Genomic DNA, 106,921 nt, shown 5'->3' on the forward strand with positions numbered 1-106,921 from the left:
CCCGGTGCTTTAAAACGATCGCTTAATTCTTGGGCAAAAGAAAGATCGATATACACTTGTTTATCCGCCGGGCAATAAAACGGGCCGCTGGCCGCGCTTGCATTACCACAAGCCGATTGAACGTAATCCGAGAACAGCACCATCCGGGGTGCTTCATAGGTTTTATTCATCTCGGAAAAAACTTGCGACCATACATCTTCCGTATCCGCCAGCACCACTTTCACAAATTTCGCTTGCTGTTCTTCAGCAGCGCTAATCTCGCGCTTCGTACCAGGTTGCGTAGTTTGTTGCATATTTACGACCTGCGAAGGATCGCCTCCAAGGAAATATACGAGTAGTGCAATTACCAAGGTGCCAATACCGCCACCTACGGCCATCTGCCCACCGCTCATACCCCTGCGATCGTCAACATTGTCGCTTTCGCGACGGCCTTGCCATTTCATATCAAAATATTTTTGGGTTTACGCTGTAAATATAGTTTTAGTTTTTATGCGTTGAAACGGGATGACAGATATTTTTTGGTCGTCGCCTTTGTGCTCTTGAAAGGCTTTAGTTGCGTCGCACGTTTCAACGGTTTATTCGCTGGTAGGGCAGTGCCCAACAAAGTTTATATAGTTAAAACGGGGCGCCGCAAGCAATGTTCAATAGTAATATAAAAGATGGCAACCACCGTATAAAAAAATAGAGGCCGGGTAAAAACCCGGCCCGGTCGAAGGTTACAACAAAATCTAAACCTGCTTATTTAGAAGAATCTTTAACTGGGATGTTTATAGTAACATGCCCATTACTGAATTATCTTTTGTTTCAAGTTGTGAAGAACCCATCAAAAACTCGTCTACCTTTCTTGCACATTCGCGTCCTTCGCTGATGGCCCATACTACTAAAGATTGACCGCGGCGCATATCACCGGCTGCAAATACTTTAGGAATGGATGTTTGGTAACTTTTTTCGGTGGCTTTCACATTTCCCCTGTCGTCTAATTCCACACCCAAGTTATCGATCATGCCAATGTGCTGCGGGTGAACGAAGCCCATGGCTAATAGTGCCAACTCACAAGGAACGGTTCTTTCCGAACCGGGCACTTCTGTAAAGCGTGCCGGCTTCCCATCACTGCTCGAAACCCATTGCAGATCCACCATTACAATGCCCGTTAACTCACCCTTGTCGTTGCCCTTGAATTCCTTCGTGGCAATCGCCCATTGGCGGTCGGCACCCTCTTCATGCGATGTACTCGTTTTTAGTAACATCGGGTAAGTGGGCCATGGCATAAATTGCGTGCGCTCTGATGGAGGCTTCGGCAATAACTCGATTTGTGTGATACTTTTTGCACCATGCCTGTTGGAGGTACCCACACAGTCGGAACCCGTATCACCACCGCCGATCACTACTACATTCTTCCCTGTGGCAAATACATCTTCACCTAAAACAGGTAAATCGGAAACCCTTTTGTTTTGTTGTTTCAAGAAGTCCATCGCGAAATGAACACCCTTTAACTCGCGACCGGGAATCGGTAAGTCGCGCGGAATGGTACTACCACCAGCTAATACAACAGCGTTGTACTCGCGGAGTATATCATTCACACTAATATTCACACCAACGTTCGCATTGCATTGGAAAACGATACCTTCTTCTTCCATCAGCTTTATGCGGCGGTCGATAACCCATTTATCTAATTTGAAATCTGGAATACCATAACGTAATAATCCTCCAGGTGCATCGTCTCTCTCAAATACGGTTACAAGATGACCTGCATAATTTAATTGAGCGGCTGCAGCAAGCCCAGCAGGTCCGGAGCCAATAACGGCTACCTTTTTGCCAGTTCTCACACGTGGAGTTTTCGCTTGTACCAATCCTTTATCGAAAGCAATTTCTATGATATGTTTTTCAATTTCTTCTATGGCTACCGGTGGTTGATTAATACCGAGAACACATGCGCTTTCGCAGGGAGCTGGACAGATTCTTCCTGTAAATTCGGGAAAATTATTGGTAGATGAAAGTATTTCGTAAGCTTCTTTCCAATCTTTTCTATAAACGGCGTCGTTGAACTCTGGAATAACGTTGCCCAGTGGGCATCCGCTATGACAAAATGGTACACCACAATTCATGCAACGCGCAGCTTGTTCGTTCAATACTGGTTCTTGAAAACGTTGTACGAACTCTTTATAATGTGAGGTCCTATCGCTAGGAGCTTCTTTGCCCGGTAAGGTGCGGGTAAACTCTAAGAATCCTGTTGGTTTGCCCATGTTAAGCTTTTTAATTAGTTTGAATAATCCGTTTCTCCAAAAGCACTAAGCATTCGCTTTTTCTTGCACTTTCGCTTTGTTTAACACGGCTTTGTATTCTTTCGGGAATACTTTGATGAAATGCTTCAACTGGCCTTCCCAATCTTTCAATAAATACTTCGCAACACTACTGTTCGTATACGCATGATGCTTCGTTACCAAATCATGCAATGTAGATACGTCTTCCGCTGTTAAAGGATCAAGGTCGATCATTTCTTTATTGCAACGATCGGCAAACGTGCCTTTCAAATCGTACACGTAGGCTATACCTCCACTCATGCCTGCACCAAAGTTGTGACCGGTTTCACCCAAAATCACCGCTTTACCTCCTGTCATATACTCACATGCGTGGTCGCCAGCGCCTTCTACTACAACCGTAGCGCCCGAGTTACGCACGCAGAAACGTTGACCGGCTCTACCGCGAATAAATGCTTCGCCGCTTGTAGCACCGTACAATGAAACGTTACCCACAATCACGTTCTCTTCCGCTTTAAACGTTGCTTCTGCACGTGGATACACGATCAATTGTGCACCCGATAAGCCTTTACCGAAATAATCGTTCGCTTCACCTTCTAATTCTAGTGTTACGCCCTTTGTATTGAAAGCACCGAAACTCTGACCGGCAGATCCCAAAAACTTATAGTGGATCGTATCTTCCGGCAAACCTTCGCCTTTATAGATCTTAGATATCTCGTTCGAAAGAATAGTACCAATTGTACGGTCTGTATTCTTCACATTAAACTGCTGGTAAACGCGCGTTTTCTTTTCCAATGCAGGCTTCGCTGCTTTCAGCAACTGCCAATCGATTACTTCAGAAATACCATGGTCTTGCTCTTCTTGTTTGTACAACGCAGTTTCTGCTGAAGCCGGCTCTTTATACAATACAGGAGAAAGATCGAGATGCTTGTATTTCCAATGATCAACGCCTTCTCTTAATTTCAATACTTCTACTTGGCCCACCATTTCGTTGATGGTTCTGAAACCCAATTCCGCCATAATCTCACGCAACTCCTGCACCATGAAGGTGAAGAAATTCACCACGTGCTGCGGGTCGCCCGTGAAACGCTTACGCAATTCTGGGTCTTGGGTGGCTACGCCAACAGGACAAGTATTCACATGGCACTTACGCATCATGATACATCCTTCTACTACCAATGCTGCTGTGGCTACGCCCCATTCTTCAGCACCCAGTAAGGTAGCGATGGCGATATCACGACCGGTTTTCAACTGTCCATCTGTTTGTACAGTTACGCGGCCACGGAGTTTATTTTTAACGAGTGTTTGATGTGTTTCCGCTAAACCTAGTTCCCATGGTAAGCCTGCATGCTTAATGGAAGAAATAGGAGAGGCGCCTGTACCACCATCGTAACCGGCGATTAATACTACGTCGGCATGTGCTTTTGCTACACCAGCTGCAATAGTACCCACGCCTGCTTTAGATACCAGTTTCACACTGATACGTGCTGCACGGTTTGCATTCTTCAAATCGAAAATTAGCTGTGCTAAGTCTTCGATAGAATAAATGTCGTGGTGTGGAGGAGGTGAAATCAAACCAACGCCCGGGGTAGAGTGGCGCACTTTCGCAATCCAATCATCTACTTTATGACCTGGTAACTGGCCACCTTCGCCTGGTTTAGCACCTTGTGCCATTTTAATTTGTAGCTCGTCGGCGTTTGTTAAGTAGTAACTAGTTACACCAAAACGGGCAGAGGCTACTTGTTTAATGGCAGAGCGCATAGAGTCGCCGTTAGGCAACAATTGGTAACGCATTTCATCTTCACCACCTTCACCTGTATTGCTTTTAGCACCAATACGGTTCATTGCAATAGCCAAGGTAGAATGTGCTTCGTGGGAGATAGAACCGAAGCTCATGGCACCCGTAGCGAAACGTTTGAAGATGCTTTCTGCAGGTTCAACTTCATCGATAGAAATCGACTCACGGTTACGTTTGAAAGTGAACAAGCTGCGGAGCGTACAAGCTTTTTCAGCTTGATCGTTTACTGCTTTTGAATATTTTTTGAACGCGCTATAATCGTTCAAGCGCGTAGCATATTGTAAGAAGTGAATGGTTTGTGGGTTGAAAAGGTGTACTTCGCCTTTTCTTTTCCATTGGTAAATACCGCCCGCAGTTAAACGCTGTACCGGGGTTTCTTTTCTACCGTAACCCATCCAGTGTTTAGCCAAGGTTTCTTTCGCAATTTCATCAAGGCCCATACCTTGTATGCGCGAAACAGCACCGGTGAAGTATTTATCTACTGTTGCTTTATTAATACCCAGTATCTCGAATATCTGCGCACCTTGGTAAGATTGCAATGTGCTGATACCCATTTTAGAGAACACTTTCAACAAACCATCACATACCGCCTTGATGTAGTTCTTTTTCAATTTATCTACATCTAAGTCTGTTTGCAATTTGCCACTTAAGCGTTGGTTACGGATCGTAGATAATGCTAAGTAAGGGTTGATGGCTGTTGCACCGAAGCCCAACAAACATGCGAAATGATGAACTTCCCATACGTCGCCCGCTTCTACAATTAAACCTACTTGACCACGGTATCCTTTGCGAATTAAGTGGTGATGCACGGCCGATACAGCTAATAACGATGGAATAGCCGCGTGCTCGCTGTCGATAGCACGATCTGATAATACAATTACTTCGAAACCATCTTCCACCGCGTCTACGGCGTACCTACATAATCTCGCCAAGCCTTTTTCCATAGAACCCGGCTTGCCGTCGGCTTTGAAGTAAGTATGTAATGTTTTTGCTTGGAAGATGCCCGTATCAATACTGCGAATCTTTTCCAATTCGTAGTTATTCAAAATCGGGTGGCGTAATGCCAGGCTATGACAATGTAATGGATCCTCGTCTAACAAGTTACCATTGTTACCTACGAAAGTAGCCAAGCTCATAATAAGACGCTCGCGGATCGGGTCGATCGGCGGGTTGGTTACTTGGGCAAATAATTGCTTGAAATAGCTGCTTAGGTGTTGCGGTTCATCGCTGAGGATGGCCAAGGGCACATCTGTACCCATCGAACCTACGGGTTCTTTACCATCAATGGCCATGGGGGCAATTATGGTTTCGAGATCTTCTGTAGAATAACCGAACGCCCGTTGGTATTTGAAAATTTGTTCTTGTTCGAGATGAGTGAACGTAACGCGCGGCTCAGGCAATTCTTCGAGACGGATTTTATACTTGTTCAACCATTCGCCGTAAGGCTGTTGAGAACAAATCTTGTCTTTCAACTCTTCGTCGTCGATAATTTTTCCTTGCTCCATATCCACTACGAACATTTTACCAGGTTGCAAGCAGCCTGTTTGTTTAATCTTCGCAGGGTCGAGTTGTAATACACCGGCTTCAGAACCCATTACAACATAATCGTCGGTTGTAATAGCGAAGCGGCTAGGGCGTAAACCATTTCTATCTAACGTAGCACCAATTATTTTACCATCGGTGAACGAGATAGAAGCAGGACCATCCCATGGCTCCATAATCGAAGCGTGGTACTCGTAGAAAGCACGCTTGGTAGCGTTCATGTCGTCGTTACCATCCCATGCTTCCGGGATGAGCATCATCATTACATGTGGCAATGATCTGCCGGTAAGCGTGAGCAGTTCTACAACGTTATCAAGACAGGCAGAATCCGACTGGCCTTCTTCCACGATAGGCGATAACATTTCCATTTCTTGCGGGGTGAAGTATTTGGAAACGAAAGATTTTTCGCCGGCACGTAGCCAGTTAAGGTTGCCCTTTAAAGTATTGATTTCACCATTATGCGCAATATAGCGGTAAGGGTGTGCTAAACGCCATGATGGGAAGGTGTTGGTTGCGAAACGGCTGTGGATAAGACCGAATGCAGATACCAAGCGCTCGTCGCTTAAATCTTGGTAGTAATGACGAACTTGGTACGTTGTTAATTGCCCTTTGTAAACGATTGTTTTTGCAGAGAGCGAAGCGATATAAAAATCCGCCTTGTCTTTTGGAACACTATTGCGGGTCGTTTTCGTGATGTAATTACGAAGAACGAAAAGTTTACGTTCGAAACTTTCGATATCGGCAATATGGTATGGACAGGCGAAGAATACTTGTTCAATTTCGGGTTCAACGGAAAGGGCGGATTCGCCGATACCGTCGGGACGTACGGGTACTTTGCGGTAGCCAAGGATGTCGATGCCGAGTTCTGCTGCGCAGCGCTCGATGATTTCGCGGCATTCTTCACGCCAGCGCGGTTCTTTCGGGAAGAAAATCATACCTACGCCGTATTTGCCTGATTCTGGAAGTGTAATACCCAGTTGCAAGCACTCCGCGTAGAAAAATTCGTGTGGCATTTGGAACATAATACCGGCGCCATCACCAGTAGTACGTTCGCAACCACAGGCCCCACGATGTTCCATGTTTTCCAACATGGTTAAAGCATCCTTAATTACCTGGTGTGACTTACGACCTTTAATGTGGGCGGCAAAGCCGATACCACATGCATCGTGTTCAAATTCCGGGCGGTACAATCCTTGCATTTGGCTCTCATCACGCATGGGCAAAAATTTAAATTCTGGTTATAATTGGACATACTTTTCTCTTGCGGGGTGTAGCCATAGTACACCCTGCGATAAAACCTTACCGTAATTGTTCTGGGAAACGGTTTAAAGATACTAAAGAAACCCAAGAAAATTTATATAAAAGTTGGTTTAAGCGTCAAAATTTAGAAATTATAAAATTGACACAGCCTTTCATTTGAAATATACAAATTTGGAAATGAAATGTGGCTTCACCAGGGGTATTTTCAAGATTTATTGAAAATTTTTCAAGGAACTAGGTTGAATACTTAGATAATTTTCAAAATAGAGGGTTGTTTTGACACTAATCTAATTTATAGCATTGATAATTAATAAGTTATTGTTGTAATACTTGCAGTGAAATTTGTAGAAGCCCGAAAATAGGGGATTTGAAGCCTTTTTATAATATCTCCTAATGTTTGTTTAATGTTCTTTCAATGTTCTTTCCCAGTGTTTACAATATGAAGGATATATATCCCATATATTTTCCATTGTCCAGGGATATATTTATCAATATTCCATAAGCCTAGAATAAATCGGAAATCAACCCATAACGGGCTAATTGCGACAAAACATAAGAAAAAACTGAAAAAGGTGCTCCTTGGAACCGGCCACTGGTAAGGCTGATGTCGGTAAAATGTCGACAAAAGGCTTACTGAACCCTTACAAATACTGGGGATGTGTCGGTGAAATGTCGGTGGAGAGTCGGTGAGTAGTCGGAGAACACTCGGTGAGATGTCGGTGGAGAGTCGGTCACCTCTTGGAAATGGCTGGAAAAGATCCCAGGGATATTATGGAAACCAATTAGTTACAGAAATATGCGGCTAATTTCAATGGGAAATGTGACCGGAATACAAAAAAGGCCGTCTTATATACAAGACGGCCTTTTTAATTTATTCGAATTTGAAATAGAACTTATTTCCTGTTGTGCTTATCCGCATCGGCTCGCTTGGTACGCTTTCATTTTGAAGTCGATCCAAGGCCGTTACATAGTAAATGTAATGTTGACCGCGGGTGAAGGTATTATCTATAAATACTGGATCGGGCATTTGCTGCACGAGCGCCAGGATTTTTGTTGGGTCGTTGAGATTTATGGGCTCACTTTGAGTGAAGCGGTAGAGAACGTACTGTTTGGTACGGCCACTCGTATCGTCATCGGCCCAGCGGATTTCAATGCCATTTGGTTTTTCAAATGCATCGGTGAAATACGGGGCGAACGGGGCTTCGGCTTTAATCCATGGCATGGTTGGAATAAGGGCCGGGTATTTGAACAGGTGATTCGCTAAAGAATCTTTTATGCCCAACGGGTTGTTGGCAAAAGATTTATAGCTGAAGAACATGCTGCCTTTTACGTTCGGGTAGGTGCGGTTCATTAATATTTGTCGCGGTATCTCGTAAGGGTTACGCCAAGCAGCATTGCTGCCGATTTGGTAAACACCATGACCAATATATACGTGCTTGCCGTATGCATGGTCATTCCACCAACGAACAAGTACTTCGTAACCAACAAGCCTGTGACCGTATTCCCAGTAGAGCTGGGGTGTAACGTAATCGATCCAGCCGTTTTTAAGCCATTTAAGTACGTCGGCATACAAGTCGTCGTAATTCGTCATACCGCCACGGGTAGGCGAACCTTCCATGTCGCGGTCGTTGTTGCGCCATACACCAAAAGGCGAAATGCCAAACTTAACGTAAGGTTTTTCGGCTTTAATGGCTTTATCGAGGAGTTGGATAATGTCGTCTACATTTTTACGTCGCCAATCATCGCGTTGCATGCCTTTACCGTATTTGGCATAAGAAAAGTTGTCTGGGAATTCCTTATTGGCAATACGGTAGGGATAGAAGTAATCGTCGAAATGTACGGCATCGATATCATAGCGACGAACAACGTCGCGGATAACGTTTACCACGAAATCTCGTCCTTCCGGGATGCCGGGGTCGAAGTATTTTCTATCACCGTAAGTAACGAACCAGCTAGGATTTAACCTAGAAACGTGGTTGTTAGCCACTTTGCTGCGACTAACATTGAATACGGCGCGGTACGGGTTGAACCAAGCGTGGAATTCCATGCCGCGTTTATGTGTTTCCTCGATCATGAAGGCGAGGGGATCGTAATACGGGTTGGGGGCTTGACCTTGAGTGCCGGTTAGGTATTCTGACCAGGGTTCGTAAGGTGAAGCGTAGAAAGCATCGGAAACGGGGCGCACCTGGAACACGATGGCATTCATGCCCATTTTTTGCGCTTCGTTGAGAATATTGATGAATTCTTGTTTTTGTTGCTCCGTTGAGATGCCGCGGCGCGATGGCCAGTCGATATTTTCCACGGTAGCAATCCAAATTGCGCGGAGTTCCCTTTTGGGAGGCAATTGTGCGGCGCATTCTTTAACAGCCAATAACAGCAGTAACCATCCTATGAAGAAATGCTTAACCATTTACTAAAAATCTTTAATCGCTTGGAAAATGCCCATGCTTCTAAACGTGCCGGGTTGTATGGCCACGGCGTTTATTCACATAAAATATTCTTTCTTAATATCAATTAGGTGGGTATGAAATAGGATCGTATACCACGCCCTATGCGTAGTGTATTCGTACAAATTACATGCTTTCCTACAACAAATCAAACAAAAACCATTGTTTCTACAACATGTATGCCTGTAGTCGTGATCGGGCATACGCGTTGTAAAAAATGGGAAGAAATTAACGGCTTGGCTTATACTTTCCTACCAAGGTATTGCGAATAATCGGGAAGGATTACTTCGTATTCCTGGTGCATTAATGGAGAAGTAAGCAAGAAATCGGCCGAAGCACGGTTACAAGCTACCGGGATATTCCAAACTACGCCCAAACGTAACAAAGCTTTAATATCCGGGTCGTGCGGTAATGCTTCCATTGGGTCCCAAAAGAAAATGATTACATCCAGCTTGCCTTCTGCTACCATGGCACCAATTTGTTGGTCGCCACCCAGTGGGCCGCTCAGCAACCTTCTTACAGGAACATCTAGCTTTTCTTCGATTAATTTGCCGGTAGTGCCAGTGCCGTATAATTCGTGGCGACTTAAAACGGTTTTGTTATAAAGCGCCCAGTCTAACATTTCGGCTTTTTTGTGGTCGTGCGCGACAAGCGCGATACGTTTGCGGGTGTGCAGGGTTTTTGTTTGTTGCATATTGCAAAAATAGTAATCGTGATTAGTATTAAAAATCCAAGGATTCGAATGTTTCAATGCAACATATAAAAATTAACTATAGGATAATTGTAAAATTCAATGCTACAACCAGGTTATATTACCTGCATTCTGGTCAATTATTGTTAAATTTGCAGAAGAAAATTATTAAAAATGATAAAAACTGGCAATCCCATCATAAGTATTTATACGGAAATGACGCCTAACCCGGAAACGATGAAGTTTGTGGCGAACAAGTTGTTGTACCCGCAAAAATCTATCGATTTCCCAACGGCAGCCAGCGCAGCACCATCTCCATTGGCTTCCGAGTTGTTTACATTTCCATTTATCAGGGGTGTATTCATCTGTAGCAACTTCGTAACGCTCTCCAAAACTCCAGATACAGAGTGGAACGACGTAATTCCTACAATCAAAGCATTCTTGAAAGAATACTTAGAAGATAACCGTCCCGTATTAAACGAATCAGAAATAGAAGAGAAAAAAGTTGAATTGAGCACCGACGAAAGCGAGATCGTTCAACGTATTAAAGAATTATTGGAGAACTATGTAGCGCCGGCAGTTGAAATGGATGGCGGTGCAATCCAATTTAAAGACTACCACGAAGGTGTTGTAAAATTAGTTTTACAAGGCTCTTGCTCTGGTTGCCCATCATCTATGATTACCTTGAAAGCAGGTATCGAAGGTATGATGAAACGCATGATCCCAGAAGTAAAAGAAGTAGTAGCAGAAGCAGAATAATTAGTTTTCACTTACTTAATTATAGCACGGCGCCTTCCTTTTGGATGGCGCCTTTTCTTTGCCTATACTTTTTTCACTTTCTCTCTGCCTATTTTCACTTCCCCCTCCAAATTCAACCCATTCAACACATTCAACCCAATACAGCGCCTTTTCTTTCTTAGTTTTACACATCATAATTTAACCGGTGAACAATATGAAATTGAGAAGAATTCTACTCATCGCGTGCCTATTATGTACTCTCACGTACGCGGCAGATGCGCAAAGAAGGAATACTAGGTCAAGAACAGCTTTTGCGAAAGAAGCTACCCAACTAACAGTAAAGTACATCACGAAAAGCAATGGCAAGCAAGTGCCAGGCGAACCTTTACAGCTAATCATCCATCATCAACAGGCATTCATTCTACCGCCTAATAATACGCCGCAAAAAGAACAACAATATCTCGACTATAACAAAAAGGTGAGTTACCAAGTGCTCACCCGTGCTAATGGACAAACCTTCACGCTCGAAAAGCCATTCGATAGCTACGTGAAAGGGGAGTTACTAAAAGATACAGCACATATCCTAGGCTTTGTGTGTAAAAAGGCGAAGTTCATGATTCGTTCCAATACCATCGAAGTGTGGTATACCACTGAAACCGTAGCAAAAGGTACCCCGAACATTACTGTAGGTGCCGATCTTGGACTGGTACTAAAAATTGTACGTAATGGGAACTACGAAACCATTGCTACCGGGTTCGAAAAAATGCAACAAGACCAAATCAACTGGCCAAAACAATTCGGCCAAATGGTCGATGAACCTGCGTATATGCAACAAGTGATTGAAAGCCGCTATAACACGATTAATATCTTCAAAGAAGATCAAATCAGCTGGGGGAACGAAACACCTAACCCGCAAGGCGACCAATTGAATGTTACCTACCATTTTGCAGGCGGTACGGTGATTGCGAAGAAAGTACATCTACCCACTTTGCAGCCCGGGTCGAACTTGTTTGCTACGCTTACACAATATTCCAATGGCGATGCGTATGATAGAACCGGTTCGTTGTTCATGATTCCTGTAGATAAAAACACGAGCTTCTTAGATGCTTTGAAAAATGGGATTAAGCAAGTACCGGCTATTACAGGTACAAATGGTAAAACTTACCAAGGTATGGTGGCTACCGACAATTACACGCCTGTATTAGAGTTGATGCGCTTTTTCACACCGTTCGGCGTAAAGCACTTCAACAACCAAGTTAAAATCAAAGGTTACAACTGGGCCGATTCTGCTGTATACAAACAAGATATTACCCCACTAGCATCCAGCCTTTCCGGCGATGTGTGGTTGGCGGTGTATATCGGTAACTACGATAAAGGCGGTCATAAAGTAAGCCTAGACTTTAACTATTACCCAGGTTTTGAAGAAGAGAAAACTACCCGCAAACCTTGGATCATGCCTATTTTCAATACTACAAACGTAATGGAAATGGCAGGACAAGAATATTGCACCCTGTTCGATAAAGATTCGTTGACCGTAACGGTAAACGTGCCTGCGGGCTTGAAGAACGTGCAATTGCGTTATACAGCCACCGGCCATGGCGGCTGGGGCGGCGGCGATGAATTCAACCCGAAGCAACATGAAATTTTCCTCGACGGCAAACGTGTGTATAACTTTGTGCCTTGGAGAGAAGATTGCGGAACTTACCGGATGTTGAACCCAGCCAGCGGTAACTTTGGCAATGGCTTGTCGAGCAGCGATTTAAGTCGTTCTAACTGGTGCCCGGGTACGCTTACGCAGCCTGTGAACATTTATTTGTATGATTTACAACCAGGAGTACATACTTTTAAAGTCGCGATTCCACAAGGAAAGCCGGAAGGTGGCAGCTTTAGTTTCTGGAACGTAAGCGGTGTGCTGATCGGCGAAAAGGAATCTTAAATAGGAAGTATGCAAGCGTTTTTTCAAGAATTAATCAACAATATCCAACACTTTACATGGTTAGAAGCCGTGGCCGTGGTATTCGGCATCATCAGCGTATTGTGTTCGAAGCAAAATAGTGTGTGGGTGTATCCAACGGGCTTGGTAAGTACGGGGATATTCGCTTATATGCTCGCCCTCGATAGTTTTAAACTGTACGGTGAAGCGGTGCTAAATGTGTATTACTTCGTGATGAGTGTATACGGTTGGTATTATTGGTCGAAGAAAGATGCCACCCAGCACCATGTAGCCATTAGCTATACGAATAAACGTGAATTATCGACAGCTATTGGGATTTCGGTGATTGGCTGGGGGGTGTTTTATTATTTATTGAAGAACTATTCTCAATCCGACGTGCCTATATTCGACGGCTTTGTGTCGGCCACTGCTTGCGCAGGTATGTGGTTATTGGCGAAGCGGAAGATTGAAAATTGGATATTTTTGAACATTTCGAATTTCGTAGCCGTTCCCTTGTTATTCCACAAGCACTTAGTGCTTACGGCCTTGTTAACAATCTTCTTGTTTATCATAGCTGTAACGGGATATTTCAAATGGGTGAAGTTGTATAAAACCCAACAATCGGCATCTTAAAATAGTAAGCTTGAAGAAAATAGTAGTAATTGGCGGCGAATCGACTGGTAAAAGCACGCTTAGCGCGCAATTAGCCGAACATTACGGCACTGTTTGGGTGCCGGAGTTTGCCCGTGGATATATTGATGCACTAAACCGGCTGTACGAACAACACGATTTGTATACCATTGCCAAGGGACAACTTGCCAGCGAAGACGAACTCGCCCAGCAAGCAAACAACTGGCTGGTTTGTGATACGGATTTACATGTGATTAAAGTGTGGAGTGAAGCCAAGTACGGTGAATGCGACGCCAAGATTTTGGAGTTAATCGCTAACCGTCAATACGATGGCTACCTCTTAACCTACATCGATATCCCCTGGTCGTTCGATCCCCAGCGCGAGCATCCCGAACCAGAGGCGCGTGCATACTTCTACAATATTTACCGCGACATTGTGATTAACAGCGGACTGCCATGGGCAGATATCCGCGGCGATTACGACGAGCGATTGAGAACAGCCATTAACTTTATGGATTCATTGAAATAGAATATTAGAAGAGCGGGTGAAAGCCCGCTCTTTTTTGTTGGTATAGCTTCTCTTTTGAAAAGGAATTATTTCTTACCTTAATAGTGTTAATTATTTAATACCCCATTTTCTCTTACATGTATGACGTCGATCCCAAACAATTCCCCGAAGGGGAATAAAAAGTCTGTGCTTCCAAGTCAAAGCAATATAACGCACCCTACAAGCGAAACAACATGGCACCATAACGGTCATGCAACATCGTTAGAAGGTAAGTTTGAAAAATACATTGCGCAGCCACGTACGATTGTGTCTATGGCTTTAAAAGGAGTAAAAACAGATGTGTTCTATGCATTTGCACGTATAATAGATGTACCGGATAAATTACTAGCCGATCTTATCAATACATCTTCCAAAACTATTTCAAACTACCGCGAAACTAATAAAGCCTTAGAACCGGTGAAAGGCGAACACCTACTAAAGCTGATCGCTCTTTTTAGAAAAGGAGAGGAGGTGTTGGGAAACTTGAATGAATTCCATGGTTGGCTTACGAAACCTCAAGCGGGGCAAATTGTACCTATTGCTTATTTAGTAACGCCCGGCGGAATCGACTTGGTAGCTGAAGAATTGGATCGTATTACCCATGGTTACGCCATATAAAACGAGTTTCGATGATTGTTTATAGGGTAGTAACTAAGAAATTTACAAACCACCTCGTTGCCCCAGGCTTAAATGGAAGGTGGAATTCGGCTGGCAAAAAAGTGTTGTACACAGCAGGCAGCGTTGCATTAGCCGCGTTAGAAAGTATGTACCGGAGGAATGGGTATGGTTTTAACGACCATTTTGCATTGATACAGATTGAAATCCCCGGAAAGCTAAAAATTACAGAACACCCGGGCTTAGACCTTCCGCCGAAATGGAACCAACCACACGATTACCGTGTAACGCAAAGCATAGGTGATGCTTGGTATAAAAGAGAAGAATCGCCTATTCTAAAAGTTCCTTCTGCTATCATTCCCCAAGAATTCAATTACATCATCAATAGTCAACATCCAGATTTTGATAGCATCAAAGTTATTAGTGTGAATGAATTTTTATTCGATGAACAATTACGTTAGGAGCCATAAAAAAGGTGTTCCTTTCGAAACACCCTTTACAAAACTATTTTTTCGGCTTATTCCCCGTCACCAATTCAATGATATCGGGATCGGCCGCGATATTGCGCATTTGCACCAAAATTCTACGTTGCCGGTTTAACGTAATACGTGCCGGTGGAACTACAGTGTAAGTAATTGGGTTTGGTAAGCATGCAGCAATCATAGCCGCTTGTTCGCGGTTGAGGCTGGATGCGTTGGTATGGTAATACATTTCTGCCGCCGATTGTACCCCGAAAATACCCTCACCTGTTTCAGCTACGTTGAGATATACTTCAAGAATACGTTCTTTCCCCCAAATCTTTTCAATCATAAAAGTGAAATACACTTCTAGTCCTTTACGGAACCAGCCACCACCTTGCCATAAGAATACATTTTTAGCAACTTGTTGACTAATTGTACTAGCACCGTGGCGTTTTTTACTCTTTTGATTGTGCTTCATGGCTTTTTCGATGGATTTAAAATCGAAGCCGTCATGATCTGGGAAAAGTTGGTCTTCGCTGGCTATGACAGCGAGTTTAGCGTGTTGAGAAATTTCGTTGTAATTGGCCCATTTTGCGTGTAGGGATTTATCGGTGCCCCATAAACTAAACCAGCTCGATATTTGTGTGATGGTAATAGGGGGATTGACCCACTTGGTGGCGATGATGTACAGTAAGTGTGCGACAAATAGAACGAGTAATACTTTTTTGAGCCTTCGCCAAATGCGAGGAACAATGCCTTTAAGCTTCATCCAAGATGATTTTCAAAATTTAGCGAAAGGTAAAAAAATATCATGTGAGTGTACAAAAATCATCGTAGTATTTTCACAATATCACGGCGAGCAACAATGAAATAGCTGTGATTGTTAGAGTGGTAGAGGAATTTATTACAGTAAAAAATTGTAGGTTTAAATTATGTTACTAGAGCTTCACCCACAAAATCCAAACCCGCGGCACCTGAAAACAATTATTGAATGTTTGAAAGATGGGGGTGTAATCATTTACCCAACCGATACTGTGTACGGGATGGGCTGTGATATCATGCAACACAAAGCCATAGAAAGAGTGGCCCGCATAAAAGGAGTAGACCCCAAGAAAGCACAATTCTCTTTTATTTGTTGCGACTTAAGTCACCTCTCCGACTATACGAAAAGTGTAAACACGCCCACCTTCCGTATGTTGAAAAAAGCTATCCCTGGTCCTTATACATTCATCATGCAAGCGAGCAGGGAAGTACCGAAGTTGTTAAAAACGAAGCGCGATACTGTAGGTATCCGCGTACCGGATAACTTAATTTGTAGAACCATCGTGAAAGAACTTGATAACCCAATTGTAAGTACCACCTTACCCGTAGATACTTACATTGAAGAGTATACCGATCCTGAAATTATCCACGATAAATTCGGGAAGCTGGTGGATATCGTGATCGATGGCGGCCCCGGTGGTATTACTTTTTCCACCGTTGTGGACTGTACGGGCCCAGAACCAGAATTGATCCGCGAAGGTGCCGGTAGTTTTGAAGACTTGTTGTAAATTTAAGGTATGAAGAAGGTGTGGATAATATTGTTGATGATGGGGGCGACTTACATTGCGAGAGGGCAATCGGTTGAACCTATTGCGAATCCTTATAAAGGATTTGTACATTATGTACAGCAAAAATCTGCCTTGCAACAGTATGTGCCTTATAGTAGGAATACGAACATCTTTGTCGGGGCTATTTCACCGGCTTATCAACAGTTAGCGGAAAGTTATTACCAGCAGCATTTTGGGTATTTCTGTAAGCAGGAATGGGAGTGGCAGAAGCAAACGAGTATCCCTTTACGCATGCGGCTCGGCAGTTTGGAGTATACTGATCGGAAAGAAGGAAAGTATTAAGCATAAAAAAGGTCTCTACTTACATAGAGACCTTTTCATTATAAGAAAGTATCCAATTATTTAATACCCATTTTCTTCGCGATATCTGCAGGAATGGCTTTTTTGTTAACCATGAAGCAGGTTGTTTTGTACGCGAAGTAAGGAACTGATGCGTAGAAGTAACCACCGCATTGGTTAGTAGTACCCCAAGAGTTTTTCACTTTGAAGTATTTGTTACCATTTTGATCTTTTACAAGACCAGTGATGTGCATGCCGTGATCATCTTGCGTTTCGTAGTTATCGAAAGCAACCTGGCGGAGTTCTTGCGTAATGGTTTTTTCTTTCGCTGGATTAGTGAAGATGTCTTTACGTTCAGCTTCTGTTAAATCAGCCCAATCTTTCTCAGGAACGATCGCTAAGCCATCACGGTAGTTGAAGCCTTTTTCACTAACATCAGAAGCCCAAGCAAGGGTGTAACCGTTGGTAACAGCGGTTTCTGCGATATTGGTGAATTCGTTCAAAGGAACGTTGTACACTTTTTCCCAGTTCCAGTTATCAGGAACTTCCAATACGAATTGGCTATAGAAAGGGTGGTGCGTGAAAGAAGAGATAATTACATAATCATCTGCATTCAAGCCTAAGTATTTCGCAAAAGATTGCGGGTTGTATTGTTTGCCTTGATAGTCGAATGTAGCAGGAGCGTCGCCGATATATGCGTTAAGCGTGCCTTCTACAGCTTTAGTCCAGCTTGGGTTTACATTATTAGCAGCACCCAATGGTTTTAACATATTTTCCAATACGTTTACCATTTCGCTGTGGTTGTATGTTTTTACGCGGTTGCCATCGTATACGCTTTGTGGTACGAGGCCGAATTCGCGTAAGCATAATAAATCATCTGGGAAGCCACCACCTTCTGCGAAGTTGGTTTTACCGTGCATACGCACGTAGTTAGCGGCTTTCAACGGGTACATTCTGCGAACTACGAACATTTCGCTCAAGTTCACTTTCTTGTTTTTATCGTTGCGAAGAACTTCTGATTCGAAGAAAGAAAGGCCAGAGAAAGACCAGCAAGTACCGGTTTGACCTTGGTTTTGTACTTCAGTAGCTTCTGCGTCTTTAATAACGGTAAACTTGTAGTTGCTACCTTCTTTATTTGTAACGGTGGTTTGTGCAAACGCGCCTAAGCTGCATAACATTGCAGCGCTCAACAGCAATTTCTTCATTATCCTTTAAAGTTTAGAAAAATGTCGTAAAAACCAAAAATAAGGCATCCACACCTTTTTCGGCAAGTGAAAAAGGGATAAGTGGAAAACTAAATCAAGGGAAATTTATAATACATGCTTTTCGGCATAAGCTTCCCGGGAAATTTGCCATTCCCATAAGATGCCGCCGTCTGTAGTGTTCACTGTGCCTGCAAAGTGTAAACCGTTTTTCTGTAAAACTTTCACCGAGGCATTATATTCTTCTAGCGTGTGTGCGATGATTTTGTTCACATATTGATGGTGGAAAGCGAAGCGTATAAAGGCTTCTACCGCTTCTGAAGCATAACCGTTTTCGCGGTAATCTTCGGAAATCTCGTAGCCAATTTCTACCACGCCTTCCGGGCTGGGTCGACCTTTAAAGCCGCCGGTGCCAATAATTTTTTTGTCGGTTTTATGAATAACAAAATAAAAGAACCAGCCAAGCATGCTGGGGTCGTTGCGTAATTTATCATACGCTAGGATAATCATTTCGGGGAATTCTGTCCAATTTTCCGGCACTTCTATGCCTAAGATGTTACTAAGTTCGTCGTTCCCGTGAAAAAATGCTTCAAAATGTTGCAAAGTACAAGGCAGCAATTGCAACCGTGCGGTTTCAATCATAAGCGAAAACTAATAAAGGGATTTGGGAAAAACAAGCGGCGTGCAGCCATATTGCATTGACCGGCAATTTTTTACGTGAAATAAAAGATTGCCGGTTGCTTTCATTGTATAAATGGTTTTAGTGAGCTTCTAACCAATTTTTGCCCGTTCCCACTTCCGCCTCTATGGGAACGTTAAGCGGTAAGGCTGCTTTCATGTTTTCTATAATAAGCGGTTTCAGTATATCTAATTCAGGTAAATAGGCATCAAACACCAATTCATCGTGTACCTGTAATAACATTTTTGAACGCATGTTTTGCGCTTTCATCGCTTTGTGAATACGGATCATCGCCAATTTAATCATATCGGCGGCCGTTCCTTGGATCGGCATGTTAATCGCGTTTCGCTCTGCGAAACCACGTACCACGGCATTCGAAGAGTTGATGTCTTTTAACCAACGTTTACGGCCTAGCAGTGTTTGCACGTAGCCGGTGCGTTGTGCGAATTCAACCTGGTCTTGCATGTATTGCCTGATAGCTGGGTATTGTTGGAAATAGTTGTCGATCAGCATTTTTGCTTCAGCACGGGGGATACCTAAGTTTTCGCTTAATCCAAAGGCGCTCACACCATAGATAATACCGAAGTTTACACTCTTCGCATTTCTACGCATGTCGCCAGTTACATCGGCAATCTCTACGCCGTATACTTTCGCGGCTGTTGCCGTGTGAATATCTAACCCGGAACGGAAAGCCTCCAGCATATTGGCGTCTTCGCTGATCGCGGCAATGATGCGTAATTCGATTTGCGAATAATCCGCCGATACGAGGGTAAATTCTTCGCTACGGGGAATAAAAGCTTTGCGAATTTCGCGGCCACGCTCTGTTCTAATAGGAATATTCTGCAAGTTGGGATTGTTGCTACTTAACCTGCCCGTTACAGCTACAGCTTGGTTGTACGACGTATGTACACGGCCGGTGCGTGGGTTGATCATCGTTGGCAATGCATCGATGTAAGTAGATTTTAACTTGGTTAATTCGCGGAAGATGAGAATGTCTTCTACGATTTTATGTTTAGAGGAGAGCTTTTGTAGTACGTCTTCACCCGTGGCGTATTGACCGGTTTTGGTTTTCTTCGCTTTCGGATCGAGCTGTAATTTTTCGAACAACACTTCGCCTAATTGCTTTGGCGAGGCGAGGTTGAAACGTACACCAGCTTGCTCGTATACAGACTCTTCTGCGCGTTGGATTTCTGTTTGTAGTTCAGCACTATAATCGGCCAAAGCTTGCGTGTCAATAGAAATGCCTTCCACTTCCATGTCGGTTAATACTTTTACAAGCGGGTTTTCCACTTCGTACAGTACTTTCCCTACTTCTTTCGCATCTACAATAGGCGCAAACTTGTGTTTCAATTGCAAAGTAATATCGGCGTCTTCTGCGGCATAGTCTTTTGCTTTTTCCACGGGTACGTCGCGCATATTGCCTTGGTTTTTACCCTTTTTACCGATCAACGTTTCAATGGAAACTGGAGCGTAGCCGAGGTATTGAGCACTGAGTAAGTCCATACTTCTTCTACCTTCCGGCTCAATTAGGTAGTGAGCGAGCATGGTATCGAAAATGGTACCTTTTACTTCTACATCATACCATTTCAACACAATCAAATCATACTTCAAGTTTTGACCAATGAAGGTTACATCTTCTTTATCGAAAATAGGCTTGAAGGTATGGAGGATATCGCGTACACCGTTTTGGTCGGCCGGGAATGGCACGTAATAGGCAACAGTAGGCGTGAAAGAAAAACTCATGCCTACCAGTTCTACGTTATTTGCATCGGTACCTGTTGTTTCTGTATCGAAGCAGATTTCTTTTTGCTGGAGGAGTTGTTGTAATAACTCAACATGCTCTTCGGGCGTACCAACGAGGTGATAGCTGTGCGGGGTATTGTCGATGTTTTTATCAGCTACTAACCCAATTTGTTCAGCCGGCTCGTCGTTTGTAGCAACGGCAGCAGCTGGAGCGGCGGTTGTAGCAACAGGATTTCCGAAAAGATCTTGTTGTACAGCGGTTGGAGCGCTAGGCGTAATAGAAGAATCTGTAAAACCTTCGCCAAGGATGCGTTTTGCGAGTGCGCGGAATTCCAATTCAGCAAACACTTCACTTAACACCTCTTTATTCATTGCCTTAATGCAATAATTTTCTTCGTGGAACTCAACCGGAACGTTGGTGATAATGGTCGCCAATTTCTTCGATAAAATAGCGGCTTCTTTACCGGCTAACACTTTTTCGCCCAGCTTACCTTTAATGTTTGCCGCGTTTTCCAATACGCCTTCCAACGTATCGTATTCCGCTAATAACTTCATCGCCGTTTTTTCACCTACACCGGCAATACCTGGAATGTTATCCACAGCATCACCCATCAAACCTAATATATCAATTACTTGATCTACCCGTTTGATCTGCCATTTATCGCACACCTCTTTCGGGCCCATGATTTCCACGGTGCCGCCACCTGTTGGTGGTTTATAAATGAAAATATTATCACGCACGAGCTGACCATAATCTTTATCAGGCGTAACCATATATACTTCGTACCCTGCATCGGCAGCTTGCCAAGCAACGGTGCCAATTATGTCATCTGCTTCGTAACCATCCAATTCTAAAACGGGAATGTTAAACCCTTCGATGATACGTTTAATATCCGGCAAAGCATCGATTAAATCTTCCGGCGCTTCTTCACGGTTTGCTTTATAATCTTCGAAATCGGTATGGCGTTCGGTAGGCGCATGCGTATCGAAAGCCACAGCTATATGGGTAGGTTTTTCTTTATTGATTAAATCGAACAAGGTACTTGTAAAACCGAACTGGGCGTTGGTATTACGACCTTTACTGGTGATGCGCGGGTTCCTAAGTAACGCGTAATAAGCACGGTACACGAGGGCCATTGCATCGAGCAGGAATAGTTTTTTACTCATGCGGTAAAAATACGTAGAAAAGTATTGCAAGCTAACGGGAAATATCAACATCGGGGGAGGAGTAGCTGGCGGCTTGGGTTTAACAAAAATCTTTACTTTTACTGGATGAAAAAGATCTATCATTTATCAACTTGCGGTACTTGCAAAAAGATCCTCGAAGCGGTGGATGCGGTAGCGAAAGGTGTGGAATTACAAGATATCAAGAAGGAGAAAATTACCCCGTCGCAATTAGATGAAATGCACAAGCTAGCAGGTAGCTACGAAGCATTGTTTAGCCGCCGCTCGCAGAAATACCGCCCAATGGGCTTACATGAAAAGAATTTAAGCGAGAACGATTACCGGGATTTGATCTTGGAAGAGTATTCTTTCTTGAAAAGACCCGTAGCCATTATTGGTAAAAAGATCTTTATTGGGAACGATGCTAAAACTGTGGGAGCCTTAAAATCCGCTTTGCAATAAATTAAATTCATTGATATATAAACAAAAAGCTGCGATCCATTAAAGATGTCGCAGCTTTTTTATTTGAATATTGATGATTTATAAAGATTCGGCGAAATCGCGTACGATTTTCTTGTAAGCGTTCATATCGCCATTATTTTTATAAGAGCGGAACTTGAAAGTGCGTGCTAAACGGAGGGCTTCCGGTAAGTTAAAGCGGTGCTGCGGTAAACAATACGCGTAGCCTTTATCCATGAAATATTTACCCAAGTATTCTTGTTCGCTTTGCCCGGGCGTTGGCACTAAAACAGATTTTTTATCCAGCTTTGCCAAGTCCATTAAAGTGGTATACCCAGTTCTGCTAATTACCAAGTCGCTCGCCAACATCACATCATTGAGGGATGCCGCATCGAGGTGGTTAATATGCTGAATACCGGGTGAAATTTCATGTTCGAAGGGTTCTCCTGGTTTGCCGCTGACAATCAACGCGGTAATAGGTAAATCCTTGATTTGGGCCAGCACCAACTGTTCGAAGTTTGTGCGTTGTGGTTCTGGACCAGAAATAAGTACTAATACGTCATACTTTTTCTCCACGTTTTCCTTCTCTACGAATCTACTTAGGCATCCTAAGTAAGCCGTATTTTTTGGTAGGTTCGTGGGATGCGCTAATTCCCCGGAAAGGTTATTTTCGCCTTGAAAATCAGGTACCCAGCATGCAGTGTACCGGTTGATATAACGATAGTTGATTCTTTGCAGTAAACGCTCGATAGGTCCGCCAAACGGGGTTTTTATCAATAATTGATGGGAGATAAAAACAGTAGGAATCCCAGGATGGTATAAACCGAAACGATTATCAGAAATAACAGCGTCGATTTTATATTCTTTCACCACCTTTTTAAGCCAGTTGTTTTCGAACGTCACCGACTTATATATTTTAGGAATTTGTTGAATGATTTTCCAACCGAAGAAGATACCTTTTTGAGCGTATTGAATACGGTAGCCGGGGAGCGGTAGGATAGTGATGTTAGGGAACTCTTGTTGTAAGAGAGCAGCGTGTTTTCCCTCCGCCGCAATAATCACTTCACAGCCGGCGTTTAATAGTTCGTAGATGAGTGGAATGTCGCGAGTAGCGTGACCTAATCCCCAATCCAGTGGGACTATCAAAACTTTTTTTGGCGCCTGGTAAGATGTTGACAAAAAAATAAATTTTATTTGCGAAAATAGCTTAATTTAGGTTTGACCATTGTTAAGAAAAGGTAAACTCTCTCAAGACTGGCTAGAAAGGATAACTTAGACGAATTATTTAAACTGATATGAAAAGAATAAAGTGGATCTTTGTATTGTTACTTTGCGGAAGCATTTTGTCTCAAGGTTGCGGTGTATTTAAAAAGAACGATTGCGGTTGCCCGACCTTCAGTAAGAAAAAGATGCATTAGAGTTGTATCTTTTGTAACAATAAAAAATTTGTGAGCCTATATCTGTAAGAACCTATTGATGTCAACTATTCAACGACGATTACCAATTCAGAGAACTTTCAAATTTTAAGTACATGAAGCCTGTAGAAAGAGATTTATTAATCTTGCTACATGAAGATCGCTACAGTGAGCAACAAATCCAGTTCGAAGTAAAGCAGATCTCCGATATGCTTACACACGTAGAAACAATGGATTTTATTGCTACCGCCACAGAAGTGGCCGACTGTAACAAGCGCCGCGTAAGTAGTAAACGCACTTTGCTTGAAAAAGCCTTCGGTAGAAAAGCACCAAAACCATTTGAATTTATTATTCACAAAAACTAACGGTTTATAACAAACCGCCTATTGTCCCGTACACCCACTGCACAGAAATTTTTTGTCAACTCTCTTAGTACTATCCAATTATTAAATTCTTGTTGTAGGTTTGCTATAGAACAAACCTAGATTGTGATATGCTTGATCATTCGCAACTGCAAGACTATGTTGCCCCTATTTCAAAGTGGGAACTAAACCACGATACCGAATACAGCGACCTACAAATTGGTGCCACCATTGATGCCTATGAAGAAGGCGCGTGGCCTGATATTTCATCTGCCGATATCATTCTATTAGGAGCAGGAGAAGAACGAGGCAGTTTGCGGAATAGTACTAACAATGCCCCCGACGCTATCCGCGCAGCATTCTACAAATTATACCACTGGCATAGCGATGTGAAACTCGCCGACTTGGGTAATTTACTGACAGGTAAAACCCTAGGCGATGCCTACGCGGCCTTTACTGCTGTTGTTACAGAAATGATTGACGCAGGAAAGATTGTTATTATACTAGGTGGTTCGCACGACCTCACGTACGCTCAATACAAAGCTTACGCTTCCAAACAATATATCATCGAAGTAACAGTAGCCGATGCATTGATTGATTTGCATGAAGGTTCACCCAATCGTTCGCAGAACTTCTTGATGGACTTATTCACAGAGCAACCTAATTACATCAGGCACTACAATCATGTTGGCTTCCAAAGCTACTTCGTGCAGCCTCGCATGTTGGAAACCCTCGATAAACTCCGCTTCGATTGCTACCGCTTAGGACGCATCCGTGAAAACTTAGACGATATAGAACCCGTACTGCGTAATACCGATATGTTTAGCTTCGATATTAGCGCCATTAGGCATGCCGATGCGCCAGCTAATACATTATCGCCGAATGGGTTTACAGGTGAAGAAGCGTGCGTTATTAGTCGTTATGCGGGCATGAGTGCACAGATGAGTACTTTCGGTGTATATGGTTATCAACACGAGAAGGATAAAGATGGCTTAACAGCCATGCAAATAGCGCAGATGATGTGGTACTTTATGGATGGCCGATCGGTTCGAAATAAGGAAGCGATGTTACATGAAAGAGAATCTTTCCTAGAATTCCATATCGCGTTCTCCGATATTCATGCTACTTTTTTAAAGAGCAAAAAAACAGGTCGTTGGTGGATGCAATTACCCGATAACACCTATATCCCGTGCGCTTACAGCGATTACCTATTAGCAAGCAATAACGAAATCCCGGAACGTTGGCTTCGTTCGCAAGAGCGTTCATAACATTTGCAATTGTACAACGCGAGCCATAGTTTTATAGTGGAACTAAATCGGAAAAATTATGTCGCAACGCAAGGAACGAATTGCACGGATTAATCTTATACAAAATACACAAGATGCGCTACTCATAGCCAGCGGCGTGCTGCTGGCGGCTATTGGTTTAAAAGGGTTTTTATTACCGAATGGCTTTTTGGATGGTGGCGTAACGGGGATTTCTTTGTTAGTCAATAGGCTAACTGGTTGGTCGATCTCTGTATTGATTGTTGTAATCAACATCCCGTTCATCTTACTCGCTTATAAACAACTCTCGAAAGCCTTCACGATAAAAACCATTATCGCCATCTCTGCATTGGCTACCAGCTTGGTGTTCATCAAAGTACCTATCATTACCCACGATAAATTACTCATCGCGCTATTCGGCGGTTTCTTCTTAGGTGCCGGTATTGGAATGAGTGTGCGTGGTGGTGCCGTACTCGATGGAACAGAAGTATTAGCGTTGTATGTAAATAGAAAAACAGTGTTGAGTGTAGGGGAGGTAATTATGTATTTCAACGTGGTATTATTTGGCGTTGCCGCTTTATTGATTAACGTAGAAACAGCGCTATACGCCATGTTAACGTACATGGCCGCTTCAAAAACGATCGACTTTGTTATCCAAGGTTTCGAAGAGTACATTGCCCTTACGGTTATATCCAATCAAAGCGAACTAATCCGGAAAACACTTACGCTGAAACTTAAAAAAGGGGTAACTGTTTTTAAAGGAAAAAGCGGCTATGGCAAAAGAGGAGAAACCGATAATGAAATAGATATCGTATACACCGTAGTAACCCGCTTAGAGGTGCATAAAATTATTGATGAAATAGAGAAGATAGACGAGAAGGCATTTATTGTGCAACATAATATTAACGATACGAAAGGCGGTATGATTAAGCGCCGCGCTACACATCATTAAAAACCAAAGGCGCTATCATTCGATAGCGCCTTTTTTATACACAATAAGTTAATTACTTCGAGTTTTTAGATGCTGTTAACGCGTATACCGCGAAGGATGCTAACCAGTGGTCGCCTGCGTAGTTACCACTCACTACATTCGGGAAAGCTGCTTCTAAATGCTTTACTGCCAATGCTCGTATCGCCGGAGCTTGTGCGCCCGTATGTTCTGCAATATTAAATAAACACCAAGCACGGCTCAGGTTCAATCCATCCAAATGCACCAATTTGCCATCGGTGCGGTCGCGTACTTCTGCTATTTCAAAGATGGTGATGTTTTGTTGGAACAAGCCAGGTAAGAATTTCTTCAACCATACTTTATAATCAGCCGCTGGAAGAATACGCCACATAAGGTCAGCTTCTTCTAAACTTGGAGATAAGAAATCGTAACCACCAGGTTCGTAGGTAACAGGAGCATTTACATCTTTTGCATAAAAGCGCATGGCGGCTGCTTTAATAGCGTTGGATAAAGGTTCGTCGTATGCTTCCTGCGCATAATCCCAAGCCAGCGATAAGCCAAAGGCTAAGTTTGTGTGCTCGCCCACACGGATAGGGTACGCTAAGTTCTTTAAGAATGCTATGTAAGAAGTAGAGAAGAGGTTGGCCAACGGTTGTACGTTATCGGCTAATTCCTCGCCCAATGGGTCTTCCCAAGTGCGTAATTCTGTTTCTAATTGTAACAACCAACTCCATCCGTAAATACGCTCGAAACCACGGTTCTCGCGGTTATGGAAGATTTGAATTTCTTTGCGAATATTCGCTGCTGTGAGGTTTTCTGCTAGCTTCTGGCGAATCAATTTGGCTTGTGGCAAGTTGGGGAAGGTTTTTAAAAGCTTTACCAACATCCAATGACCATGTACACTACTATGCCAATCGAAGCAACCATAAAACGCCGGATGGTAATTGCTGGGTGCTACCAACAAAGAACTATCCGAGTAAACAATGCCTGTTTTATATGGGTAAGGCTGTTGCATACATTTCAACGGGAGCGTAGATAAATGTGCTGCTCCTTCCGTGGTAAGCGTTAAGCCGCCATTCTTAGCTTCGTACATCGGCTTTTGTGCCATGGCAGTATGAGAAGCCATCAACATGGCTACACCTATGGTATATCTAAATAAGCTGTTCCTTTTCATAGGGAAATATAGATCAAGGTTTATTGAAGAGTAATTTAAAGTAGAATGATGGTTTTGCAAGTTTTTTCCTGATGTCAATATCATAAAACATACAAGTAATTAGCTCGTTGACTTGCTTATTATTGGCGCCTAACTTCATTAACCAGTTTAATAAGCGGGGATATTTAACGAGTTGCTGTAAGCGGTGACTAAGTTTTAACTCCGTACCAAGACTTTTATACAACCGTTGGTCGTACTCCACTAAGCAATTACGCGAATAATCGTTCCGAGAAATCGCCTCTTTCGCTTGCATGGCGGCTAATCGCCCAGAGTATATCCCATTGCCGATACCTTCTCCAGAGAAAGGATCAATTAAAAACCCCGCATCGCCTATCAACATATAACGATCTCCCGAAAGCGATCGTATTTTGCTGCCGAAGGGCAAGCCATAACCATCGATGGTACTTTTAACAACTGCATTCTTAAACCGTTTCTGTAGAACTGGATCGTGTTGAATAGTGTCTTGTAATAACTTTTTTAAGTTGATGCGCTTCTTTGTAACGGCTTGCGTTAGCATACCAACACCCACATTAGCTTCGCCGTTGGGCAGTGGAAAAATCCACAAATAGCCGGGCAATACAGAATATAAGAAGTGGAGTTCTATGGCCCCATCTGTTTTCAAATCTTCGATACCGTCGTAATATACACGGAGACCGGCAGCATTGTGTTTCGGTTCCATTTTGAAACCGGCTACTTCTTTTGAAAATTGGCTATGTGCACCGTTAGCAACAATAACGAGATCGGCGAGGATTGTAATATCCCGGGCTTTATCCCGTAACTCGTAGCCTTCCGGGGTAAGGGTATATGCAGAAATATTCACGCCCTCATGTAGTGTTACATTGGCACTATGCTTCAGTTCCTCTACCAAAAAGTTGTCAAAATCTACACGCTTACAAACAAAGCTGGGTGCTAGCTTTTCATTATTGCGAACCAATGGCGCATATGCCATGTTCATATCTACCCTCGATGGTGCAATAAAACTCACACTCCAGCTTTCACGTACAAACGATTGTTGACGAAATCGTTCAACAATAGCGGCATCAATACGCTCTAAGCCAGTAATGGCTTTACCACTTAGCCCATCGCCACATACTTTATCGCGTGGAAAAACGGCTTTATCTACAATTGTAGAAGGTATACCCAATCGATCTAATTGTAGCGCTGCGGCGGCCCCAGCTGGACCGGCACCAATAATGCATATTTGTGTTCGTATGAACATAGTGGTTGGCTGGCTTTTCTATATCAAGATTATCTATTCAGTAGTAACTTAAAGTAAAACGAAGGCTGCGTGAGTTTTTTCCGCACATCAATCTCGTAAAACATGCATGAAATCAACGATTTCAATTGCTTGTTCCTTGTACCCAATTTCATTAGGAAGTTGAAGAGGCGAGGGTATTTTACTAATTGCTGTAAACGATGGCTGAGTTTGAGTTCCGAACCCAAAACTCTATATACCCGCTCATCATACGTGGCTAAAAACGCGGCACTGAAATTCTTTTGTTCTAAGGCTTCTTTAGCTTTCTCGGCGGCGAAACGGCCAGTGTATAAAGCATTCCCAATACCTTCACCCGTAAATGGATCGATCAAATAGGCTGCATCGCCCACCAACATATATCGCTCACCGGAAATTACACGTTGCTTGCTACCTAATGGAAGGCCATAGCCTTCAATAGTACTCGTTAATTCCGCATTTTTAAAGCGTTCTTTAAACACGGGATCTTGTGCAATGGTATCTTGTAATAACTTCTTCAAGTTCACCTTCTCTTTCCGCACATGGTCCGATAACATATCTAATCCAACGTTCGCTTCGCCATTGGGTAAAGGGAAAATCCAAAGATAGCCGGGTAGTAAACTTTGTAAGAAATGAAGTTCAATAAAGCTATCTTCATTACAACCAGTTACATTTTTATAGTACGCACGGATGCCCGCCGCGTAATGCTTCGGTTCCATATGGATGTTGGCTACGTTTTTTGTAAACGTACTATGCGCACCGTTGGCTACAATCAGTAAATCGGCATGAATTTCATACGCACCTTTGTTATCCTTCAACACATAACCATTCCCCGTTTTCTCGTACGATTCAATGGTTACTCCCTCCATTAAGTGAGTGTGTGTATTACGTTTCAGTTCTTCTACTAAGAAATTATCAAAATCTATTCGCTTACATACGAAGCCCATGGGTAGGTCTTCCGCTTTGTTATATTCCGGTTTGTAAGGAACATCCATTCCGTGCCTGCCGGGTGAAACAAAGGTTACTCCCCAGCTTTCCTGCTTGAAAGTGGTGGCCCTGAAGCGTTCGCCGATGGCGGGGTCGATACGGTCGAGGCAGGTAATTACCTTACCGCTTAGTCCATCACCACACACCTTGTCGCGCGGGAAAACGGCTTTATCCACAATAATATGGTCAATACCTAAACGGTCTAATTGTAAGGCAGCTGCGGCCCCACCAGGACCAGCCCCGATAATACAAACGGGCGTACGTAATTGGTTTTGCATAGATTGATTTCCTATTTACTGAACTAATTCCGGGTGAACGAAAGTAATAAAATTAGCCGTGAAGGCTTGGTTTTATTGTCAAACGAATTGGCATTATCTTTACAAAAAATCAACGTATATGTTTGGCGATTTAATGGGAAAGCTGCAAGGCGCGCAGCAAAAAATGCAAGAAGCAAAGGAACGTTTAGCACACATTACGGTAGAAGCTGAAGCGGGTGAAGGCTTGGTGAAAGTGGTAGTAACGGGTAGCCGTGAAGTGAAAAGTATTGAGATCGATCCTTCCTTATGTAGCGCTGATCGTAAAGAAGAGCTAGAAGATTTAACGATAACTGCATTGAACCGTGCCTTGAAAAATGCCGAGAACACTTGGGAAACCGAGATGAAAGGTGTTGCAGGTGGCATGTTCGGCGGTATGGGTATCCCGGGCCTCTAATGCCCCATAACTTATTCTACAAGGCACAGCATGCAATGTTGTGCCTTTTTTATGCCCCGGCGTGAACAAACAAAACAACGCGTTTGTTCCTACAGGCATGAGAGTAACCATGTTGAAAATCCCCGCTACGCTTATATGTACATGCCTATTGTGGTTCGCCTGTAAAAAAGAAAAAAGCATCGAAGGCTCCGCGAAAGTCGACCTCGGCAATTGTAATTACAGGCTCTATGGCAAAGGTTCTTCCAGTACCCTCGAAACTATCTTAAACACCGGCGAAGTATTCACCGAAACTGCTACAGTAGATAAAGATACCAGCATCAACAATACCCGTTTTACGCGTATCCTCGTTCAATCGTCTGTAGGTATTGATACCGTGTACGAACATTGCAATAACGGCGCCTACTTCAGGTTGGGTAAAGGTAATAGGAGGGGGATAGGGGTAGATGATTACTTTGTGTTGAATTATTTGTACGTCGACCAGCTAGTAGGTACAGCATGGAACGATACCATAAGAGCGGCCACCGTGTTCGGCAACGCAGAAGCCGTGCTCTACTACAAGATTGAACAAACCGGGATGCAAAAGGTCGTACACCTCGATACTTTCCAAAACGTAATACAAATACGAACCGATTACAAGTTTACAGTAACCGGCTTCCCAGAACAATCCGGCTATTTTAGTACCAGCTACTACGCTCCATTAGTAGGCGAAATAGAAACCGATAGGGAAACAGATACCACGCGGATCAAAAGCTATCATATAAACGACTGATAATAAACAGGTTTATAGCTAGACAAAAAAACATCTATTATAAAAAATATAAATGTGTACTTTTGTTAGCAAAACCTATCCTTTATGAAGTGGAGAACCCTATCCCTCATACTTACTGCCATTGTGGTGGTAGCGGTAGCTTGCACAAAAGCTGACATCATCGAAGCCAATAGTGGGAATAACCCGGGTGGCGGCGGTGGTACCGATACAACCGGTGTTCCTAACCCCGGTAACCCAGGCGGCGTAGTCCTCGATACAATCGTTCCTCCCGTTACGGGCGATGGTGCTTACTTGCCTTATAAAGTTGGCATGCAACTCAATTACGAAAGCTTCTCTGTTACTACACAAGGCGATCGTTATTATTACGATTCTATCATTACCAAGCGTATTGCCGATAGCACCGTAGATGGTGTGAAATATATTACCATGAAACGTACACAAGGCACTTGGGATTCTACCGTGTTCGCCCGCTACGATACTAAGTCTTATTACCAGTTAGAAGATTGGATTGATGTAAGCAATAATGGCGCAAAAACCCATTACCTTATGGATGTGATGTACCTATCTGAAACACAAACAGAATGGAACCAAACTGTACAATTCGGCGTATGGAACCTTACATACCATTTCAAATTGGTAGGTAACAATGTGAATAAAACAATCGGTAAAAAGGTATTTAAAAACGTAAAGGTGGTAGAAACCAGCTGGTTGAATTCCGATGGCTCTAAAACGCCTTATCATACCGTTTCTTTCGCACAAGGCTTCGGTATACTAGAGATTGCCACCGGCACCGATACCACGCGCTTGAAGTCTTACTTCATTCCATAATGCTCATTTTTCGATCGCAATAGATATAAACTTAAAAGAGGCCACTTTAGGCCTCTTTTGTATTACGCTGTATATGTTTGCTAGTATCAATTTAGTTAGCTAGCCTATCCCGAGCCTATCCCGAGCCTATCCTCTGCCTATCTCTAGCCTATCCTTACCCTATCTAAACCCTAGTACCAGCCTATCTTTACCCTATCAAAAGCCTATCTTTTGCCTATCTCGACCCAAGCCCACACACGATATAAGCTATTCCTATATTCATAATAGCAATCATTATCACGGAGATATAACGGTTTTGAGATCAGTACGATTTATACAATTTCATCAAAAATGCTTCCGTAGCACGGCGCACATTTGTAGCTGTATCGTGGTGGTTGTTGACTAAAATGCTGAACACCAAGGTTTTGCCTTTAACAGTAGTTAAATAACCGCTTAAGGCTACACAGCCATTGAGCGTTCCCGTTTTTGCATGTACTGCGTTGGGTGCTTCCTTAAAGTAAGCGCGTAATGTTCCTTTACCGCCGGTCGGTAAAATTTGATACAAACGCTCTTTAGGGTAGGCAGCATACATTTTCTGCAATACGGCAGCAAAATCTTCCGGCGTAAACAGGTTGTAACGCGATAAACCGGAGCCATCTACCCATTGTGGTGGCTGTGGTAAATCGGCAAGGGAAGTAGCCAGCATTTGCTGTATTACTTTCCGGGTGGAAATAGTATCCAGTAGTTTCGACGATACCATCATCAATGTTTGCTCTGCGAAGAAGTTATCGCTGTGTTGCATTAAGGGTGCTAGCATTGAATCGGATGGTACGCTGTAGAGGATTTGTGTTGATAATGATGTAGGAAGCAAGGTGCTGTATACATGTACCGGTTTTTTCAGCGTGTCTTGTAATAACTTGGCTACATCGGCTAAAGTGCCCGTTATAAAGGGTACTTCGCCTTCTAATGAGGAAGTGTCGTTAGGGTTGTATTGAAAATAGAATTCGTTCGTACGCTCGTTACGGCCGGCATTGGGGGCTGTGAACTTTACATCTTTTTCCACGCGAAGGGGGAATTTCGGGTAGTAATTCAGTTCACCCTTCTTCCAATTTATCCAAGTAATGTTGCCATATACAGGTAACTCGTTCCGCTCGGGTTGATAATAATCTGCATAGTCACTCCAAGCCCATCCCGGTCCAAATCGTTCATTCTCATTCACACCCGCTACCAAGTATATACGTTTATACGTAGCCGTTAGCTTCGCTAGTAATGGTTGATAGGTAAAATCGGGATGCAAAAACGTAGGGTCGCCCATGCCTTTTAACCAAATGGCTGTATCATTCTCATAATACCGCACGGTGGGCAACGAATCGCCCAAGTGTTGCAGCGCTGTGTACAGGGTAATGAGTTTAGTATTAGAGGCGGGTTGAAAGAATTTGTTCGACTGGTAAGCGTAAATGGGTTTTGCTTCGCCTACTTCTGCTATATATACCCCGGTATGCGCATTTGCCAATGCCTTGCTTTCTAACATTTCTTCTGCCCATTTCTTCACTTGCTTCGTTTGCGCATGTGCAGCGCCTGTACCCAATAACAAGGCCGCCAGTAGTATATGCTTATATCTCATGTGGATGGTATTCGTTCCAATAAAAAACAGCAGCCCTTGGGAGGCTGCTGCACAATATATCTAATATTCTTTATTAACTAAAGTACTTCGTTACGCCTGGTTTAGCATACGCATAGAAACCGTTTTCGTCTGGCAATACCGGCGGTGGCGCATCAAATGCATACACTTTCGGGTGAATATCGATACCAGAGTTTAAGGCTTGTGCGTAAGGAATTACCTGGCCTGAATAAGTAGCCATACGGCCAATTATCGCCGATAATGTAGCTTCTGCTCCACGCTCTGCATCTGCAAATTTGTATTCGCGCTTCGCGATGGCTGCAAATAACTCGTCGTGCTCGGTTTGATAAGGGTTGTTTTCTTTCTTCTTATCGAATTGATACAACACTTTGCCTTTATGATCGAGGATAACAGCGCGGTCGCCGATAATACGACCTTTTGTACCCACAATCTCCTCATCTACACGGCTAGCGGCATCTTTCCAGTGGCGACACTGGCTGTTCATAACCACCTCGTTTTTATAACGGTACTCAACATAGTGGTGATCGTAAATCTCGCCATATTCCTTGCCCGTACGTACTGCACGGCCACCCATACCTACTGCTGTTGCAGGCGCCTGGCCCATAAACCAGTTGCTCACATCAATATTGTGGATATGTTGCTCTACAATATGATCGCCACAAAGCCAGTTGAAGTAATACCAGTTACGCATTTGGTATTCCATTTCGGTTTGATTAGGCTTACGCGGGTTCATCCACAAAGCGCCTTGGTTCCACCAAACCTGTGTAGATAAAATATCGCCGATTATACCATCTTGGAAACGTTTGTACAACTCGCGGTAAGAGTTCTGGTACCTTCTTTGTAAGCCAACTACAACGTTCAATTTCTTTTGTTTCGCGATAGCTGCGGCATCCAATACACGTTTAATACCTGCCGGGTCAGTAGCTACCGGCTTTTCCATAAATACGTGCTTGTTTTGACGAATGGCTTCTTCGAAGTGAATAGGGCGGAAGCCTGGAGGGGTGGTTAAAATAACCACATCGGCCAAAGCTATGGCTTGCTTATAGCCATCGAAGCCTACGAATTTATTTTCTCCAACGTTTACACGGTTAGCTTTGCCTTCCAATGCTTCGTTGATATTACTTAAACTGCTGGCAATTCTGTCGGCAAAGGCATCGGCCATTGCTACTAATTGCACATTTTGCGTAGTGCTAAGCGCTTGTACAGCGGCACCTGTTCCACGGCCACCGCAACCGATCAAAGCAATTTTGATCACGTCATCGGCACCAGAGAAATAATTCGCAGAAGAGAATAAAGGCGCGGCCATTAAGCCTCCAGCGATTAAAGAAGATTGTTTCATGAAAGCCCTGCGGCTTTTGTGGAAATTTTGATTTGAGTTATCCATGACAACTGTTTTGTGCCGGTATACGGCCGATTGGTGAAATAGATTAAGACGTTCTGGGTTGAAATATTTAGCGAGCGCCGATGAATTTGTTGATGGCGTCTTCAAAAAATTGCTGCGCTTCTTCTTTTGTTGGTTGATCTTTCGGACTCACCAAGCGGAACCCAATAAAGGGAGAATCCGCGTTCCACCATTTAGACTTCGGGATTTGTGGATCACGACGGTTCCAATTGATGTCGGATTTCAAACGGGCGGCGCTGCGTAAGCTTCGCGCATCGTCTTGAAAATGGCCGCCTTTGATTGTTCTCGGCGTTTTAGTAGTGGCTTTGAGTACCGGGTTGTTTGCGTCTACTTTTGTGAAGTATTGCTCGTCGTACTGGTCCATCGTCCACTCGGCTACGTTGCCTAGCATATCGTACAAACCCCAAGCATTCGGTTTTTTCTGGCCAACTTTGTGATACACGTTGCCGCTATTGGCCTTGTACCACGCATAGTCGCCTAATGCTGCCGAATCGTTTCCAAAGTTATACGGCGTGCTTGCACCTGCGCGGCAGGCATATTCCCACTCGGCTTCAGTAGGAAGGCGGTAGAAGATACCCGTTTTCTCGTATAGCCAACGACAGTACATTAATGCACCATACTGGCTCATAGAGTTAGCTGGGAAGCCACCCGATTTACCCATACCAAGGGTAAGATCGATATACGGTGGACTAGGGCGCGTCATCCCATCTGGCAAAGGAGATTTGTCCTTTTCTTCATCTGCATATACATCGTACGCATCGAAGGTTACTTCGTGGGTACCGATGAAGAAGGGAGCAAGTGTAACTTTCTTTTGCGGTCCTTCGTTGGAATTCCTGCTCTTTTCAGTGCTAGGGCTACCCATGAGGAATTCGCCTCCTTGGATGGCTTGCATCTTAAAGGATACTTGCGTACCTGGGATGGTTTGTGTATAAGCTTCGAACGGCTTACCGGTGTTTGTTTGTGCTAATAGTGTGGCCGGGATGAACCCGCCAAGGAACAATAAGGTGGACTTTTTCATTTCTCGCTGTCTGGAACTTATACTATAGTGTGTGGATGGTGAATTTATATAAAGCTAGGAGAACTTGCAATATCTTTTCCTTGAAAGGTAGAATATGGCAAAAAGTGGATAATAATCGTCCATAACTCGTCAATATTTCATTGAACGGTAACCACAAAAAGCGATTATATTTATATTTTACGCACAACTATCAAACCTTCTATTAAACCAAGTTCCACGTTTATGGAAAGAAGAAAATTTTTGCAACAAAGCACCCTTGCGGGTTTATCGAGCCTGGCATTTGGTTCGGCCGTTGCCAACACTGTTGCCAAGGAAGATGAAAAACCAGCAGCAGCCAACACGTTCAATTTAAATTATGCACCGCACGACGGCATGTTTACCAACACCGTAGGCAAAGATTTCCTCGACCAAATTAAATACATGCACGAACAAGGTTTCCGTGCCATTGAAGACAATGGTATGATGGGCCGCGACGTAGCACTGCAAGAGAAAATCGGTAACCTGCTCGCCAAGTTAAATATGACTATGGGTGTATTTGTGATCGATGCCGGCGATAACTGGAAAACCTCGCTTACAACTGGTAAGGCAGAGTTTTTGGATCGTTTCTTAGCAGAATGTAAGAAAGCCGTAGAAGTAGCGAAACGTGTAAATGCCAAATGGATGACGGTGGTACCTGGTTACTTCGAAAGAAGATTGCCGATCGGTATCCAAACCGGCCATGTGATCGACGCATTACGCCGTGGCTCCGAAATCTTAGAGAAACACAACCTTACAATGGTACTTGAGCCGCTGAGTGATAACCCCGATTTATTCCTTCGCACTTCCGATCAAACCTTCGAAATTTGTAGAGCCGTGAATAGCCCTTCTTGCAAAATATTGTTCGACATCTACCACATGCAACGCAACGAAGGACATATAATTGAGCATATGAACTGGGCTTGGGAAGAAATTGCCTACATCCAAATAGGCGATAATCCTGGTCGTAAAGAACCTACTACCGGTGAAATCAACTACAAAAACGTATTCAAGCATATCTATAATAAAGGCTTCAAAGGCGTATGTGGTATGGAGCATGGCATAAGCTTACCTGGCAAAGAAGGAGAAGCACGCCTAGTACAAGCTTATAGAGAAGTGGATAATTTTTTATCGAAGTAAAACATTGATCGTACAATGAAAAGTTTACAAAGATTACTCCTCTGCTTAGTAGCGCTCGCCTTCATTGGCACCGCCTGCGCACAGCAAAAACAAAAAGGAAAAGTAAAAGTGGCCTGTATTGGTGATAGTATCACCGAAGGCTGGGGTTTAGGCGATAGTACCTATCCTGCACATTTACAACGCTTATTGGGTGAAGCTTACGAGGTAAAGAACTATGGTATCGGGGCAAGAACTTTGCTTGCTAAAGGTGATTACCCATATTCTAAAGAAGCGAAATTCCAAGACGCGCAAAACTGGGAACCGAACATTGTTATCATTAAGTTGGGTACCAATGATACGAAACCACAAAACTGGAAGTATAAAGATGATTTCATCAACGACTATAAAGCATTTATTGCCAAGTTGAAATCAGTGCCTTCCAAACCTAAGATTTACATCTGTTATCCTATCCCAGTATTCAAAGATAACTTCGGTATCCGCGAATCAGTATTGAAAGACGAAATGATCCCCATGATTAAATCCATTGCAGATGAAACAGGTGTGAAGTTGATTGATTTATATACGCCTATGTTGCCATACGGTAACTTGGTGCCCGATGGAGTACATCCTAATCGAACAGGAACTTATTACCTGGCCGAAGCAGTGTATAAAGCCATTAAATAAACGCATCACTACATACTAAAACGGGTGTGCCTTCTTGTAGGTACGCCCTTTTTTCTTTCATACAATAACGCTATTTTCTCCTTGTATTATTTTGCTCTTTTTTAGAAGGAATGCGCCCGCTAATTTTCTAAAAAATTCATTTCATGAACGACTTTTTAGGACGAGAAATTGAAGATGATTTAAATGCATTTTAAGGCCATTTCGGGCCGTTTTTAGACACGATCGATTGATGTTTGGATAAATGCGCTTGGGATATTTTAAGGGGCTGTATGAGGCTTATTTTGACGTTTTTCTTGCCGTGTTTTACAGGGTTGATTTCTATGAGAAAGATATGTTGTAAGCCGCTACTGTAGGGGATTATAGAAAAATGAGTAGCAGTATGAAAGCAGTTTAAAGAGGCAATCGAGTGTGCGTAAGGTTTCTGTCGACTGAATGTCGACAAAAGGCTTACAAAGTGCCAGGAAACATAGGCATTTTGTCGGTGATTTATCGGTGGAGAGTCGGTGAACTGTCGGTGAATACTTGGTAGAGAGTCGGAGAGGACTGGGTAAGATGTTGGTTTTGAATGAGTAGAAAGTGGAGGATGGGGGCGTGAAAATGAGCGTTTTTGGGGTTGGAATGGCGTTGTTAAAAAGAGAAAATAGTATTACAATGACGAGCTTCATGGTGAAAGTAAAAGCCGCATCTACATCGTAGATGCGGCTTTATGTTTTTATAAATTCAATTGCTGCAACCAAGTTATGCACAGTTGCGGCCATGTATTTAATACTTTATCGGTAGGTGCCATGCCGTACCCATGCCCGCCATGATCATAAATATGCATGCTGGCCGGGATGTTATGAGCCCGTAAAGCGTTATAGAAAAAAATGCTGTTTTCTACCGGCACAGCTTTATCGTCGGTAGAATGTATTAACATCGTTGGTGGCGTTTCAGCACTTACACGTTTGTCGGTCGACAGTGAATCGGCCATTGCCACGCTGTAGTTTTTACCGAGTAACATTTCTGCGCTATAGGCATGTTTGAAATCGGTGTTAAGGCTGATAACTGGGTAAACCAACACGGCGAAAGCCGGGCGAGAACTGAATTGCAAGGCGAGATCGGTACTGTTAGGCTGCGCAGGGGAAATGATAGTGGCTAGTGAAGAAGCCAAGTGGCCACCCGCGGAAAAACCCAATACGCCCACTTTTGCAGGATCGATGTTATAATCTTTTGCATGGGATTTTATATAGCGAATAGCCGTTGTTGCATCATTCCATTGTGCAGGATAGGTAGATCCTTGTTGGTCGCCATCATTCAAACGGTACTTTAACACAAAAGCATCGTACCCGTGATCGTTAAAGAATTTGGCAACATCCTTTCCTTCGTGGTTTACGGCTAACTTGGTATATGCTCCACCCGGGCAAATAAGTACCGCCGTAGTGCTACGATTGCTTGCCTTGGATTTGTAATAATCTAGGTGAGGTGCATCACTGATTTTCTCAGCGCCGCCGATCTTTAACTGCTGACCAGGGTATAATATAATTCTTTCTTGCGCCATAACTTGTACCATCAACACCAGTATACACACACCGGTGAATAAAACTTTTTTCATACGTGGAATTTAAAGAAAAGACATTGGGAAACTAGATAGAAACAGAGTCGAAAATCACCACCTTATCCCAATGACGGCTACATCTTTCAACGAAAGCCAAATGGGTGGGATGAACTTGGTACCTATCGTGTGCCTCCTGGTTCTCGAACACCGTTAATAAGCAATAGCTATAACTTTTATCAATCACCGGGCGATCGGTATCTGCCGGCGTTCCCAAGTTAAAAACTTTAATTTCATCAATCGTAGCAAGGCTGCTAACACCCGCCTCGAAATCTTTAATTTCTTCAGGACTCAATCCTTTCTTCAAATAGAAATTAACAACGTGTACGAATTTTTTTGACATATGCTTTGTTTTCGAATCTAATAATGGTTCATCACGGTTTGTAAATGTATTTCCGGATGGTTGAACTATTCACAATATACAACAACAATAAAATTGCCGCGGCCGCCAACCAAGTGTATAAACCCGGTAAGGGCGACACGAACAAATGTTGTTTTAATAAGAGGGTATACACAAAATATTGAATACCGCTGATAACTACTAATGTAATCACCCCAATTAGCACATACATCGGCACAAATTGTCGCATCAAATAACGCTTCAATTGTGAAGGCTTCGTACCCAAAGTCACTAACAGGTTAATTTCTTTCTTGCATGCCGCGATAATCAGTTGTATAAACATGCTGAACACCAATACCGCAAAGAGCAACAGCACTAACCCGAAGAACCCGATTACGCTTACAATAATTTGTACAATCATGCGCAGGCGACTATCTTTTAGCTTATCGTTATCAGTAGAAAATCCATGATCTTCTAAGTAGCTAACAAGTTTCGGGTCGCCGGGATCTTTGGTTTTAATAATAATGCGCGATGCTGTGGGTTGAAGGCCCGGCGCGTATTTCTTATTCGCCCAATTCATAAATGATTGCGGTACAAGTATCGACGAAATCCTGTCAGAAAACCCCACAATACGACCTACGAACTCCTCTTGTCCAAAGTCATTATATATAACAATCCGGATGGGCAAAGCGCTCACTGTTTCTTGTGAAATTTGTGGTAAGTTTTGACTGAGGGCGAAACCGAAGTTGTACATATTTAACATACTATTGGGCAGTACAATAGGTAAAGCGCGGTCGCCAACAGCCCATTTCCATTCGTCGTTCTTCACATCTATAAAAGTATCGGGCACAGCTTCAAAGAACATAGCTGTGGAGAATTGGAGGTCTACCGGTGGGTAGGCCTGTACCTTGAATTGACTAGGCGTCATGTATCCAAAGCTTTCCACGAAAGGTTGTTTTTGAAGGTCGTCGAGTTCGGATTGTGTAAACGCATTTTTCTCCACGTTGCGGGAATTAGCATTCGTGATTGTTTTATTGATCACGAGGAAGTCGGCGCTTTCGTTTTTGTTTTCGGGTTTATGCAGTAGTTGATTGAAATTACTGTGTACTTGTATGGCAATAAAAATCAACAGCATGGCCACACCTAAACCGATGTAGGCCATCCAATAGCGGGCACGGCCGATACCGGCGCGGATGATTTTTTTAAGTAATGAATAGAAGGTTTGCATTATAGTTGATAGTGTGCTGTGTAAGGAAAATGGGTATCGTCGTCGAGGTCGGTAAGAATGAACCCAGCCTTGCGGGCGGTACATTCTTCGGCGATAAGTTTTGCTGCCCGGCGTGTATTGTTTTCGTCGAGATGACTGAATGGTTCGTCCATCATCAACCAACTGAACGGCTGTACCAATGCGCGGATAATGGCAATTCTTTGCCTTTCCCCGTAGGAAAGGGTAGCGGCAGATTGTTGTAATATATGGGTGACTTGCAATTGTGCGGCCATGTCCTCGATTTTCTCGCGGCTGTAGTAGGCTTGGCCTTGCATAATATTTTTGAGTTCGATGTTTTCGAGGGCGGTGAGTTGATCGAATAGGCGCAGGTCTTGGAAGATAACGCTTACTTGGGATTGGCGGATATTTGCCAATTCGGTAGGGTTATAGGCTGGCCAGGGTTTTTGATCGATGTGGATGTCGCCGGTATAGTCGTACCGCGTATTATAGAGATAATGGATGAGCGTGGTTTTCCCCGTTCCAGAAGGTGCTTTAATTTTCACCCATTGGCCGGGTGTAAAGGTAACCGCTTGGTTCCAGATACCTGAAGTTTGCTGGAGCACCTTTTCTTTTAGCGGAATGGGAACGAGTTGATGAAGCGAAATCTGCATAAATGCTTGCGTTGAATGAAAAAAGTACAACTAAATTAAAGTAAATGTTGCGTAAACGCGAGCGAAGTAGAAGAAAGGAACGTTAATAATTTGCAATAAAAAGGGTCCACGTAGTAGGTGGACCCGGGTTTCTAAACCAGTAATTTTTTGGGGCAACAACACTTACTGTTAGTATTGCTATCTACACTAATAACGGGAAATGATGAACATACCCCTATAAAGTGCAAAAAAAACCGCCTCTACATGGTAGAGACGGTTCCATATTTATCTTGTAAAAAGATGATTAGTGTGCAGGAGCAGCCGGTACAGCTACTTCTTCAACAGTAATAGCAGAATCAACTACAGCATCACTACCCCAAGCAGCAGCATCAGCCTTTTTCTTTTCTTCGATTGCTTTGTAAGCTTTCATAGAAAGATTGATGATTTGTGCTAAAGAGTTTTCTTTTTCATTTTTGAAAGTTAATTCAACAACTGAAGCTTGTTTGTTACCACTCACTTGGTCAGCCGTCATTTTCACATCTTTCAACACATTCTTCATATCTGTTGCTAATGAGTCAGAAATACCCATTTCAGCAGTAGGAAGATTTGTTAACAACTTCGCGATATCAACATATGCAACGGCAGTTTTACCTTTACCGAGTTTCAAAATGCTGTTATCCATACCGATTTTACCTTTACCAGCAGTATAGCTGTCTACTAATTCTTTAGTAGAACCTACAGTGATGGCTTTTGTATTGATAGAAACACCCATTTCGCCTACTGGTTGTGTAGGAACATATTGATCACCTTCTTTAGTGAACAAGTTAGCAACCATTGGAGAGCTCATTACTTTTTCGAAAGCAGCTTTATCGCCAACTTTCATTGTGAACATCCATTTAGCGTTTGGTTTAGTGCTACCATACACAGTGTCTTTAGTAACGCTGAAATCAGAACCCACAAGGCTAATATCACCAGTGAAGGCGTTCAACACATCGGCAGTTGTTAAACCGGCTTGTGCTAATTGACCATCTACCAACGAATCATAACCTAAGAATTTCAAGATGTCGCCAACCACGTGCAAGTCGAAAGAATAACCTAAGTAACCGAATACATCAGTTGAAGGGTATGCTTCGATTTGTGCTGGATCGTAACCACCACCTTTTGCTTTCTTAATGATATCAGTTAATTCTTTACCCATGTAAGTGTTGAACTTCGCAACGATTTTGCCGTCTTCGAAGTTAACAGCAGAAGTATAGAACGTACCATCTACCAATTGTTTTGCTTTACCACCTACCATGGCTACCATCATACCCACTTCGCCTGGCGCGTTCTTCATTTGTTGGTCGAACATAGCGCCGTAGTTAACCCAAGCAGTAATGTCTGAGTTGTCTTTCGCGATGTCTTTGAAAGATTCGTGGGTACCAACCGCTTGATCAGCTTTCAAACCGAAAAGGCGGGTTACTTCTGCTTTTAAAGAAGTAGTGATCGGGGTGTTTGCTTTTGCAGTAGCAGCGCTGTCAGCGAAATCGTCTTCAGAGAAATCACCGGCATATGCTTTCGCATATTTATCAGCTGGGTTTTCCATCAACGCGATAACAGTTGAGTTGTTCCAAGCTACAACACCTTTATCTTCGTAAATACCTACTGTAATATCACCTTCTTTAGTGAAAGTGGCACCGCTAAGGTTTTTCTTAATGAAGGCATCGAAAGCAGTCGCATCTTTTAATTTACCGATTGTGGCAAAGTAAGAGGTTTTATCAGCCGATTGCGACATGAAAAGGTATACAGAGCCTTTAAGGTCGAAACCAGATGACATTGCATCTTTCCAACCTTTCATCACTGGGTTGCTAGTATCGGAAGTACCGGTGGCTTCTTTTTGTGCTTTTGCTACGTTTTCGAACACTTTATCAGAAGACAAGCCGGCATTGATGAGCTTTTGTTCGATTTGTTTTGAATTGAGACTGATAACGAAACTCGCTTCTTTGGGAATATACTTGCTTTGTTCTGGAGTTTTAGAACAAGAGGATAATACCAGGATAGCAGATAGTGCCGTTAACAATACCCATGAAAGCTTCTTTTTCATAAAAGGTAAATGGAGTTTAATTGTATTTTTAATTGAATGCAAAATTACTAAATGTTTTTCGGATCATATTATATGATAATTTGTACCGGGTTGACTTAAAATGACGAATGATCACAGTAATTTTAAAAACATGTTATAACTAACTTTTATATACCTTTGTTTCATTCGCACCTATTTTTTTACCTGGCCATTTTTTATTGAAAAACCACAAGCTGTTATGTATCTTATTCTCTTACAGTACATCCGCCCCGTGGCGGCGATCGACCATTACATGGCCGGTCACCAGGCCTTCTTGGAGAAATACTACCAAGAAGGTACGTTTATCTTGTCCGGGCGCCGTAAGCCGCGTACCGGGGGACTGATTCTCTGCAAAGCGAAAAGTAGAAGAGAGGTTGAGCAGATACTTGCAGAAGACCCATTCGACAAACTGCAACTCGTTCTTTACGAGATCATTGAGTTTGAGCCTACTGTATATGCCAGCGAACTAGAGCAATATATGTCGTAATACGCTCTCGCAACTACTTTTACCTCTTTACCCATTACCACACACTGCCAACTTTTTCAACGCCAGGAAGAGAAGGAGAAACTATTGCCCAACATCATGCCAAATATTTGTTGATATACAAATATTTGACAGGTAATGCATTGCTATTCTCCAGTCTCTGCTTGTTGTTTAAGCGAAGCCAATCCTTTCTCAAATTGTTTTCCGAGTGAACCACCCATTAAAAGCGCCATTACGTTCATCGGGCGATCATAATCGGCATCGAAATCCCATTTAACAAGCGTACTGTTGTTTTGCTTGGTAAGCGTGAATACAACGTTGCATTCTGACTGGAATGGTTTGATGAACATAAGCTTTTCTTGTACCGAAGCATAAGGCACCAGGTTGGTAATCAAGAGCTTACCTTCTCCCATTTTATCACCATGCCAGTTGCTGGCATGGCCAACGGTACCGGGTTCACCATCGTAGGCGTATACAGCGGCCGTATCCATCTTGCTCCATTCGCTCCAGCCGTTGAATTTGCGGAGGTCGACGATATAGTGCCACACAACGCTATCAGGCGCATTAATAGTGGTAGAGCGTTCGATGTGTTGGTGTTTGGGAGCTACAAATACCAAAACGATAAAAACCAGGATGAGGATGCCAATGATCCAGGCAAGTGCTTTTAGGAACTTCATAGTACGTGGTGGAGTGATTTTGGTTAAAAATAGAAATGGGGTATTCAAAAAAAACGGGGAAACATCTACCTAAAAATAAGAAAAAAACACCCAAGCGGATGGTTTCATGAACCTTTGCTTGGGTGTAAAATCGTTTTTTGCAATACTTACGGGTGTTTCTCGTTGTATTTCTTCTCTGCGTCTTGTGCCTTTTCGAAATCGAGGATCACGGAATTAATACAATAACGGAGGCCGGTAGGAGGTGGTCCGTCATCGAATACGTGTCCTAAGTGAGCTTTACATCTTCCGCACATAACTTCTGTGCGTTGCATACCATGTGTATTATCAGGAGCATAGATCACGCTTGTTTTCGAGATCGGCTCGTAAAAACTAGGCCAGCCGCAACCACTCTCAAATTTCGTGTCGCTCACGAATAAAGGGTTGCCGCACGCTGCGCAGTAATACGTGCCTTTGTCGGTCGTGTTCCAATATTTCCCTGTGAAAGCCCATTCGGTACCTTTTTCGCGGGCAATTTGATAAACTTCATTCGGTAGAATCCTCTTCCATTCGTTGTTAGTCAGGTTGACTTTACCTGTGTCTTTACGCGAGTACACCGGGTTTTTGTTGTCTTCTTCCATTTTTTTCCCGTTTTGAGAATAAGAACAATTGGCAATCAATAATCCATACAATAGCATCAAAATTAAATGAATCTTGTGTGGCATATTTTTTAATTATATCTGTTAACTACTGTTTAACAACAGTACTGTTGTACTTGTATAACATAAAATTACGTACTGTTGTTGATCTTGGATTCCTTTTAAACGCGGAATGCACATGTTTTAACATTTTACGTGGAAAACTCTGTGATTTAAGGTGGAAAATAGGTGTAAAAAAATGTACCCCCGGTTAGCTTCCCCGCGAGCGCTATATTTACTAACTTTACGCCAAAAGGCAGGCAATTGACGGATATCATCAACTTATTACCGGATAATATAGCGAACCAAATAGCAGCAGGTGAAGTAATTCAACGGCCGGCATCGGCAGTGAAAGAACTGTTGGAGAACGCGGTGGACGCTGATGCTACGGAAATTCAACTCTACATAAAAGATGCGGGGAAAGAACTTGTTCAAGTGATCGATAATGGTGGCGGGATGAGTGAAACGGATGCACGTATGTGCTTCGAGCGCCATGCTACCTCCAAGATTAAAACAATTGAAGATCTTTTTCAGATTCGCACGATGGGGTTCCGTGGAGAAGCATTGGCTTCTATAGCGGCCGTATCGCAAGTAGAATTGAAAACACGCCAAACCGGTAAAGATATCGGTACTTATATCGAAATCGATAACAGCAGCGTGAAAAAACAAGAACCGTGCTCTACCACGGAAGGCACTAGCATTGCAATGAAGAATTTGTTCTTCAACGTACCCGCTCGCCGCAACTTCTTGAAAAGTAATGCCGCCGAAATGCGCCATATTGTTGATGAGTTTATCCGCGTGGCCCTTTCATTCCCCCAAATCCAATTCAGCTTACATAGCAACGGCCAACAATTATTCCAACTGGATAAAGGTTCGCTCAAGCAAAGAATTGTAGGCATTCTTGGACAGTCGTACAACGCTAAGTTGGTAACTGTAAAAGAATCGACCGACTATATGAACGTGTACGGTTTCGTGGGCAAACCCGAAACAGCAAAGAAAACAAGGGGCGACCAGTTCTTCTTTGTGAACAACCGCTTCATTAAAAGCTCTTACCTGAACCACGCCGTGATGAATGCTTTTGCAGATATGATTCCTGCAGATAGCTATCCATTGTACGTATTGTTCATTGATGTGAACCCTGCGCATGTGGATATCAATGTTCACCCCACTAAGCAAGAAATCAAGTTCGACGACGAAAAAGTAATGTACGCCTTCGTGCAAGCGGCAATTAAACACGCCCTCGCACAATTCAGTGTTACACCAACGCTCGACTTCGACCTCGATCCAGGTATTCAATCACTCGATGCCCTTACGCAGCCATTTACAGATGAGCAAAAGGAAATATCGAGCCAGTCTTCTTTATACAAAACATTCGCACAATCGAACCAAGCCCACCTAATCGAGAAAAGCAGCCATGCTTCGAACTTACAAGGTTGGCAAGATTTGTACGCAATTGCCGATAGCGCTCCCGCACGCCCAAGGTTGGATATCCCGGATTATTTCGGTTCGGCATCCTCACAACAACCGGCACAACCATCACAACCTCAAATCACCCACCCGGTAACGGCTTCCGTGATCGACGAAGGTTGGATGGAAGAAGCTACAGAACAAAAAGCACCTGTACAACCCGTACAAGTGCACCAAAAATATATTCTCTCTCAAATCAAGTCAGGCTTCATCCTGATCGATCAACAAGCAGCACACGAGCGTATTCTATACGAACGTTATCACCGCGCATTAACAGAAATGCCGATGGCTACACAGCAAAGCTTGTTCCCACAAACGATCAGCTTTAGAGCTTCAGACGCAGCCTTGGTGATGGAAATGCTCCACGATTTACAAACATTGGGGTACGACCTCGAACCGTTTGGCAACAATACTTTTGTTGTACGCGGTACGCCGGCCGATATGCCAAATGGGAATAACCAATCGAGCATTGAATCACTCTTAGAACAATTCAAACACTTCAGCCACGAACTTAAAGTAGATCGCCGCGAACAACTGGTACGTGCTATGGCCCGTAACCACGCCATCCCGGCAGGCAAACAACTCGGTACACGCGAAATGCAAAACATTATCGACGAGTTATTCGCTTGCACCATGTCGAATGTTGCACCAAGCGGTAGGTTTACCTATATTTCGTTCAAGCTGCAAGACATGGAGAAGATGTTCGATCGCGGCGCTTAATGCGGCTGTAGTTTCGGAAAAATTCCTTTTAATTGTTGATAAGCTTCTTTAAAAAGGGCATATTGTTTTGCGTATGCAGGTTGCTGCGTAGGGCGGTATTCCGCTAGGAAGTCGTGTGCTTCGTAGTGCCAAGCATCTACTTCGCCCAAGTGCTGCCAAGCCAGCAAAGAGGCGCCAATGGCCGACGAGTCCAATTCGGCCTGTAATACCATGGGAAGTTGAAATACATCACTCAATAATTGTATCCAATCCTGCGAAGCGGTAAAGCCACCGCTCACTAATACGTTATCTATGCGGCCCGTGGTTTGATGCAAAGCCTCGCCCACATTGTATAAACTGTACGAAATTCCTTCCACTAAGGCACGGTTGAAATGAGCTACCGTGTGTTCTACCCCAATTCCCAAGAAAACACCCCGGGCATCACTATTCCAAATAGGCGCCCGCTCGCCAGCGAAGTAAGGGAGGCATAATAATCCACCGGCCCCCGGTTGAATAGCAAAAGCGGCATCTATTTGTGTGGATAACTCCGATTTGCTAGAGGCTGGATAAAAAGTTTCACGGAACCAGTTGATAGCACCACCACCATTATTAATAGCGCCGCCAATAAGATACTTGTTGTCGGTGAGCACATAGGTGAATAACTCGCCGTTAGCACTCACTTTCGGTGTATTGCTTACCATTCGAATGGCGCCACTGGTGCCAATAGTAAGGGTAGCTGTGTGTTCTTTCGTAGCGCCGCTACCAATTTGTGCCATACAACCATCACTGCCGCCAATTACGAATACAGTATCATTGTGTATACCCATATCGGCCACAAGGATGGAATCGGCTTGGGTAAATGCGGTAGCTGGGTTAACAGGTAAACTTAGCTGATCGGCTGAAATACCAGCAGCCGCTAAGGCTTGGTTGTACCAGGTTAGTTCCCGGAAATCGAACATGCCCATCGCGGAGGCGATGTTATAATCCACCACGAACTGTTTGAAAAGTTTATGGAAGATGTATTCTTTGATGCCGATGAATTTATGTGCTTTTTGAAAAGTCTGCGGCTGGTGGTTTTGTAACCATTTTATCTTGCTCATGGGGCTCATGGCATGAATAGGGGTACCTGTACGTTGGTAAATCTCGCTACCGGCAACACTTTCCTTGATGTCGGCTGCTTCGTTTTTGCTTCGATGGTCGCTCCAAAGCATGAGCGGGGTGAGCGGGTTGCCCAAGTTATCCACAGCCATTAAGCTGTGCATGGCACTGCTAAAGGAAATAACAGCCGGTGCAGTATACTGGGTATCAACTACTTGTTGAATACAATGGAAAACTGCTTTGGCCACTTCTTCGGGATCTAATTCGGCATAGCCGGGTTGGGGGTGACGGGTGCTGTACGACACAGTAAAAATGCTTGCCGCTTGTCCCGGAAACCCCGACAAAATCGTTTTAGCACTACCAGTACCTATATCTACGCCCAATACATATTTGCCGATTTTCTTCATTTGCTAAAACCTTTTATTAAAATAATTTCCTTGTAAGTTTCAACTTTTAATTTATAGATTTATTACCGATCAAGGTCAAAAATAAGGTCAAATCAAACAAAAATTTCCACTGTTATGGCTTTTGAAATAAAGAAGCAGGCTAAGATGTATGATGTATGCATTGTTGGCTCTGGCGCTGGTGGCGGTATGGCTGCCAAAGTACTTTCTGAAGCCGGCTTGAAGGTTGCACTGTTAGAAGCCGGTCCTAATTACGATCCCGCAGATCCAAAGCAAGCCACACAGCTAAAGTGGCCTTACGAATCACCTCGTCGTGGTGCCAGCACTACGCGTCCTTTCGGTGATTTCGATGCTGCTTATGGTGGTTGGGAAATTGAAGGCGAACCCTATACGAAGAAGAATGGTACGCAGTTCGACTGGTTCCGTTCTCGTATGCTAGGTGGTAGAACAAACCACTGGGGCAGGATTTCATTACGCTTCGGTCCGAACGACTTTAAACATAAAAGTATTGATGGTTTGGGTGATGATTGGCCGATTTCTTACGATGATGTGAAACCGTTTTATGATCGTGTGGATAAGATGATCGGGGTATTCGGTACAAAAGAAGGGATTTATAATGAACCAGATGGTTATTTCCTTCCCCCGCCAAAACCACGTTTGCATGAAATGATGGTGAAGCAAGCGGCCACCAAACTCAACATTCCTGTTATTCCTTCCCGTTTATCTATTCTCACAAGAAGAGTCGACGATCGCCGTGGCGCTTGTTTCTTCTGTAGCCAATGTAGCCGCGGTTGTACAGTTTATGGCGATTTCTCGTCGTCTTCCGTACTAGTAAAACCTACATTAAAAAGCGGTAACGTAGATTTATACGTGAATGCTATGGCGCGCGAGGTACTCACCGATGGTAATGGTAAAGCAACAGGCGTATCCTATATCAGTAAAGATGATATGCAGGAATACGAAGTAAAAGCAAAAGTGGTAGTATTGGCAGCAAGTGCTTGTGAATCTGCCCGCTTATTACTCAATTCAAAATCTTCTCAACACCAAAACGGCCTTGCTAACAGCAGCGGCGTAGTAGGTAAATACTTGCACGATTCTACAGGTGCTTCCCGTGGCGCGTTCATTCCTCATTTGATGGATCGTAAACGCTATAATGAAGATGGTGTAGGCGGTATGCACATGTATATTCCTTGGTGGTTAGATAATAAAAAGCTCGACTTCGCCCGTGGTTACCACATCGAATTCTGGGGCGGTATGGGCATGCCCGCATACGGTTTCGGGTTTGGTATGGAAAACATGAATAACCGCGTGCCGGGTATTGATGGTAAAATGAAGCCAGGCGGTGGTTATGGTGCCGGTTTGAAGAATGATTACCGTCGTTTCTTCGGTTCTACAGTGGGTTTCGCCGGCCGTGGTGAAGCTATTGCCCGCGAAGATAACTATTGTGAAATTGATCCGAACGTAGTGGATAAATATGGTATCCCGGTATTGCGTTTCAACTATACATGGAGCGAGCATGAAATTAAACAAGCGCGTCACATGCACGACACGTTCGAGCAAATTATTCACCAAATGGGTGGTATTGCTTTAGGTGATAAACCGGGTCCAGAAACGATGTACGGGTTAGAAAACCCAGGGCGCATTATCCACGAAGTAGGTACTACACGTATGGGTAACGATCCTAAAAAATCGGTATTGAACAAGTACAGCCAAGCACACGATGTGAAAAACGTGTTCGTGGTAGATGGCGGTTCTTTCGTATCCCAAGCAGATAAAAACCCAACATGGACTATTCTTGCTTTGAGCTTACGTGCATCCGAATACATCGTAGACGAGTTGAAAAAACAAAACCTGTAAGCATTTCTAACAAATTCTATCACTTAAAATCATTATACAATGGATAGGAGAGATTCGCTCAAAACGTTAGTCGTAGGCTCTTTATCTGTAGGTGCGATCTTAACAGCATGCGGCCCGAATGATAAAGATGCGGCGAAGCATGCGAAAGCACCCCTCGCTGCCGGCGTGTACGGAAGAACACCGGACGAAGAAGCACGCGATGAGAAATTGAAGAAAGAAGAATTCTTAACGAAGGATGAAATGGCGGTGATTACTATTTTGGCCGACATTATTATCCCGAAAGACGAGAAATCGGGTTCGGCTACAGAAGCCGGCGTACCGGAATTCATCGAGTTCATCGTAAAGGATCAACCAAGATACCAAGTACCCATGCGTGGCGGTCTTCGCTGGCTGAATGTACAAAGCGCCAAACGTTTCAATAAAGGCTTCGCGGAATTAACAGCTGCACAACAAATTGAAATCGTAGACGATATCGCATACCCATCACTCGCAAAACCCGAACATACACAAGGCGTTTCTTTCTTCAATATGATGAGAAACTTAACCGCAACCGGGTTCTTTACAAGTAAAATAGGCTTGAAAGATATCGGCTACATGGGTAATACGCCTAACGAATGGGATGGTGTACCCGATGATGTATTAAAACAATACAACCTAGCGTACGACGAGAAAACATTGAAAGAATGTTTGAAAATCGAAGAACGCGGGGAAATCATGAAATGGTCGTAATATATTTTTCGCTTTCATCGGTAGACTCCCGTAATTTGGTTATATTAGCATAACCTGAATACGGTTCTATCCCACGATATTTATTACATTGAAACAAAAGCTGTCTCATATTTGAGGCAGCTTTTGTGCTTTTACAACTTGGCTGCGGGCATTTTATCGGGCATTTATACAGTATTGGATGCTATTAATAGGAGCTGGTATTTGAATGATTTGTGCATGCAGTGCTAGAAGTTTTTTTAATGGATTGATGGTGAAGTGTTTATAAGGATGCAGTATGTGACTTATAATATCTTCCAATGTTCTTCCAATGTTCTTCCAATGTTAGTCTAATGTTCTTCCAATGGTTTTGATATATATACCATGTATTTGGGTGGTTTTGGAGTGGTACCTGGCAGCTTTTGGGAAAAATGAAGGAAGGATGTTGTTGATCGTGCCATTTTTGCCGGTGTTCGTTTGAAAGTTATGTACATAAAAAAAGAGGATACCCAAGGCATCCTCTTTTTCATTTTTATCGCTAAGTGCTTAGTGACTATATTCTTTGAAAATCCTATTTAACCAGCGAAGCATTAAGAAAATGCCGAGAGCAGCAATACCCAATAACGCGAAGTTTACAAGGAAGTAGTTGGCTTTATTGTCGTATTTGTCCCAAAGCGTAGCGAGTACACCCGATAGTTTGTTCCCCATGGAGATAGATAAGAACCAACCGCCCATCATCAACGCCGTAATGCGTGGAGGAGAAAGCTTAGATACAAGTGATAAACCCATTGGGCTAAGGAACAATTCCCCAAGCGTGATAACACCGTAGCAACCAACAAGCCACCATGGAGAAGCTTTGATTTCACCGTTATGGCAATAGTAAACGGCAGCGATCATCATGAATGTGGATAAGGCTGAGATTAATAGGCCATAAGCGATTTTGCTAGGTGTAGAAGGCTCTTTGCCGCGGCGACGAAGAAGTGCGAAGAAACCTACTACAAGCGGCGTTAAGGTTAATACGAAGAATGGGTTGATCGATTGGAACAACTCGGTATTAACAAGACTGATGCTAGCATCTTTCGGCGGCATTTTTTCCGCTTGTAGGTTTTTGAAGTAGGGATCAAGACCAATTTCTTTAACTGGTTTGCCATCAGCATCTTTTACAACACGGAATTCTTTATCGTACACCGTTACTTCTTTCTCGGTGTTGGTAACGGTTTGTGCGAGTTTCAACGAAGATACCGGGCCTTCAATAGCGGCAGGGATTTCGCGATCTGTATAATATTGCGCCCATGTAGTGAGGGCAGAACCGTTTTGTTTGAAAACCGACCAGAACAAGGCCGATACTGCAAATACAGTAAGCAAGGCTTTCAATGGTGGTTTTTCTGCCGGGGCTGCTTTACGAAGCAAGTTAACAAAGAAGTAAATAATTGGGATACAAGCGAATAAGAATGCATCGGTAGAATCTGAACCAAGGATCGTACCCGGAATAATCCAACCAATTACACCCGCTACTAATGCAGGAATAAATACCTGCGATAGAATTTGCGACATAGGCATGTCGGTCGGCTGCGTTGGCTTTAATACATCGGCTTCTTTATAATGTTTCTTACCCAATACAAAAATAATTACCCCTAAGAACATACCGATACCGGCTGCAATAAAGGCCGCACCCCAACCAATAGAGTTGCGTAAGTAAGCCGCGAAGAAGTTACAAATGAAAGCACCAATGTTAATACCAAAATAGAAGATATTATAACCGGCGTCTTTATTGGCTTTGAACTCGGGCTTGTTATAAGTATTACCCAATAAGGTAGAAATGTTCGGCTTAAATAAACCATTCCCCAAACACAACAAGGCCAAGGATAAATAAAATACAATCTCGTTATGTACGGCCAAACCAATGTAACCTATACCCATTAAGATACCACCAATAATGATGGATTTTCCATAACCCAATACCCGGTCGGCTAATAACCCGCCTACAAACGGCGTTAAGTAAACAAAGGCTAAATAGGTGCCGTAAATGTCAACCGCTTTCGCATTGTCCATTCCCCAACCACCTTTTTCGGTGTCTACTAAAAATAACCATAGGATACCGAGTAGCAAGTAAAATCCAAAACGCTCCCACATTTCTGATAGGAATAGGTAGGGCAGCGCCGCAGGGTGTTTCCTGTTCGATGGCATATAAGTTGATTGTGTTTTGGTGAAAAATTAAAAATAGTAAAGATTCCCCAATCACAGCCTGCATTTGCGACGCTAAGATTGTATTTATTTTTTTAACAATCGTCGCAAACCCTTTATAATCCTACATGTAAAGGAATTATTACCTTTCTCGCCATTCATAATTCTTATTATAATTTTTTTCGATTTTCTTTTATATTGAAAAAAATTTTCCACACAATGGCTCAAGAGAAAAACAATGCTGGTGACCAATCCCGCCGCAATTTCCTTAAGAACGGCGCATTGGCTGCTGCCGGTTTTATGATCGTTCCACGTCACGTACTTGGCGGTAGAGGATATGTTGCTCCCAGTGATCGCTTGCTCATTGCAGGCATCGGTGTTGGCGGTAAAGGTGAAAGCGATATCCACGAATTTTCAAAAGGTAATGCCGATATCGCGTTCCTATGCGATGTAGATGAACGTCGTGCAGCTACTTCCGTGAAAAGATTCCCGAAAGCAAAATTCTACAAAGACTACCGCGAAATGCTTGATAAAGAGCATAAAAATTTCGACGCAGTCTCTGTTTCAACTCCCGACCATAACCACGCCGTTCAAGCAATGGCTGCTATGCAGTTAGGTAAACACGTGTATGTGCAAAAACCACTTACACACGACATCTACGAAGCGCGCATGCTTACAGAAGCTGCGAACAAATATAAAGTGGTAACGCAAATGGGTAACCAAGGTTCATCAGGCGACGGTGTTCGTCAATTGATGGAATGGTACAATGCAGGTTTAATCGGTGATGTACACACGGTATATTGCTGGACCGATCGCCCAGTTTGGCCACAAGGTATTCCTTGGAATGCAAATAAAGCAGAAGTACCTAAAGAACTCGATTGGGATCTTTGGTTAGGTACTGCTCCTTATAAAGATTACGTAGATAAACTCGTTCCATTTAACTGGCGCGGTTGGTGGGATTACGGTACAGGTGCTCTCGGCGATATGGGTTGCCACATTATCGAACCGCCTTTCCGTGTGCTCGGCCTCGGTTATCCTACCGATGTTGAATGCTCTGTTGGTAGCGTATATGTAGATGAATTCAAACGCGGTTACTTCCCAGAAAGCTGCCCTCCATCTAGCCACGTTACAATGACGTTCAAAAACAAGAAAGGAAAAGACATCAAGTTACATTGGATGGATGGTGGTATTCAACCTACTCGCCCAGAAGAACTCGGACCAAACGAGAAAATGGGTGACGGTGGTAACGGCGCCTTGTTCATTGGTTCTAAAGGTAAAATGATGTGCGGTACTTACGGTATCAACCCTCAATTGTTGCCAACTTCTAAAACAGCCACTACGAAAGTGAAACAAACGATCGCTCGCGTTCCAGAAGGTCACTACGTACAATGGGTAAATGCTTGCTTGGCAGGTTACGGTAAAAAAGAGCTAAGCTCTCCATTTGAAATCGCCGGCCCGTTAACAGAAACAATCCTTATGGGTAACTTGGCAATCCGTAGCTTCGACATTCGTAAGCCACGCACAACCGGTAACGGTTTCGATTACCCAGGTCGTTACATCAAATTATTATGGGATGGTCAAAACATGAAGATCACCAACTTCGACGAAGCGAATCAGTTCGTGAAACGCCAATACCGTCAAGGTTGGAGCTTGGGTGTATAAGCCAACTCGAAACATATGTAATAGAAAAAACCTCTCTACCGGTAGAGAGGTTTTTTTATGTGGTTGAGCGTAGGCACACGCATGTAGCATTGTTGCGACGCTCCGTTCAATGGTTATTTCGCTATTGAACTTTATTTTTTCGCATCGCGGGACAACAAGTTATTGGCCACTACTTTCTCCATAAGCGCATCCCGTAAAGCCCTGCTTACCGGGATTTCGTGGTTCGGCACGCGGATGATATTGCCTTCAATGAGTTGTATAAAATCCAAGTTCACTACAAACGATTTATGTACGCGCATAAAGTTTCCTGTTTGCAATGTTTCTTCGGCGGCCTTCATGGAAATATGTACCGTGAACTTCTTCGTGGTGGTGTATACGTGTATGTAGTTCTGCATGCCTTCTAAGAAAACGATTTCGTTTAGCATCACTTTCTCGAGTGCTTGGTTGTTCTTTAAGAAGATATACCCCGGTACGCTGGTTTTATTCGTTACAGCGTGTTGCAAGAGTAGATAATCGCGGGCTTTGTTCACCGCTTTTAAGAAGCGTTCCGGCGAAATGGGCTTCAATAAGTAATCTAGCACGTCCAACCGGAACCCATCCAACGCATACTCCGCGTAAGCAGTTGTTAAGATTGTAATGGGAGGATTTGATAAAGCCTCCAAGAAGGCTAAACCGGTTATGCGAGGCATGTTAATATCCAAAAACATCAAGTCAACCGTATGCTGCTGCAAGGCGGTTTGTGCCGACATAGCATTTTTAAAACTGCCCACCAGCTCCAAGAAATCGAATTCTTCTACTAATTGCTCCATACCTTCGCGGGCAAGGGCTTCGTCATCGACAATTATACAGCGTATTTTTTCCATGAGGCTTCCAGCTCTAAGGTGAGTGTAATAATGAATAAACCGGCTTCTTTTACAATCGTTAATTCGTGCTTACCTGGGTATAATAAGGCCAATCTTTTTTGCACATTTTCTAACCCAATACCGCCCGGCAAACCAGTTGGAACGGGTACTTCATCCACACTATTCACCACGCGCATCACAACCTGCTGTTGGTGCCTTTGCATGGTAATGCGAATGAAATTATAATCCAACCGCTCGCGGCTCACATGTTTAAACGCGTTTTCCACAAAGGGCGACAATATAAACGGGGCTACTACCAGGTTGTCGGTATTGTCGAGCCACTGGCAATCCACGTTAATATCATTTCCCCAGCGCACCATTTCCACGTTCACATAGTTCTTTATATAACCAATTTCTTCACTGAGCAATATATAAGCTTTGCTACTGTCGTACAATTGGTGGCGCAACATATCCGAAAATTTCAATAACACGGAAGAGGCTTGTTGCGGGTCTTTCTTTTGTAAGACGTGGATGCTGTTGATAACGTTGAACAAGAAATGTGGATTTAATTGATCGCGGAGTAGCTTTAGTTCGGCCTCCAAATGGGCTGTTTGCAAGTCGGCGTGCTTTTTCTCCACGATCAAATGCTCTTTATAAAACCTCAATCCACAAATGCCACCGGTTATTAACACCGAGCTTACCGTAAGTCCAATGCTTTTTGCGAAGAAGGGCTTATTGTCGGGAAGAATAAACGAATCGAAGAGGGTAAATAACATGCCCATGCAAAAGCTGGTGAACAAGAAAACCGACATGAAAATCCAATACTGCTTTTTCTGCATGAAACGCGGCAAGGCTATATCGGCCAAGAAGTGAGAGAATACCATGGCAATGCCCACCATAATAAGTGTGTATAAAATGGAAGTACGCAAGTGCATCGTCGTATGAATCAGTACAGATGAAAAGATACTCAATGCCAATAGTATCCACACAAAAGCCCATAAAGGCCAGAGTTGCAGCTTTTTTTCCTTTCGCATAAGCATGGTTTAACGAGGCAAAATTACTTATTGTGGTTTGAAGTGGAATCGAATACCTGCATTCACATACCAACCCGTGGCTAAACGGTGTTCTGGCTTGGTGGAAAATATGTTGGAGATACTTTTCGAACGGTAATCTACACTTCGTAACAAAGCGGCACCACCAGATACATTCAGGCTTAAGAATCTCGTTAAAAACAAAGTATTTTCTATACCCGTGGTAACTTCCCGGTAAGCCATGAGTCGTTCGTTATCGGGGCGGTTTTCGATATCATACGATCCACCATTCAAGCGCAAAGCCAAGGCGGCCTCATACAATTGGTGCACACGGTAGCTGGCGCGGATACCTTCGGGAATGGCGATTTGTAAATCGATTTTACTATTGGTTTTGTACTTCACCATTAAAGCAGGTAAGATCATGGGGGTACCAAAAGTGTTTGTTAACACACCACCAATGCCATAAGAGAAACGCTTGTTGTGCTGCTTGATGAAGATCACACCACCATTGATGAATACATCGTTGTAGGTAATCGCTTCCATATCGGTATACACCCCGGCCGATAACATGGCCATTAACGACCAGTTATTGCGCAAGTTGCGGATATGCTGAATGCCGATACTACCACCGGCCAGTTCTTTCGGCATAATGGATTTTTCGTAGAGTTGGTTGTTGAAGGTAAGGTAGCTGCCTTCCATGCCTAGGTTCCAAATGCGCACCTTCCCAGTGGCAGTATCGATGTTGCTAGATAGTTGGAAAAAAGCCGACCCGGAATAGCGCCTAGTAGAACTGTTGGCAGGCATTTTCACAGAATCTTCTGGCCGTATGTAGTGCGTAGCCGGCAAATAATCTGCCTGGAAAGAAATGCCGGGGCCACTTAAACTAGGCCCAGCTTGGGCAAACAAAGAGGATGAGAAGAGGAGTAATACCCCTACAAGAAGCAAGCATGGCGATAATTTCATGATAGTATGATTGTTTTGTTGCACGAAATAACGCTATGGTGGCTGCTTTAAGGGATCTGTTTGATCAGTTGCAGGGGAGTGTTGACTAACGGCTGAATTACGTACACTTCTTGAAAACAGGTAGGCATAAAAAAACCGGCTCTATTGTAGAGCCGGTTCCTTTGTATATCGTTAAAGCAATTAAGCTTCTGCTTTCATTGATTTAGCTTGACGTTTACGATCTTCCTCATTCAACAATACTTTACGCATGCGGATGAAGTTAGGTGTAACCTCGATACATTCGTCGTGCTGGATGTACTCCATACATTCTTCCAACGTCATCAACGTTTTAGGCGCGATGTTGGTAGCAGCATCAGAACCGCTTGCACGCATGTTCGTCAACTTCTTACCTTCATTTGGATTTACAACGAGGTCACCAGGTTTGTTGTTTTCACCGATGATCATACCTTGGTATACTTCTTCTCCTGGATCTACGAAGAAGAAACCACGATCTTGCAATTTATCCAAAGAGTAACCAGTAGTAGTACCCGCTTCTTTAGAAAGCAATACACCGTTGTTACGGCCAGGGATAACACCTTTCCAAGCTTTATAATCGATGAAACGGTGTGCCATAACTGCTTCACCTTGTGTAGCAGTTAACATTTGCGTACGTAAACCGATCAAACCACGTGAAGGAATTTCGAATTCCAAGTGTTGCATATCGCCTTTGGTTTCCATGATTAACATTTCACCTTTACGACGAGTTACTAAGTCGATTACTTTAGAAGCGAATTCCTCTGGAACGTCTACTACCAAGTTTTCGTATGGTTCGCATTTCTTACCGTCGATGGTTTTGATGATAACTTGTGGTTGACCAACAGTTAATTCATAACCTTCACGACGCATCGTTTCGATCAATACACCTAAGTGAAGGATACCACGACCATATACTAAGAAGCTATCAGCTGAATCTGTGTCAACAACACGGAGGGCCAAGTTCTTTTCTAATTCTTTGGTAAGACGATCACGGATGTGACGGCTAGTTACGAATTTACCATCTCTACCGAAGAAAGGAGAGTTGTTGATACCGAACACCATGTTCATGGTTGGTTCATCAACAGAGATAACTGGTAATGCTTCTGGATTTTCGAAGTCAGCAATGGTGTCACCAATACCGAAATCTTCGATACCTACAACAGCACAAATATCACCTGCTAATACTTCAGTTACTTTCTTTTTACCTAAGGCTTCGAAAGTATATAATTCACGAACACGTGTTTTAACTACAGAACCGTCAGCTTTCATCAAAGAAATAGGTTGGTTTTCTTTGATAGAACCGCGGGTTACTCTACCGATAGCGATACGGCCAAGGAAAGTAGAGTAATCAAGAGAAGTGATCTGCATTTGCAAAGTACCTTCATCGAATTTCGGCGCTGGTACGTGCTTTAAGATACCTTCTAATAATGGAACGATGTCTTCTGAAGGAGTGAGTGAATCATTGAACCAACCATTTTTACCAGAACCATAGTAAGTTGGGAAGTTCAATTGATCTTCTGTTGCATCCAAGTTGAAGAATAAATCGAATACAGCATCGTGTACTTCGTCTGGGCGACAGTTAGGCTTATCTACTTTGTTGATAACAACAATTGGTTTCAAATTTAATTGCAAAGCTTTTTGCAATACGAAACGCGTTTGTGGCATCGGACCTTCGAAAGCATCCACCAACAAAATAACGCCATCCGCCATTTTCAATACACGTTCAACCTCACCACCAAAGTCGGCGTGGCCTGGAGTATCGATAACGTTAATTTTTACACCATTGAATTCTACAGACACGTTTTTACTTAAGATGGTGATACCACGCTCTCTTTCGAGGTCGTTGTTATCCATGATAAGTTCGCCTGTTTCTTGGTTCGACCTGAAAACGTTTGTTTGGTGTAAAATTTTATCCACCAAGGTAGTTTTCCCGTGATCTACGTGCGCAATAATCGCGATGTTTCTTATTTGCATAATTAATATCTTGCTTTTGGCTGATCGTAAACCAACACAGATCGTCCTGTTATGGGTAAAAATCGGGCAGCCCTTCAAAAGAAGGCGCAAAGGTACAAAAAAGCTTGGAAATCGCAGGAGATATGCTTTAAATAAATGTAATCATTTGTTAAACTCACGCGAAAGCGCTATTACCACATGGTTTCCAGGGAATTACCCCAGACAGAAAATTGTATACTTTCTTATTTGCATGTGATATTATAGGCATGCAAAATCTCCTATTTTTCAGCATTATTTTTGCTCGATTACCAGTATTTGAATCCATAAAATACACGCACAAATGCTCGGAAAAAACCTACTGGCAGCTTGCTGCTCCATTCTAATCTTAGGATCGGCAACCCAGGCACAACAAATTCCTCCGCAAGACAGTATCCTGTCAACCTACCAATATCCTTTTCCCGTACATTCCATTACGCTTCATATACAAGAACAAGCCCTGCACATGGCCTATATGGATGTACAACCCACTGCTCCCAATGGCAAAACCATTCTCTTACTGCACGGTAAAAACTTCAATGCCGCCTATTGGGACAGTACCGCTATGAGCCTCCGCGACGCCGGCTTCCGGGTAATTATGCCGGATCAAATAGGGTTCGGGAAATCGTCGAAACCGCCTCATTTTCAATATTCCTTCCAACAGCTGGCCCAAAACACCAAAGCGCTGTTAGACGCGCTCCATATCAATAAAACCGCCGTACTCGGCCACTCCATGGGCGGCATGCTGGCTACCCGCTTCGCCCTGATGTACCCACAAGTAACTGAAAAACTCATCTTGGAAAATCCCATCGGCCTGGAAGATTGGAAAACAGTTGTGCCCTACCAATCGGTCGACCAATGGTATAAAGGGGAATTAACCCAAGACTACGAGAAAATAAAGAAATACCAACTAGAGAACTACTATGCCGGTGTATGGACGCCTAATTTCGAGAAATGGGCCAAGCTCTTGGCCGCATGGACGGAAGGGAACGACTACAAGTTGGTGGCCTGGAATGCCGCGCTTACATACGATATGATCTTTACACAGCCCGTGTATTACGAGTTTGAAAACCTACAAATGCCTACACTCCTTATTATTGGCCAGCGCGATAGAACAGCCTTAGGTAAAGCCAGCGTTCCGGAAAATGTGCGTAAAACCTTGGGCAATTACCCCGAATTGGGTAAAGCCGTAGCGAAAAGAATACCTCATGCGCAATTAGTGCCCATAGCTGGGGTAGGACACCTACCGCATATCGAGGCATTTAAGCAGTTTATAGAGCCGTTGAGAGCGTTTTTATTACAGTAATTACGGGTTGGCCTGGTCCATGTGCTTCAAGATGTACTTGAAGCCGCTTTGATTCGCGGGGTTTTCCAAGGCTTTTGCAATATCTCGTTTCTCGCGCGAAGTGAGGTGGAAGCTAAGAGCTGCCGCTTGGTCTTCTTTCTGCGGAACGTATTGGAAAATCACGCGTTCAAACTTATTGTGGAAATAGCCTTCGATGAAGTTCACGATATAATCCTGGTTGTAATCCTGCATGGCGCTCCAATGCTGCTGCATGGTAAATAGCGGTTCGAATAGCAGGTCGCCGAGGTCTTTGTTCTTCTTAATGGAAGTCATATCGTTCTTGCGCGTGTCGCGAATTTGTATGTAAATGATGCCGCTGGTGTTTTCGTTGATCCACTCGCGGAAGGTGTAAATGAAGCGCAAGGTGGTTTCTTGGCCGAAGTTATCCCGGATACCGGCATCCATTACGTCGATAATGGGTTGGCTGGGAAGGAACACGTTCGGCAGCACGTACGGGAAGGTGGCATTCATACGAATGGCACTGGTTACCCGTAGGTTGGAGGCGTTTTGGGCGGCGAAGAATTGAGAGAAATCCACACCGTCGATGTCGCGGGTAGGCAAATTGGGATAAAGGTATTGCGGCGCGCACAGGTAGCTAACGGGTTGGGGCGAGATAATTAGCCTTCTGCCGTCGGCGTTGATGGCGCTGTTCCATATCAACATCGGGATTTTCGCTTGCTGCTCTGGCTCGCGGTATTCGCCCAAGGTGCGGTTCAGCACGTTGTCGGTGTTGAAGTTGAGTTGCATTTCGAAGGAATAGCCCCTGTCCTTCGAGTAAATATTCTTATCGATCTTGAAGTTGCGGAACGGGGTAATAAAGTCGTTCACCGCCATAGAACCGAAAACTGAGTTCAATAAATCGCGGCTAATCTTTTCTGTATAGGAGCTGTCGTACAAGTTAATACGCTGGCCCATTTGCTGGCGGAGGTACAATTCGCGGAAATAGGTAGCCCCCATCATACCACCCGATGCGCCCGTCATTAAAACGGTATTCTGCATCAACCTTCCTTCCAATAAACTATCTAAGCGCTGTAGCACATTTACGCTCCAAGCCGCCGAGCGGGAACCGCCGCCGGAGAAGTTGAGCACAATTAATTTCGGCTTTTTATTCGCTGGGAACTTGGCGCGCCATGTATCAAGGATCTTGATCGTAGCCGCTTGGTCGTTCTTGCTGCGTTCTTCGCTGAAGAAAGATTGTAAGTATTGGGCCGTATAGGGAGGGCGAGTGTTTTTGTTTTTGTAATCGAGGCCGTAGGCCTTGTTGCGGTTGTCGATCCAATCGTGCTTAACCATCCAGTTAAGGCAAATAAGGATCATAAGCAAGAAGGGAATCGACCAGGTTTGGAGTACGTATGAATAAGCACCGGCGATACCTATAAGGAAAGCGAAGAAAATAACTACGCTGGCACCTGCCGGGATACGGAAGGCGTTATAGTCCATTAGGTAGGCAAGTATTACGAGGAACACCAAGGCGAGGCCGATGGTAATCATGGCAGCGAAGTGGTGTTGACGGAAGATATTATCGAGGTAATGCTTATTGTAGTGACCCACATTCCTGGCCCGGCGTACGCGCCAAGGTGTAGAGAAATAGTTATCGACCGGTAAAGCATTTTCGTCGGGCTCTTGCGTAGGCTTCATAATGGTGCGCAAGAAATTTCTTGGGTTGCCGAACTTCTTGCTAAGTCTTCTCCCGATATTTTTATCGGCATTGAAGAAGTAGAAGAACGACACGAAAATAACCAGTAAATACCCACCTAGAAAGCCTTCTAGTAATAAGAGAATATTCGGAATACTATTGAGTTCTTGGATACGTTGGTATTGCCATCCCCGCCACAGCAAGCATAACAAGAAAAGGAGTGGAATAACACAGTTATTCAAGCAGTAGCGAAAGAAAGGTTGCGACGTGGTGGCCAAGAATTTAAACCGCGACGAGTGTAAAATGAACGTGGTGATGTTCCAACTCATTGTAAACACGGCAATAGCCACACCCAATATAGCAGTACTGTAGAAGTTTACTTTCCCTAAGTACTCGGGTGCAAGGAACAATGCATTGCCTCCGAAAACCTTTGCAAATCCGCCATTGATAGTACTAAAGAGGATCACCCAAAAAATCAGTAATACCTGGTACTTACGGAAATGCAGTAAGAGTAATTGGATAGGAAAGGAATAGTAAATCTTGTAAACAAAATATTTCACCGTGCTGCCAAACTTGTTAGGTTTAAACTTACGGAAAAAAAATCGTCTCTACGGGGTAGAGACGACAAAAGTTTTTTTCAAATATGTTAATATTTTATTGTGCAGTTTTCTTATTTACAAGGAATCTTGCCCATACCATCACCATCAATAGCAACATACCCACAAACTGGTGCGCTAATGCGTAAGATAAAGGAATTTTCACTTTGCTATTCAAAAGGGTTAGTACGCCTAGTAATACTTGTAACAATACCATGGCAATGGTTAAGCTGCGCATTTTGTGTAAAGTACTGCCTGGTGCAATCTTTCCTGCTTTCACCCACCAAATAATAATCAATACCGTTAAAATGTAGGCCAGGCCACGGTGGATAAACTGGATGCTGATCATATTGTGGGTAATATCTTCCAAGAAACCACCTTGCGTGAACATGCCGGTAGGTACAATTTGACCGTTAATATCGGGCCAAGTAGTAGCAGCCAAAGCGGCGTGTAAGCCAGCCATGAAGGCGCCGTATGCTAATTGCACGGTAAGTATAGCAAGAATCCAGTTCGCGAGCTTTTTCAGGTTAGGGGCAAATTGGATTTGAATAGCAGGTGTGCTCAATTTTAATGCAAACCACATCGTGTATACAAGGCAAGAAAGTGCTGCAATGAAGTGGATGGCTAAGCGGATATGACTAACATACAAATCCTCGTCGTTAATACCACTTTTCACCATAATCCAACCAATAGCGCCCTGGAGGCCGCCTAAAAGGAAAAGCCCGATCATTGGGTTGATCATATCCTTTTTGAAGCGCTTGGTAACAACAAAATAGGTGAATGGAACGAAGAATACGATACCAATTAAGCGTCCCCAGTTACGGTGAAGCCATTCCCAGAAATAAATACCTTTAAAATCTTGTAAGGTAAAGTGGTTGTTGATGTATTTAAACTGCCCGATTTCTTTGTATTTATCAAAAGCAGCTTGCCAGTCGGCCTCGTTCATAGGAGGCAAAGCACCCAGCACGAGTTTCCACTCCGTGATAGATAAGCCCGAGCCGGTTAAGCGGGTGATACCGCCTAGCAGCACTTGCACAATAATCATGGCCACGCCTACAAATAGCCAAATAACAACGGGTCTGTTTTGCTTCAAATTGGTATCCATACTGGCGGCAAAATTAGGGTAGAAAAGCTGATTTAAGCTGAAGTTGATTAAAATCATGTTTTAGGCTGCATTTTGTGGTTTTAAGGGCATAAAAGGGGGCTTGGTGGGTATAGGGAAGGAATAGGGGTGAATAGTGTGCCCTATATGTGTGGAATATTGAAAGAACATTGGGATAACATTAGAAGAACATTGGAAGATATTATAAATAGCGCTGTGAAAACTAGCTATTGCCTCACTTTTGGGTACAATTCGTGCCCATTATGATCCCTTTGCGACAGAGCTGGGGTGCAGGGCGATTTCGTTCAAATCTGCCAACTTTGGTTACCCAACATGTAAAAAGATTTCTACAACTGGGGAGACAAAAGACGGAGGGGAGGTATGGATATATCCAGCATAAGTCCAATTCCGGGTAACTACTATTAAAGGCAGGTTAAAGTCTTTCAAAGGCAAGTCAAAGTCTTTCAAAGGGGCGTCAAAGGCTTTTCAAAGGGTTTTCAAAGGCTCGTCAAAGGGAAGTCAAAGGCTCGGCATATAAAATGTAACAAAAAAGCAGCCATTTACAGTACAAATTGGCCTCCTTGGGGGGCGATTTGTCATTTTGAATCTTTTCCAACAAAGTGACAGTATTCAAAAAATTGATGATACTAGGCGCGGGACATAAAAAACGTCTATCAAATAAAGCAGGTCGGTACCACTGGTTTCCTTAATTTTACCGGCACAAAAAGATTGTCGTTTGCTATTACCGTATTTTCAAGATAAGTATGTAGAAGCCGGATGCGATGAAGCCGGTCGTGGCTGCTTAGCAGGCCCTGTGTTTGCAGCGGCTGTTATTTTGCCACGCAATTTTTCGCACCCATTGTTAAATGATTCGAAACAATTAAAGGAGGAACATCGATTGGCTTTAAGGCCGGTGATTGAAAAAGAAGCTTTAGCATTCGCGGTAGCGAGCATCGACAATGTGGAAATTGATAAGATAAACATCCTGAAAGCTTCATTCAAGGCCATGCACGAGGCATTGGCACAATTGTTGATACAACCCGAATTAATACTGGTTGACGGCAACCGTTTTTACCCTTATGGAACTATACCACACGAATGTGTCGTAAAAGGCGATGGCAAATATGCATCAATAGCTGCCGCGTCCATATTGGCGAAGACCTACCGGGATGCCTATATGGAGCAACTCCACGAAGCACACCCGCAATATGGTTGGAACATTAACAAAGGATATCCCACACGTTTACACCGCGACGCAATTCGCGCACATGGCGATACCCCTTTACACCGCAAGTCGTTCCGACTGTTACCCGATCAACTTGAATTAGACTTTGAATAGGTTTAAAAACAATTGTAAAAGCCGTACATTGTTACCGGTTACAATGAGATTAGAACTATTCTTATTTATTAAGAGATTGATAGGAAGAAGCTATGTTAAAGCAGACACAACAACAGAAATTACTACAAAAGCTGTCGCCACAACAGATTCAACTAATGAAACTGTTGCAGGTTCCTACTGCTAATTTGGAAGAAAGAATCAAAGAAGAGTTAGAGGAAAACCCGGCATTGGAACATAGCGAAGATACTTACGACGATGACATGTCGAAGGAAAATGCCGACGAATTCGAATCATCGGAAGATGAATTTGAAATGGACGGTAGTGAAAGTGAATATGACAATATTGACATATCGGAGTACGTATCAGAAGGCGACGATGATATAGCTGATTATAAATTACGCGACGATAACTACGGCGATTCGGAAGAGAGTCGTACCATACCGGTGCGCGTGGAAACATCGTTCCACGATCACTTATTACAGCAATTGGGTATGTTGGCGTTAAACGACCGCGAACAACGCATTGCAGAACAAATTATTGGTAGTATTGATGATGATGGTTATTTGAGAAGAGAAGTGAGTGCGGTAGTGGATGATTTGTCATTCTCCCAAAACATCGATACAACGGAAGAAGAAGTAAAATCACTGATTAAAGTAATTCAAACTTTTGATCCGCCAGGTGTATGTTGTGCCGATTTACGCGAGTGCTTGTTATTACAATTAAAGCGCAAGCCTCAAGACGATCCCGGTGTACAAACAGCCACGCAAATACTCGACGAGTACTTCGAGGAGTTTACCAAGAAGCACTACGAGAAAATCCAAAAAGCATTGGGATTATCGGATGAGGATTTAAAAGAATCCATCACCCAAATTATCCGCCTTAATCCTAAACCAGGCGGTAATTACGTATCCCTCAACAAAGCCGAAAGCTACGTTATTCCCGATTTCTTCATACTTAACAACAACGGCAAATTAGAATTGTCGTTAAACGCGAAAAATGCACCAGACCTCCGCATCTCGGAAGGTTACCGCGAAATGTTGAAAGAGTACGACCGCGGGGATAAGAAAGATAAACGCCAGAAAGAAGCCGTTTTATTCATTAAGCAAAAGATAGACGCAGCAAAATGGTTCATCGATGCCATTAAGCAAAGGCAGCATACCTTGTTGTCGACCATGGAAGCGATTATGGATTACCAACGCGAGTTCTTCTTAACGGGCGATGAAACCACCATGAAGCCGATGATCTTAAAAGACATCGCAGACCTCACTCAACTCGATATTTCCACCGTAAGCCGCGTAGCGAACAGTAAATACGTGCAAACGGAGTTCGGGACCTTCAAATTAAAATTCTTCTTCTCAGAATCGTTATCGACCGATAGCGGTGAAGAGGTAAGTACACGCGAGGTGAAGAAAATCTTGTCGGACTTAATCGAAGGCGAAAACAAGCGCAAGCCTTTAAGCGATGAGAACTTGACCAAAATGTTGCAGGACAAGGGGTATAACATTGCCCGTAGAACTGTGGCGAAGTACCGTGAGCAATTGAACATCCCGGTGGCGCGTTTACGCAAGGCCTTGTAGGGGAGATTAATAAACATTGTGTAGTTTCGTGCACAAACAAGCAATTACGTGTTAGTAGAAGAAAATCAATTCATCGAGGCTCCGGGCCCGGCACCCATCGACTTTCCGCCCGCTTTACGAGGCGTGGCGCATGTGATTTCGTATATCTGTCATCCTTTATTTTTACCCTTATTAGTAACAGCATTGTGCGTGAATGCCTTGCCGGAGGAGTTTGTATTCTTCCGCGAGCAGAGCATCATGTTTGCGTACGATACATTATTAATAAGAGTGGGGGCGATCACGATTTTATTCCCGATGTTGGTGGTGTTACTGGGTAGGGCGCTGGGTTTTGTAGGTTCTATATATATGAAGTCGCAGCGCGATAGGATTATCCCGTACGTGGCGAGCGTGATCTTTTATTTTTGGGCGTTTTATACGTTTAAGAAAGAGGGGGAGGCGCCGGCGTTTTACGTGTCGTTCTTCTTGGGGATCTTTTTGTCGGTGGTATTTAGCTTGGTTGCCAATAACTTCTTGAAAATCAGCATGCATACTGTTGGATGGGGAGGCATGATTGGGTTTTTCACCGTATTAATGTGGGGAATGGGCATGAACGTGGCGGTGCCATTGGCCTTGATATTTGTATTATCGGGTTTGGTAGCTACGGCGCGCTTGATTTTGAATGCGCATACCCCGGCGGAAGTGTATATTGGATTTATTGGGGGGATATTAATGCAATGGATTGCGTTCGGGATATTGGGGTAGGAAGAAGAAAAAAGGAATTTAAAATATAGGAAAGGGGCCGTCGCTACGCATGTAGAGGCGGCCTTTTTGGGTTTTACATAAAAAAATAAAAAAAATATTTCGGCGCGCACGTTCAGTGCGTACCGGGATACGATCTTTGTACTGTTGATTGCAACGAAGCAGTCAAAAGGGTGGATGCTAGTAAAATTAGTAATATTTGAAAATTGCTAAAAAATTTAGGAAAATATCAGAATTAAGTTTTACCTTAGCATCACCATTAGATTTGAAAAAACTATACTAAACAAACAAACACTAAAGATTATGTCTAACGCGAATGCAGATAAATTGAAGGCGCTTCGCCTTACGATGGATAAAATCGAGAAAGATTTTGGTAAGGGTTCGGTGATGATGATGGGTGAGAAGGGTGTAGAGCCTATGGAAGTTATTTCTACCGGGTCTTTAGGATTGGACATAGCATTAGGTATTGGTGGTTTTCCGAAGGGTAGGATCATTGAGATCTACGGCCCGGAATCTTCTGGTAAAACAACGGTAGCCATTCATACGATTGCTGAAGCGCAGAAAAAAGGTGGTATTTGTGCCATCATCGATGCTGAGCATGCTTTTGATAGTTCTTATGCGCAGCGTTTGGGAGTGGATGTTGATTCGTTATTGATTTCGCAGCCTGACCATGGTGAGCAAGCATTGGAAATTGCGGATCGTTTGATCTTGTCTGGTGCTGTTGATGTGGTGGTGATTGACTCTGTAGCGGCTTTGGTGCCGAAGGGTGAGTTGGAAGGTGAAATGGGTGATAGCAAAATGGGTTTACAAGCTCGTTTGATGTCACAAGCATTACGTAAGTTAACAGCTACGATTGCTAAGACGAACTGTTGCTGTATTTTCATCAACCAGTTACGTGAGAAGATTGGTGTGATGTTCGGTAACCCAGAAACAACTACAGGTGGTAACGCCTTGAAGTTCTACGCGTCTGTTCGTTTGGATATTCGTCGTATGAGTCAAATTAAAGATGGCGATGAAGCGGTAGGTAACCGTGTAAAAGTAAAAGTTGTAAAGAATAAGGTGGCGCCACCATTCCGCCAAGCGGAGTTTGATATCATCTATGGTTTAGGTGTATCTAAGGTAGGCGAGCTGATTGATATGGGTGTTGAATTCGGTATTGTTCAAAAAAGCGGTAGCTGGTTCAGTTATGAAAGTAACAAATTGGGCCAAGGTCGTGATGCTGTAAAGCAATTGTTGTTGGACAACCCGGAAGTAGCAGCAGAAATCGAAAACAAAATCAAAGCGAAGTTAGCAGAACAAGCGGCTGCAACGGCGTAATGCTAGTGTGATCGAGGGGGGAAGTAATTCTCTCTATAAATGATACGATCTTTCTTATAATGATAAAGGAATGTTTAGTTGAGTAGCCGTTGGGTTGCTTAACTAAACATCTACCAAAGCATCGTATAGCTTCAAGCGGTGTATGTAAGAGCACTTATTGAAGATGGAAGTATGATGGAAAGCATCCATACCCAGTTACCCCTTTCTACATAAAATTTAATACATCAATTTTCGGGAGTCATCGCCTTGTTCGCGTGCATCTGTTTGCATGCTAGGCTACGCTTTGCCTTCAGAAAAATAATTCTTTAACAGCGTTTTATAAACGTTTGTTTGGGTTAGTTTAGTTTATAGGTTCGTTTTCTAGCGAACCTTTTTAAAATTAACAGTATTTACCTCCATATAAATATTTGTTTGGGTTAGTTCTAGCAAAGAAAACGCGCATTATCCAATGCGCGTTTTTATTAGTTCGCAGAAATGTTGTTTGAAGCATATTAAGTAACTTATACTATCAGTTTAATCCCAAATTTTCTTTGAAAATGAATCGAGTGATTGATTTCGTAAAGAAGAATGAATCGAAATGCCTATGGTTTATAGTAACGTTTACTGGGGGTATTTTACCAATTCTAATTAGGTTAGCCCTATCCATAGATCTAAATATTAATGCTTTTGATATAAAAGACTTTTTATTTGCAGCCTTAGCGTTTAATATCGCTAATTTTAACCTGGTGACTAGTAAAAAGCTGCCACTGAAAATAGTACTATGTGTTGGATCTGCAATGGTAATCGCTTTTATTGGTATTATATTAGGCGTTTTCTACGCTTATGAAAATAATAGCCTGGGTACAAGATTCTATTCTTTGAATACATTATCAGTATTACTATTTATAGGATCTGCTTATATGAGTTATTATGCGAATAAAATTGTCTTCAGTAAATAAGAGATTATGAACGATACAACACTACTTATACTTACTATACTGGCAGTAATAGCAACCATTATTACTTGGGGAACTGGTATATATTTAAGAAGCCAATTAAAGAAAACAGAGAAAGAAATTGTACTCGAGACCATTGACTTTGAAGTACAATTATTTGAAGATGTTTCTGTAAAAAAAGAAAACATCCTATTACGTAAAAAAGTAAGAGAACGTAAAGAGTATGAAATTGATAGTACGAATACAGGTATTCAATATGAATATCTAAGTAGTATTTAATGCTAATCGCAAATCTCAATAATAGTGCAAGAAAACATTAACTTCAAGATATTGGATATTCATCTTAATAACCATTTGATAAATGTTCCAGAAGATTTTCAAATTAGCAAGGAAAGACTAAAATTCTCATTTGGGAATGAGATTAGTATTAATTCCTCAGAATCAACGCTCACCACAAACATTACATACAAGTTTTTTCAAGGCGATCTAGAATTATTTATGATGCAAGTGAGAAACAAGTTTGCTGTTAAGGAGCTCTCTTTACTATTTTCTGATGGGAAAATCATTGATTATGATATTCTTAACTACTTAGTTTCATTGTCTGTTGATCACGCCCGTGGCATACAGTCCACATTAACTAAAGGGTACCCCATTGAAAGATTATACATTCCTGCTATTCCAGACGAACTTATAACGAAACACACTATTCAAGCCACAATATAACTTAGAAGGATCACTTAAAAAATGAAAGCCTCCCCCAACAAGCAACCATTTCCCCCAAAATCTGTTAACCTAAGAAAGCAATCAATCCATGCATCAATTCACACTCACGTTCGATCACGATAACAAACATTTTCTCGTACTCGTTACGCCAACTCCACATCATTACCATGCCGTCATCGATGAAGACCATGAAGTAACTTTCACCAAGAAAGAGGATGGATCTCTGGATGTTGCCGATAGTAAACTAATCGAAAATCCATTGGCAACGGCTATTGCTACACGCATCTTGGAATATGTGAATGCCAATACCCGCGACGAGTCATTTACCAGCACACCCTGAGTTATAAGAGAATTGGAATACCTACCAGTGGGTATTCATGGACCCGCAACTTATCCATAATTTGCCGGCGTATTTCCCTATTATGATAAAGCGGCTACTACAGACCTGGATATGGATGCTTTTATTGGCAATCATTATCCCGGTGAAGACTTATTCCCAAACAGCTCCCTCGTTCTTTGTGCTGGAAGATACCTCCCGGAATTTAACAGCCACGCAAGCATGGGCAGCATACAAGAGCGGGCAATTTAAGCCGCTACCGGGGGCTTTTATTAACCCTGGATTCACTTCCTCCGATTATTGGGTAGTACTACAAATGCCAGGCATAACCGCTAGCAACGATTCCGTGTTGGTGGTAGATAATGCCCATATCAACGAATTACTGTGGTACAGTGTACAACACGATAGCCTTATACTACAAAGTACTACCGGCGATTTCCACCCGTTTTCACAGCGCCCCATTATTCACAATACTTTTGCTTTTCCCCTGCAACCCGCTACCGGGTTATACCTGCTGAAAATTGATAAACACTTCGAGTCTCTACAAGCACCGATGTTCCTCGTAAGCAGGGAAACATTGGCTACGCAAGCGGCACAGGAAGCGTTAGTGAACGGGTTATTAACGGGTATATTACTGTTGATTGTATTATTCGGTGTGTTTTTGTTTATTACAACGAAGGACAAAGTTTATGGCTGGTACGCTATTTACGTGTGTATTATGATGCTGTGGATTTTATCGAATAAAGGCATTGGGTTCCGTTACCTATGGCCGAATTCCGAGTTTTTCCCCAGCCGTTCCCGCGCGGTATTCGCCATCTTCAACATCATCTTCTCCATACAATTCTTACAATCATTCTTACAACAATCCCGTAGCAGCAAGTTCTTCAAGCCATTGAAGGTGCTTCAATTCGCTAGCATCGCCGTGGTGCTCGTTATGTTAGCGCCTATTGATTATACAGCTTTCGGCATGTACTCGTCTTATGTACAACGCTCTATGTCGGTGTTTACATTAATAATGGTGGTATTAGCAATGGGAAGCTTGATAGAAAGAATTATACAAGGCTACAAACCGGCACTGTTCTACCTAGTAGCGAACGTGGTATTGCTCGTGTTTGCTACAATGGAAAGCTTATACCATCTAGGAAAGGTGAGTTTACCTTTCTTGCTTGCGCACTTCGGGGTGTTTATAGGTTGTGTTATTGAAATGGTGATTATTATGTTTGGATTAACAACACGCTTCAATAGTTATCGCCGCGAAAGGGAAAACCTATTGGTGCAAATGAATGAACAACAAAAAGCACTCACGGAAACAATTATCACAGTGCAAGAGAAGGAGCGAAAGGAATTGGCCGACCAGCTGCACGATGAAATTGGATCGATGTTGTCGTTAGCAAGCTTAAACCTAAGCGCTGTGCAAGAAAGTAAGCAGTTGAACGTGCTGGAGAAGAATGAAAAACTTGTGTCTACAGCAGGTATTGTACAACAAATTACCAAAACTATTCGCAATATTAGTCACCAGTTAACACCCGTGGCGATTGAGAAATATGGGTTTAAGCACGCGGTGGAAGATTGGGTGATGATGGCAAATGCCTCTGGGAAAATTAATATAGAGTTAGTGATTGTAGGTTTTGAAAAACATCAATACAGTACTAACTTTCAGCACACGATTTATAGGATTATACAAGAGCTGTTACAGAACATTTTCAAGCATGCTGCCGCGGAAAACGTGATTTTACAGTTGATAGAACACGAAGATTTGATTACTATTATGGTGGAAGATAATGGAGTAGGCATCGATCAAACCCAAAGAAAGCAAAGCGGCCCGGGATTTTTGCGCAGCATCTATGCTAAAGTAAACTACCTCCAAGGCACAATGGAAGCAGAAAGTAGCGAAGGACAAGGTACCCTTATTAATATCGAAATTCCCATCCATCATTCATAAATCATCCAAAAAGAGAAGAAGAATATGCAAAGCCGCATCATTATAGCTGATGATCACCAACTGTTAATAGATGGACTGATGGCCGTTCTTCGTGAAGAAGGCGCCTGGGAAATATTAGAACCGGTGAACAACGGGATGCAATTACTCGATCGTTTAGCAAACACCCCGGTAGATCTCGTGCTACTGGATTTAAATATGCCACAGCTCGACGGCATAAAAACCCTCGGCCATTTAAAGCGCGAATTTCCCCAGGTGAAAATTCTCGTGATTACGAACTACAACCAGCCGCAACTGATGATGTCGGTAGAAGAACTAGGGGCTGATGGCTATATGTTGAAAAGTACATCGGCCACGGAATTGAAAAGCGCAATCCGTAAAATTCTACAAGGCGAGAAAATTTTCACACCGCTGCAAGAAGAACAAATCCCTATCGCATCTTACTTCCTCGACGATTTCATGAAGAAATATCAACTCACGAAACGGGAAGTTGAAATCATTAAAATGATCAGCAGCGAGTTTACGTCGAAAGAAATTGGGCAACAATTATTCATCAGTGAATTCACGGTGAATACGCATCGTAAGAACATTATGCGTAAGCTGGAAGTGAAGAACATGGCGGGTTTGATGAATTTTGCCCGGGTACATGGACTGTGCTAATCTCCCCACAAAATTAGGCTATGTTGTAGGTGCTATAAATACCGCGAACTGGGTATTTATAGGCGCTTGCAGGCGAAATATACCAACTATTAAGTATTGGTACAGGCTGGCTGCATGGGTATTTTCGCCCTGTTTAACCAACGGAAATTTAACAAGGTTAAGTATGGATGGAGGCCTCTACTGTGTAGGGGCTTCTTGATTATCATAAGAATATTTCGAGTGCAGAAGCAATCACTCGGATGCGTGTAAAAAGCCGTCTCTACTACTGGAGATGGCTTTTTTTTGCGAAAGATGAACAACAAGTCAAAGAGCTTACAGGTCTGTTACTTGAAGGTAAGCAGGGTGCGTGAAGTAAAAAAGCGGCGTGCCGGAAAGTGCCGGTTTTGACCGGTTTTGACCGGTTTATGCCGCTTTATGCCGGAAAATGCCGGAAAGTGCCGTTTTCTGCCGGTTTTTGCCGGAAAATGCCGGTTTTAGATGTGAATAACTTGGAAAGTACTGCGCTGAACCCCAGGTTTTACAAGGTGCATGTCGGCAAAATGTCGACAAAAGGCTTACTAAGTGTCGACAAACACTGGGGGTTTGTCGGTGAAATGTCGGAGAAGAGTCGGAGAGTTGTCGGTGAAGGGCTTACTTTTACTGGGTTTGTTTCGGTAAAGCTTTGATTATAAATTGATTTTATAGAAGATCGGTAAAATGGAAGGGGGATACTGGGAAAAGAGGGTTGTATTTGAGATGATTAGAGAGAATAGATGTAAGTACCTAAAGGGTTTGCATAAAAAAGCTCCTGGTCATCCAGGAGCTTTGTATAATTATTTTCTTTTATCAAAGTCGGGATCAATGTCCAAACCATCGAAATCGGATAAATCGATATTGTCGTAATCAATGTCTTCATCATCATCGTCGTCACGGTCGTTGATGTCTCGATCGTTTTCATCCTCTTCGAAATCTTCGTCATCGAAATCAAGTTCATCATCGTAATTGATTTCGCCGGTAGGTGCCATGGCATAGAATTCTTCGTCGAATACGGTTTTAAGCGTATGTGAATTTTCTTCTGCCACGATGGCTTCCCAGATCTTATCTTTTAGTTCGGATAAGCCTTGGTTGAGAACTGAAGAGATAAAGATCAATGGTACATCTTGCGGCAATTCGGCCCTGATGGCTTCTTTGAGTTCATCGTCGAGCATATCGCTTTTACTAACGGCGATGAGGTATTGTTTATCCAGTAATTCTGGGTTGTACTGTTGTAATTCATTCGCCAATATGCGGAACTCTTTCATGTGATCGTCGCTATCGGCTGGGATCACGAAAAGTAGTACAGAGTTTCGTTCGATATGGCGTAAGAAGCGGTGACCGAGGCCACGGCCTTCGTGGGCGCCTTCGATAATACCTGGTAAATCGGCCATACAGAACGAGCGGTTATCGCGGTATTCTACGATGCCGAGTTGTGGTGTAAGCGTGGTGAATGCGTAATTGGCGATTTTGGGTTTTGCTGCCGTGATGGTAGATAAAAGGGTTGACTTACCCGCGTTAGGGAAGCCCACTAAACCTACGTCAGCCAAGATTTTTAGTTCAATACGCTTCCAGCCTTCGATGCCTGGCATACCGGGTTGTGCATATTCCGGTGTTTGATTGGTAGCACTTTTGAAATAAGCGTTACCTCTACCACCTTGGCCACCTGGCATCCAAATAATCTCCTGGCCATCGTGTAAGATTTCAGCTTCCACTTCGCCTGTTTCTTCGTCGCGGGCAATTGTACCCAATGGTACTTCTATAATCACATCTTTACCAAAAGAGCCAGAGCTGTTATTACCGCTACCGCTGGTGCCATTTTCGGCAATCACGTTTTTGTACCAACGTAAGTGAAGGAGGGTCCACAATTGTCGATTACCCCTGAGAATGACGTGGCCACCACGACCGCCATCACCACCATCGGGGCCGGCTTGGGCATTGAATTTTGTGCGCATGAAGTGCATACTTCCGGCGCCGCCCTTGCCCGATTTGGCGTAAATACGAATATAATCTACAAAGTTCCCTTTCTCCATGTTTGATACAGAATATAAAAATAAAACGCAAAGATCGGAAAGTTTAAGCAGTTACGTGCTTATTTCCCGCTCTTTGCGTTTTAACAAGTATGGTAATATGCCCGGAAATATAAGCCGGGTATATGTTTTACGTAAAATTAGAGATTAAACTCTTTCTGAAACCAGCTCGTCAATCTCTTTGCTCAGCAATTCAAAAGTGCTGTCAACAGTACCGTCGCCTTTCACTTTCTTGAATTTGCCGAATTTACCGTAATGATCCGCTACTGGCGCCGTTTTGTTGTGATACTCAACGATACGTGCTTTTACCACACCTTCGTTTGCATCATCGGTACGACCAGAAGTCAAACCACGGTTTAATAACCTGCGCACTAATTCATCTTCAGGAACTTCCAATGATAACACCATTGAAATAGCTGTTTTCTTTAATGCGAGTAATTTATCTAAAGCTTCTGCTTGCGCTGTTGTACGTGGAAAACCATCGAAAATAAAGCCTTTCGCCTCAGGATTAGCATCCAATTTAGTGCTAATCATACCAATCACAACTTCATCTGGTACCAATGCACCTTGATCGATGAATTTCTTTGCTTCCAAACCCAAAGGAGTCTTTTCCGCTATTTCTGCACGCAATAAATCGCCAGTCGACAAGTGCAGTAAACCGTACTTGTCAATAATGTTAGCGCTTTGAGTGCCTTTACCACTGCCCGGAGGGCCAAATAATATAAGATTGACCATGTGTTATTTTACTAAAACATACATTGCGTAGATTGCAAATATAACAAACAATTGAATGTATTGGTAATTAAAATTAAGATTGCTAAAAAAAAACCAACAAAAGGTTGGATTTTATAAATATAATTCAAAAACTAAAGTGAAAACGTAGAACTTATTAAATATAAGCTTTAATTTCCAAGGAAACAAGACCTTAGTATAAGGATTTGGCATAATACATGAACGGTTATATAATGGTGTCGTATCTTACTAGTTCTAACTCAAAACTTTGTATGTTTAAGCTATGATGAAGTATTTACTGGTAATAGGATTTGCCGGGATACTCTTTTCGAGCGCAGCCAACCACGTTAGCGCACCACCTTCAAGGAAAGGACAAGGAGACCCGCAGAAGAAACAATTGACGCAGAAAAAGCAGCAGCAACAGAAAAAAGTTGATCCAGCCCAACGCTGGGCCGATAGCGTATTTAATACCCTCACACCCGACGAACGTATAGCACAGTTGATCATGATCCGTGTACATTCCAATTTAGGACAGGACCATGTGAATGCTGTAATTAAAGATATTAAAGAGAACAAAGTAGGCGGTATGGTTACCTTCCAAGGTGGCCCTGGCCGCCAGGCTAACTTGGTAAACTACTATCAATCCATCTCTAAAGTGCCGATGTTAGTAGCTGTTGATGGCGAGTGGGGATTAGGTATGCGTTTAGATAGTGTAATCAGCTTCCCGCGTAACTTAATGCTAGGCGCTATTCAAGATAGTACGTTGATTTACGAAATAGGTAAAGCTATTGGTAAACAATGTATTCGTCAAGGTATCCAGTACAACTTTGCTCCTGTAGTGGATGTGAATAACAACCCGCAAAACCCTGTTATCAACGATCGTTCATTCGGTGAAGATAAATACCAGGTTGCCCGTTTAGGTGTAGCCATGGTAAAGGGTATGCAAGACCAAGGTATTATGGCCTGTGCTAAGCACTTCCCTGGACACGGCGATACGGATGTTGATTCTCATGCAGAATTACCAACCATTAGTAAGAGCTTAGCGGAGTTAGATTCGTTAGAGTTGTACCCTTTCCAAAGGGTGATCGACGCAGGTGTTGCTTCGGTTATGATTGCGCATTTGAATGTACCGGCGATTGATCCAAGTTCTAAGAAGCCGACGTCGATTTCGTATGAAACAGTAACGAACTTGTTGCAGAAGAAAATGGGCTTCGATGGCATTATTGTAACGGATGCTTTGGAAATGAAAGGTATTTCCAACTACTATAAAAACGGGAACGAATCGTTGATGTCGTTATTAGCCGGTAACGATTTAATGGAATTACCTTCCACCTCGAAAGGTAGTATTGAAGCGATTAAAGAGGCGATTAAGAAAGGTGTGATTTCGCGTGAAGAAGTGAATCGCCGGGTGAAAAAAGTGTTGATAGCGAAATACAAGGTAGGTTTAGCGAATTGGAAACCCATCGATCCGAATAACATCGTTAACGACCTTAACCAAGATGTGATGCCGCTTCGCCAAAGAATTTCCGAGGAGGCCATCACCCTTTTAAAAAACGATAACCGCCTTATTCCATTCTCTGCTACTACAACCAACCGTAAAACGGCTGTTATTGCTGTAGGTGCCGATGGTACCAATACTTTCGTGCAAGCAGTAAAAGGGATTAACCCGAATGTGGATTCATATATTTTCACGTCGAACCAAGGCGAGAGCCAAATCCCGGCCATTGTTCAACGCCTAAAAAATAACTACCAAAACATCATCATCAGCGTACACAATTACAGTCGTCGACCAGCTAGGAACTACGGCTTAAGCAATGCACAACGTATGTTGGTTAACCAATTGCAGCATGAAATGCCTGCTGCCGTGGTAATGTTTGGTAATCCTTACGCGATGCGTTACTTCTGCGATGCCAACACAATGGTGGCTGCTTATGAAGATGATAGCACTACACACCGCGTAGCTGCCGAAATTATATTCGGTCGCCTCCGTGCGAAAGGTAAATTACCGGTAACCGTTTGCGAGAACTATCACTTTGGTGATGGTATTGTATCGGCTGAAATTACGCCTGCGCATTTGGCTACTGTAACGCCGGAATCAGTAGGTATGAATAGTAAAATCTTAGCGCGTATCGATTCATTGGCGGGCGATATGATGGCAAAAGGTGCTGCGCCAGGTTGCCAAGTATTGGCGATGAAAGATGGCAAAATTGTGTATAATAAATCGCTGGGGTATTACGATTACAGTCGTACCGAACGAGTTACCAGCGATGCTATTTATGATTTAGCTTCTGTAACAAAAGTATGTGCTACTACGGTATCTATTATGCGTTTGTATGATGAGGGCAAGATTAACTTGGATGGTACACTCGGTGATTATTTACCTTGGGTGCGCGGTTCGAATAAAGCGGGTTTGAAGATCCGGGATATTCTTTTACACCAAGCCGGCCTGGTAGCGTACATCCCGTTCTATAAAGATGTACTAATGGCCAACGGTTATCCCGATACAGCTTTATTCCGCCAGGAACAAGATTCAGCACATACGCTGCGCGTAGCAGAAAATATGTACATGGTGCCCAGTTATGTAGACACGATGTACAAGAAAATCCTCGATAGCAAACTCGGTCCTTCTAATAACTATGTATACAGCGATAATGATTTTATTTTCTTAGGAAAGATTGTAGAGCAGTTAAGTGGTAAAACATTAGACCGTTATGCGAAAGATAATTTCTACACTCCTTTGGGTATGTATACGACAGGCTTTCAACCAAGAGAACGTTTTGGTGTAGAGCAGTTAGTGCCTACTGAAAGGGAACATACTTTCCGTATTCAATGGATACGTGGCGATGTACATGATCCGGGTGCGGCGATGTTTGGCGGTGTTTCAGGTCATGCAGGCTTGTTTTCCAATGCGCACGATTTAGCCATTATGATGCAGATGTTATTGAACGGGGGGAACTTCAACAGTGTGAAATACATTAAGCCGTCTACCATCGAATTGTTTAATCAATACCAAAGTAAGGTGAGCAGGAGAGGTTATGGATTTGATAAGCCGGAGAAAGATAATGCATCGAGAAAGGAGCCTTATCCATGTAAGAGTGCTTCTCCGCAAACATTTGGACATACCGGCTTTACGGGTACTTGTGTTTGGGTAGATCCGAAATATAACCTTGTATTTATATTCTTGAGTAATAGGGTATGCCCGAACGGGGAGAATAATAGGTTATTGCAACTAAATGTGCGTGGCAAAATGATGCAAACATTATACGACGCCATGGGTATTTAACAACTACTACGATTCTTATAAATAATTAGCCCTGCACTTGCATTGATCCGCTTGTGCAGGGCTAATTATTTATTGGTGTTAACAAATGATGGCAGAAGTTCTGCTAATGTTCTTTACTTAGTCGATAGATACAAAGCGTTGTACTTCGGTTTTCGTTTTGATGTCGATTGCCTTTTGGATTTTTTGTTTACCACTGATCACAGAGATCATGTAAGCACCATCTTCCAACGATTGAAAGTTGTAACGTGTTACGAAGGTAGAACTTGCGTTCACAGTTTCGCGGTGAAGCGTGTTGTTTTGGGCATCGCGGATAATGATCGTAGCCTTATCAGTAGTAGGGTTGTCGATCGATACACGGAACAATAAATCGCCTGTTTTTTCTTGCGTGATGTTAACACGCATGTTGTTGCGAGGTGCTTCGCTGCTGGATGTCGTAAACGGTGTAGTGTTGTAAGCGAGGGTGTGTGGCTCATCAACCTGAGCGCTAACGGTCATGGAGGAAATGGCTAAAATTGCAGCTAATGCTACAGTGATAATTTTTTTGGGTCCTAAAACAATAATCTGTTTCATGGTTTTGTGTTTTTAATGTTTTTTTATGAAAGTTTTCTATCAGTAATGGCGGTAACTCATGATACCTTTCATTCATTATGACACCGCAAAGCTCCACTCGCAAAGTTACCAGGATATTAAGCCCGGGTTAAGGAAATGTAATATCGTGTTAACGTTTTTATAAAGCGCGCCCCAATTTTTGGTAAAAGAAGTATCAATAAATGGTGGGTGGTTAGGGGAAAATGTGGCCTGTTCGTTTGATTTTTAGTACATTCATGTATGCTAATTAGGTAAATGTGTACCTTTATACAGCCAACTTGCAAATATGCCGGGTAAAATGTAGTAGTATGGTTGTCGTAATATTACAATACCGCCAAGTGGATAACACCTACCATTTCACCGTTGGCCAACATTATAACAGAAGAATTATATATCATCCCCCAAACAGATTTTGGTACACTTAACACCACAATTATGAAGATTACACTGTTATTGCTCTCACTGTTCGCTTATGCTAGCTCACAAGCTCAAAAACATTACATGCTGGATGCAGATACAGCTTTCACCACTTTATCAAAAATAGATGTTGCCGATGCTGCACAGAACCAAAAGGCTTCGATCTATAACTTTTCACTGAAAAAGAAAGCCCGCGAGGCATTCGCCACAGATAATTATTTAATTAGCATCCTGTACATTCCGAACGCCAATACAGCGCCGGTATCTATGAATGATGCAACTAGTTTTACAGAATTCGTACATTCTTTGCCTAAGTCTAGTGAAGGATTGAGCTTAGATATTATGACCTTCACCGCTCATACGCCCCACAACTTTATCGTGGATTCAGTAATGGCTATTAAAGAACATGGTCAAACTACGGTGTTGAAAGGTACCATTATTGCGAAGGTGTATTTATTGAAGCCATACTACCAAGCGATTAACTTACAATCTAACAGTTACATCATCAACGTAAAAGCAAAAAAAACAAAGCTGACGTATGAGAATGGCTTACCGATGTTGGTAGACCGTGTTATGGATATGGACTACACGAATAAATTATACTTAATTGAATTCGCGGATAACAAATACCATTTCTTCAAAAACGGCAAGGTATGCCGCGATTGTTTTTATGGAGATAAAGCAGAAGAATTCATCTTCGAACCTACGAAAGGCATTACTTCATTGAAGTGCTATTTGCCCAAAATTTCTAGCTTCCAATTGCTAGGAGAGAAGCGTAACGATGCGCCTGTACGAACTTATATGAATGCCGACGCTTATTATCAATTCAAATAATTGTTATATCAAATAATTTGCAACATCCCGCTCTTGATTATTCGAGAACGGGATGTTGTTTTTAGTATTAATTTAGTTGGATGAAGAAGTTATACCCAATAGCAGCCTTAATTCTATTCACAGCATGTGGCGGGGGAAGTAAAACCCCTCAGCAAGATTCAACACAAGTAACCGCTTCAAATTCTTCGAACACTGCTGCTCAAGCAGCACAAACAGTGCAAAATGCAGGCGCCGGTGATGATAATTTAAGCGAGTCGGTTAATACCCGGGAAACAATTGATATTGATTTGGATGGTGATGGGCGGCCAGATAAGCTCTCCGATATATTATATAGTAAGCAGCAAGAAGCGATATGGCCGGGTTACCCTGCAGGAATGGATTACGAAATGCTCGATTCTATTACATGGGAAAACCAAATATTCACTTACTACGTGAGTAATATAGCAGGTGCAGACACATTGAAATTCGCGTTAGCACCCAGTTATGGTAGTTTCTATTTCAGGAATATTGGCGATTTAAATGACGACGGCCGTGAAGAAGTAGGCGTGATAGCGAACTACATGGCACCTTCGAACTTGAATACTTTCTATGTATTCACTTTAACGGCCGACAAGAAATGGCAAGAGTTACATTCATTCGGCATTAATAAGATGTTGAATATGGAAGATGAATTATTAGGAAAGGGGGTGCTTTTTATCAAGAAAACAGGCCCTAAACAAGCGAAATATGCTTTTTATAACCAAAAGGAAGATATATTCGAAATTGATACCGCTACCATTACGTTTAAATAAACAATTGATAATAAACATAATAAGCCCGTTTCTACCATGTAGTTACGGGTTTTTTATTGGATGAAAATGTTCGCTTTTGAGAAAAACTGTCCGGAATTGAAAATGCTTGTTTTTTGAAACCCGGTTATCCGCAGGATGGTTTGTAAGGTAGCTAGGTAAGATGTGGACATACAAAATGGCTGTAATTGTTGGCAGTATTGGGGTTGAAAGGTATTCGCAGCAGTGTTCGTTTTGTACGAAAACGTACGAATGGGCGGGATTGATTGGCCTTCCGTCCACTAATAACTATTCACTTTAAGGGGGTAAAAAGGTGTTCTACATTTGTTTCAACAAACGAAAACACATCAAAAACATTTATAAAAATTACTATCATGAAAAAGTTAATCACCCTTATCGTATTTGCCTTGTTTTGCTTATCTACACAAGCATTCGCTGGTGTTGAAACCGTTGTAAGCGCTAAATTTTCTAATGCTCTTCGTGCATCTTTTGGCGAGGTGAAAAATGTGAGATGGTTTAAAGATGAAAAGAAAAATTATACAGCGAAGTTCGAAATGAAAGATAACCAAGTTACAGCGATCTATAACAATGCCGGCGAATTGCTTTCTACAAGCCGTATCATCAGCGATGCACAATTGCCTTTACCCTTGATTCAACAGTTGATGAAATCTTATCCTGACCAATCATTTTATGCAGTTGTAGAACATAGCACAAGAGCGGGCATACAGTACTTCATTACCTTGGAAGGAGCGAATACATGGACGGTGTTGAAAGTTTCGTCAGAAGGTATTGTAGTGCCTATGGAAAAACTAGTGAAAAGCTAATGGCCTTTTTTCTCTATAGCAAACGAAAAAGCCTCTACCGCGGTAGAGGCTTTTCTATGTAAGGAACTGTCAAATATTATTTAAACAACTCTTTGAAATCGTTTTTGAATTCTTTCCATTCATCGTCGGTTTTCTTCAATAATTGGTTTGTTTTTTCTTTTGTTTTATCCCACGTTTCTGCTGTGCTGGATTTTACTTCGTCGAGTTCTTTATTCAAATCTTCTTTTAGCACAGCTAGCTTTTTTTGGGTTTCTTTACTTTTCTCGGAAGCATCTTTCTTTAATGTTTCCATTTTTTCGTCTACTTCTTTGATGCGTTGGTTAAGCGATTCTTCGGCAGCTTTCTTTTCTGCAGCTAAGTAATCGCCGGTTTCTTCGGTCGTTTTTTGTGCAGCATCTTTTAATTGTGCATTCGCAGCGTCGAGTGAATCTTTGGCTGCTTCTGTATTCGCAGAATTATTACAAGCCATCATTGCTGCAGCGCCGAAAATGAAAAGGTATTTGTACATATCGATCGATTTTGATGAATAATATTTTAGGGGATAGTTTGCAAAATGTGCGCCAAGGTATTCGATTACTTCGTAACCGCCTTGAAACTAGCTACGGTAGTATCGCCTTTTAAGAGGTGAAGACCGGCATCGTCGAGTTTATAATGATTGATGGAGTTGATGGCGGTAATGAATTTATCTTCTAGACCTTGTTCGGGGCAAGTCATGCGTGTGCTCACCATTTGTGTGAAACTCAGTTGGTTATCTTGTTTCGTATAACCACCGTTGATGATATTGCATCCACTAAAGCCGTGAACACGTTGTTCTGTACCGTTAAACTCCAGGAAAAGGTCTTTTCCGCTGGTAGGGATACTTACAGCTTCGTTATTGAGTGAAACGAGTTGCCAGTGAATATCTTCGATAATAGCAGCTTGGGGTATGTTACTAGAGTCGGCCGTAGCGGCAGGAACATTAGACAAGCTGGTGTCTTCACGGTTGGTAGATGCACTATTATTGCAGGCTAAAAAAATAGTGCTTACGCATACGAAATAGAAAACGAGTAATTTTTTCATATCACGGATTTGTTGAAGGTGTTTGTAAACAATTATTTATAACAGGATGTGTAATTAATTGTTTGGCTTTTAATGCATTAATAAATTTCTAAATGTGATGGAAAGTATGGAATAATGGGGTTTTATCAATTGCGATTCGACTAAAAAACAGTAGGTTTGGTGCTCTTATTACAAAATCTAACTTTTTATGAAGAAAAAACTACTAGTACTCGTATTACTATTGGTGGTGAAAATGGCCCGCGCCGACGAAGGGATGTGGTTGCCATATATTCTCGGCCAAGAAGTATATGCTAACATGGTGAAAAAAGGTTTGAAACTCACCAAGGAGCAATTGTACAGCATTAACAAAGCATCTATCAAAGACGCGATCATCATTTTTGGTGGCGGTTGTACAGGTGAGATTGTGAGTAACCAAGGTTTGATTTTCACGAATCACCACTGTGGTTACGGTGCGATTGCGAGTGCAAGTTCTGTAGAACATAACTATTTACGTGATGGTTTCTATGCGAAGAACCAAGCGGAAGAAATCCCGTCTAAAGGTTTAAGCGTACAATTCTTAGTAAAAGTAGAAGACGTGTCGGCTGAATTAATGCCTGCTTTGAAAGATTTAAAAGGCGCAGAATACACGAAGAAATTACAAGAATTATCTGCACCTATCGTTAAAAAAGCAACAGAAGGTACCGGCTACGAAGCACGCGTATTCCCTATGTTCAAAGGCAACCAATTCTTATTATTTGTGTACGAACGTTATACAGATATCCGTTTAGTAGGTACACCTCCAGAAAGCGTTGGTAAGTATGGTGGCGATACCGATAACTGGGAATGGCCTCGTCATACAGGCGATTTCTCTGTTTTCCGTGTATATGCGAACAAAGAAAACAAGCCTGCTGAATTCAGCAAAGAAAACGTTCCATTAAAACCAAAACACTTCTTACCAGTTTCTATCAAAGGAGTAAAAGAGAATGATTACGCAATGATCTTCGGTTATCCTGGTGGTACGAACCGCTACGAAACCTCTTACGGCGTAAAATTGAAAACTTCTATCGATAACCCGTCAACAGTTAATTTACGTGACGTGCGTTTGAAAGCGATGTTTGAAGAAATGAAGAAAGATCCAGCTGTTAAATTGCAATTGGCGTCATCTTACGCAGGTATTGCTAACTACTGGAAATTCTTCGATGGCGAAAGCAAACAATTGTTGAAATACAAAGTATTCGAAGAGAAACAAAAAGAAGAAGCTGCTTTCACTGCTTGGGCAAAAGGTAAACCTGAATTTGAAAATCTTTTCGCTGAATACGCGAAAATTTATGCTGCTTGGGAACCATACGCTAAAGAACGTGTATACTTAACAGAAGGTATCCTTGGCTCTCCATTAGCAAACTACGCCTCAAGCTTAGCTGCTTTAGAAGATGCGATCTTGAAAAAATTACCGGCCGACGCTATGGCAAAAACTATTGCTACTGCCGATGCTGCTCGTACGAACTTCTTAGCAAATGAAAACAAACCGAGCGATTTGAAAATCCTCGCCGCTACTTTGCACATGTTCTACAACGATGTTCCAAAAGATCAACAACCTGCAGGTTTCTTCGATAAGTTGAAGGCTGCTTACGGCGACCTTAACGACGATAAAACATACAAAACATACGCAGCATACGTTTTTGCGAACACGATGATTTTTGATGATGCTAAATGGAATGCATTCAAGTCAAATCCCGACGCTGTTACATTACAAAATGATCCTGCATACAGCTATGCTGCATCTTTCGTGAAAAATTATGTAGGCAGATATTTACCTTTATATAACCAATTCGTAATCGCGAATAACGACTTAGGTCGCCGCTACTTAGAGGGTGTAATCAAACAAGCGCCTAATAAAAGCCGTTACCCAGATGCAAATTTCACCATGCGTTTGTCTTACGGTCAAGTGAAATCATACGAACCGCGTGATGCTGTTCACTACGACTATGTAACAACCATGAGCGGTGTAATGGAGAAATACGTTCCGGGTGATTACGAATTTGATTTACCGGCTAAATTGATCGAATTGTACAACAAGAAAGATTTCGGTCAATATAAAGATGCACGTAAAAATGACCTCGTTGTAGGTTTCATTACTACCAACGACATTACAGGTGGTAACTCTGGTTCTCCTGTTATCAATGGCAACGGCGAATTAATCGGCTTGGCATTCGATGGTAACTACGAAGCATTAAGTCACAAAATTCAATTCGATCCTGTATTCAACCGTACTATCTGTGTGGATGTGCGTTATGTATTATGGTGTATTGATAAATTGGGTGGCGCGCCAAACATCATCAACGAATTAAAGATCGTTAAATAGTTTTTTCTCAGCCAGTAATAAATATTACGAGAAAACAAGCCCTGTTGCGTCTGCAGCGGGGCTTCTTTATTTCCCCTCGGCCGAACGCCACTTCCATAAATACCTACAAGCATAAGAGCGGTAAGGCGCCCACTTTTCAGAGAGCTTCAGCAGTTTTATTTTCAAGGCTTTTTTATCGGTAGGATCGAGCTTGTATAGTTTGATCATGGCTTGTTGCAAACTGTAATCGCCCAGCGAGAAAACATCTTCTCTTCCCAGGTGGAACATCAATAACATTTCAACCGACCATTGGCCTACGCCTTTAATTTGCGTGAGGTAAGTGAGAATTTCTTCGTTGGAAAGTTGATGTAGTTTTTCGTCGGACAAATCTTCGGTTTCTGCAAAGCGCGCAACGTTGTGTACATAACTTACTTTGGCATTCGATAGCCCAATCGCGCGTAATGTTTCGGTAGGTGTGCTTAGTACCTGTGTTGCGCTGGGGTGCTTACCATTGTAAAGCTGTAGGAACCTGGCATATATTACCTCGGCGACTTTAACCGATAGCTGTTGGCTCATAATGCTATTCATTAATAACAGCATAATATTCACCTTCGGCTGAATGGGGGGCAAATGATCGATCATGATCTTTTGCAATTTTTTATCTTTTGCAAGATGTGCGAAGTGTAAGTGTGGAACTTGGGGAGTAGGCATAAAAAAAATTGAGCCGTGATAGAATTTCCTGTATTCAAGTTCCGAAGAATTCTACAGAAAACACTGTACCCGGCTCAATTTTTTTAGTAGTTGAAAGGCTGCACGTACAATACTTGTAACAAGGTTTGTCCTACTGCTTTCAAGGTATTTTTATCAATTACATCCATGTTGTCTTTTGTAGTGTGCCAATGTGGTAGGAAGTTGGCGTTCGATTGGAAGGCGATCACGTCAAAAGTGGGAATTTTAGCAATAGTGTTCACGTACAGGTGGTCGTCGGTGGTGCCGGCGCCGATATCGTCGTACGGGAAATAGCTACTGAAGCCAACGGTGTTGCCGGCATTCCAGAAGTTCATCATTTGCCTGTTAGCATATTGTTTCGATACAGCTTCCATGAAGAAACGGGCTCCTTTGGCGCCCACCATATCTAAACCAATCCCGTAGTTGGCTGTGTAACCCGGAATGTGAGGATTCTTTGCCCAATACTGTGTTCCTAAACAGAAGGTATTATCGTCCTTGGTATCACCGTAATCTTCTACATCATTCAGTAGAATGTCGACCCCGATTCCTGGGTTTTTCGCCTTCATCTGCCTAGCAGCTTCCATGGCTACGGCTACACCGCTGCCGCCATCATCGGCGCCATCGATCTTTGCTGTAGGGTTAGCTTTTTCTTCATCGGCAAAAGGACGGGTATCCCAATGCGCCACCAGCAAAATTCTTTGCTTAGCCGCTGGGTTGAAGCTGGCAATGATGTTGATACACGGTACATTTTTGCCACCGGGAACAGTTACCGTTGTTTTCTGCATATACACCGTATCGGCGTACGATTTCATTTTCGCGATTAACCAATCGGCGCACTTTTGTTGTGCGGGCGTGCCTGGGATACGTGGGCCGAAGGCTACTTGCTTGGCCACATAATCGTATGCGCTATCGGCATCGAAGGTGGGTGCTGTAACTGTTGGCGTAGCGGGTACGTTTGCTGTGTCTGTTGAAGATGGTTTGTTATTGGAGGAGTTATTACATGCTGCTGCGAGTGCCACTAAGCCTACCAATAACCAGCGTTTTTGTAACATGTGTTATAAAATTTTTCGCTCTACCCGGTGTGGATAGAGCGAATGAGTTTTTTTATTCGATGGTGAAACTTACCGTTCCGTCTTTTTCATCTTTTAATTGGATACCGATGCTTAAAAGCTGGTTGCGAATCTTGTCGGAGGTAGCATAGTCTTTACGACCTTTTGCTTCTTTCCTAATATCGATCAACAATTGCATTACACCGTCCAATTTATCGCTATCAGCTGCTTTTACTGGAACAAGACCAAGGATTTCGATTAAGAAGGTATCGAAAGTGGTTTTCATCAAGTTGAAAGTTGCTTCGCTGATTTCACCTGGTTTTACTTGGCCACCTTTAATTGAGTTAATCACCGGTGCCATTTCAAAGAGGTTCGCGAGTACTTTAGCGGTGTTCATATCATCGTTGATGAAATCGGTACATTCCGCGCACCATTGTTGAACTTGCTTGTCGAGTTCCTCGTTGGTAGCTTCGGTAACAGCGGGGTAGTCGAGTTTTTGTAGTACTTCGTACGCTGCCCATAAACGCTGTAAGCCTTTTTCAGCAGCCAATAACCCATCATTCGAGAAGTCTAATGTACTTCTGTAATGCGTTTGCAACACGAAGAAACGCACCGTCATCGGGTGATAAGGTTTCTCCAATTGTGTATTGTTACCCGAGAATAGTTCTGTTAGCTTAATGGTGTTGTTATATGCCTTACCCATCTTCTTGCCGTTGATGGTAATCATATTATTATGCATCCAGAAACGCGCCATTAACTCGCCATGTGCAATTTCACTCTGCGCAATCTCACATTCGTGGTGTGGGAACATTAAGTCCATACCACCACCGTGAATATCGAATTGTTTGCCTAAGTATTTTTTACTCATCGCAGAACATTCAATGTGCCATCCTGGGAAGCCTTCACCCCAAGGACTTTGCCATCTCATTAAGTGTTCTGGTGGTGCATTCTTCCACAAAGCAAAGTCTACTTTATTACGCTTCTCGCTTTGGTTATCGAGCTCGCGGTTCGACTCTTGCAATTCTTCCAACACTCGGCCAGAAAGAATGCCATATTCATGACTATCAGCGTATTTCTTCACATCGAAATAAACAGATCCATTTACTTCGTACGCGTAACCTTTCTCGATGATGTTTTTAATCATCTCGATTTGCTCCACGATATGTCCTGTTGCTGTAGGTTCAATACTTGGTTCCAAGCAATTAAATTGGTGCATCGCCCAATGGTACAAGTTGGTGTACTTCTGTACCAATTCCATCGGCTCTAACTTCTCCAGCAATGCGCCTTTCGCGATCTTGTCTTCCGCAGCACGACCTTCTTCTTCGAAGTGGCCGGCATCGGTTAAGTTACGTACGTAACGTACTTTATAACCCAAATGCTTCAAGTAACGGAAGAGAACGTCGAACGTAATATATGGGCGGGCGTGCCCGAGGTGAGATTCGCCGGAAACTGTAGGTCCGCACACGTACATGCCGACGTGACCGGGGTATAGTGGTTCGAAAACTTCTTTTTTCCTAGTTAACGAGTTGTGTATTTTGAGTTCAGACATAATGAAGCCTTGAGTATTTATAACCTAATTTCGAAAATTTTACGTGGACTGCAAAGATAAGGAATGTTAAATGCAGGCTAACAGCAAGAAATCTCCTTACTATTTATTGACACTCATCAACTTGACATTGGCCATTACGGGGTAATGGTCAGACAGATCCGAGTTAATTTTTTGAAAGTGATGAATGGCAAACTCTTTACTGGCAAAGATATAATCGATCCGCAAAGTGGGCGACAAACTGGCAAACGTTCTTCCAATACCGCTACCGCGTTTAAGGAAAGCGTCTTGTAAACTGCCCTTCACTTTAAAATAGGTGTAGGAGGCCGGGGTATCATTAAAGTCGCCACAAAGAATAATAGGATGAGGGCTTTGCTTCACGAAATCGGCCACAATATCTGCCTGTTTGGCCCTACGGATGAATGCTTCACGCATTTTTACAACAATCCGTTTCGCTGCCACATAGCCTTTATCTTCCTGTTTCTTTATTTTTTCGATGGAATTGTAATCCTGTTCATTAAAACGGTACGATTCCAGGTGCATATTAATAATACGAACAGTATCCCCATCTTTTTCGATATCGGCATAGATTAAGCTTTCGCTGAGGGGACCTTTAGAGAGTTTAATTTTATCGGATTGAATAATGCGGTAGCGAGAGAAGATAATAGACCCCCAATGCTGCGTACCGTTCCGGTTGAAGTCACTTGAAAAATAGCGATAAGGCATCTTCATTTCCCTCGATAAATCCTCCCGGTTATTGAAATCGCCCGGCTTTTCGGAGGTATAAAAATCCTGGAAGCAAGCAATATCAGGTTGTTGGCGCTTAACAAAGGCGATAATCGAATCGCGGGTAGGGGCGCTGTTTTTCTCGCGGTACAGTCCAAATAAGCCCACATTATAACTCATTACGTTAATGCTATTGGCTGGTTTTTCGGCCATGCGCTTTCCTGGCCAGTTGAGCGCCACGAAAGCGGTTACCGATTTCCAACCGACTAAAATGGCAATCAGCGGAATGAGGGCATATTTAGGGTGAAACAAAGCCCAAATAACTAAAAACACCAATAAAGCGGCTAATAAGAAAGGAAATATCAACGTGAAAAACCCGATCGGCCAAAATTTCTCTGGCGACACAATAGGAGCAAGGCAGGCTAATAAAAATAGTAGCACTACCAACACGTTAACGGTTAGAAAAAATCCTTTCGTAAATAACCTTAAAAATTTCAATGGCGCGTATTTAGTAAAACATCGTGGCCTGTAAGAACCACATTCACAACGGGCAAACCGAAGCTTGCAACTATAAATTTACCGCAATTAACTTTATTTGTCATTATGTAAACAGGTAAAACTTGTTTCATATGCAAAAAAAGCCGCATGGTAAGCCGCTGAAAATCCGCTTGGTAGGCACTTTACGTAGCCCGCTATTTTTTTAAAGAAATCGTACTGTAAATAGGATAGTGCTCGAAACCCTTCCGCTGGAAAATATCGAAAGATTGCACCTGCATAGACGGATCCACTAAGATATAGTCGATACGTAAGAAGGGCGACAAGCGCGAAAACGTTCTTCCCCAGCCGGTTCCTTTCTCCAAAAAGGCATCTTGTAAGTGCTGGCGAATGGTTTTGTACGAATATGCCAATGGAATAGCATTGAAATCGCCGAAAACTATTACCGGGTGCTCTGCTTCGCGGATTGCGTTCGACACGATCTCTGCTTGACCGGCACGAATGGCAAATGTTGCTTTCATTTTACTGGCTAAGCCGCGGGAACCGTGTACATTTTGCTTTTTTACCACGGAATAGTCGCGGGCATTGAATTGGTACGACTTTAAGTGGGTGTTGAAAATCGTAATCGTATCATTGGCTACAACGATATTGGCTTTAAGCAGGTTTTCTGTTTCTGGGCCGGAATTAAAATCGATACGAGCGGTATCAATAATAGGGTATTTAGAAAGAACGGCGAGACCAAAGTGCCAAGTATTCCAACGGGTTAAATCTTTTGTTTGGTAGGCGTATGTATACCCGCATCGTTGCATAATAGAATCCAAATTATGCAAACGCTCGGGATCGTCGTTCGTATAAAACTCTTGTAGACATAATACGTCCGCATCAATATCGTGCAGCGCTTCGTACACGCGGGTGCGAATAATGGGGTTATCCTGGTAATCCTTCAAGCCTAGGCTGCTACAGTTAAAGCTGGCCACTTTAATAGTATGCGGATCTTTTTCTACAGGCGCTTTACTAAATGGGTGGAAGGCAACAGTTTGAAAGAAGGCTTGGGCAGTAACAAGAATGCCGACTAGCGAGATAAAGTATTTTTTATTGCGGTAGATGAAAAGCCAAATGGGAATGAATAGTACAGCGGCGATCCAGAAAAAGGGGAATGCAAACCCCGAGAAGCCCGCCGGCCAAAAGAAAGTTGGGTTTACAAAGGGTAAAAAAGCCGATGCCAATAAGCCAAGTACCACGGCAATGTTGCCCCATAATAGCAAGCGTCGTGTGATTGTTGCAAATGATTTCACGGGTAAGGGAGATTATTGAGGTTAAGACTTCCGTAAAAATAACAATCTCCTTTCGCTTTTTATAGCTAAGCAAGAGAATGTTAATAGTAGGGGGGAAATGAAAAAAGTCTTCCCTACACCGTAGAGAAGACTTTCTTGTTTGCGATAGAAATATAATTAGTTAGCGGTTTTGCTAGCGCGCTCCAAGGTTTCTTTTTCCTCGTCACTGAGCGATTCTAAACCATTCGCGTTGATTTTATCGAGTATTTCGTTGAGTTTGTTTTCTGAAACAGAACCTACCTTTTGATAGGGAGCGGTGTCTTGCTTGTAGAAAACAGTTTCTTTTGTAACGGCAACTTGTTGCGCTACTATTTTACTGGGCATTTCGCTTTTCGGGTGGAAAAGGTGGGTGATTTTGTAGAAGATATTATGCAGCCAAGCTCCAATATCAAAGCCCTTCTGTAAGAAATGAGCGTAGATGAAGCCCATGAAGGCGCCACCTGCAATATTGAAATACATTTCACCGAGACGATTGCCGGTTACGTTATAATTAGCTCCTAGCACAAGCACGAAGTAAATAATGCCGATTAGCCAAACAGGAATACCGCCTTTACCCACCGCGCTAAAAATCCGGTGTTTCGGCGCAATCATTAATGCAGCAACGGCAAAACCTGCTGTAGCACCCCATGCACCACTAAAAGTGATTGGAGTAGTAGCTTGTTGCCATGAAGGCATTACAAAGCCTCCCAACATAAATACTGCTAAACCAGCCCAGCCGGCGAAGAGGTATAAAGGAATAATTTTTTCATGCCCTACATATGTTTGTACAATGCTTCCGAAGAACCACATCCACAAAAGACTACTAAACGTATTGAATACCCCGTAATGAGTAAACAATGAAGTAACCAACGTCCAAGGCTCTTTGAGTAGGTTACCCGGTTCAGCATGGAAGATGATATGTGTATAGAGGTTTTGTTGGAACTGGGCATCCGTCATGTTCTCCATATGGAAAAGCACCCAGGTAAAAAACAGGCCAATGTATACGGTGATGTTGATGAGCAACAATTGGGTCACCATGTTTTTTTCTTCCCCTAACGAAAGTCGAAACGTACGTTCTTTATCCACTATCTGCATGGCAATTTTCTTTGTCTTACAAAATTAGCGAATAAAGCGGCTTAGCCCTACTAAATTTTAAGTACGGTATATGAAATTTTTGTGTAATGAATATTAATAGAAATCCCGGCGGTTCGTTCTTGCCCAAATCTTCAGGAGGATATAGCTGAATAATACGCCACCTAAATGGGCGAAGTGTGCTACGTTATCGCCAGCTACGTTGCGGAAACCAGCCAGTACTTCGAAAATTATAAGCGTACCGACTATAAATTTCGCACGAATGTGAATATTGTTAAGCGGGAAAGTGTTGGGGAATAAGTAACCAAAAGCAAAACAGATACCGTATACAGCACCGCTGGCACCCAGTGTAACTTGGTTGCGGTATTCGGTGATGAAGTTCTGTAAGAATATTTTTGCAGCTTCTAGGATGCTGGAATCGTTGGGATGTAGCGAAACCTCGCTGGCTAAATCATTTACGAGGTATGAGCCGGCGTTGAGATCGTAGTTTTTATGAATTTCAAGGAAGGCTTGGCTGGTAGGGTTATCCATGAAAGCATCGATGTCTTTCGTGAGGTGCATATTTTCGAAAGTTAGCACCCCTAAGTGGCACAATGCAGCGCCAATCCCGCAAATCATATAAAAATTAAAGAAACGTTTGGCGCCCCAGTTCTTCTCCAGCTTCGAACCAAAAATCCATAATGTAAGCATATTAATCACCAAGTGCATCCACGAACCGTGCATGAATAAGTGGGTAACCAATTGGTGCGGGCGAAATTGCTCGGAACCCCAAATGTGCAAAGCAAACAAATCCATCATGCCCTGGTACAAATTGTTCGGCAACGTGATCTCGAGTATAAACACGATCGCGTTAATGAGCATGAGAGATTGGATAACCGTTGGAAGTACGCTAAATCGCCCGTACCGCTGGTATTTCATGTTACTGTCTGGAAATTATGTTACTACGAATGACTCTATATATGCAGTACTAACGTTTTATCAACAACACCACGTTCTCGATGTGATGCGTGTGCGGAAACATATCTACTGGCTGTATTTTTTCAACTGTATACTTTTCGTGCAATAATGCTAAATCGCGTGCTTGGGTAGCAGGATTACAGCTTACATACACAATTTTTGGTGCACCAATTTCTAATAGCTTGTTCACCAATTTCTCGTGCATGCCTGCACGTGGAGGATCGGTAATTACTACATCTGGAGCGCCATGAGCAGCAAAGAAGGCATCGTCGCAAATATCGATTACATCGCCGGCATAGAAAGTGGCATTGGTCACATTATTGCGTTCTGCATTTTCTTTTGCATCGTCGATAGCTTCTTTGATGAGTTCGATGCCGATTACTTTTTTCGCTTGTTTAGAAACGAAAATCCCGATACTACCTGTTCCGCAATACAAATCATACACCACCTCGTTGCCCGTTAAACCCGCGAACTCGCGCGTAACTTGGTACAAAGCTTCGCCTTGATAAGTATTCGTTTGGAAGAAAGATTTCGGACCTATTTTAAAAGTATAATCTTCTAATTTTTCCTCGGCGTACCCTTTACCGAAATAAGCTTTTGGCTCAAGATCGAAAATACTATCGTTCTTCTTCGGGTTGATGGTATACAGTAAAGTTGTAATGCTAGGTACTTTCGCTAACAAATGGTCTAGTAAAGCTTCACGTTGTTTTTTCGCTTCGTGGTGAATCACTACGTTTACCATTACTTCACCGGTGGTTAATACGCGGATAATAACATTGCGTAACCAGCCTTCGTGGTTGCGGATATCATAGAAAGCCAAGTTATTGGCCAATGCATACTCGCGGAGGGTGTTTTTGATGAGATTGGTAGGTTCGGCTTGAAGATAGCAAGTATCGATGTTCAGCACTTTATCGAACAACCGCGGCACGTGGAAACCAAGTGCTGGTTTATGTTCAATAACGCCATCACCGGCAGCAGCAATTTCTTCATTGGTTAAATAAGCGCGGTTGCTGAATGTAAATTCAAGCTTGTTACGATAGTTAACCGTGTTTTTTGAACCAAGGATAGGCGTGATAGGAGGTAAAGGCATTTTGCCGATACGGCTAAGGTGATCGACAACCTGTTGTTGCTTATATTTCAATTGAAGCTCGTAAGGTACCATTTGCCATTTGCAACCGCCACACATACCGAAGTGTTGACAAAAAGGCTCAACGCGGTCTTTCGAATAACTGTGGATATGCACAGCTTTCCCTTCCGCCCAATCTTTTTTGCTTTTGCTTAGGCGCACATCAACAACATCGCCAGGCATAACGCCGCCTTCAATGAAAATAACTTTCCCGTCTACTTTCGCGAGTGCCTTACCTTCGGCAGCATAATCGCTTACAGGAATATTCGTTAAAACAACATTCTTTTTTCTCACGGGTGCAAAGGTAGGATTTTGCTTACCGATTTAAACAGCTTTATTAAGCAAATATTAATAGAATAGTACCATCACGCCAAATAGCCCTGTTTTTAACTAAAAGCAATAGCACCGCACTCAAATGTGGATAAAGCTTATACGAACGACATTTTATAATATCTCCTAATGGTCTTCTAATGGTGTTCCAATGTTCTTCCAATGTTACCCATATATTACCCATATATATCCCACATGTTCCCCAATAGTCGTCCATGCTGCTGCTAGTGAATGGATATTAATTCTCTGTATATTGATTAACAGCCATTTAGCGCCAAATAATATGTTATCACGGTAAAATGTACAGGTACACTGCTATATTCAACAGTTATTTACCACCCCTTGTGTACTCATCATTCCACAAAAACAAAAAAATCCAGTCATGTAAACACTTGTAAACAATATTGTTAATGCATTATTTGACAATAATCCCCCACCACATTCCGTTTATCCCAGCGAATGGAATTCGTATTCGTTTTTGATTATTTTTACAAGACCTATGAGAAAATTTATCGTTCTAATATGCAGCCTATTTTGTTGTAATGCCTTGCTGGCGCAAGGTTACAACATCTCCGTTCAAGTGAAGAACTATAAGAACGGCTATTTTTACCTCGGTCATTACATGGGTAAACAAACTTACCTCGTAGATTCCGCGTTGGTAGATGCCAATGGTAATGCCGTTATCAAAGGTACAAAAGCCTTACCCGGTGGAATCTATATGATCGTTATGCCGAAGAAAGACCGTTACTTCGAGATTTTACTCGATAAACAGCAAACTTTCAGTGTTAGCAACGATACAGCCGACTTTATCCACCATGCTACCTTCAAAAACTCGCCAGAAAACGAAACTTTCTATGCTTATAATAAATACTTGTTTACTGAGTCGAAAGCGTCAGAGAAGGTAAAAACCGACTATGCAGCAGCTAAAACACCAGCCGATACAGCGAATGTTCGCAACGAACAAGAAGCACTTACACAGCGTATCCAAGATTACCGCAATAACATTATCGCTAAAAATCCACAGTCGCTTTTAGCCAGCATTTTCAAAGGAATGCGTGAACCGGCAGTACCTCCCATGCCAAAGAAAGCTGATGGTACACTCGACTCTACCTACCCATACCGCTATTACAAAGCGCATTACTGGGACGATTTCAACTTGTCGGATGGCCGCCTCGTACGCACACCTATCTTGGAAACGCGTTTAGAGAAATATTTCAAAACCTTGGTACAAATACATCCCGATTCAGTGATCGCGGAATGTGATATGCTAATCAGCAAAGCGAAGAAAGACCGCGAGATGTATAAATACATCTTATGGTGGTGCACCTATACGTACGAACAATCGCAATACATGGGCTTCGATGCTGTGTTCGTTCACTTAGTAGAAAAGTACTACGTATCGGGACAAACAGAATGGTTAACAGAAGAGCAAAAGAACAAGATTATTAGTCGTGCTTATGCCATGGCACCGAACTTAATTGGGCAGCCTGCTGCGCCGTTGGTATTACAAGATCCTGCCGGCAAGCCCATTTCATTATATAAAATACCCTCGAAATATACGGTATTGGTGTTTTGGGACCCAACGTGTGGACATTGTAAAACAGAAATTCCACGCATCGATTCTGCCTATAACGCTAGCTGGAAGAAGCGAGGGGTAACCATTTTGGGTATTAAAACAGAAGGCACGAAAGAAGAGTGGACACAATATATCGCCGAGCATAAATTGCAATGGGTAAATGCTTGGGATCCTCAATATACAAGTAACTACAGGCGCTTATACGATGTGTACAGCACACCGGTTGTTTACTTGCTTGATGAAAAGAAAAAGATTGTTGCGAAACGCTTAGGTGTGGAACAATTAGACGGGTTTTTAACGCACTTGGAATCACTTTCCCCAAATAAGAAATAGAGTTAAACTCGTGTTAGGGGGCTTATAACGAATTGATATACAATTCGCTATAAGCCCCTTTTCTGTAGTTGGCACAGTCTTTGGATTTCTCTAGTCAAATCAAACTAATAGATTATGACAAAGAGAGTTCTTCTATCTTTAGCGGCATTAGTTTTTTTAGGCAGTGTTGCTCAAGCGCAGGTTAGAGTAGGTGTGAAAGGTGGTTGGAATTTGGCGAACATTTCTACAGACAACGATGGATCCATCAACAAAAACAACTCTCACAGTTCGTTTCACATTGGTGTGTTAGCCGACCTTCCACTTTCAGAAATCCTATCATTTCAGCCAGGGGTATATTATACCGGTAAAGGTGCAAAACTTGAATCTGGCGAAAAAGGCAGTGCAGCTTATTCTAAGTTCACTACCAACCCACAGTACATCGAAATCCCTTTAAACTTTGTTGGTAAAATTCCAATTGGCGAAAATGCCCGCTTGTTCGCAGGTGTGGGTCCTTATTTCGCATTCGGTGTAGCCGGTAAAAACAAGTATGAAACCACCATTGCAGGTGTAACTTCTTCCGGTTCCAGCAATATTAAATGGGATGATGATACGCCTTTCAATTCCGGTGATCCTAACCAAGGTTGGGACCGTTACAAACGCTTCGATTGGGGTGGTAACATCCTAGCTGGTGTTGAACTAGGTAATAACTTCTTAATCTCGGCCCAGTACGGACTAGGTTTGGGTAAATTAAGAAGCGGAACCGATAATAGTACCGACGACAATAATAAAAACAGGGTATTTAGTGTATCCGTAGGTTATATGTTCGGTAGGGCGCCAAAACCCTAACGTAAGAAAATAGGCAAGCAAAAAAAGCATCATCACAAAATGCCCCAACAACCTTTGTTGCGGCATTTTGTTTCTTCCTCAAATAATCTTCCCCAAAACATGAAAACAACTTTACTTACAACAAAACCAATTCTCATGAAAAAACTAATGTTGTCTGCCATTGCAATTTTGCTGGCAAGTGCATCTTTTGCACAAGCGAAATGGGGTGTGGTAGCCGGCCCAACGTTTTCTAGCTACACCCTAAAAGTATTAGGTAGCAAATCTACCAGCGACATTATCACCAACTTCAGAGGCGGTGTAACATTGGATTTACCCATCGCCGACGAGTTCTATGTTCAACCCAGCTTGTTATATACAGGTAAAGGTGGTAAGGGCGATTTCCTCACCCGCGATGTGAAAACCAACCTCCATTATTTAGAATTACCCGTAAACTTTATGTATAAACCAGAAGTAGGTGCCGGTAACCTGTTTATCGGTATTGGTCCATACTTGGCATATGCCTTGGGCGGTAATGTAAACGGTAATAGTATCGACTTTGGTAACCAAGCCGGAGAATTAAAGCGCTTCGACGTGGGCGGTAACTTCCAAGTAGGGTACGAATTATCGAACGGGATTAACTTTGGGCTATATACCGACCTAGGTTTAGTAAACTTAGCAGGTGATGGTGATAGCGATAATTCATTCCGTAATACCTCGTTCGGTGTGAACATTGGGTATAAATTCGGAGGTAAATAGCCATTATCAAGAAAAAATATTTCCCCTGTAACGCTTTGCGCAATGGGAGTTTGAAGAAAAATATCTAATGTGATTAAAAAATTAGATAGATTTTTTTAAACATTTAACGGCTACGCCTGTTATTAGAATCGACAGACAGTAAAAACGCAAGTAGACCTAAGGATAATTTGTAGCCATAAGAAAAATTAACAGTAGATGCAGCAGTATATCGGTTAGAAATTGGTCGATATACAGCTGCATTTTATTTTTTGATTAAAAGGGCCACTAAGAATTAATAATATGTTTAGAAGAAGCTAACTTTGTGATTAATAAGGTTCATCAATTTTTTGTGCCACCCACTTCAAGACAGTAACGTTTAAGGTAACCCCAAGCATTCATTCCTTAGTCGAAACCGATCATTTAACGAGAGAGTATTATTTGTATTTAGAATAGATATGAACACCTACCGCATGATTCAAAAGAGCCTGCTCTTGCTGGCTTTTATACCTGTGTATTCCGTAAAGGCTCAAGTCAGCTTTGGACTTGAAGCTGGTTATACAGGATCAAAAATGACACTAGAAGGCAACTATCCAGGTTTAACCAACATTCAAAACACAACCAACACCCTAAGTGGCTGGCATGCCGATGTACAACTGAATATTCCTGTTTATAAAGGATTATATGTACAACCGGTTATTAGGTACACCACGAAAGGCGCCAAGCTTACGAGTGAATCCATTAATCCTGAAGTTTACACCCCTGTTGGCCAAAAGTTACAGCTCCATTATGTAGAACTACCCGTGAACTTGGTATACCGGCAGCCGGTAGGTAATGCCGGGAGAGTATTTGTTGGAGCCGGTCCGTATGCTGGATTGGGAGTAGGAGGTAACTATAAGTACACCGTTAATTATAATGGCGGAGTAGTTACGAACAATAATCGATCTGTAAAATTCAGGCGCGAAGGTGGCAGCGACCCAACCAAAATGTACCTGTATCCTTGGGATTTTGGCTTGAACTTCTTAGTGGGCTTCGAGTTTAAAAGCTTGTTGACGATTGGCGCTAATTATAGTTTGGGCTTGAATGATATTGATCATAACAAGATGACCACAACGAAGAACCAATATGTTGGAGTGAGTTTGGGCGTCTTTTTATCAAGAGAGGACTACTAACATAATTATATAATAAGTAACAAGCACGCTTTTACCGGTAACGGTAAAGGCGTGTTTGCGTTTTAGGGAAGATGGAACGAAAAATATTTTAGTAGCTGATAGGGGTAGGGAAGTAAGATTTCGTCTTATCTGTAGTTAGTTTATTATTAGCTTAAAAAATTAGCAACACAAACACATTAAAAAGTGTGACAGTTATAGGGAAAAAAATGCCACCACGTCTCTACGCGGTGGCACTTATATTTTTAGCCGTTATGGTAAGCTTTGCTTACACGATAGCTTCCATTACTTTTCTAATAACGAGTGGTTTACCCAAAGTATAATAGTGTAATACCGGCACGCCGAAGGCTTTTAATTCTTTAGATTGTTGAATGAGCCATTCTGTACCCAGTTGTTCTACTTCCTTATCAGTTTTACATTTCATGATTTCGTTAGAGAACTCGGTTGGGATATCTACTTGGAAACTGCGAGGGATTACACTTAGCTGTTTCTTCGTTGTAAGAGGCTTCAAGCCTGGGATGATGGGAACATTGATACCCATTTCGCGGCAAAGCTTCACATACTCAAAATATTTCTGGTTGTCGAAGAACATCTGCGTTACCACGTATTCCGCTCCCGCATCTACCTTCGCCTTTAAGATTTGTAAGTCGCTATTAAGGTTCGGCGATTCAAAGTGTTTCTCTGGATAACCGGCTACACCGATACAGAACTTCGTTTTTACGCCGTTTTGTAAGTCTTCCTCCAAATAAATCCCGTTATTCATATGCTGCACTTGGTGCAATAAGTCGATGGCATAACGGTGTCCGTTTGGTTCCGGCTCGAAATAAGTTTCATTTTTAGGGGCATCGCCACGTAATACCAATACGTTATCTACACCCAAAAACGCTAAATCGATCAATGCATTCTCCGTTTCTTCTTTGGTGAAACCACCGCAAATTAAGTGTGGTACTGCATCTACGTTATAATGGTTCATAATCGCCGCACAAATACCAACGGTACCTGGGCGCTTACGAATTTCTACTTTTTCGAAAGATCCGTCCATACGCTTCTTGAACATATGTTCGCTACGGTGATACGTAACATTAACGAAGGCTGGCTTAAATTCCATCATCGGGTCGAGGTGATCATAAATCGACTCAATGCTTTTCCCTTTTAATGGTGGTAATATTTCAAAAGAAATTAATGTATCCTTTGCCTGTGAGATATGTTCAGTGACTTTCATACGTTTAATGACGGTTGGGCTTGAAATTTTTTTTAAAAGCCCCGCAAAAATAACATATCTCCACATCATTATCCATACCTTATTTTATATACAAAACGTTATAAGTTTGTGACGGGGCCAGAACTGTCAACTATTTTATTAATTTTGCTAAGTTTGATTATATGGCACTAAGAATACATACACAGCAATTGGTAAAACGTTACCGCGCCAGGACCGTGGTAAACCACGTATCTGTAGAGGTAACGCAAGGTGAGATTGTAGGCTTGCTCGGACCCAACGGTGCCGGGAAAACAACTACCTTCTATATGGTGGTAGGGTTAATTAAGCCGGATGAAGGCCAGGTTTTCCTGGATGATGTGGAAATTACCAAGTTGCCCATGTACAAACGTGCGCAAATGGGTATCGGCTACTTGCCGCAGGAAGCTTCCGTATTTAGGAAACTTAGTGTGGAGGATAATATTTCCGCCGTTTTGGAAATGACAAAGCTTTCCAAAAAAGAACAAAAAGAAAAATTGGAGTCCCTTTTAAACGAATTCCGCCTTCAACACGTAAGAAAGAGCCCTGGTGACGTACTCTCCGGTGGCGAACGTAGAAGAACGGAAATCGCCCGTGCCTTGGCGGTTGATCCTAAGTTTATCCTCTTGGATGAACCATTCGCAGGTATCGACCCTATTGCCGTAGAGGATATCCAAGCCATCGTAGCCAAACTGAAATACAAAAACATCGGCATTCTAATTACCGATCACAACGTACAAGAAACACTATCCATTACAGATAGGGCTTATTTATTGTTTGAAGGTAAGATCCTAAAAGCCGGCACTGCCGAAGAATTGGCTGAAGATGAACAAGTTAGAAAAGTTTATCTTGGCCAAAACTTTATCCTACGCCGCAAAAACTACCTGGAAGAAGCAGCAAAACAATAAGTCGATTTCACCCTACCCATCACCAGTATGAAAATTTTAAGTCCTGCTATATCACAATTGGCCAGGTTACGAATGGGCCGCATCGAGCACTTCATGCAGTACCCATTACAAGTACAACACCAAGTCTTTCAAAACCTATTGAGTGCCGCTCAATACACCGAATTCGGTAAAAAATACGGCTTCTCAAACATCTATAAGGTAGAAGAATATAAAAAAAGAGTGCCCATCCACGATTACGATGGCATGAAACCTTACATCACCCGCGTGATGGAAGGTCAACAAAACATCATCTGGAACACACCCATTAAATGGTTTGCCAAATCCAGCGGCACAACGGCAGATAAAAGCAAATTCATCCCTATCACTGTAGAAAGCTTGGACGATTGCCACTACCGCGCCGGGCGAGATGTTTTTACACTATATTATTATAATAACCCCGAATCAGACCTCCTTACCGGTAAATCCCTCGCCATCGGCGGAAGCCACCAAGTAAACCAACTGTCTACCGACAGCGACTCTTTTTTTGGTGACCTCAGTGCGGTGATGCTTCAGAATATGCCATTTTATGGTAACCTGGTGCGTACGCCCGATTTGTCGATTGCGTTAATGGACGAGTGGGAGGAGAAGATCGAAAGAATGGCCAATGCCGTTATCCACGAAAACGTGACCTCTATTGCAGGGGTGCCAACGTGGACCATCGTGTTGATCAAAAGAATCTTCGAGATTACGGGTAAAGATAACTTGGCTGATGTTTGGCCCAACTTGGAATTGTATATCCATGGCGGCGTGAGCTTCACCCCGTACCGCGAGCAGTTCCAAAGATTGATCCGCAGCCCGAAAATGAAATACCAAGAAACGTACAATGCTTCCGAAGGCTTCTTCGCGGCCCAAGACGTAATTGGTAGCGACGAAGGTATGTTGCTGTTCTTGCACCACGGGATATTTTACGAGTTCATGCCAATGGAAGAATTCGGCAAAGAAGACCCGCAAACACTGCAACTGAACGAAGTAGAACTCGGCAAAAACTATGCACTCGTTATTTCCACTAATGGCGGCCTTTGGCGCTACTTAGTTGGCGATACCGTGCAATTCACATCACTCGCGCCTTTCAGGGTAAAAGTAAGTGGTCGAACAAAATCGTTTATGAACGCGTTTGGTGAGGAAGTAATTGTAGATAATAGCGACCGTGCCATTGCGAAAGCATGTGAAGTAACAGGCGCCATTGTGAATGATTATACAGCCGCACCTGTTTATTTCAGCAGTGAAGGCAATGGTGGGCATGAATGGTTGGTGGAATTTGAAGTAGAACCTAACAGCATGGATACCTTCATCACCACGCTTGATAACACGTTAAAGCAAATCAACTCCGATTACGAAGCAAAACGTCATAAAGATATTGCCTTACGCATGCCTGTTTTACACAAAATTCCACGCGGCACATTCACCGATTGGTTGAAAAGTAAAGGCAAATTGGGTGGGCAACATAAAGTACCACGACTTAGCAACGAACGCAAATGTGTAGAGGAAATCCTGGGATTCTTACAAAACAATCCACACTAAACACACACAACAACGATAATCAAACTAAAAAAGTTAAACTAACAACTTACGATGAAATTACTTAACAACAAAGTAGCGATAGTAACCGGTGCGAGCCGTGGAATTGGTGAAGCTATTGCTTTAAAATTTGCTGAACAAGGTGCAAACGTTGCATTCACTTACGTAAGTTCCGACGAGAAAGCAAAAGCGTTGGAAGATAAATTGACAGCATTCGGCGTAAAAGCGAAAGCATATAAAAGCAATGCCGGCAACTTCGCAGATTGCGAAGCCTTAGTAGCCGACGTGGTTAAAGAATTCGGTACAGTAGATATCTGCGTAAACAATGCCGGTATTTCTAAAGATAACTTGTTGTTGCGCATGAGCGAAGAACAATGGGATGATGTAATGAACATCAACTTGAAAAGCGTGTACAACATGACGAAGCATGTGATTCGCCCAATGATGAAAGCAAAAAGCGGTGTTATTATCAACATGAGCTCTATCATTGGTATCACAGGTAATGCAGGTCAAAGTAGCTACGCGGCATCTAAAGCAGGTATCATAGGCTTTACAAAATCTATCGCGAAAGAAGTCGGTAGCCGCAACATTCGTTGTAACGCGGTTGCGCCGGGTTTCGTAGAAACAGACATGACGAGCTACTTGAAAGAAGGCGATTCTGCAACGAAATACATGGAATCAATTCCATTAGGTCGTTTCGGTAAAGCGGAAGACATTGCTAACACTTGTTTGTTCTTGGCGAGCGACATGGGGGCTTACCTTACGGGTCAAACATTAAGTGTTTGTGGTGGTTTGAACATCTAATACGCTACGTATATATTATATAAGGAGAGCACGCCGTTAGGCGTGCTTTTTTTATACTTGATAATATCACGTAGTAAATCGATGATAGCCGAGGTGTATATTATTATATGTAGTGATCGAGCGTTGGGGTAGGGGGCGGCCGTTGTTGCGTCGCAATACGTTCATCAACTGTATATATATTATGCAATGCACATTATCACGAATAGTAAAATAAGCACTTCGTATATCCTTCTACGTTAGTGTAACAATGGAATCTTCGTATATGCTTCTACGTTAAAACACTCAAAACCATCGTATTACTCAAAACATGCTAAAAAATATATCCTCTGAAACCAGCCACCACGGCCATTTTGAAAAATATCTTTCGAAAACACGTGAAATATATTTGGCAGAGCCGAAAACTTCCCTACCTTTGCATCCCGCTTTGATAGAAAGCACGCATACAAAAAGCTCTTTACGACGATATTTTCCTTTTATTTTTAGTACGAAAACAAAAGCTTGTAACACAGGCTGGGTAAGGATCCAGAGAAGTTAAACTTCAAAAAATCTTTTTCGAAAAAATTGAAAATAAAATTTGGAAGTGATAAAAAGTTTACTACCTTTGCACTCCCAATCAAACGGGACGCATTGAAAAGCAACGCGGTATAGCAAGCAAGTAGTTCTTATAATGATGATCAAGTGTAGCGCAAGGCTTACGGGTTCGCAACCTAAACACTCACAAATTTGGTTCAAAAGTGAACCGAACAAGATCTTTGAAAGTTTGGAAACAACAGCATCGATCTTTACGCAAGTAGAGATCAAATAACAGGTAATGTTAGCGAAAAACATTAATTGACACGTCTAATTACGAGAGTAATTAGCCAGTTCAAACAACTTCTTTACAATGGAGAGTTTGATCCTGGCTCAGGATGAACGCTAGCGGCAGGCCTAATACATGCAAGTCGAGGGGCAGCGCAGTGTAGCAATACATGGGCGGCGACCGGCAAACGGGTGCGGAACACGTACGCAACCTTCCTTCAAGA

At 42.7% G+C, this 106,921-nt stretch carries 91 protein-coding genes and 1 rRNA gene (1 of these 92 running past the window's edge); 47 read left to right on the forward strand and 45 right to left on the reverse strand.

Going from position 1 to position 106,921, the window contains the following annotated elements:
- The 5 genes from ypfJ to LX64_RS23045 form a co-directional block, all read right to left on the reverse strand.
- Window positions 1-443, reverse strand: partial view of a KPN_02809 family neutral zinc metallopeptidase gene (gene ypfJ, locus LX64_RS23025; protein ID WP_111600055.1) — the 5' portion only. The gene continues 397 nt to the left of window position 1, outside the view; 443 of the gene's 840 nt are visible here — the first part of the coding sequence; the start codon lies at window positions 441-443; the stop codon falls past the left edge of the window.
- Between the two features lie 324 nt (window positions 444-767).
- On the reverse strand, window positions 768-2,243 hold the full coding sequence (locus LX64_RS23030) for a glutamate synthase subunit beta (protein WP_111600056.1): 1,476 nt from the start codon (window positions 2,241-2,243) through the stop codon (window positions 768-770).
- Window positions 2,244-2,288: 45 nt separating this feature from the next.
- Window positions 2,289-6,815, reverse strand: a complete 4,527-nt coding sequence (gene gltB, locus LX64_RS23035) for a glutamate synthase large subunit (protein ID WP_111600057.1) — start codon at window positions 6,813-6,815, stop codon at window positions 2,289-2,291.
- Between the two features lie 914 nt (window positions 6,816-7,729).
- Complete coding sequence (locus LX64_RS23040; RefSeq protein ID WP_111600058.1) at window positions 7,730-9,268, reverse strand: glycoside hydrolase family 10 protein; 1,539 nt, start codon at window positions 9,266-9,268, stop codon at window positions 7,730-7,732.
- A gap of 278 nt (window positions 9,269-9,546) precedes the next feature.
- Entirely contained in the window at window positions 9,547-9,999 is a 453-nt protein-coding gene (locus LX64_RS23045; RefSeq protein WP_111600059.1) for a methylglyoxal synthase, read from the reverse strand.
- A 171-nt stretch (window positions 10,000-10,170) separates the two neighbouring features.
- Here LX64_RS23045 and LX64_RS23050 point away from each other — a divergent pair, with 171 nt between their 5' ends.
- The 6 genes from LX64_RS23050 (at window position 10,171) to LX64_RS23075 (ending at window position 14,920) form a co-directional block, all read left to right on the forward strand.
- Complete coding sequence (locus tag LX64_RS23050) at window positions 10,171-10,755, forward strand: NifU family protein (RefSeq protein ID WP_111600060.1); 585 nt, start codon at window positions 10,171-10,173, stop codon at window positions 10,753-10,755.
- Window positions 10,756-10,948: 193 nt separating this feature from the next.
- Entirely contained in the window at window positions 10,949-12,670 is a 1,722-nt protein-coding gene (locus LX64_RS23055) for a PNGase F N-terminal domain-containing protein (protein WP_111600061.1), read from the forward strand.
- Between the two features lie 9 nt (window positions 12,671-12,679).
- A complete protein-coding gene (pnuC, locus tag LX64_RS23060) occupies window positions 12,680-13,300 on the forward strand; it encodes a nicotinamide riboside transporter PnuC (protein WP_111600062.1) in 621 nt (206 codons plus the stop codon).
- Window positions 13,301-13,310: 10 nt separating this feature from the next.
- Window positions 13,311-13,826: an AAA family ATPase gene (locus tag LX64_RS23065; protein ID WP_111600063.1), complete on the forward strand. Its 516-nt coding sequence runs from the start codon at window positions 13,311-13,313 to the stop codon at window positions 13,824-13,826.
- A gap of 120 nt (window positions 13,827-13,946) precedes the next feature.
- Window positions 13,947-14,462: an antitoxin Xre/MbcA/ParS toxin-binding domain-containing protein gene (locus LX64_RS23070; protein WP_111600064.1), complete on the forward strand. Its 516-nt coding sequence runs from the start codon at window positions 13,947-13,949 to the stop codon at window positions 14,460-14,462.
- An 11-nt stretch (window positions 14,463-14,473) separates the two neighbouring features.
- On the forward strand, window positions 14,474-14,920 hold the full coding sequence (locus LX64_RS23075) for an RES family NAD+ phosphorylase (protein ID WP_111600065.1): 447 nt from the start codon (window positions 14,474-14,476) through the stop codon (window positions 14,918-14,920).
- Window positions 14,921-14,963: 43 nt separating this feature from the next.
- Here the strand turns inward: LX64_RS23075 and mtgA are convergent, their stop codons facing one another.
- Window positions 14,964-15,689, reverse strand: a complete 726-nt coding sequence (gene mtgA, locus LX64_RS23080) for a monofunctional biosynthetic peptidoglycan transglycosylase (RefSeq protein ID WP_111600066.1) — start codon at window positions 15,687-15,689, stop codon at window positions 14,964-14,966.
- A gap of 163 nt (window positions 15,690-15,852) precedes the next feature.
- Between mtgA and LX64_RS23085 the strand changes: the two genes are divergently transcribed.
- Both LX64_RS23085 and LX64_RS23090 read left to right on the forward strand, forming a co-directional pair.
- Window positions 15,853-16,470: an L-threonylcarbamoyladenylate synthase gene (locus tag LX64_RS23085; protein ID WP_111600067.1), complete on the forward strand. Its 618-nt coding sequence runs from the start codon at window positions 15,853-15,855 to the stop codon at window positions 16,468-16,470.
- 9 nt (window positions 16,471-16,479) lie between these two features.
- On the forward strand, window positions 16,480-16,812 hold the full coding sequence (locus tag LX64_RS23090) for a hypothetical protein (protein ID WP_111600068.1): 333 nt from the start codon (window positions 16,480-16,482) through the stop codon (window positions 16,810-16,812).
- A 56-nt stretch (window positions 16,813-16,868) separates the two neighbouring features.
- Here LX64_RS23090 and LX64_RS23095 read toward each other — a convergent pair whose 3' ends face one another.
- The 3 genes from LX64_RS23095 to polA all read right to left on the reverse strand — a co-directional run bounded on the left by LX64_RS23095 (window position 16,869) and on the right by polA (window position 21,600).
- The gene (locus LX64_RS23095) at window positions 16,869-18,014 is read right to left on the reverse strand and encodes a C1 family peptidase (protein WP_111600069.1); all 1,146 of its coding nucleotides are present in this window, start codon (window positions 18,012-18,014) and stop codon (window positions 16,869-16,871) included.
- A 105-nt stretch (window positions 18,015-18,119) separates the two neighbouring features.
- A complete protein-coding gene (locus tag LX64_RS23100) occupies window positions 18,120-18,653 on the reverse strand; it encodes a GNAT family N-acetyltransferase (protein WP_111600070.1) in 534 nt (177 codons plus the stop codon).
- Between the two features lie 118 nt (window positions 18,654-18,771).
- On the reverse strand, window positions 18,772-21,600 hold the full coding sequence (gene polA, locus LX64_RS23105) for a DNA polymerase I (RefSeq protein WP_111600145.1): 2,829 nt from the start codon (window positions 21,598-21,600) through the stop codon (window positions 18,772-18,774).
- Between the two features lie 105 nt (window positions 21,601-21,705).
- On the opposite strand from polA, the gene LX64_RS23110 reads away from it, so the two are divergent.
- Entirely contained in the window at window positions 21,706-22,059 is a 354-nt protein-coding gene (locus LX64_RS23110) for an arsenate reductase family protein (RefSeq protein WP_111600071.1), read from the forward strand.
- Window positions 22,060-22,137: 78 nt separating this feature from the next.
- On the opposite strand, the gene LX64_RS23115 is transcribed toward LX64_RS23110, so the two are convergent.
- Complete coding sequence (locus LX64_RS23115) at window positions 22,138-23,202, reverse strand: glycosyltransferase (RefSeq protein ID WP_111600072.1); 1,065 nt, start codon at window positions 23,200-23,202, stop codon at window positions 22,138-22,140.
- 385 nt (window positions 23,203-23,587) lie between these two features.
- On the opposite strand from LX64_RS23115, the gene LX64_RS23120 reads away from it, so the two are divergent.
- The 3 genes from LX64_RS23120 to LX64_RS23130 all read left to right on the forward strand — a co-directional run bounded on the left by LX64_RS23120 (window position 23,588) and on the right by LX64_RS23130 (window position 26,050).
- Entirely contained in the window at window positions 23,588-23,836 is a 249-nt protein-coding gene (locus tag LX64_RS23120; protein ID WP_111600073.1) for a hypothetical protein, read from the forward strand.
- A 128-nt stretch (window positions 23,837-23,964) separates the two neighbouring features.
- A complete protein-coding gene (locus LX64_RS23125; protein ID WP_111600074.1) occupies window positions 23,965-25,101 on the forward strand; it encodes a formimidoylglutamase in 1,137 nt (378 codons plus the stop codon).
- A 58-nt stretch (window positions 25,102-25,159) separates the two neighbouring features.
- Entirely contained in the window at window positions 25,160-26,050 is an 891-nt protein-coding gene (locus tag LX64_RS23130; RefSeq protein ID WP_111600075.1) for a YitT family protein, read from the forward strand.
- A 52-nt stretch (window positions 26,051-26,102) separates the two neighbouring features.
- Here LX64_RS23130 and LX64_RS23135 read toward each other — a convergent pair whose 3' ends face one another.
- The 3 genes from LX64_RS23135 to LX64_RS23145 are packed head-to-tail and all read right to left on the reverse strand — an operon-like array spanning window position 26,103 to window position 29,756.
- Window positions 26,103-27,221 (reverse strand): DUF2891 domain-containing protein, encoded by a 1,119-nt coding sequence (locus LX64_RS23135; protein WP_245952797.1) that lies wholly within the window; start codon window positions 27,219-27,221, stop codon window positions 26,103-26,105.
- Window positions 27,222-27,234: 13 nt separating this feature from the next.
- Entirely contained in the window at window positions 27,235-28,479 is a 1,245-nt protein-coding gene (locus tag LX64_RS23140) for an NAD(P)/FAD-dependent oxidoreductase (protein WP_111600076.1), read from the reverse strand.
- A gap of 29 nt (window positions 28,480-28,508) precedes the next feature.
- On the reverse strand, window positions 28,509-29,756 hold the full coding sequence (locus LX64_RS23145) for an NAD(P)/FAD-dependent oxidoreductase (protein WP_111600077.1): 1,248 nt from the start codon (window positions 29,754-29,756) through the stop codon (window positions 28,509-28,511).
- 118 nt (window positions 29,757-29,874) lie between these two features.
- On the opposite strand from LX64_RS23145, the gene LX64_RS23150 reads away from it, so the two are divergent.
- From LX64_RS23150 to LX64_RS23160, 3 genes are all read left to right on the forward strand, one after another.
- The gene (locus LX64_RS23150; protein ID WP_111600078.1) at window positions 29,875-30,189 is read left to right on the forward strand and encodes a YbaB/EbfC family nucleoid-associated protein; all 315 of its coding nucleotides are present in this window, start codon (window positions 29,875-29,877) and stop codon (window positions 30,187-30,189) included.
- A gap of 61 nt (window positions 30,190-30,250) precedes the next feature.
- Window positions 30,251-30,958 carry a hypothetical protein gene (locus LX64_RS23155; RefSeq protein WP_148707433.1) on the forward strand — a complete coding sequence of 236 codons (708 nt, stop codon included), beginning with the start codon at window positions 30,251-30,253 and terminating at the stop codon, window positions 30,956-30,958.
- A gap of 84 nt (window positions 30,959-31,042) precedes the next feature.
- Window positions 31,043-31,786, forward strand: a complete 744-nt coding sequence (locus LX64_RS23160) for a hypothetical protein (RefSeq protein WP_111600080.1) — start codon at window positions 31,043-31,045, stop codon at window positions 31,784-31,786.
- Window positions 31,787-32,087: 301 nt separating this feature from the next.
- Here the strand turns inward: LX64_RS23160 and dacB are convergent, their stop codons facing one another.
- The 3 genes from dacB to LX64_RS23175 all read right to left on the reverse strand — a co-directional run bounded on the left by dacB (window position 32,088) and on the right by LX64_RS23175 (window position 35,827).
- Complete coding sequence (gene dacB / locus LX64_RS23165) at window positions 32,088-33,389, reverse strand: D-alanyl-D-alanine carboxypeptidase/D-alanyl-D-alanine endopeptidase (protein ID WP_111600081.1); 1,302 nt, start codon at window positions 33,387-33,389, stop codon at window positions 32,088-32,090.
- A 73-nt stretch (window positions 33,390-33,462) separates the two neighbouring features.
- Complete coding sequence (locus LX64_RS23170) at window positions 33,463-34,791, reverse strand: Gfo/Idh/MocA family protein (RefSeq protein WP_111600082.1); 1,329 nt, start codon at window positions 34,789-34,791, stop codon at window positions 33,463-33,465.
- 67 nt (window positions 34,792-34,858) lie between these two features.
- The gene (locus LX64_RS23175; protein ID WP_111600083.1) at window positions 34,859-35,827 is read right to left on the reverse strand and encodes a formylglycine-generating enzyme family protein; all 969 of its coding nucleotides are present in this window, start codon (window positions 35,825-35,827) and stop codon (window positions 34,859-34,861) included.
- A 222-nt stretch (window positions 35,828-36,049) separates the two neighbouring features.
- Here LX64_RS23175 and LX64_RS23180 point away from each other — a divergent pair, with 222 nt between their 5' ends.
- Window positions 36,050-36,982, forward strand: coding sequence for a hydroxypyruvate isomerase family protein (locus LX64_RS23180; RefSeq protein ID WP_111600084.1), 933 nt, complete (start codon window positions 36,050-36,052; stop codon window positions 36,980-36,982).
- 15 nt (window positions 36,983-36,997) lie between these two features.
- The gene (locus LX64_RS23185) at window positions 36,998-37,645 is read left to right on the forward strand and encodes a GDSL-type esterase/lipase family protein (RefSeq protein WP_111600085.1); all 648 of its coding nucleotides are present in this window, start codon (window positions 36,998-37,000) and stop codon (window positions 37,643-37,645) included.
- 712 nt (window positions 37,646-38,357) lie between these two features.
- Here the strand turns inward: LX64_RS23185 and LX64_RS23190 are convergent.
- From LX64_RS23190 to LX64_RS23210, 5 genes are all read right to left on the reverse strand, one after another.
- Window positions 38,358-39,236: an alpha/beta hydrolase gene (locus tag LX64_RS23190; protein WP_111600086.1), complete on the reverse strand. Its 879-nt coding sequence runs from the start codon at window positions 39,234-39,236 to the stop codon at window positions 38,358-38,360.
- 31 nt (window positions 39,237-39,267) lie between these two features.
- Complete coding sequence (locus LX64_RS23195) at window positions 39,268-39,579, reverse strand: Dabb family protein (RefSeq protein ID WP_111600087.1); 312 nt, start codon at window positions 39,577-39,579, stop codon at window positions 39,268-39,270.
- Window positions 39,580-39,610: 31 nt separating this feature from the next.
- Window positions 39,611-40,804 (reverse strand): FtsX-like permease family protein, encoded by a 1,194-nt coding sequence (locus tag LX64_RS23200; RefSeq protein WP_158538720.1) that lies wholly within the window; start codon window positions 40,802-40,804, stop codon window positions 39,611-39,613.
- Window positions 40,804-41,454, reverse strand: a complete 651-nt coding sequence (locus LX64_RS23205) for an ATP-binding cassette domain-containing protein (RefSeq protein WP_111600089.1) — start codon at window positions 41,452-41,454, stop codon at window positions 40,804-40,806. The genes LX64_RS23200 and LX64_RS23205 overlap by 1 nt, the downstream gene beginning before the upstream one ends.
- Window positions 41,455-41,737: 283 nt before the next feature.
- Window positions 41,738-43,516 carry a DUF4836 family protein gene (locus tag LX64_RS23210; protein WP_111600090.1) on the reverse strand — a complete coding sequence of 593 codons (1,779 nt, stop codon included), beginning with the start codon at window positions 43,514-43,516 and terminating at the stop codon, window positions 41,738-41,740.
- 217 nt (window positions 43,517-43,733) lie between these two features.
- On the opposite strand from LX64_RS23210, the gene LX64_RS23215 reads away from it, so the two are divergent.
- Complete coding sequence (locus tag LX64_RS23215; protein ID WP_111600091.1) at window positions 43,734-44,021, forward strand: YciI family protein; 288 nt, start codon at window positions 43,734-43,736, stop codon at window positions 44,019-44,021.
- A 143-nt stretch (window positions 44,022-44,164) separates the two neighbouring features.
- On the opposite strand, the gene LX64_RS23220 is transcribed toward LX64_RS23215, so the two are convergent.
- Together LX64_RS23220 and msrB are read right to left on the reverse strand one after the other, a co-directional pair.
- Window positions 44,165-44,695: an SRPBCC family protein gene (locus LX64_RS23220; protein WP_111600092.1), complete on the reverse strand. Its 531-nt coding sequence runs from the start codon at window positions 44,693-44,695 to the stop codon at window positions 44,165-44,167.
- Between the two features lie 146 nt (window positions 44,696-44,841).
- Entirely contained in the window at window positions 44,842-45,312 is a 471-nt protein-coding gene (gene msrB / locus LX64_RS23225; protein ID WP_111600147.1) for a peptide-methionine (R)-S-oxide reductase MsrB, read from the reverse strand.
- A gap of 321 nt (window positions 45,313-45,633) precedes the next feature.
- On the opposite strand from msrB, the gene mutL reads away from it, so the two are divergent.
- Window positions 45,634-47,556, forward strand: coding sequence for a DNA mismatch repair endonuclease MutL (gene mutL, locus LX64_RS23230; protein WP_111600093.1), 1,923 nt, complete (start codon window positions 45,634-45,636; stop codon window positions 47,554-47,556).
- Here mutL and LX64_RS23235 read toward each other — a convergent pair.
- Window positions 47,553-49,040: a gluconokinase gene (locus tag LX64_RS23235; protein ID WP_111600094.1), complete on the reverse strand. Its 1,488-nt coding sequence runs from the start codon at window positions 49,038-49,040 to the stop codon at window positions 47,553-47,555. The two genes, mutL and LX64_RS23235, sit on opposite strands and share 4 nt — an antisense overlap.
- A 114-nt stretch (window positions 49,041-49,154) precedes the next feature.
- Here LX64_RS23235 and LX64_RS23240 point away from each other — a divergent pair, with 114 nt between their 5' ends.
- The gene (locus LX64_RS23240) at window positions 49,155-50,894 is read left to right on the forward strand and encodes a GMC family oxidoreductase (protein ID WP_111600095.1); all 1,740 of its coding nucleotides are present in this window, start codon (window positions 49,155-49,157) and stop codon (window positions 50,892-50,894) included.
- A 39-nt stretch (window positions 50,895-50,933) separates the two neighbouring features.
- Window positions 50,934-51,623 carry a gluconate 2-dehydrogenase subunit 3 family protein gene (locus LX64_RS23245; protein ID WP_111600096.1) on the forward strand — a complete coding sequence of 230 codons (690 nt, stop codon included), beginning with the start codon at window positions 50,934-50,936 and terminating at the stop codon, window positions 51,621-51,623.
- A 522-nt stretch (window positions 51,624-52,145) separates the two neighbouring features.
- On the opposite strand, the gene LX64_RS23250 is transcribed toward LX64_RS23245, so the two are convergent.
- Window positions 52,146-53,786, reverse strand: coding sequence for a peptide MFS transporter (locus LX64_RS23250; protein WP_111600097.1), 1,641 nt, complete (start codon window positions 53,784-53,786; stop codon window positions 52,146-52,148).
- Between the two features lie 216 nt (window positions 53,787-54,002).
- Between LX64_RS23250 and LX64_RS23255 the strand changes: the two genes are divergently transcribed.
- A complete protein-coding gene (locus LX64_RS23255; RefSeq protein ID WP_111600098.1) occupies window positions 54,003-55,445 on the forward strand; it encodes a Gfo/Idh/MocA family protein in 1,443 nt (480 codons plus the stop codon).
- Between the two features lie 131 nt (window positions 55,446-55,576).
- On the opposite strand, the gene LX64_RS23260 is transcribed toward LX64_RS23255, so the two are convergent.
- From LX64_RS23260 to typA, 4 genes are all read right to left on the reverse strand, one after another.
- On the reverse strand, window positions 55,577-56,308 hold the full coding sequence (locus tag LX64_RS23260; RefSeq protein ID WP_111600099.1) for a LytR/AlgR family response regulator transcription factor: 732 nt from the start codon (window positions 56,306-56,308) through the stop codon (window positions 55,577-55,579).
- Complete coding sequence (locus LX64_RS23265) at window positions 56,287-57,321, reverse strand: sensor histidine kinase (RefSeq protein ID WP_158538721.1); 1,035 nt, start codon at window positions 57,319-57,321, stop codon at window positions 56,287-56,289. Before LX64_RS23265 ends, LX64_RS23260 begins: the two co-directional genes overlap by 22 nt.
- A 27-nt stretch (window positions 57,322-57,348) precedes the next feature.
- A complete protein-coding gene (locus LX64_RS23270; RefSeq protein WP_111600101.1) occupies window positions 57,349-58,281 on the reverse strand; it encodes a DUF6268 family outer membrane beta-barrel protein in 933 nt (310 codons plus the stop codon).
- A 180-nt stretch (window positions 58,282-58,461) separates the two neighbouring features.
- The gene (gene typA, locus LX64_RS23275; protein WP_211324879.1) at window positions 58,462-60,270 is read right to left on the reverse strand and encodes a translational GTPase TypA; all 1,809 of its coding nucleotides are present in this window, start codon (window positions 60,268-60,270) and stop codon (window positions 58,462-58,464) included.
- 319 nt (window positions 60,271-60,589) lie between these two features.
- Here typA and LX64_RS23280 point away from each other — a divergent pair, with 319 nt between their 5' ends.
- Complete coding sequence (locus LX64_RS23280; RefSeq protein ID WP_111600102.1) at window positions 60,590-61,591, forward strand: alpha/beta fold hydrolase; 1,002 nt, start codon at window positions 60,590-60,592, stop codon at window positions 61,589-61,591.
- On the opposite strand, the gene LX64_RS23285 is transcribed toward LX64_RS23280, so the two are convergent.
- A complete protein-coding gene (locus LX64_RS23285; protein WP_111600103.1) occupies window positions 61,592-63,826 on the reverse strand; it encodes a patatin-like phospholipase family protein in 2,235 nt (744 codons plus the stop codon). It abuts the gene before it with no gap.
- Window positions 63,827-63,920: 94 nt separating this feature from the next.
- Entirely contained in the window at window positions 63,921-65,024 is a 1,104-nt protein-coding gene (locus LX64_RS23290; protein ID WP_245952798.1) for a COX15/CtaA family protein, read from the reverse strand.
- A gap of 676 nt (window positions 65,025-65,700) precedes the next feature.
- On the opposite strand from LX64_RS23290, the gene LX64_RS23295 reads away from it, so the two are divergent.
- The 11 genes from LX64_RS23295 (at window position 65,701) to LX64_RS23345 (ending at window position 75,194) form a co-directional block, all read left to right on the forward strand.
- Window positions 65,701-66,303 (forward strand): ribonuclease HII, encoded by a 603-nt coding sequence (locus LX64_RS23295; RefSeq protein WP_111600104.1) that lies wholly within the window; start codon window positions 65,701-65,703, stop codon window positions 66,301-66,303.
- 92 nt (window positions 66,304-66,395) lie between these two features.
- Window positions 66,396-67,880, forward strand: a complete 1,485-nt coding sequence (gene rpoN, locus LX64_RS23300) for an RNA polymerase factor sigma-54 (protein ID WP_111600105.1) — start codon at window positions 66,396-66,398, stop codon at window positions 67,878-67,880.
- Between the two features lie 48 nt (window positions 67,881-67,928).
- Window positions 67,929-68,621: a hypothetical protein gene (locus LX64_RS23305; protein WP_111600106.1), complete on the forward strand. Its 693-nt coding sequence runs from the start codon at window positions 67,929-67,931 to the stop codon at window positions 68,619-68,621.
- A 300-nt stretch (window positions 68,622-68,921) separates the two neighbouring features.
- Window positions 68,922-69,935 (forward strand): recombinase RecA, encoded by a 1,014-nt coding sequence (recA, locus tag LX64_RS23310; RefSeq protein WP_111600107.1) that lies wholly within the window; start codon window positions 68,922-68,924, stop codon window positions 69,933-69,935.
- A 536-nt stretch (window positions 69,936-70,471) separates the two neighbouring features.
- Entirely contained in the window at window positions 70,472-70,873 is a 402-nt protein-coding gene (locus LX64_RS23315) for a hypothetical protein (protein ID WP_111600108.1), read from the forward strand.
- 6 nt (window positions 70,874-70,879) lie between these two features.
- A complete protein-coding gene (locus LX64_RS23320; RefSeq protein ID WP_111600109.1) occupies window positions 70,880-71,149 on the forward strand; it encodes a hypothetical protein in 270 nt (89 codons plus the stop codon).
- Between the two features lie 24 nt (window positions 71,150-71,173).
- Window positions 71,174-71,593 carry a hypothetical protein gene (locus LX64_RS23325; protein WP_111600110.1) on the forward strand — a complete coding sequence of 140 codons (420 nt, stop codon included), beginning with the start codon at window positions 71,174-71,176 and terminating at the stop codon, window positions 71,591-71,593.
- Between the two features lie 88 nt (window positions 71,594-71,681).
- A complete protein-coding gene (locus tag LX64_RS23330) occupies window positions 71,682-71,933 on the forward strand; it encodes a hypothetical protein (protein WP_111600111.1) in 252 nt (83 codons plus the stop codon).
- Window positions 71,934-72,048: 115 nt separating this feature from the next.
- Window positions 72,049-73,872 carry a sensor histidine kinase gene (locus LX64_RS23335; RefSeq protein WP_158538722.1) on the forward strand — a complete coding sequence of 608 codons (1,824 nt, stop codon included), beginning with the start codon at window positions 72,049-72,051 and terminating at the stop codon, window positions 73,870-73,872.
- Window positions 73,873-73,896: 24 nt separating this feature from the next.
- Window positions 73,897-74,529 (forward strand): response regulator, encoded by a 633-nt coding sequence (locus tag LX64_RS23340; protein WP_111600113.1) that lies wholly within the window; start codon window positions 73,897-73,899, stop codon window positions 74,527-74,529.
- A gap of 383 nt (window positions 74,530-74,912) precedes the next feature.
- On the forward strand, window positions 74,913-75,194 hold the full coding sequence (locus LX64_RS23345; RefSeq protein ID WP_148707434.1) for a hypothetical protein: 282 nt from the start codon (window positions 74,913-74,915) through the stop codon (window positions 75,192-75,194).
- A 147-nt stretch (window positions 75,195-75,341) separates the two neighbouring features.
- On the opposite strand, the gene obgE is transcribed toward LX64_RS23345, so the two are convergent.
- A complete protein-coding gene (gene obgE / locus LX64_RS23350) occupies window positions 75,342-76,574 on the reverse strand; it encodes a GTPase ObgE (protein ID WP_111600115.1) in 1,233 nt (410 codons plus the stop codon).
- Between the two features lie 144 nt (window positions 76,575-76,718).
- Window positions 76,719-77,306 (reverse strand): adenylate kinase, encoded by a 588-nt coding sequence (locus LX64_RS23355; RefSeq protein ID WP_111600116.1) that lies wholly within the window; start codon window positions 77,304-77,306, stop codon window positions 76,719-76,721.
- A gap of 280 nt (window positions 77,307-77,586) precedes the next feature.
- Between LX64_RS23355 and LX64_RS23360 the strand changes: the two genes are divergently transcribed.
- Window positions 77,587-80,586 carry a glycoside hydrolase family 3 N-terminal domain-containing protein gene (locus tag LX64_RS23360; RefSeq protein ID WP_111600117.1) on the forward strand — a complete coding sequence of 1,000 codons (3,000 nt, stop codon included), beginning with the start codon at window positions 77,587-77,589 and terminating at the stop codon, window positions 80,584-80,586.
- A 117-nt stretch (window positions 80,587-80,703) separates the two neighbouring features.
- Here the strand turns inward: LX64_RS23360 and LX64_RS23365 are convergent, their stop codons facing one another.
- Window positions 80,704-81,156, reverse strand: a complete 453-nt coding sequence (locus tag LX64_RS23365; RefSeq protein WP_111600118.1) for a hypothetical protein — start codon at window positions 81,154-81,156, stop codon at window positions 80,704-80,706.
- Window positions 81,157-81,609: 453 nt separating this feature from the next.
- On the opposite strand from LX64_RS23365, the gene LX64_RS23370 reads away from it, so the two are divergent.
- The 3 genes from LX64_RS23370 to LX64_RS23380 all read left to right on the forward strand — a co-directional run bounded on the left by LX64_RS23370 (window position 81,610) and on the right by LX64_RS23380 (window position 84,037).
- On the forward strand, window positions 81,610-82,425 hold the full coding sequence (locus LX64_RS23370) for a hypothetical protein (protein ID WP_148707435.1): 816 nt from the start codon (window positions 81,610-81,612) through the stop codon (window positions 82,423-82,425).
- Between the two features lie 80 nt (window positions 82,426-82,505).
- On the forward strand, window positions 82,506-83,216 hold the full coding sequence (locus LX64_RS23375) for a hypothetical protein (protein ID WP_111600120.1): 711 nt from the start codon (window positions 82,506-82,508) through the stop codon (window positions 83,214-83,216).
- Between the two features lie 371 nt (window positions 83,217-83,587).
- Window positions 83,588-84,037 carry a hypothetical protein gene (locus LX64_RS23380; RefSeq protein ID WP_111600121.1) on the forward strand — a complete coding sequence of 150 codons (450 nt, stop codon included), beginning with the start codon at window positions 83,588-83,590 and terminating at the stop codon, window positions 84,035-84,037.
- Window positions 84,038-84,113: 76 nt separating this feature from the next.
- Here LX64_RS23380 and LX64_RS23385 read toward each other — a convergent pair whose 3' ends face one another.
- Window positions 84,114-84,545 carry a hypothetical protein gene (locus LX64_RS23385; protein WP_111600122.1) on the reverse strand — a complete coding sequence of 144 codons (432 nt, stop codon included), beginning with the start codon at window positions 84,543-84,545 and terminating at the stop codon, window positions 84,114-84,116.
- A gap of 65 nt (window positions 84,546-84,610) precedes the next feature.
- On the reverse strand, window positions 84,611-85,096 hold the full coding sequence (locus tag LX64_RS23390; protein ID WP_111600123.1) for an META domain-containing protein: 486 nt from the start codon (window positions 85,094-85,096) through the stop codon (window positions 84,611-84,613).
- 187 nt (window positions 85,097-85,283) lie between these two features.
- Here LX64_RS23390 and LX64_RS23395 point away from each other — a divergent pair, with 187 nt between their 5' ends.
- A complete protein-coding gene (locus LX64_RS23395; protein WP_111600124.1) occupies window positions 85,284-87,437 on the forward strand; it encodes a S46 family peptidase in 2,154 nt (717 codons plus the stop codon).
- Between the two features lie 66 nt (window positions 87,438-87,503).
- Here LX64_RS23395 and LX64_RS23400 read toward each other — a convergent pair whose 3' ends face one another.
- The 8 genes from LX64_RS23400 to rlmD all read right to left on the reverse strand — a co-directional run bounded on the left by LX64_RS23400 (window position 87,504) and on the right by rlmD (window position 96,743).
- Complete coding sequence (locus LX64_RS23400; RefSeq protein WP_111600125.1) at window positions 87,504-88,127, reverse strand: DNA-3-methyladenine glycosylase family protein; 624 nt, start codon at window positions 88,125-88,127, stop codon at window positions 87,504-87,506.
- 83 nt (window positions 88,128-88,210) lie between these two features.
- Window positions 88,211-89,197, reverse strand: coding sequence for a M28 family peptidase (locus LX64_RS23405; RefSeq protein WP_111600126.1), 987 nt, complete (start codon window positions 89,195-89,197; stop codon window positions 88,211-88,213).
- Between the two features lie 52 nt (window positions 89,198-89,249).
- Complete coding sequence (gene cysS, locus LX64_RS23410; protein ID WP_211324880.1) at window positions 89,250-90,743, reverse strand: cysteine--tRNA ligase; 1,494 nt, start codon at window positions 90,741-90,743, stop codon at window positions 89,250-89,252.
- 99 nt (window positions 90,744-90,842) lie between these two features.
- On the reverse strand, window positions 90,843-91,964 hold the full coding sequence (locus LX64_RS23415; protein WP_148707436.1) for an endonuclease/exonuclease/phosphatase family protein: 1,122 nt from the start codon (window positions 91,962-91,964) through the stop codon (window positions 90,843-90,845).
- Window positions 91,965-92,158: 194 nt separating this feature from the next.
- Window positions 92,159-93,256 (reverse strand): endonuclease/exonuclease/phosphatase family protein, encoded by a 1,098-nt coding sequence (locus LX64_RS23420; RefSeq protein WP_111600129.1) that lies wholly within the window; start codon window positions 93,254-93,256, stop codon window positions 92,159-92,161.
- A gap of 156 nt (window positions 93,257-93,412) precedes the next feature.
- On the reverse strand, window positions 93,413-94,369 hold the full coding sequence (locus LX64_RS23425; RefSeq protein ID WP_111600130.1) for a rhomboid family intramembrane serine protease: 957 nt from the start codon (window positions 94,367-94,369) through the stop codon (window positions 93,413-93,415).
- Window positions 94,370-94,462: 93 nt separating this feature from the next.
- Window positions 94,463-95,284, reverse strand: coding sequence for a rhomboid family intramembrane serine protease (locus LX64_RS23430; RefSeq protein ID WP_111600131.1), 822 nt, complete (start codon window positions 95,282-95,284; stop codon window positions 94,463-94,465).
- A gap of 49 nt (window positions 95,285-95,333) precedes the next feature.
- Window positions 95,334-96,743, reverse strand: a complete 1,410-nt coding sequence (gene rlmD / locus LX64_RS23435) for a 23S rRNA (uracil(1939)-C(5))-methyltransferase RlmD (RefSeq protein ID WP_111600132.1) — start codon at window positions 96,741-96,743, stop codon at window positions 95,334-95,336.
- A gap of 535 nt (window positions 96,744-97,278) precedes the next feature.
- Here rlmD and LX64_RS23440 point away from each other — a divergent pair.
- From LX64_RS23440 to LX64_RS23455, 4 genes are all read left to right on the forward strand, one after another.
- The gene (locus tag LX64_RS23440; protein WP_111600133.1) at window positions 97,279-98,688 is read left to right on the forward strand and encodes a TlpA family protein disulfide reductase; all 1,410 of its coding nucleotides are present in this window, start codon (window positions 97,279-97,281) and stop codon (window positions 98,686-98,688) included.
- A 114-nt stretch (window positions 98,689-98,802) separates the two neighbouring features.
- Window positions 98,803-99,513: a porin family protein gene (locus LX64_RS23445; protein ID WP_111600134.1), complete on the forward strand. Its 711-nt coding sequence runs from the start codon at window positions 98,803-98,805 to the stop codon at window positions 99,511-99,513.
- Between the two features lie 135 nt (window positions 99,514-99,648).
- Entirely contained in the window at window positions 99,649-100,248 is a 600-nt protein-coding gene (locus tag LX64_RS23450; protein WP_158538723.1) for a porin family protein, read from the forward strand.
- 449 nt (window positions 100,249-100,697) lie between these two features.
- Window positions 100,698-101,396 (forward strand): porin family protein, encoded by a 699-nt coding sequence (locus LX64_RS23455; protein WP_158538724.1) that lies wholly within the window; start codon window positions 100,698-100,700, stop codon window positions 101,394-101,396.
- Window positions 101,397-101,661: 265 nt separating this feature from the next.
- On the opposite strand, the gene metF is transcribed toward LX64_RS23455, so the two are convergent.
- A complete protein-coding gene (metF, locus tag LX64_RS23460; protein ID WP_111600137.1) occupies window positions 101,662-102,615 on the reverse strand; it encodes a methylenetetrahydrofolate reductase [NAD(P)H] in 954 nt (317 codons plus the stop codon).
- 161 nt (window positions 102,616-102,776) lie between these two features.
- On the opposite strand from metF, the gene lptB reads away from it, so the two are divergent.
- From lptB to LX64_RS23480, 4 genes are all read left to right on the forward strand, one after another.
- Entirely contained in the window at window positions 102,777-103,538 is a 762-nt protein-coding gene (gene lptB, locus LX64_RS23465; RefSeq protein WP_111600138.1) for an LPS export ABC transporter ATP-binding protein, read from the forward strand.
- A 27-nt stretch (window positions 103,539-103,565) separates the two neighbouring features.
- Window positions 103,566-105,098 (forward strand): GH3 auxin-responsive promoter family protein, encoded by a 1,533-nt coding sequence (locus LX64_RS23470; protein WP_111600139.1) that lies wholly within the window; start codon window positions 103,566-103,568, stop codon window positions 105,096-105,098.
- Window positions 105,099-105,149: 51 nt separating this feature from the next.
- Window positions 105,150-105,899: a 3-oxoacyl-[acyl-carrier-protein] reductase gene (gene fabG, locus LX64_RS23475; RefSeq protein ID WP_111600140.1), complete on the forward strand. Its 750-nt coding sequence runs from the start codon at window positions 105,150-105,152 to the stop codon at window positions 105,897-105,899.
- Between the two features lie 880 nt (window positions 105,900-106,779).
- Window positions 106,780-106,921, forward strand: a 16S ribosomal RNA gene (locus LX64_RS23480); the annotation flags it as partial.

The organism is Chitinophaga skermanii, assembly GCF_003259335.1.
Classification (GTDB): Bacteria; Bacteroidota; Bacteroidia; order Chitinophagales; family Chitinophagaceae; genus Chitinophaga; species Chitinophaga skermanii.

Excerpts from the sequence above, each read along its gene's own strand:
- LX64_RS23095 (WP_111600069.1), bottom strand. The coding sequence starts at position 18,014 with ATGAAGAAATTGCTGTTGAGCGCTGCAATGTTATGCAGCTTAGGCGCG.
- LX64_RS23440 (WP_111600133.1), top strand. The coding sequence starts at position 97,279 with ATGAGAAAATTTATCGTTCTAATATGCAGCCTATTTTGTTGTAATGCC.
- fabG (WP_111600140.1), top strand. The coding sequence starts at position 105,150 with ATGAAATTACTTAACAACAAAGTAGCGATAGTAACCGGTGCGAGCCGT.
- metF (WP_111600137.1), bottom strand. The coding sequence starts at position 102,615 with ATGAAAGTCACTGAACATATCTCACAGGCAAAGGATACATTAATTTCT.
- LX64_RS23450 (WP_158538723.1), top strand. The coding sequence starts at position 99,649 with ATGAAAAAACTAATGTTGTCTGCCATTGCAATTTTGCTGGCAAGTGCA.
- LX64_RS23190 (WP_111600086.1), bottom strand. The coding sequence starts at position 39,236 with ATGAAAAAAGTTTTATTCACCGGTGTGTGTATACTGGTGTTGATGGTA.
- LX64_RS23445 (WP_111600134.1), top strand. The coding sequence starts at position 98,803 with ATGACAAAGAGAGTTCTTCTATCTTTAGCGGCATTAGTTTTTTTAGGC.
- LX64_RS23140 (WP_111600076.1), bottom strand. The coding sequence starts at position 28,479 with ATGTTCATACGAACACAAATATGCATTATTGGTGCCGGTCCAGCTGGG.
- LX64_RS23365 (WP_111600118.1), bottom strand. The coding sequence starts at position 81,156 with ATGAAACAGATTATTGTTTTAGGACCCAAAAAAATTATCACTGTAGCA.
- LX64_RS23455 (WP_158538724.1), top strand. The coding sequence starts at position 100,698 with ATGATTCAAAAGAGCCTGCTCTTGCTGGCTTTTATACCTGTGTATTCC.
- LX64_RS23250 (WP_111600097.1), bottom strand. The coding sequence starts at position 53,786 with ATGCCATCGAACAGGAAACACCCTGCGGCGCTGCCCTACCTATTCCTA.
- LX64_RS23470 (WP_111600139.1), top strand. The coding sequence starts at position 103,566 with ATGAAAATTTTAAGTCCTGCTATATCACAATTGGCCAGGTTACGAATG.
- LX64_RS23430 (WP_111600131.1), bottom strand. The coding sequence starts at position 95,284 with ATGAAATACCAGCGGTACGGGCGATTTAGCGTACTTCCAACGGTTATC.
- LX64_RS23330 (WP_111600111.1), top strand. The coding sequence starts at position 71,682 with ATGCATCAATTCACACTCACGTTCGATCACGATAACAAACATTTTCTC.
- LX64_RS23220 (WP_111600092.1), bottom strand. The coding sequence starts at position 44,695 with ATGAAGTTCCTAAAAGCACTTGCCTGGATCATTGGCATCCTCATCCTG.
- LX64_RS23400 (WP_111600125.1), bottom strand. The coding sequence starts at position 88,127 with ATGCCTACTCCCCAAGTTCCACACTTACACTTCGCACATCTTGCAAAA.
- LX64_RS23340 (WP_111600113.1), top strand. The coding sequence starts at position 73,897 with ATGCAAAGCCGCATCATTATAGCTGATGATCACCAACTGTTAATAGAT.
- LX64_RS23375 (WP_111600120.1), top strand. The coding sequence starts at position 82,506 with ATGAAGAAGTTATACCCAATAGCAGCCTTAATTCTATTCACAGCATGT.
- LX64_RS23245 (WP_111600096.1), top strand. The coding sequence starts at position 50,934 with ATGGATAGGAGAGATTCGCTCAAAACGTTAGTCGTAGGCTCTTTATCT.
- LX64_RS23145 (WP_111600077.1), bottom strand. The coding sequence starts at position 29,756 with ATGCAAAACCAATTACGTACGCCCGTTTGTATTATCGGGGCTGGTCCT.
- obgE (WP_111600115.1), bottom strand. The coding sequence starts at position 76,574 with ATGGAGAAAGGGAACTTTGTAGATTATATTCGTATTTACGCCAAATCG.
- LX64_RS23260 (WP_111600099.1), bottom strand. The coding sequence starts at position 56,308 with ATGGAAAAAATACGCTGTATAATTGTCGATGACGAAGCCCTTGCCCGC.
- LX64_RS23040 (WP_111600058.1), bottom strand. The coding sequence starts at position 9,268 with ATGGTTAAGCATTTCTTCATAGGATGGTTACTGCTGTTATTGGCTGTT.
- LX64_RS23205 (WP_111600089.1), bottom strand. The coding sequence starts at position 41,454 with ATGCAGATTTCGCTTCATCAACTCGTTCCCATTCCGCTAAAAGAAAAG.
- LX64_RS23390 (WP_111600123.1), bottom strand. The coding sequence starts at position 85,096 with ATGAAAAAATTACTCGTTTTCTATTTCGTATGCGTAAGCACTATTTTT.
- LX64_RS23050 (WP_111600060.1), top strand. The coding sequence starts at position 10,171 with ATGATAAAAACTGGCAATCCCATCATAAGTATTTATACGGAAATGACG.
- LX64_RS23185 (WP_111600085.1), top strand. The coding sequence starts at position 36,998 with ATGAAAAGTTTACAAAGATTACTCCTCTGCTTAGTAGCGCTCGCCTTC.
- LX64_RS23085 (WP_111600067.1), top strand. The coding sequence starts at position 15,853 with ATGTTACTAGAGCTTCACCCACAAAATCCAAACCCGCGGCACCTGAAA.
- LX64_RS23070 (WP_111600064.1), top strand. The coding sequence starts at position 13,947 with ATGACGTCGATCCCAAACAATTCCCCGAAGGGGAATAAAAAGTCTGTG.
- LX64_RS23110 (WP_111600071.1), top strand. The coding sequence starts at position 21,706 with ATGAAAAAGATCTATCATTTATCAACTTGCGGTACTTGCAAAAAGATC.
- LX64_RS23175 (WP_111600083.1), bottom strand. The coding sequence starts at position 35,827 with ATGAAAAAGTCCACCTTATTGTTCCTTGGCGGGTTCATCCCGGCCACA.
- LX64_RS23100 (WP_111600070.1), bottom strand. The coding sequence starts at position 18,653 with ATGATTGAAACCGCACGGTTGCAATTGCTGCCTTGTACTTTGCAACAT.
- LX64_RS23090 (WP_111600068.1), top strand. The coding sequence starts at position 16,480 with ATGAAGAAGGTGTGGATAATATTGTTGATGATGGGGGCGACTTACATT.
- LX64_RS23130 (WP_111600075.1), top strand. The coding sequence starts at position 25,160 with ATGTCGCAACGCAAGGAACGAATTGCACGGATTAATCTTATACAAAAT.
- LX64_RS23075 (WP_111600065.1), top strand. The coding sequence starts at position 14,474 with ATGATTGTTTATAGGGTAGTAACTAAGAAATTTACAAACCACCTCGTT.
- LX64_RS23215 (WP_111600091.1), top strand. The coding sequence starts at position 43,734 with ATGTATCTTATTCTCTTACAGTACATCCGCCCCGTGGCGGCGATCGAC.
- LX64_RS23380 (WP_111600121.1), top strand. The coding sequence starts at position 83,588 with ATGAAAAAGTTAATCACCCTTATCGTATTTGCCTTGTTTTGCTTATCT.
- LX64_RS23395 (WP_111600124.1), top strand. The coding sequence starts at position 85,284 with ATGAAGAAAAAACTACTAGTACTCGTATTACTATTGGTGGTGAAAATG.
- LX64_RS23030 (WP_111600056.1), bottom strand. The coding sequence starts at position 2,243 with ATGGGCAAACCAACAGGATTCTTAGAGTTTACCCGCACCTTACCGGGC.
- rpoN (WP_111600105.1), top strand. The coding sequence starts at position 66,396 with ATGTTAAAGCAGACACAACAACAGAAATTACTACAAAAGCTGTCGCCA.
- LX64_RS23150 (WP_111600078.1), top strand. The coding sequence starts at position 29,875 with ATGTTTGGCGATTTAATGGGAAAGCTGCAAGGCGCGCAGCAAAAAATG.
- LX64_RS23370 (WP_148707435.1), top strand. The coding sequence starts at position 81,610 with ATGAAGATTACACTGTTATTGCTCTCACTGTTCGCTTATGCTAGCTCA.
- LX64_RS23120 (WP_111600073.1), top strand. The coding sequence starts at position 23,588 with ATGAAGCCTGTAGAAAGAGATTTATTAATCTTGCTACATGAAGATCGC.
- LX64_RS23200 (WP_158538720.1), bottom strand. The coding sequence starts at position 40,804 with ATGCAAACCTTCTATTCATTACTTAAAAAAATCATCCGCGCCGGTATC.
- LX64_RS23170 (WP_111600082.1), bottom strand. The coding sequence starts at position 34,791 with ATGGATAACTCAAATCAAAATTTCCACAAAAGCCGCAGGGCTTTCATG.
- pnuC (WP_111600062.1), top strand. The coding sequence starts at position 12,680 with ATGCAAGCGTTTTTTCAAGAATTAATCAACAATATCCAACACTTTACA.
- LX64_RS23135 (WP_245952797.1), bottom strand. The coding sequence starts at position 27,221 with ATGAAAAGGAACAGCTTATTTAGATATACCATAGGTGTAGCCATGTTG.
- cysS (WP_211324880.1), bottom strand. The coding sequence starts at position 90,743 with ATGTCTGAACTCAAAATACACAACTCGTTAACTAGGAAAAAAGAAGTT.
- LX64_RS23405 (WP_111600126.1), bottom strand. The coding sequence starts at position 89,197 with ATGTTACAAAAACGCTGGTTATTGGTAGGCTTAGTGGCACTCGCAGCA.
- LX64_RS23290 (WP_245952798.1), bottom strand. The coding sequence starts at position 65,024 with ATGATTTTAATCAACTTCAGCTTAAATCAGCTTTTCTACCCTAATTTT.
- LX64_RS23425 (WP_111600130.1), bottom strand. The coding sequence starts at position 94,369 with ATGCAGATAGTGGATAAAGAACGTACGTTTCGACTTTCGTTAGGGGAA.
- LX64_RS23270 (WP_111600101.1), bottom strand. The coding sequence starts at position 58,281 with ATGAAATTATCGCCATGCTTGCTTCTTGTAGGGGTATTACTCCTCTTC.
- LX64_RS23240 (WP_111600095.1), top strand. The coding sequence starts at position 49,155 with ATGGCTTTTGAAATAAAGAAGCAGGCTAAGATGTATGATGTATGCATT.
- LX64_RS23160 (WP_111600080.1), top strand. The coding sequence starts at position 31,043 with ATGAAGTGGAGAACCCTATCCCTCATACTTACTGCCATTGTGGTGGTA.
- LX64_RS23335 (WP_158538722.1), top strand. The coding sequence starts at position 72,049 with ATGCTTTTATTGGCAATCATTATCCCGGTGAAGACTTATTCCCAAACA.
- mtgA (WP_111600066.1), bottom strand. The coding sequence starts at position 15,689 with ATGAAGCTTAAAGGCATTGTTCCTCGCATTTGGCGAAGGCTCAAAAAA.
- LX64_RS23315 (WP_111600108.1), top strand. The coding sequence starts at position 70,472 with ATGAATCGAGTGATTGATTTCGTAAAGAAGAATGAATCGAAATGCCTA.
- LX64_RS23195 (WP_111600087.1), bottom strand. The coding sequence starts at position 39,579 with ATGTCAAAAAAATTCGTACACGTTGTTAATTTCTATTTGAAGAAAGGA.
- lptB (WP_111600138.1), top strand. The coding sequence starts at position 102,777 with ATGGCACTAAGAATACATACACAGCAATTGGTAAAACGTTACCGCGCC.
- LX64_RS23210 (WP_111600090.1), bottom strand. The coding sequence starts at position 43,516 with ATGAAAAAGAAGCTTTCATGGGTATTGTTAACGGCACTATCTGCTATC.
- LX64_RS23055 (WP_111600061.1), top strand. The coding sequence starts at position 10,949 with ATGAAATTGAGAAGAATTCTACTCATCGCGTGCCTATTATGTACTCTC.
- LX64_RS23235 (WP_111600094.1), bottom strand. The coding sequence starts at position 49,040 with ATGAAGAAAATCGGCAAATATGTATTGGGCGTAGATATAGGTACTGGT.
- LX64_RS23180 (WP_111600084.1), top strand. The coding sequence starts at position 36,050 with ATGGAAAGAAGAAAATTTTTGCAACAAAGCACCCTTGCGGGTTTATCG.
- LX64_RS23280 (WP_111600102.1), top strand. The coding sequence starts at position 60,590 with ATGCTCGGAAAAAACCTACTGGCAGCTTGCTGCTCCATTCTAATCTTA.
- LX64_RS23125 (WP_111600074.1), top strand. The coding sequence starts at position 23,965 with ATGCTTGATCATTCGCAACTGCAAGACTATGTTGCCCCTATTTCAAAG.
- msrB (WP_111600147.1), bottom strand. The coding sequence starts at position 45,312 with ATGGAAGAAGACAACAAAAACCCGGTGTACTCGCGTAAAGACACAGGT.
- LX64_RS23355 (WP_111600116.1), bottom strand. The coding sequence starts at position 77,306 with ATGGTCAATCTTATATTATTTGGCCCTCCGGGCAGTGGTAAAGGCACT.
- LX64_RS23045 (WP_111600059.1), bottom strand. The coding sequence starts at position 9,999 with ATGCAACAAACAAAAACCCTGCACACCCGCAAACGTATCGCGCTTGTC.
- typA (WP_211324879.1), bottom strand. The coding sequence starts at position 60,270 with ATGCAAATAAGAAACATCGCGATTATTGCGCACGTAGATCACGGGAAA.
- dacB (WP_111600081.1), bottom strand. The coding sequence starts at position 33,389 with ATGAGATATAAGCATATACTACTGGCGGCCTTGTTATTGGGTACAGGC.
- polA (WP_111600145.1), bottom strand. The coding sequence starts at position 21,600 with ATGAGTAAAAAACTATTCCTGCTCGATGCAATGGCCCTCGTGTACCGT.
- LX64_RS23360 (WP_111600117.1), top strand. The coding sequence starts at position 77,587 with ATGATGAAGTATTTACTGGTAATAGGATTTGCCGGGATACTCTTTTCG.
- recA (WP_111600107.1), top strand. The coding sequence starts at position 68,922 with ATGTCTAACGCGAATGCAGATAAATTGAAGGCGCTTCGCCTTACGATG.
- LX64_RS23255 (WP_111600098.1), top strand. The coding sequence starts at position 54,003 with ATGGCTCAAGAGAAAAACAATGCTGGTGACCAATCCCGCCGCAATTTC.
- LX64_RS23385 (WP_111600122.1), bottom strand. The coding sequence starts at position 84,545 with ATGTACAAATACCTTTTCATTTTCGGCGCTGCAGCAATGATGGCTTGT.
- LX64_RS23265 (WP_158538721.1), bottom strand. The coding sequence starts at position 57,321 with ATGCGAAAGGAAAAAAAGCTGCAACTCTGGCCTTTATGGGCTTTTGTG.
- LX64_RS23320 (WP_111600109.1), top strand. The coding sequence starts at position 70,880 with ATGAACGATACAACACTACTTATACTTACTATACTGGCAGTAATAGCA.
- gltB (WP_111600057.1), bottom strand. The coding sequence starts at position 6,815 with ATGCGTGATGAGAGCCAAATGCAAGGATTGTACCGCCCGGAATTTGAA.